We start from the raw sequence: 112,194 nt of genomic DNA on the forward strand, positions 1-112,194 counted from the left end.
GAGGATGAGCGTGTGCAGGACCTTGTCCTGCTTGACGAACATCGGCGCCGCGAACGTCACCGTCGCCACGTTGCCGTCGACCGAGACCTCGGAGATGCCGAGGGCCTTCGTGTCGAGGGCGGGGTTGCCCTTGATCAGCTCGAACGTGAAGGCGATGTCGTCGGCGGTGAAGTCCTCGCCGTCGTTCCACTTCACGCCGTCCCGGGCGGTCAGCTGCACCGAGGTGTAGTCGTCGGACCAGGCGATCTCCGACGCGAGCCACGGCACGACGTCGGCGCTCGGGTCGACGAGGTTCACGATGCCGAGGGGCTCGAAGATCGCGTTGGCGTAGCCGAGGCGCATCGCCGACGAGTCGCTGATCCAGGGGTTGTTGCCCTCGGTCGTGATCGGGCCGTCGGGCTTGGCGATGGTGAGGGCGGCGCCCGCTTCGGCGCCTCCTTCGTTCGAGTTTCCGCTCGTGCATCCGGTGAGCACGAGCGCGGCCGCGATACTCGCGGCCACCAATGCGGGCTTCAGCCTCACTGCTGTCTCCTCAGGGTTCGTCGTCCGGCTCGGCCGGATCGGATGTGATCGTCACTGCGCGGCGCGTGCCTCTCGATGCCCTGAGATGGGGCGGTGCGGACGTCGCTGTCACAGCGTGGTGTGGTGCTCGCGATTTACCTTACTGACAAGTCAGCAAATTGCAAGCGGGATGTCGCGGCGGTGACGCGCCGCCGCTTCCGTCGACGATGATCGGCATAGACTTACCGGTCGGAAGGTCATCGAGAGGGGGCAGGATGTCGGACACCGTGAAGCGGCCTCGCTCGCGCCCCGAGACGCTCGCGAAGCGCCGCGAGATCCTGCAGGCGGCGACCGAGGTCTTCGGCAGCAAGGGCTACACGAACGGCACGCTGGTCGAGATCGCCGAACACGTCGGAATGACACACGCCGGAATCCTGCACCACTTCGGCTCGAAGGACCAACTGCTGATGGAGGTCCTCACCTATCGCGACCAGAGCGACGTCGCCGACCTCGAGGAGCAGCACATCCCGGGCGGGATCGAGCTCTTCCGCCACCTCGTGCGCACGGCGTTCGCCAACGCGCAGCGGGCCGGCATCGTCCAGGCGTTCGTCGTGCTGTCGGGCGAGTCGGTGACCGATGCCCATCCCGCCCAGGCGTACTTCTCCGAGCGCTACCGCGTCCTCCGCGGGCAGGTCGTCGAGGCGTTCGGCGTCGTCTGCGCCGAGCGCGGCGTCAGCGACACGCACGCCGTGTCGAACGCCGCGGCCGCGATCATCGCGGTCATGGACGGCCTGCAGGTGCAGTGGCTGCACGCTCCCGACGAGGTCGGGCTCGCCGAGGCGACCGAGTTCGCGATCGAGGCGATCGTCTCGGCGGTGCTCGATCCCCGGCCATCCCCCCTCGCGGGCGACTGAGCGCTAGCCCTCCGCGCTCGGCGGCTCCGTCGACGGCTCGGGCTCGAGGCTCGCAGCGTCGGCCGCCTGATGTTCGGCGACCGCCCGTTCGAAGGCGGCGATCGTGGCGGCGTCGACCGCCCCGGTCGGGTCGACGCCCAGTTCGACCTGGAAGGCCTGCACCGCCTCGGTCAGCTCGTCGGTCCACTTCCCGTCGACCGGGCCGTCCCAGAACCCGAGCAGCTTGAGCGTCTGCTGGACCGCGGCGGTCGAGGCCAGGGAGTCCTGCGCCGCCGCGCCGCCGAGCGCGAGCAGCTCGGCCTGCAGGGCGGCCGCGGTCGCCTTGTCGACGGTGCCCGTCACCGGCAGGCCGTTGGCCTTCTGCAGGTCCTCGATCGCCTGCACGGTCATCGGGCCGGAGACCCCGTCGACGGTGCCCGCGTAGTAGCCCGTCGCCGCGAGGTCCTGCTGCAGTGCCAGCGTGTACGCGCCGACCGCGGCCTCGGCCTGCACCTGCTGGTCGTCGGTGAGGCACCCGGCATCGGCGAACAGGTTCAGCCACGCCATCTCGAGGGCGACCACCGCGCTGTTGAACTGCTCGGACGCCTCCGCCAGCGGCGTCTCCTCGGTGACCGCGGCCTGGGCGTCGGCGAACTCCGCGTCGGCCTGCTTCACCCGGTCGACAGATGCCGTCGGCGCCAGCGGTGCTGCGGTCGGCGGCGCGGTCGACGGGACGGCCGGCGAACCGGTCGGGCCCGCCTCGGCCACGGCGAGCGCGGCGCGGGCGTCCGCCAGCTCCTGCTGGGCGACCACGAGCTCCTGCTGGGCCTCGACCGCCGACTCGGCGCCGTCGAAGGCGTCGTCCCGGGGTTCGGTGAGGTCGGCTCCCGCCTCGCGCACGTCGCCGACGGTCGGTGCCGTCTCGGCGAGCACGTCGCCGTACCGGTCGAGCGCGGCGATGTAGCTCTTGCTCGCCCCGCAGAACTCGGCCGAGGCCTCGGTGAGCTCCGCCTCGGCCGCCGCGACGGCCTTCTCCTTCGCCGTGACCTGCGCCTTGGCCCGGTCGACGCTGCTCATGCCCTCCGTGCAGCCGGTGAGTCCCACCGTCAGTGCGACGGCGCACGCCGCTCCGGCGGCGGCCACGAGATACGCCGGCACCCGCGTTCGATCCATCACCACGTGCCGCCCCCGATCGTGATCAGAAAACCTGGCTCATCATGGCACTCGGGCGCGCTCGCGGCGTCACCTCTTCTGAACGACTCGCGGCCCGCCCACCCGGGCCGCGGCGCGTGCAGGCCCCCGCTACTCCCCCGCGGCCTCGAGCGCCGCCTCGATCCCCGCCTGCAGGTCGTCGTAGGCCTCGAGCCTGAGCTTCTCGTCGTCCACGAAGAAGGTCGGCGTCGACTGCACGCCGAGCGCGACGCCGTCGATGCGGTCGGACTCGACGCGGGCGAGCGTGGCGGGGTCGGCGACGGCCGCGTCGTACGCCGCGAGGTCGAGCCCGAGCTCGCCCGCGAACTCGCGGAAGAGCGGAGCCCGCGACTCGCGCTGCTCGCCCCATTCGGCCTGCGTCGCGAAGAGCTTCGCGTACATCGGCTCGAATGCGCCCTGCTGAGCGGCGGCTTCGGCGGCGACCGCGGCGTTGCGCGAGTTCAGGTGGCCGTCGAGCGGGAAGTAGCGCGTGACGAACGTCACCTCGCCGGCGTACTCCTCGCGCAGCTGCTCCACGAGCGGGAAGAACGCCCCGCACGCCTCGCACTCGAAGTCGAGGAACTCGACGACGGTGACCCCGCTCGTTCCGGGCTCGCCGAGGACGTGGCTGTCGGCGCGCACCGTGGGGGCGGCGGCATCCGAGGAGGACTGGCCCGCGCCGCCCGACGCCGGCGGCGCCGTCTGCGGCCGGAGCAGTGCGAACGCGAGCGCGACGATCGCGATGAAGGCCGCGATGAGGGCGACGTTCACCCAGACGATCCTCCGGCGTCGGGATGCCTCGGCGCCGGCCTTCGCCGCGGGCTTCGGGGTGTTCTCGGTCATGGGGTGCTCCTCCGGATCGGTTGCAGGGGTCGGCGGTCGGGCGTCGTGCCGCGCCGGCGTCGCGCCGCCTCGGATTCCCGGGCGGCGCGACGCGACAGCGGCTGCGGCGAGCCGCTATCCACGCGGAGACGCGCCGAGCAGCTCCTGCATCAGCGCGATCTCGTCGGACTGGGTGGCGACGATGCGTTCGGCCATCGCCACCGCGTCGGGGTGCTCGCCGTCGGCGATCTCGGCCTCGGCCATCTCGACCGCGCCCTCGTGGTGCACGATCATCTGCTCGAGGTAGAGCCGCTCGGCCTCGGCGCCGGCGGCGGCCTCGAGCGCGACGAGGTCGTCCTCCGACATCATGCCGTCGCCGTGGTCCATGCCGCCCATGTCGGCCTCCCCCTGGCCCCATTCGGCGAGCCAGTCGCGCAGCTGGTCGATCTCGGGCTGCTGGGCCGCCATGACGCCCTCGGCGAGCGCCCGGACCGGGTCGCTCAGCTCGGGCTCGGCGAGCAGGAGCTCGCTCATCTCGATCGCCTGCTCGTGGTGCGGGATCATCATCGTCGCGAAGGCGACGTCGGCGCCGTTCGCGCCCGCCGCCGAGGCGGCGCTCGAATCGGTCGCGGGGGTCGAGGCGGAGCCGTCGCCGTGGTCCATGCCCTCCATCGAGCTGTCGGCGCAGCCGGCGAGCGCGAGGGCGGTGGCCGCCGCGGCGGCCGTGATCAGGAGCTTTCGTGCAGTTCGCATCAGTGTTCTTCCATTCGTCGGGGTCGATCGGGTGACTGCCGACGGGCATGGCGAAGCCACGCCCGGTCGACGGGCGCCGGGTTCGACTCAGGTGCGACTGATGGAGAGAACGGTGAGATCGGGTCGGTGCAGGTGCGGGGGGATGACCCGGAGGAGCGCGGCCAGCAGCGTCGCACCGCGCTCGAGCAGGCGACGGAACACGGCCGGACCGCCCGCGAGCAGCACGAACGCGACGAGCACGAGCAGCATCGCGCAGCTCATCACCATGAGCGCGCAATCGCTCAGCGCGCTCATGCACGCCTCGTCGCAGGCGACAGCCTCACCGGCCGAGGCGACGACTGACGCGACGAGCGCCGTCGTGCCGAGGCCCGCGGGCGCGTGGTGCTCCGCGGCGGAGGCGGCGGGCGACGCGGCCTGGTCGCCCTTGCCCGGCTCGGTCACGGCGTGCGCCTGCGCCCCGTGCGCGACGGCACCGGCGGCGGCGTGCTCGGCACCCGACCCCGCCGTGTGCATCGCGAGCAGCCCGACGAGCACCGCGGCCACGCCGAGCAGTGCGAGCAGTGCCCGGCGCACCGCGCCGATGCGTGAACGGCCGGCAGCACGGGCCGCGCTCGACGACATCGCACCTCCTGGCCGGGACACTCGCGGATCACCGCGGCGATGCCGCGGACGAATACCCCCCGAGCGTACTGCACGGTGCGAGGCGACCGGCTGGGAATCCGCCGGGCGCCGAAGGCCGCGCGGGCGGACTACTCGGCGTTCTCGAGGAACGGCTCGTGCCGGTACTGCCCGTCCTCGAGGATCGCGACGGTCGCCTCCGGCACCTCGACGAAGGCGCCGGGCAGGTTGCTGAGCGGCTCGGACACGATGACGCGCGCGCGGGCGCCGAATCCCCGCAGCCGCTCCTCCTCGGGATACATCTCCTGGAGGGTCGCCATGGCGATCGAGTGGAACAGGGTGCGGGTGCGCCCCGCCGACGAGTACCGGAACGCCCACACGACTGAGCCGTCGGAGACCGCGATGGTGCCCTGCATCGGGAACTCGACGTCGTGCGAATGGCCGATCTCCTCGATCTTGCGGACCGCCGCGGTCATCGCGGCGACCGGGTCGTCGCGGAGCCCCAGCGTGAGGGCGAGATAGAACAGCAGCTCGGAGTCGGTCGTGCCCCGGATGAGCGGGTAGAACTCGGGCGCCACCGCGAGCGCGAGGTCGCGCCGCACGCGGGACAGGCCGGCGAGGGCGCCGTTGTGCATGAACAGCCAGTTGTCGTGACGGAACGGATGGCAGTTCGTCTGCTGGATCGGCGGACCGGCCGCCGCGCGCACGTGCGCGAAGAAGAGCGGGCTCTCGATCGCGTGCGTGATCTCGCGCAGGTTCTCGTCGTGCCACGCCGGCTCGATGCTGTGGAAGAACGTGGGCGCCGTCCCGGCCACGGCGTCCGTCGGGTACCAGCCGACGCCGAACCCGTCGCCGTTGACGGTCTCGGCGCCGAGCGGAGAGTTCAGCGACTGGGCGACGAGCGAGTTCTGCGTGTCGAGGATGAGCTTCGAGAGTTGGATCGGCTCACCCGAGTACGCCAGCCAGCGGCACATGATGCTCCCTCCCCAGGGGGTTACGGATGCCTCTGGGGAGAGCGTACGCCGAATCGCCACGCGGCGGCAGGCCGAGGCGTCCGCGCGCCGATGAATGCGACGCTCAGGCGGAGGCGGCCGCCTCGAGACGCCCCGACGCGACCGCGTCGAGCAGTGCCCGATGGTCGCGCGCGTTCTGCTCGGCGTACGTTGCGGCGAACCCCGCGATCGCCTCGTCGAAGCGGTCGCTCGAGCCGAGGTACGCGGCGATCGCGACCCGGTCGCCCGAGCGCGCGTGGGCCCGGGCGAGCGTTGCACCGCAGATCCGCGCATATAGGCGCAGGGACTCGAGCGGAAGGACGTCGAGGTCGATCGAACCCTTCCAGTCGTGCAGCTGCCGCACGGTGTAGTCGCGCTCGACACCGTCATGGCCGGTCACGCGCTGCCATCCGAGGCACAGGTCGCTCGCCGCCTGCATGAGGCGCTGGCCGCGCACGACGCGCTCACCGTGGTGCGCGAACTCGCTCGGCGGCAGGAATCGCTCGAGCACCGAGGCCTCGGCCTGCTTGGCCTGCAGCAGGAGCCGATCGTCGTCGTCCCGTCCGCGGAGCAGCAGGATCCACGCCCGCATGCCGACGCTGCCGACGCCGACGACCTTGCGCGCCATGTGCGCGTAGCGGTACTCGGCCAGCGGGTGCCTCGCGAGCGGCAGCGTGGCCTGGTAGTCGCGCAGCAGCCGGCGGAGCTCGCGCTCGTCGTCCTCGGCCGAGCGGCCCTCGGGCCTGAGATCCTCGAGCGGCACGATGAGCGGCGGATCGGCGATGATCCGCAGCTCGCCGTCGACGACCTCGACCAGCTTGCTCGCCGCCCTGATGCTGTCGCGGGTGCGCGCCTTCGCGAGCCCCGCCTCGGTGCGCTTCACCTGCTTCGAGTCGACGTGATCGGCACGGTGCTCGGCCTGCACGAGCGCGAGGAACTGCTCGGCGTCGAGGCGGTCGTACCAGGCGTCGAGCACCCGCTCCTCGGCCGCGTGCGTCATCTGCTCGCGATAGCCGCGCGCCGCCGCGAGCGCGATGCTCCGCCGCTCCTTCGCGCCGAATCCGCGATGCCGCCCAGCGACCTCGCAGCTCGCCGCGAGACGGGCCACGTCCCACTCCCACGGGCCGGGCAGGGTCTCGTCGAAGTCGTTGATGTCGAACACGAGCCGGCGCTCGGGGGTGCCGAAGACCCCGAAGTTCGAGAGGTGCGCATCGCCGCAGAGCTGCACGGTGAGCCCCGAGACGGGCATCGATGCGAGATCGGCGGCCATGATGAGCGCGGCGCCGCGGAAGAACGCGAACGCGGAGGTCATCATGCGGGCGTGCCGGATCGGCACGAGCTCGGGAACCCTGGTCGCCGCCTGCTCCTCGAGGAGACCGACCGGGTCGGGCCGGTCGGGCGCCGGCGACCAGTCGGCCGGCGAGTCGCGCGGTGCGCGCCGCCTCGCGGCCCGCCCGAGCTCTGCGCGAGCGGCGAAATCACTCGCGTCGACGTTCGCGTCATCGCCCTCGGGCGATGCGACCGACCATTCGTCCATTGGCAGTCCGGCTTCCGATGATCCGTTGAGCGACGAGCGGATGCTCGGCACCAGTATCGCAGCGGTGGTGAGCGGCGCCCGGCGCGACGCTCCGCACCGTTCGCTAGCCTGTCGGCATGGCCGACGGCGACGCATCCGAGTACTTCCAGCCCGAGTCCCGCGCGGCATGGCGCGCCTGGCTGCTCGAGCACCAGGGCCGAGCGGACGGCGTCTGGTTCGTCTCGTGGCGCACCGCCACCGGGCGCCCGCGCATCCCCTACGAGGACGCGGTCATGGAGGCGCTCGCCGTCGGCTGGATCGACGGCCAGGCGAAGACCCTCGACGACGAGCGGCACGGGCAGTGGTTCTCGCCGCGCAAGCCGCGCAGCCCCTGGGCGGCGACGAACAAGGCGCGCGTCGAGCGCATCGAGGCCGAGGGCTACATGCAGCCCGCCGGTCGCGCCGCGATCGAGGCGGCGAAGGCGAACGGCATGTGGACCGTGTTCGACGACGCCGACCGGCTCGTCGAGCCGGCCGAGCTGACCGCCCTGCTCGATGCCGACCCGGCCGCCCGTGCCAACTGGGAGTCGTTCCCCGCCTCGGTGCGGCGGTGGGCCCTCTCGCAGATCGCCCTCGCCTCGATCGGGTCGAAGGCCAAGCGCATCGCGGAGATCGCTCGCAAGGCGGCCGCCGGAGAGCGCCCCGGCCCGCGCTGAGCCGTCGGCGACGGCCGACGGGCCGGGCGGACTACCCCTCCGCCGGCTTCTCGCCCTCGGCCTCGACGGCGTCGGCCGCCGTCGGGCACAGCGCGAGCTCCTGCATCTTGGCCGTCGCCTGCTCGAGCGACCACGGCAGCTCGACGAGCGGCTGCTCGCGGCCCTCGCTCGCCTTGGCCTTCGACCCGATCGAGGCGAGGGCGAACGCCGCCTCGCGTGCGAAGGCCTCGCCCGAGGTCGAGTTGTTGAGCGCGATGACGACCGTGAGCCCGGTCTCGGGGTCCGTGAACGCGGCGGTCAGCGAACCGGCCGACTCCCCCGCGGTGCCGCGCAACGGACCGTACTGGGCGCCGCCGAGGCCGAACTGCTCCCAGACCGGCGCGTCGCCGCCGAGATGCTCCGTCGTCCACAGCTCGCGGGCGCTGTGCTCGCCGACGATGGCCCCGGTCGCGAAGGCCTCGCTCAACCGCCGGGTGTCGTCGAGGTCCGACCTCGCCCCCGCTGCGGAGGCGCCCATCGAGCTCGACTGGGCGGAGTCGTCGTGGATCACCGTGCAGTCGAGCTTGCCGTCGGCGCCGGTTCCCGCCGCGTAGGCGCCGAGGCTCCCCTCGTGACGCGTGTCGCCGGGCACCGGGATCTCGGTGTCGTCGAGGCCGAGGGGCTCGAGCACGTACTCCTCGGCGAGCTGGCTCCAGTCGCGCCCGGTCGCCTCCTCCATGGCGCGGGCGAGCAGCAGCACACCGGTGCGCGAGTACGCCCATACTTCGCCGGGCTGCCCGGTGCGGGTGGTCGCGAGACCGCCGGCGAGCAGCTCGTTCGGCGACCAGATGCGCTCGGGGTTCGTGATGAAGTGCGCCTCGAGCCCCGGGTAGTAGTCGGCGATGCCCGAGGTGTGGCGGCACAGCTGCTCGAGGGTGATGCCCTCGAGTCCCGGCACCCGGTCGACGTACTCGGAGACCTGGTCGTCGAGCGAGAGCGTGCCGGCGTCGACGAGGCGCAACAGGATGAGACACGTGATCTCGGACGTCACCGTGGTGAGGTGGAAGCCGGTCTCCTCGGTCACCTTCGGCGAGTTCTCGCGGAAGTCGACGGTGCCGGTCGCGCCGGTCCATCCGCCCGACCACGGCGACCAGACGCCGGCGACGCCGCCGCTCGAACCGCTGAGCGCGACGGCCTGCTCGAGCACCTGGTCGAGCTGCTCGGCGACGTCGGCGCTGTAGGCGGCGTCGACGGGCTCGAACCGGCTCGACGGATCGACGGATCCGCCGGTGCACCCGGCGAGCGCGAGGACGGCGATGATCGCCGCGAGTGCCGAAGCCGCTCGCCGCCTGCCCCCAGTACGGTCAGCCACCGTGCCCCCTCAGCCGTGTGTCCGGTCAAATTGTAACCCGCGATGCGGGATTCGCCCGGCTGGGCGGGCGACGAGGGGGCGGTCGGATCTCCCCCTCAGAGGGTTATGTCCGGACGCGCGCGGATGGTTCCCGACGCGTCGCTCCGGATGCGCGCGCCGAGCCGCCGGACGTCGCCCGGCCGCGGCTGCGCACGACGGCTCAGCGGGCGGCGGTGCCGATCTCGCGGGCGGCGCCCGCCATGAAGCGCTCGACGTTGCGGTCGACGATGATGTCGCTCGGCCGCAGCGGCCGCTGCAGGTACAGGCCCTCGAGCGAGGTGAGCCGGCTCAGCGCGACGTACGTCTGGCCCGGGCTGAAGACGCGCGGTCCGAGGTCGACGATCGCCGTGTCGTAGCTCGCGCCCTGCGACTTGTGGATCGTCACCGCCCAGGCCAGCCGCAGCGGGAACTGGGTGAACTCGGCGACGACCTCCTTCTCGAGCTTCTTGCGCGTCGGATCCCAGGTGTAGCGGTACTTCTCCCAGGTGACGGGCTCGATCTCGTGCTCCTCGCCGTCGATCTCGACCCGCACCTCGCGCTTGAGCGAGGTGATCGTGCCGATCGTGCCGTTGACCCAGCGCTGCCCCTCCGGGCCGATCGCCGTGTCGTTGCGGAGGAACATCACCTGCGCGCCGACCTTCAGCTCGAGCCGCTCGTCGGCGGGGAACGCCCGGCCGCCGAAGTCGCCGTTCACGTCGGCGGCGTTCGCCTTCGAGGTGCCGGGGAGGCGCTTCAGCGCGGTGGCGTTGATGCGGTTCACCGTGCTGTTCGTCGTGGCGAGGGTGATCGCGCCCTGCTCGGGCAGTGGGCGCCGGGCGCCGACCCCGTTGAGGATGCCGGCCATCTCGGCCGTCACCCGCCCGTGCCGCACGGCGTTGAGCAGCTGCTTGAACTCGTCGTCGTGCTGGCGGTGGATCTCGCCGAGCTCGAAGATCTTGAGGTCGGCCTCGCGCCAGACCTTCGCGTCGAAGAACCACATCGAGTCGTAGGTGTCGGCGAAGTACGCCCGCTCGTCGGCATCGCCGGGCACCGGCGCGAGCTGGTACGGGTCGCCGAAGAGCACGACCTGCGCGCCGCCGAACGGCTCGAGCGGCCGCTGCCGCGCCTGCCGCAGCGAGCGGTCCATCGCGTCCATCAGGTCGGCGTTCACCATCGACACCTCGTCGACGACGAGCGTGTCCATCGCGTTGAGGATCTTGCGGACGGTGTCGTTCTGGTCGATGTCGTGGTCGGCGATGACCCCGATCGGCAGGCGGAACAGCGAGTGGATCGTCTGCCCGCCCACGTTCAGTGCGGCGACCCCGGTCGGTGCGCAGATCACGATCTGCTTCTTCGTCTGCCAGTTGAGGTGGTTGAGCAGCGTCGACTTGCCGGTGCCCGCACGCCCGGTGACGAAGACGTGCTCGCGGGTGTCCTCGATCGCCTGGAACACCGCGGCCTGTTCGCGGGAGAGGGTCACGTTCTGCACGGCGGTCTTTCGATGGGGCGGATGTCTCGGGCCGACGCCGCGCCGGGGGGCCCGCGCGGCGGCGCTCCCACTGTAACCGCGTACGGGGGCGGCCCGGGCCCGCGGGGCCGACTCCGTGGCATCCGCGTCGTTCGCACCGGCTGTGGAGATGCCCAGCTTCGCCTCGCCGCGAAACATAGACTGTGCGGGTGGGGAATGCTGGCGAGGTGCGGAGCCGGGTCTCGCTGCTGGCCGTCGCCGGGTGGGCCGGGCTCGCCGCGCTCCTCATCGCCGCGTTCCTGGCCGCGCTCGGCGGACTGAACCAGTCGATCTACGGTGCGTCGAGCTTCGTGCAGGGCTACCTCGAGGCCATCGCCGACGACGACATCGCGACCGCGTCGACGACGCCCGGCGTCGCCCTCGACGACGCCACGCTGGAGGAGCTCGGCCTGCCCGCCGACATCTCGACGGCGATGCTCCGATCGGGGGTCGTCGAGTCGGCGCCCGAGGACATCGAGATCGTCGACGACGTCACGAACCCCGACGGCAGCCACACGGTGACGGCGAGCTACCGCCTCGGCACCGAGATCACCGAGTCGACCTTCGAGGTGCGTCCGATCGAGCCGCTCTACGGGGTGCTCGCCCGATGGGAGTTCGCCGACAGCCCGCTCGCCGTGATCGACGTGACCGCGGCCCACAACCCGCTCTTCACCGTCGGCACGCTGACCCTCGACACCCGCGCGACGAAGACCGGCGACGAGCTCGCCGCGTTCACCCAGGTCGCCCAGTACCTCGCCATCGCCCCCGCCGTCTACGAGTTCTCGTACGACTCGCCCCTGCTCGCGGCACCGCACGTGACGGTTCCGGCGAGCGCGGCCGAGCAGGTCGCCGTCACGGTCGACGCCCAGCCCACCCCGGCATTCGTCGAGCGGGTGCAGACCAAGGTCGACGAGTACCTCGCCGCCTGCGCCGCGCAGAAGGTGCTGCAGCCCGCCGACTGCCCCTTCGGCATCGAGATCGACGACCGGGTCACGAGCGAACCGACCTGGAGCATCATCACGACCCCCCAGGTGACGCTCACCGCCGGCGAGGACTCGTTCGACATGCCGCCCACCGAGGGCGTCGCGCACATCTCGGTCGAGGTGCAGGACCTCTTCGACGGCCACTACTACACGCTCGAGGAGGATCGCCCGTTCACCCTCGCGCTCGCGGCGACGATCCGCCCCGACGGGTCGATCGCGATCCAGCTGCAGTAGCGCGTCGCCGGCCCTGCCGCTCGCGCAGGATCTCGGGCGCCATGGTGCCCTGACACCCGGGGACAGGGCTGTCTTCCTGCAGAAGCAACGTGACGAGCGGGATGCCGCGGGCGGATCAGCGTTCGTCGTCGCGGGCGGCGATCGCGGCGAGCCGGGCGTTGTACTCCTCGAGCTCGGCGTCGCCCGTGCGGTCGGCGTGGCGGTCGCGGCGCTTCGACTCCTTCTCGTCGCTGCGCGACCACTGGAACGCGACCGTGATCGCGAGCGCGACCGTCGGGATCTCGCCGATCGACCAGGCGATGCCGCCGCCGAGCTGCTGGTCGGCGAGGGCGTCGGTTCCCCAGCCCATCGCGCCGTACCAGTCGGCGAGGAGCAGCCCCGTGCCGGTCATGATCGCGAGGCCGAAGAAGGCGTGGAACGCCATCGTGCCGAGCAGCAGCAGGAGCCGGAACGGATACGGCAGCCGGTACGGCACCGGGTCGATGCCGATGAGCGACTGCACGAACAGGTAGCCCGTGATGAGGAAGTGCACGATCATCCACTCGTGGCCGATGTGGTCGAACATCGTCCAGCGGAAGAGCGGCGAGTAGTAGAACACCCAGAGCGAGCCGGCGAAGAGCACGGCCGCGACGATCGGGTTCGCGATGACGCCGGCGAACCTCGAGTGCACGGCGAGCATGATCCACTCGCGGCCGCCGCGCGAGCCGTCCTTCCGGGGCTTGATCGCCCGGGCGGCGAGCGTGACGGGCGCACCGGGCACGAGCAGCACCGGCACCGCCATCGTGAGCACCATGTGCGCGAGCATGTGCGCCGAGAACAGGTACTGCTCGTAGACGTTCACGCCGCCGTTGGTGACGTAGGCGAGCAGCAGCAGGCCCGAGACCCAGAGCACCGCGCGGTACACGGGCCACTTGTCGCCGCGCTTGCGCAGCCGGCGGACGCCCGCCAGGTAGAAGAAGATGCCGAAGCCGCAGGCGAGCAGCCAGATGAGGTCGGGGTTCCACTCGGTGAAGTAGCGGAACGTCTCGGGCCACGGCGGCAGCGGTTCGCCCGTCAGGATCTCGGCGGGCGTGCGTGCCAGTTCGCCGGCCTCCTCGGAGACGGGGGTCGCGGTGCGTGCGAGCGCAGCCGCCACCCCCGAGGCGAGCCCCATGAACGCGAGCTCGGCGACGACGAGCCACCAGAAGGTGCCCGACCCCGAACCCGCGCCCCGTGACATCCGCCCGATGAGGAAGCGCCGCTGCGCCGCACCGAAGAGGCCCAACGCGATCAGGGCGGCGACCTTCACGACGACGAGGGCGCCGTACGGCGTGGCCAGCTGGTCGAGCGTGCCGATGCGGAGCGCTGCGCTCGCGTACCCCGAGACGGCGACGACGATGAAGCAGATGAGCGCGACGGTCGAGTAGCGCGCGAGCACGACGGGCAGGCGCTTCGCGCCGAGCTCGCGCTGCAGCAGCACGATCGTGAGGAGCCCGCCGAGCCAGACCGCCGCGAAGACGAGGTGCAGGCCGAGCCCGGTGACGGCGGCCGCGTGCCCCGCGGCGCCGGCCGCGTGGCCCTGCTGCGCCATCGGCACGAGCGAGGCGACCGCGAGCACCGTCACGAAGACGAGCGCGGTGTGGTTGCGCACGGCGAAGCAGAGCACGGTCACGGCGGCCGCGACGAGCGTGGTGATGAGCCACGACTGCCCGAGCTCGATGGTCGTGACGAACTGCCCGAGCTTCTGCCCGAAGGCATCGCTGAGGTCGAACGGCACCGCCGTGACGAGGATGAAGGTGAACAGCCCCGTCGCCGCGCTCGCGACGGTCATCACGGCGGCCGACGCGGCGGCCACGTCGAGCGCGAGGTCGAACTCGCGCTTCTTCGGGCTCAGCGCCCACACGGCGAGCACGAGCGCGCCGATCATGCCGGCGGCGCCGAGGTTCACGAAGAGCTTCGCGACGGGCACGCCGTAGCGGGCGAGCGGCCCCGGGTCCTGGATCAGCTGTTCGGCGGCGCCTCCGCCGAACGAGAGTGCGGCGAAGGTCGCCACGAGGGCGACGGCGGTGAGCACGGCAGGGCCGAGCACTCGGACGGAGCGGGGCACCGAACCAGCCTAGACGGCAGAGGCTGGATGCCTCGTGGGCGGCCCCGCGGCATCCGGCCCTTCTGCGGGAACGTGTGCGGTCGCGGGACGACGAAGGGGCGCGCGGCTCACGCCGCGCGCCCCTTCGGGAAGGCCCTGGTTACTTGGCAGCAGCCTTGAGCTTCGAACCGGCCGAGACCTTGACCGAGTAGCCGGCCGGGATCTCGATGGTGGCACCCGTCTGCGGGTTGCGGCCGGTGCGCGCAGCGCGGTGCGTGCGCTCGACGGCGAGCCAGCCCGGGATGGAGACCTTGGTGCCCGAGCCCACGGACTCGGCGAGCGCCTCGAACAGACCGCCGAGCACGGCGTCGACGGTGGCCTGGCTCTGGCCGGTCGACGCAGCGATCTTCGCGACGAGCTCGGTCTTGTTCAGCGACTTGTCAGCCATTGAATGTCCTCCTCGGACGTTCGCTGTATGTACAGCACTTTGTTGAAGATTCGGGAACGAGCTTGCGCCGCCCCCGTGGCCTTGAGGCCGCCTCGAATGTAACAGAGATCCGCGGAATCCCGCGGATTTCCGGCCTTCTTGGGTGATTTCACACGGCGTGTCGGGACCTCCGGAGGGGTTTGCCGCCCTCCGGACGGGTATTGCGCCCTCCGGAGGGTCCCGGCCGCTACTTCAGGAACTTGAACATCGCGGTGCGCGTCAGTCCGTCGTCGAGCTGCAGCGCGAACGTCCCGCACTTGCCGGCCCAGCTCTTGTCGGTCTTCCAGACGTAGACGTACTGGTCTGCGACGGGGTCGTAGCTCAGGCTGCTCGCGCCCGCCGTCACGGTCGTCTCGATCGCGTCGATCCCGGCTGTCCCGCACGCCGTGAACACGACCTTCGGGTGCCCGGCCGCGACGATGTCGAGGCCCTGGTCTCCGCCGAGGCTGAACTTCATCGGCACCGCGCTGCCGGCCTTGACCGAGTTGAGGACGCCGCCCATGTCGACCGGTCGGAAGAAGCCGTCGAAGTCGTAGATGACGGAGTACTCGCACGACACCGCGGCCGACGCGTTCCCGGCCTTGTCGAGCGCCGTGCCCTCACCGAAGGTCGCGGTCTTCGTGCCGACGCTCGAGGTGTCGAGCGCGATCGACCCGCCCTCGTAGCCGGCGGCGACGCCGGAGCCGTTCTCCTCGTCGGTCGCCGTCCAGCTCGCCTCGGCCGCCGAGCCGAGCAGCACCGGTGCGGCCGGACAGCTGGGGGTCACCACCGGCGGCGTCACGTCGACGACGGTGAAGGTGCAGGATGCCTCGGCGGAGAGGTTGCCCGCGTTGTCCTCCGCGGTGCCGACGGGGGCGGTGGCGGTGTGCTCGCCGAGCGCCGTGGTGTCGAGCAGGATCTGGCCGCTCTCGAACCCCTCGGCGACGCCGGACCCCCCGTCCTCATCACTCGCGGTCCAGTTCGCGTAGGCCTCCTCGCCCTGCGGGATCGGGTCGGTCGGGCAGAGGAGCATCACGACCGGGGCGGTCTCGTCGAGGGGGTCGACGACGCCGCCGCAGTCCTCGACCGACCAGCTCACGTGGACCGAGGCGGTCCGCAGCTTCGTGTCACCGTTGACGACCGTTCCACTCGCTTGGTAGTTCGCCTCCCCGGTGAACTCGCCGTTCGCGTCGCCCGCAGCGACCGTGAGCGTCGAAGTGGTCTTCGCGCTGTCGACGGTCGAGTGCTGGTCGAGCGTCGCCCAGTCGCCCGGGAGCGTGATGGTCGGCGGGCTCGGCTGCGTCGCAGAGACGTTCGTCTGCGAGGTGCGCGAGAAGGTCAGCGTCGACCCGCTCTGGAAGATGGTCGCCGCTCCGTTGCCTCCGCGATCGAGGTTCAGCTTCACCACGACGTCCTTGCTCGACCCGCAGGCGAGCACGCCGAGGTCGACGACCGGGGTGGAGACCACGAGGTCGTCGACGGTGACCGTCGACTCGAGGTCGTCGGCGTACGCGATCGCACCCCCGCCCAGCACGAGCGCGGCGGCAGCGGCCGCCCCGAAGATCGATCTGCTCCAGCGCTTCATCGGCCTGCCCTCCGTCGTCGGTGAATTCCCATGCGTGCGCATGCGCCCGCGGGTGGGTCAACGCTATGGGCGCCGACTCGACCGGCAGCAGGCCCCCGTGATGGTGCCACCACAACGGGGAGTCCCCCGAAAAGCGCACCAGGACGCTGCGAAAGCCGACGGGAGTCCCCCGAAAACGCGAAAGAGGGGCGCCCCGGATCTCTCCGGAGCGCCCCTCTTCGTGAAGCGTGAAGCGTGAAGCTACGTGCTTACCAGCTCGACTTGGTGATGCCGGGCAGCTCGCCGCGGTGCGCCATGTCGCGGAAGCGGACACGCGAGACACCGAACTTGGTGAGCACGCCACGGGGGCGGCCGTCGATGGCGTCACGCGAACGCACGCGGATCGGCGAGGCGTTGCGGGGCAGCTTCTGCAGGCCCACGCGAGCGGCCTCGCGGCTCTCGTCGGTGCCGTTCGGGTCGACGAGCGCCTTCTTCAGCTCGAGACGCTTCTCGGCGTAGCGGTCGACGATCACCTTGCGCTGCTCGTTGCGAGCGATCTTGCTCTTCTTCGCCATGATTTAGCGCTCCTCTCGGAAGTCGACGTGCTTGCGGATCACCGGGTCGTACTTCTTGAGCACGAGACGGTCGGGGTTGTTGCGACGGTTCTTGCGGGTCACGTAGGTGAACCCGGTGCCGGCCGTCGAACGGAGCTTGATGATGGGACGGACGTCCTGCTGCTTCGCCATTAGAACTTCACCCCACGAGCCTGCATGTCACGGACGACGGCCTCGATGCCGCGAGCATCGATGACCTTGATGCCCTTGGCGGACACGTTGATCGTGATGTTGCGACGGAGCGACGGAACGAAGTACGTCTTCTTCTGCACGTTCGGGTCGAAGCGGCGCTTCGTCCGGCGGTGCGAGTGCGAGATGTTGTGTCCGAAGCCGGGAACGGCTCCGGTCACCTGGCACACTGCTGCCATTGGTTTCCTCCAATACCGAGGGGCGGATGCCCCTCCCAAGGTCTCTTGTCTGCTGACGCTCCCACGCCGAATCCCGCGATTTCTCGCGGGGGAACGATGGGGATTGTCGCGGTCTGGGCAGTGGATGTACCCAGCCAACGAGCCAGTTTAGCAGAGTGGCCGGTCGCAGCCGAATCGAGCGCGGATGCCCCGGGGTTCAGGCGGTCGACGCCCCCTCGCGCTGCTCGCGGAGCACCGACCGGCGCGACAGCACCGCCGCCGTGAAGAAGCAGAAGGCGCCGATCACCGTTCCGAGGTTCGCCCACAGCTCGCTCAGCAGCTCTCCGGAGCCGTTCACGGGATACGCCCCGATCGCCGAGATGCCGAAGGCGATCGAACCGAGGAGGTTCAACCCGGTGCCGTGCCACGTCCGGGCATCACGATCCCACAGCTGCCCGCGATCCTTGGTCGCGACGACCGCGAGCGCGCTCGAGACGAGGAACGCGATCGAGCCGAACGCGTCGGGGCGCCATCCGACTCCGACGGCGTCGGGCGCCTGGATCGCGGAGACGAGTGCCTGCCCGGTGCTCACGTTGAAGAACAGGGTGCCGAGGAACTGCACGGCGGCGGCGAACCAGTCGGCCCGGTCGGCCGCATTCGTGCCCTTCCGCGGCGGCCGGCGCCCACTCAGGCTGAGCTGGATGAATCCGGCTGTGGTGAACAGCAGCGACCCGATGAAGAAGGTCACGCCGACGCCGACCGCGCCCGCCCACGCCGCGTAGGCGGGCAGCGGTCCGACGAAGAAGCAGATCGAGCCGAGCGCGAAGCCCCACGCCTCGCGCCGAAGACGACGCTCGACCGGTTGCGTCATGCGCTTCCCCTCCCGCGGCGACTAGTGGTGGAATCCCGGCCGTGCCCCCTCGACGGGCATCGGCGTCTCGAGCGCGTCGAGGTACTCGGTCTCAGTCCTGATGTCGCGGAGGAGATCCTCGGCGAGGTCCATGCTCAGCCCGTTGCGCACGACGATGCGCTGCACCGTGCGGTCGCCGAGATCGTCGGGGAGCGGGTACGCCGGCACGAGCCATCCCCGCTGCCGGAGGCGGTCCTGGAGGTGATAGAGGTTCCAGTTGTCGGTGTGGCCGGCCTTCAGGCGCCACGCGAACACCGGGATGTCGCTGCCGTCGCTGACGAGCTCGAACGCGTCGATCTTGCCGATCCCCTTCGAGAGGTACAGGGCGACGTCCTGCGAGGCCTGCTGCACCGCCGTGTACCCCGTGACGCCGAGTCGCAGGAAGAGGAAGTACTGCAGCAGCACCTGGGCGCCGGGGCGCGAGAAGTTGAGCGCGAGCGTCGGCATCTCGCCGCCGAGGTAGCTGACCCGGAAGATGAGGTCGTCGGGCAGCACGTCGGCGGTGCGCCAGACGACCCAGCCGAGGCCCGGGTAGACGAGCCCGTACTTGTGCCCCGAGGTGTTGATCGAGTGCACGCGCGGCAGCCGGAAGTCCCACTCGAGGTCGGGCTGCAGGAACGGGGCGATCATCGCGCCGGAGGCGCCGTCGACGTGGATCGGGACGTCGAGGCCGGTCTTCGCCTGCAGCGCGTCGAGCGCGTCGGAGATCTCCTTGACCGGCTCGTAGGCGCCCGTGTACGTGACGCCCATGATGACGACGACGCCGATCGTGTTCTCGTCGACGTACGGCTCGAGCTGCGACCCGTCGAGCTTCGGGTGCTCGTCGCTCACCGGCACGTAGCGCGGCTCGACGTCGAAGTAGTTGCAGAACTTCTCCCAGCAGACCTGCACGGCGCTCGACATCACCATGTTCGGCTTCGAGGCGTCCTTGCCGGCGGCACGGCGCGCCTGCTGCCACCGGCGCTTCATCGCGAGGCCGCCGAGCATCGCGGCCTCCGACGAGCCGATCGTCGAGGTGCCGATCGTCGTCTCGGGGTCGGGCGAGTGCCAGAGGGCGGCCAGCATGCGCCAGCACTTCTCCTCGATCGCCGCGGTCTTCGGGTATTCGTCCTTGTCGACCATGTTCTTGTCGAATGCGTCGGCGTAGAGCGCCCGAGCCTCGTCGTCCATCCACGTGGTGACGAACGTCGCGAGGTTCAGGCGCGCATTGCCGTCGAGCATGATCTCGTCGCGGATGATCTGGTAGGCGGTCTGCGGCAGTGACTCCCCCGGGGGGATCCGATGCCGGTCGGTGAGCGTCGCCTCACCGGGCCGTGCGAACCTCGGGGTGTACTGGTTGTCGTCCTGCTCGGCCATCGTCGTCCCTCCCAGGGCGTCGCCGCTCGCGGCGCCGAGTCGACGGCACCGCAGACGCGCGACGGGCGGATCCGTTCCCCCCGAAAAGCGCATCCGATTGCGATGCTAGTCCGCGACCCCGCTCGGGCGACATGCAGATCGCGTGATTCCGCACCCCGCTTCCGGGGGAACGGCGAACGGGCGAGGGGAGGCCCGTGGCATCCCCTCGCCCGTTCTCGCCGTCAGCGTGGCTCAGTCGGTGAGCGAGTCGACGTAGTCCCGGTGCTCGTCCATCCACGCCTCGACGACGGGGCCGTAGTCGTCGGTGTCGGACTCGTTGAACATCGCGTTCTCGAGCGAGAACAGCAGCTCCGAGTCCATCTCGAAGTCGGCGATCCACATCGCGAGCGTCGGGAAGCGCTCGGCGAAGGTCTTGCCGCCGAAGGCGTGGATGCCCTCGGCGTCGCCGAGCGCCCCCTCGGGGTCGGCGAGGTCCTTGAGCGGGAAGGCGTCGTACGCCCAGTGCGGGCGCCACAGGGTGACGGCGATGTTCTCGCCGTTCTTCGTCGCCGCCGTCAGCTCCGAGAGCATCGCGGGCGTGGAGCTCGTGAGGTACTCCATGCCCTCGAGGCCGTAGCCCGGGATCACGGCGTCGGTCGTCACGCGGTTGAGGCCCGAGCCCGGCTCGATGCCGACGAGGCGGTTGCCGAACAGGTCCGCCTTGGCGGCGAGTTCGTCGAGCGAGTCGATCGGGGCGTCCTCGTTCACGGCGATCGTGAGCTTCGCGTCCTCGTTCCAGGCGCCGAGGTCGACGAGCTCGTCGCCGTACTGCTCGATGTAGTCGGCGTGCGTGATCGGCAGCCAGGTGTCGAGCGTCACGTCGTAGTCGTCGGTGGTGAGGCCCGAGTAGACGGGCGCGGGGTCGGCGTACTCGAGGGTGACGTCGTAGCCCTGCTCGGTGAGCACGGCCTTCCAGAGCTCGCTGGCGGCGATGCCCTCGTCCCAGCCGTTGAAGACGGCGATGGTGAGGTCCTTCTGGTCGCCGTTCTCGTGCGTCTCGGACGCGGCGGCCCCTGCGGCGCAACCGCCGAGTGCGAGGGCGGAGACGGCTCCGAGTGCGAGGGCTCCGGTGAGGGTGCGCTTCTTCATGTGTTCCTTTCCTCCCGTGTGCTGTGGCACGGGTGTTGGGGAGCGCCGCGCGAGTCCGCGCGGCGATTCTGGTGCTCGGTCCGAGCGGTTCAGGGGGCGGCGGATGCCACGGGGCGCGCCTCGCCCGCGGCGGGCACGGGCGCGGCGGGCTTCGGCGCGGTGTCCGAGGCCTCCGAGCCCGACGAGCGCTTCGCGCGCTTCGCACCGCGGCCGCGCAGGCCGCCCAGCGCTCCGGTGAGCCGATCGAGGATGATCGCGAGGATCACGACGGAGAGCCCGGCCTCGAAGCCGAGGCCGACGTCGATCCTGGTGAGCGACTGCACCACCTCGCCGCCGAGCCCGCCGGCGCCCACCATGCCCGCGATGACGACCATCGAGAGCGAGAGCATGATGACCTGGTTGACCCCGGCCATGATGCTCGGCATCGCGAGCGGCAGCTGGATCTGGCGGAGGATGCGCCACGGCGAGGAGCCGAAGGCGTGTCCGGCCTCGACGACCTCCTTGTCGACGCCGCGGATGCCGAGCTCGGTGAGCCGGACGCCGGGCGCCATGGCGAAGACGATCGTGGCGACGATGCCGGGCACGACGCCGACCCGGAACAGGATGAGCGCCGGGATCAGGTACACGAAGGCGGGCATCGTCTGCATGAAGTCGAGGATCGGGCGGATGATCTTCGACGCCGTGTCGGAGCGGGCGGCGAGGATGCCGATCGGGACGGCGATCGCGATGGCGATCGCACTCGCGACGAGGACCAGCGCGAGCGTGTCCATCGCGTTCTCCCACTGCCCGACGCCGACGATGACGAGGAGGCCGAGGATGGTTCCGACGGCGAGCTTCCAGCCCCGGAGGAGGAAGGCGAGCGCGGCGAACACCACGATGACCGCGGCGAAGGGCGGCGCCGAGAGCAGCAGGTCGACGGCGTCGTAGAGGCCCGCGAAGATCGTGCGGACGACGGCGAAGAAGCCGCCGAGCACGTCGGTCACGAGATCGATCACGGTCTCGGCGAGGTCGCCGAGGGGCAGGCGGTAGTCGTTCACGCCGGGCTCCTCTCCCCCGCGGCAGCCGCAGGTCGGTGGTCGGTCGACGGGAGGGCGTCGGCCGCGGGTGCGGCGTCGGCCGTGGCGGCCTCGGCCGCTGCCGTGCGGTGCAGCGTCGCGGTGATGACGTCGACCGGGATCGTCGCCGGGGTCGCGATGATCGCCTGCTCGGCGGTGTCGGTCGGCACGTTGCCGAGTGCCGCGAGCAGGGTGACCCGCGGCACGGCACCGAGCAGCCGGCCCTGGCCGTCGACCACGGCGAGCGGCAGCTGGCTCTCGACGGCGCTTCCGAAGAGCTCGGAGAGGTGCTCGTCGACGCCGACGACGGGGTGGTCGTCGCTGATGACGCCCGCCAGGTCGCGCTCCCCCCGCTGCACGAGGCGCAGCACGTCGCGGTCGTGGGCGACGCCGAGGAGCCGGCGCCCGTTGCCGACGACGAAGACCATGGACGTCTGCAGGTCGCGCATCGTCCGCAGCGCGGCACGGGGACCGGCCGACGCGGTGACGACGGCGCGCGGCGCCTCCATCACGTTGCCCGCGGTCAGCACCCGCGCGCGGTCGACGTCCTGCACGAACTGGGCGACGTAGTCGTCGGCCGGGTCGGTCAGGATCTCCTCGGCGGTGCCGAGCTGCACGATGCGGCCGTCGCGCATGACGGCGATGCGGTCGCCGAGGAACATCGCCTCGTTGAGGTCGTGCGTGATGAAGACGATCGTCTTGCCGAGCTCCTGCTGGAGTTCGACGAGCTGCTCCTGCATCTCGCGTCGGATGAGCGGGTCGAGCGCCGAGAAGGCCTCGTCCATGAGCAGGATGTCGGTGTCGGAGGCCAGGGCCCTGGCGAGGCCCACGCGCTGCTGCATGCCGCCAGAGAGCTCTGCGGGCATCTTGTCGCCCCATCCCCCGAGGCCGACCCGGTCGAGGATCCGGTCGGCGCGCGCCCGGCGTTCCGCCGGCGGGACGCCCTGGATCTCGAGGCCGTACGCGGCGTTCTCGCGGACCGTCCTGTGCGGCAGCAGCGCGAAGTGCTGGAAGACCATGGAGACGCGGCGGCGGCGCACGGCGCGCAGGCGCTTCGGCGCGACATCCGTGATCTGCTCACCCATCACCGTGACGGTGCCGTCGGTGGGCTCGACGAGCCCGTTGAGCATGCGGATCAGGGTCGACTTGCCCGAGCCGGAGAGGCCCATGACGACGAAGATCTCGCCCCGGCGCACCTCGAAGTCGGCGTCGATGACGGCGGCGGTGCCGAGCGTCGCGACCTCGTCGCGGCCGGCGCCCTGCTTCAGGCGTTCGAGGGCCTCGCGCGGCCTCCGTCCGAAGAACTTGGTGAGGTGACGCACCTCGAGGGCGGTCGTCTCCGGCAGCTGCGAGCCGGTGTTCGGGTTGTCTGGCATGGATCGGGCTCCCTGAGGGCGCGCCGAACACCGCGCAGGTGAAGGGTTGCGCGGTCGGTTCGGAATGCGCCGAACTCGTGGGTCACGGCCGGGTTGGCGGTGAATCGGACGCCCTGCGCTCAAGCCCGGCGCGTGGTGCGGTCGTCGGGCGAAACAGGGCGTCGTCGCGTCCGGCCATCGGGGCCGGATGCCTCACCGCCGAACCATACGCTCCGATGATTCCCGTTCGGGAATATCAGACCGCGGACTGGGCGATCGGTCTTGCAGGACCGTCGTTCACGCTATCGATGATTCGGAGGCGAACCCAAATCGAGCGAGATTATTCGCCTCTGATCAGGGAATTCTATTTCTGCGAATCGGACGCCGCGCGCTCGCCCTCGGCGAGCTCGGTGCAGTTCGCGCAGAGGCCGAAGACGTCGACCACGTGCGCCGCCTGCGTGAAGCCGTGCTCGGCCGCCACGCCCTTGGCCCATGCCTCGACCTCGTCGGCGGCGATCTCGACGGTCAGACCGCAGTTGCGGCAGATCAGGTGGTGGTGGTGACCGGTCGTCGAGCAGGCCCGGTAGAGCGACTCGCCCTCGGGCGACTGCAGTGAATCGGCCTCTCCGCTCGTCGCGAGGTCGCCGAGCGCGCGGTACACGGTCGCGAGCCCGATCGGCGAGCCGCTGGCGTGCAGTGCGGTGTGCAGCGCCTGGGCGCTGATGAAGCCCTCGGTCGAGTCGAGCGCCTCGCGGACGGCCTCTCGCTGCCAGGTGTTGCGTTTCATGCGATCCGTGCGCCTTCCGCGGTCTCGACGGGGATGTCGGTCCGCCTCCACGCTAGTCCCCGAAGCTTGGAGAGTCCCAGAGCCAGCAGGAAGAAGGCCGTCGCGGCCAGCGCGATCGAGGGCCCGGCGGCCACCGCGAAGGAGCGGGAGGCGAGCACCCCGAGCACGCCCGACGCCGCACCGATGAGCGGCGCGACGAGGAGGACGCCGCGGAACGAGCCGACCACGAGCCTCGCGGCGGCGGCCGGTGCGGCGATCAGCGCGATCGCGAGAATGGCGCCCACCGCGGGGAGCGAACTCACCACCGACGCGGCGGTGAGCGCGAGCACGAGGAATTCGACCGGCCACTCCCGGTAGCCCATGGCACGGAATCCCGCGGGGTCGAAGGTCGAGAGCGCGATCTCCTTGCCGAAGAGCGCGACGAGCGCCATCGCGACGACGGCAACGCATGCCGCGAGGAGAATGTCTCCGTCGCTGACGGTCAGGATCGAGCCGACCAGGAGACTCTCGGCCCGCACGGGCAGGCCCGGGATGAGCGCCTGCAGCAGCGCACCCGCCGCGAAGCCGCCGGTGAGCACGATGCCCGCCGCGACCTGCGCGCCCTGCCTGCGCACACGGGCGATGCCCGCCATGATCACGACCAGCACGACGGAGGCGACCGCGGCGCCCGCCGGCACGCTGACGCCGAGCGCGGCGGCGGCCACGGCTCCGGGGTACGTGCCGTGCGTGAGCGCCTGCGCGAAGAAGGTGCGCTTGCGCAGCACGACGAGCGCGCCGACGAACCCGGCGCCCACGCCGATCACGATGACCGCGAGCAGTGCGCGTTCGAAGTAGCCCATCAGCGCCCCTCCCCCACCGGCGCAGCCGATCGAGGTCGGCTCGGCGGGCCGTCGCCCGTCCGGGCGGCGGCCGACGCGCTCCCCCGCACCCACTGCCGCAGGCCGAACACGGCGAGCGCCAGCGCGTACCCGACGACGAAGACGCCGACGACGGTCGCCCCGGCCGGCAGGTCGATGCCGGCTCCGACCGACACCGCGAACCCGGTGGCGAGCCCGAGCCAGGCCCCGACCGCGGCGAAGAGCGCCGCGACGGGGAACAGCCACCACAGCCGCGCGGTGGTCAGGCGCGCGACGGCGCCCGGCACGATCAGCAGCGCCAGCACGAGCAGCGTGCCCACGGTCGCCGCCGCCGCGACCACGACGAGCGCGATCGCCGCGTTCAGCACGAGGTCGAGCATGAGCACCGAATCACCGGCGGCCCGGCTGCCGCGCGCGTCGAAGGCGCGGAACAGCTGCTGCTTCAGCGTCACGACGACCGCGAGCAGGGCGACGAGGCTGACCGCCACGAGCGGAAGCACCTGTTCGGGCGGAATCGTCAGCACCCGGCCGAAGAGCAGCGCCTCGAGCTCCCCCGCGTAGTCGTCGCTCTTCGAGACGACGATGACGCCGACGCTGAAGGTCGCGGTGAGCACGATCGCGATCGCGGCGTCCGAGGTGATGCCCGCCCGGTCGAGCCAGGTCAGTGCGAGCGCGCCGCCGAGCGCGGCGATCGCCGCCCCGGGCAGGAGTCCGCTCGTGCCCCCGACCGCGAGGCCGATCGCCAGCCCGGGGAACACGGCGTGCGTGAGCCCGTCGCTGATGAACTCGAGCCCGCGCAGGTTCACGAGCACGCCCACCACCCCGGCGACGACGGCGAGCACGAGCATCACGACGAGCGCGCGGGCCATGAACGGAATCGAGAACGCGGTGAAGAGCGCGTCGGTCAGCGACATGCCCCGCCCCTCCCCTGCAACCCCTCGAGGCTATATACGCTCATCGGCATTCAGTGGCCCTCGTGGCCGGGCACGACGAGGGTGTGCTCGTCGATCTCGACCTCCACGCCCTCGAAGCACTCCTGCACGTTGCCCAGGGTGAGCACCTCGTCGACGGGGCCGAACGCCAGCTGGGTGCCGTTGACCAGCACGACGCTGTCGCAGACCCGTCGCGCGAGGTCGAGGTCGTGGGTCGAGACGAGCACCGCGACGCCGCGGGCCTTCAGCTCGCGCAGGGTGTCGACGAGGGCGTCTCGGTTGGGCTGGTCGAGGCCGTTGAACGGCTCGTCGAGCAGCAGGAGCGCGGGATCCGACGCGAGGGCCCGTGCGAGCAGCCCTCGCTGGCGCTGGCCCCCGGAGAGCTCGCCGAAGGGGCGCTTCGCGAGATCGGCGAGGCCGACGGTCTCGAGGGCGCGCGCGACGGCGGCGCGATCGCCGCGGCCCGGCCAGCGGAACAGCCCGAGCCCCCGGTACCTGCCCTGCATGACGACCTGCTCGAGGCTGATCGGGAAGTCGGGGTCGAGGTCGGCCGACTGGGGCAGGAACCCGATCATTCCACTGGCGGCATGCGATGCTCGACCGGCGCCGAGCGGCACGCCGCCGACTTCGATGACGCCGGCCGTGCGCGGCACGAGGCCCAGCACGCCCTTGAGCAGCGTCGACTTGCCCGCGCCGTTCGGCCCGATGAGCGCGACCGCCTCGCCACGGGCGATCTCGAGCTCGAGCTCGGAGACGCCCGAACCGCCGGGGTGCATGAAGGCCGCACCTGACAGGCGGAGTACGGGGGAGTCGCTCATGCGAGTCATCCTTGCAGGGCGGAGGGGAGCGCGGTAGGCGCGACGCCCCACGATTCGAGGATCAGCCGTGCGTTGTGGATCTGGCTGCCGAGGTACGTCTCGCCGTCGGTGCCCGCGGCGCCCAGCGAGTCGCCGTAGAGCGCATCGGGCCCCGAGTAGACCGCGACCCCCGATTCCGCGGCGATCGTCTCGGCCGCCTTCGGCGAGAGGGATGCCTCGGAGAACACCGCCGCGACGCCCGTCGACTCGATCTTCGCGACGAGGTCGTCGATCTCGGCCGCACTCGGCTCGGCGTTGTCGTCGAAGCTCGGGATGATGCTGCCCACGAAGGTCACGTCGTAGGCGTCGACGAAGTAGGTGAAGGCGTCGTGGTTGGTCACGAGCAGCCGCTCGGTCGCCGGCACCTGCTCGACGTTCTCCTCGATCCACGTGTCGAGCGCTTCGAGCTTCGCGAGATAGGCCGCCTCGTTCGACTCGACGCTCGCGGCGTCGATCCCCTCGACCGTCGCGAGCCCGTCGGCGATGTTCTCGACCATGTCCTCGGCGAGCTCGGGATCGGTCCAGATGTGGGGGTTGCCGGCGCCGTGGTCGTGGCCCTCGTGGTCGTCGTCGGCATGCGCATCGTCTGTCGCGTCATCGCTCGCCTCGTCGTCGTGGTCGTGCGTCGAGTCATCCGCGTCGTCGTCGTGGTCGTGCGCGTGGTCGTCGGTGCCGAAGAGCTCGATGCCCGTGCTCGCGTCGATGAGCACCCCGTCGAACCCGGAGGCCTCGATCGCGTCGTCGAGCCAGCTCTCGAGCCCGCCGCCGTTGACGACGAGCGCGTCGGCGTTCGTCAGGGCCAGCAGCTGCGCCGCCGACGGGTCGAAGCCGTGGGCGCTCTGGCCGGGGGAGAGGAGCTGCGTGAGCTCGGCGTCGTCGCCGAGCAGTTCGCGGGTGAAGTCGCCCACCTGGGTCGTGGTCGCGACGATCTGCGGGCCGGCGGCGCTCGTGGATGCCGCGGGGCTCGCGCACCCCGCGAGCGCGACGACCCCGGCCGTGGCGAGGGCGCCCGGCCCCAGCAGGGCGAGGCGGCGGCGTGCGGCGATCGGGGTGCGCGTGTCCATGTCTCGAACCTACGCTTATTGATAATGATTGTCAAAACCATCAGCGGCGCGCGTCGTGCCGGCGGCCCGCCCGACGCGACCCGAAGGGTTCATCCGACCTTCCGGGCGACGTCGGGAAGGTCGTTGACGGGTGCCCGTAGAGTGGCGCGTGTTCGAAGCTCTGCTCGCCGAACCCTGTGAGGTCCGCATGTCGATCCGCCAGTCACCGTTCGCCCAGGAGGGTTTGACAGGCAGGCGGGTGACGCGGGGGTGGCTCGCGTACCTGATCGCCCTCGCCGTCCTGCTCGTCGTCCAGATCGGCGCGATCTCCGCGCTGGCCATCGCCTTCCCCGTCCCGGCGGGATCGCCGATGGCGCAGGTCCAAGAGGCGATCGGCGACGTCATCGCGATCCTGGTGATCGTGCTGTGGGTCGTGCTGTTCGAGCGGCGGTCGCTGGCCACGCTGGGACTGCACCGGCCCGGGCGCGGGATCGTGAACCTGCTCGTCGGCATCGCGGCGGGGATCGGGCTGGTCTCCGTTCCGGTGCTCGCGCTGCTGTTCACCGGCGCCTACGTCGTCGTCGACACCCCGGCGGGAACGACGAGCGGCTTCTCAGCACTGCCGATGGTGCTTGCGATGCTGACGCTGGTGGTCGTTCAGGGCGGCGGCGAGGAGATCCTGTTCCGCGGCTTCCTGCTGCAGAACCAGATCAATAAGGTCCCGGCCTGGCTGGCAGTGCTGCTGCCGGCGTTCGTGTTCACGGTGGTGCACCAGGTGCTGTCCAAGCCGTTGCCGTTCATCACGATCTTCGCGTACGCGGTGTTCGCATCGCTGATCGTGCTGCGCAACAACTCGCTGTGGGGCATCATGGGCCTCCACGCCGGCTGGAACTGGGCGATGGGCTACCTCTACGGCATCCAGGTCAGCGGCCTGCCGAACAAGACCGAGACGATCGTCAACATCGCCCCTGCCGACGCGGCGCCGGAGTGGCTCACCGGTGGATCCTTCGGCACCGAGGGCAGCATCGCCGCCGCCGCGACGATCCTCGCAGCCGCCGTCGTCGCGTTCCTCGCCCTGCGCAAGCGTGCGAAGGCCTGGCCCGAGAACCCCGCCCCCGTCGCTCCGGGCACACCGGCCGAGGCCGTTCCCGCGGCGGACTGACGCCCGCCTGCTGCCAGCCGTACCGCGCCGCCCGACTCGGCGCGATCCGAAGAGTTCATCCCGCATTCCAGGTCATCCGGTGCACAGCACTTGGCGCCTGTCGGCGGCGCGTGCGAGAGTGAAGTACGTGGATACGACGACGGCCCCGATCACGCTGCACCGATTCACCGTCGCCGACGCCGAGCGCGTGCTCTCCGGCGCGGTCGATCCGCACGACGGGTGGGAGGGGGCGTACGCCTTCACCGACGAGCCCGAACTCCTCTCCGAGTACGTGCGTGCGGTCCGCCAGAACGGCGACCCGATGCCCTTCGGGCCCTACCTGGTGCGCCGCGGCGAAGACGGCCCGGCCATCGGGGGAGTGAACCTCTTCGGCCCGCCCGACGCCGACGGGGCGGTCGAGTTCGACTTCGGCCTCGTGCCCGCCGTGCGCGGGCAGGGGCTCGCCTTCCACACCGTCCTGGCCGCCGTCGAGCTCGCTCGGTCGACCGGGCTCGCCCGCATCGTGCGCGCCTCGGCCGAGGTCGCGAACCTCCCCGCGCGCCGCACGCTCGAGCGCGTCGGCTTCGTCGAGTCGAGCCGCACCCCCGACACGATCACGACCGAGTACCGCCTCTAGCGGCCGACCGGCCGCGGCTCCTACTCGAGCAGCAGCGCCGGCTCCTCGATGATCGAGGCGACGTCGGCGACGAAGCGCGAGACGACGTCGCCGTCGACGACGCGGTGGTCGAAGGAGCCGCCGATCGTCGTGACGAAGCGCGGGCGCACCTCGCCGTCGACGACCCACGGCTTCTGCTTGATCGTGCCGAGCGCTACGATGCCGACCTCGCCCGGGTTGAGGATCGGGGTGCCCGTGTCCATGCCGAACACGCCGATGTTCGTGATCGTGATGGTGCCGCCCTGCATCTCGGCGGGCTGCGTCTTGCCCTCGCGGGCGGTGAGCGTCAGCTGCTCGAGCGCGGTCGCGAGCTCGACCATCGACATGTCCTGGGCGTTCTTCACGTTCGGGACGATGAGGCCGCGAGGCGTGGCCGCCGCGATGCCGAGGTTCACGTAGTGCTTGACGATGATCTCCTCGTCGGTCCACTGCGCGTTGACCGTGGGGTTGCGCCGCACGGCCCAGAGCATCGCCTTCGCCATGATGAGCAGCGGCGAGATCTTGATGCCCGCATAGTCGGGCGAGGCCTTGAGCCGCTTCAGGTACTCCATCGTGCGGGTGGCGTCGACGTCGACGAACACCGACACGTGCGGTGCCGAGTATGCGCTCTGCACCATGGCGTTCGCGATCGCCTTGCGCACGCCCTTCACGGGGATGCGGGTCTCGCGATCGGCCGGCGCCTCGGGCGTCTGGATGTTGCGGAACACGCTCGCCTGGCTCGCCTCGCGGATCACGTCGTCGCGCGTGATGTCGCCGATCGGCCCCGTCGGCGCCACCCGCGAGAGGTCCACGCCGAGGTCCTTCGCGAGCTTGCGGATCGGCGGCTTCGCGATGACGGGCACGCGCGAGTCGCCCCGCACGGAAGCGGCTGAGGCGGTCGCGGCGGCGGCCGCGGGTGCACCGCCGCGCTCGGCCGGAGCCGGCGACGGGGCAGGAGCCGGGGGAGTCACGACGGGGGGAGCGGGCGGCGCCGCGAGCTTCTCGTGCGCACCGCCCGGCGAGGGGTGGCGACGACGACGCGTGGCGACCGGTCCCGACGAGCCGTGGCCGACGAGCACCGCGCCGCCGCGCTCCTCGGCGGGAGCGTCGGGAGCCGCGGGCGTGGCCGGGGCGGAGGCGGCTGCGGCGGCACCGCCCGGGCCGACGGCCGGCGCAGCGGCGCCCGCCCCGTCCCCGCTCGGTCGTGCGGTCGGCGCCGCGCCCGCGGCATCCGTCTGGATCACGAGGATGGGCGTGCCGACGTCGACCGTCCTGCCCTCCTCGACGAGGAGCTCGGAGACGACGCCCTCGAACGCGCTCGGCAGCTCGACGAGCGACTTGGCGGTCTCGATCTCGACGAAGACCTGGTCGAGCGCGATGCGATCGCCGGGCGCGACGCGCCACTGCACGATCTCGGCCTCGGTGAGGCCCTCGCCGACATCGGGAAGGGGGAATCGGATCTCGCTCATCTGTCTTACCCTCGCAGTCGAGTCATGCCGTCGGCGACATGTCTGAATCGTGTCGTGTCAGTAGGCCAGCGCGCGGTCCACGGCTTCGAGCACCCGGTCAGGGCTCGGCAGGTACTCGGTCTCGAGCGAGGCGGGCGGGAACGGGGTGTCGAAGCCCGAGACCCGCAGCACGGGGGCCTCGAGCGAGTAGAACGCGCGCTCGGCGACCGTCGCCGCGATCTCGGAGCCGACCGACACGTTGCCGTACGCCTCCTGGGCGACGACGAGCCGCCCGGTGCGGTGCACCGACTCGAGCAGCGGGCCGTAGTCGATGGGGGAGAGGGAGCGCAGGTCGACGACCTCGATGCTCGTGCCCTCCTCGGCGGCGACGTCGGCGGCCTGGAGCAGCGTCGAGACCATCGCCCCGTGGCCGACGACCGTGACGTCCGTGCCCTGGCGCACCACGCGGCTCGCGTGCAGCGGCAGGCCCGCGTGGTCGAGGTCGACGGGCCCCTTCGGCCAGTAGCGGCTCTTCGGCTCGAAGAACAGCACGGGGTCGCGCGACTCGATCGCCTCGCGGATCATCCAGTACGCGTCGTGCGGGTTCGACGGGCTCACCACGCGCAGGCCGGGGGTGTGCGCGAAGTACGCCTCGGGGCTCTCCTGGTGGTGCTCGATCGAGCCGATGTGCCCGCCGTACGGCACGCGGATGACGATCGGCATCGCGACCCGGCCCTCGTGCCGCAGCGTCTGCCGCGCGAGCTGGGTCGTGATCTGGTCGAACGCCGGGAAGATGAAGCCGTCGAACTGGATCTCGCACACCGGCCGGTAGCCGCGCATCGCGAGGCCGATCGCCGTGCCGACGATGCCGGACTCGGCGAGCGGGGTGTCGAGCACCCGCTTCTCGCCGAACTCGGCCGAGAGGCCCTCGGTGACGCGGAACACGCCGCCGAGCGGCCCGATGTCCTCGCCCATCAGCAGCACCTTCTCGTCGGCGCGCATCGCGTCGCGGAGGCCCGCGGTGATCGCCTTCGCCATCGACAGGGTCTGCACGCCGCGCATGGCGCCGGCGGCCTCGTCGTGGGCGGCTGCGGAAGCCGGTGCGGCTGCGGTCGCAGCGGCGGATGCCTCGGGTGCGTCGGTCACGCGAACCTCCTCGTCGATGCGGCCGGTCATGCCGCGTCTCCGTCGAACGAGTTCTCGAACTCGTCGAGCCAGGCGTGCTGTTCGACCATGAGCGGGTGCGGCTCGCTGTAGACGTGCTCGAAGATCGCGGCGCGGGTCGGCCCCGTCAGCTCGAGCGCGCGGCGGCGCACGTCGGCGGCGACGTCGGATGCCTCCTGGTCGACCTCGTCGAAGAACGCGGCCGAGGCGCCCCGGCCCTCGAGCCAGGTGCGGTAGCGGGCGATCGGATCGCGCTCGGCCCAGTACGCCACCTCGTCGTCGGTGCGGTACTTCGTGGGGTCGTCGGCGGTCGTGTGCGCGCCCATGCGGTACGTGAGGGCCTCGATGAGGCTGGGACCCTGGCCGGCACGGGCCTCTTCGAGCGACTGGCGGGTGACCGCGTAGCTCGCGAGCACGTCGTTGCCGTCGATGCGCACGCCCGGCATGCCGAAGCCGCCGCCGCGCAGCGAGAGCGGGCTGCGCGACTGCCGCGACACCGGCACCGAGATCGCCCACTGGTTGTTCTGGATGAAGAAGACCTGCGGCGTCTCGTAGCTCGAGGCGAAGACGAGCGCCTCGTTGGCGTCGCCCTGCGAGGTCGAGCCGTCGCCGTAGTAGACGAGCACGGCCGCATCGGTCTCGGGGTCGCCCGTCGCGGTCGCGCCGTCGAACTGGAGCCCCATCGCGTAGCCCGTGGCGTGCAGCGTCTGCGAGGCGAGCACGAGCGTGTAGAGGTGGAAGTTGCCGTTCTCCTCGGGGTTCCAGCCGCCCTGCGTGATGCCGCGCAGCAGCGCGAGGATGCGCACGGGGTCGAGGCCGCGGATCATGCCGACGATGTGCTCGCGGTACGAGGGGAACAGGTGGTCCTGCGGGCGGGCCGCATGGGCCGACCCGACCTGGGCCGCCTCCTGGCCGGAGCTCGGCACCCACAGCGCCAGCTGACCCTGCCGCTGCAGGTTCGCACCCGCGACGTCGAGGCGTCGCGAGACCGTCATGTCGCGGTAGAAGCGCTGCAGTGTCGCGTCGTCGAGCGCCTCGACGAGCGGCAGGTAGGCCTCGGCCTCGGGGCTCGGGCGCAACTCGCCCTCAGGGGTCAGGAGCTGAACCGTCGGCGCGGTGAAGTCTCTCTCGCGGGCTGCCACCGTTCCACGCTACCCGCTACTCGGGACGCCCTTCTTGTGAAGCCGGTACAAGCTCACCGAGAATCCGGAGGAGGGTATCGACAGACTCCTCCTCGCCGATCGACACGCGGATGCCCGCGGGCGGGAACGCCCGGGTGACGAGACCGGCATCGAAGAGACGCTCGGCGACCTCGGCCGTCGCGTCGCCCGCCGGAAGCCAGACGAAGTTGCTCTGCGTCACCGGGACGGGCCAGCCCTGGGCGAGGAGCCCCTCGCGCACGCGATCGCGGCGCTCGGCGATGACCCCGACGCGCTGGAGCAGCTCCGCCTCGGCGGCGGGCTCGAGCGAGGCGAGGGCCGCCGCGGTCGAGGCGGCGGTCACGCTGAGCGGGGTGATGGTCGCCCGGGCGGCATCGAGGATCGGCACGGGCCCGATCGCGTACCCGACCCGGAGACCCGCCAGGCCGTAGGCCTTCGAGAAGGTGCGGAGGATGACGAGGTTCGGGTAGCGCCCGAGCAGGGTGGCTCCGTCGACGGATGCCCCGTCGCGGACGAACTCGATGTACGCCTCGTCGAGGAGCACGAGCAGGTCGGCGGGGACCTTCGCCATGAACGCCTCGAACTCGGCCGCCGTGACGATGACGCCGGTCGGGTTGTTCGGCGAGCAGACGATCACCACGCGGGTGCGGTCGGTGATCGCCGCGGCCATCGCGTCGAGGTCGTGCCCGTGGTCGTCGCGGTTCGGCACCTGCACGCTCGTCGCGCCCGAAACGGTGACGAGGCCCGGGTACGCCTCGAAGGACCGCCACGAGTAGACGACCTCGTCGCCGGGCGCGGCGGCCGCCTGGATGAGCGCGGCGAGCAGCGCCACCGAGCCGGCGCCGACGAGGACCTCGTCGGCCGTGACCCCGTAGCGCCGGGCGAGCGACTCGCGCAGCGCGAGCGCCGTGGCGTCGGGGTAGCGATTGATCGTCGATGCCGCGTCGGCGACCGCCGCGACGACGGAGGGCAGCGGGTCGAACGGGTTCTCGTTGCTCGAGAGCTTGAACCCGTCTGCGGGGGCCGGGCGGCCCTGGCGGTACGGCGGGAGTGCGGCGATCTCGGGGCGCAGGCGGACGCCTGGTCCCTGCGGTTCCGGTGCGTTCACGCGATCCACCGTACCCCTTCGCCCCCGTGCGCCCATCTGACAGAGTGGGAGCATGCGGTTCATCGTGAAGGTCATCGTCGTCGCCCTCGCACTGTGGCTGACGACGTTCATCGTCTCGGGTGTCAGGGTGGTGCCCTACGACGACACCGAGGTCGCGACGGTGCTCACCTATCTGCTCGTCGCCTTCATCTTCGGACTCGTGAACGCCATCGTCGGCACCTTCATCAGGGTCGTCGCGTTCCCGATCTACGTCATCACGCTCGGCCTCATCTCGTTCATCGTGAACGGCCTGCTCCTGCTGCTCGTCGACTGGATCAGCGGGCTCATGGGCTTCGGCCTCGTCGTCGAGAGCTTCTGGTGGGGCGTGCTGGGCGCACTGGTGCTCGGGCTCATCAGCTGGCTCATCGGCCTCGTCGTCCGTCCGTCGAGCGACTGAGCGACGCATCGCCGGCCGGCACGGTCGGCACCGCCGACGCGGTCGACGGCTCGGGCGACCCGGCCAGGTCGCGTTCGGCGATCCACTCGCTGACCGCACCGGTGCCGCCGCCGGTGAAGGCGAGCAGCTCGCGGAGCTCGACGAGCTCCGCCGCCTCCGAGGCGTCGATGAGCGCGGCGGTGTCGCGGTAGCTCTCGAGCGAGTGCGCCGGCAGCACGCCCTCGTAGCGGTGCCCGTCGCCCAGCACGCTGCGGGTGACGGTCGTGCGCTCGGCCGACGGGTGGCCGATGCCGCCGACGGCGGGAACGAGGTCCTCGTCGTGGGCGACGTCGAGCACGGGCGCACCCGCCCGCGTCGGCGCGGAGTCGCCGGGCCCGCCGAGGTTCACCCCGCCGACCGCGTTGATCGCCGGGTCCTTCACGAGCTCGTGCACGATGATGCCGCCGCCCGAGTGCCCGGCGAAGTAGACCGGGTCTCCGGGCGCCATCCCTGCGGCGCGCATCGCCTCGCGCACGGCTCGCTCGCCCGCGCCGGACTCGGCACCGGCCAGCCGCAGCGCGTCGAGCGGCGCGTCATCGGCGACGCCGTGGACGTTCGAGACCATGTCGAAGGGCTGCGCACCCGCGACGAACGTGGGGTCGACGGTACCGCTGACGTACACGACCCAGCGCGGGTCGCCGGGGCTGCCGTAGCGTTCGATCCTGATCTGCGGCCCCTCGCCACCGGGGATGCGGGAGGCGAGGTCGGCGAAGCCGCCCGGCGCCCGCACACCGCGCTCGGGCCCGGCGCTCGGGTGCCCCGCGGGCGCCCGGCCGTCGCCGGCGCGATCGGCGCCCTCGGCCCGGCGCACCGAGACCGGGCCGTCGACGAGCGCCCTCGTCCCGACGAGCGCCGCGACGCCGAGCAGGATCGAGGCGCTCTCGGGCGCGTTCACGAGACCGCCGAACGCCGCCGCCGCCGCGTTGCCGCCGGGCACGTGCGCAGCGCCGAGCGCGAACTCGTCGGCCGAGTCGACCGCGGCGCGGACCGCGCGCACGAGCATCGGGTCGGAGAGCAGCCCGCGGTTCGCGGCGAGCCAGTCGTTCAGCGGCGTGCTGCCCCAGGCGTTCGCGGCAACGGCGTTCACGCCCGCCGCCGCGGCGACCCCGCCGGCGAAGACCAGGCCGACCGGTGTGACGAGCGCGGCCCCGAGCAGGTGCGCGACGAGGCCGCCGCCGAGCTGCCAGAGCCGGTCGACGGCGCGCTCGGCGCACCCGTATCGCTCGGCGCTCGCGATGAGCGCCGCACGAAGCGTCTCGCCGTCGGCCTCGCAGCGGCTCAGCTCCGCCTCGAGCCCGTGCACGAGCGCGGCCGGACGGGGCTCGGCCCAACCGCTGCCGACGTCGGCGCCGATCGCCTCGAGCTCGGCGCCGAGGGCCCGGGCCAGGCCCCGCGCGGCCGAGATCGCGGTCGCCGCCCCGCCGAGCCGGGTCGCGTCGGCGAAGAGCTCGTCGGTCGCGACGGCCGTCGAGGTGCCGCCCGAGATCGTGATGGCGTCGCTCACGAGCGCTCCTCAGCACGACGCGCGAGCCGTGCCTCCTCGGCGAGCGCGGCCTCCCGGTCGGCGCGCGCCCGCGTCTCGGCATCGCGCTCGGCCTGCTCGAACACGGCGAGCTCGGCGTGCATGCGTCGGATGCGTTCATCGAGCTCGGCCGCCGCCGCGTCGAGTCCCTCCACCGCACCGAGCACGCGCGCCCGCAGCTCGTGCAGCCGCTCGGCGTAGCGATCGGCCGCCGTCGACCGCCATCGCCCGCCGTCGGGCGGCAGCATCGCCGCGGCCTGCCCGAGGTCGGTGCGCAGGCCGCCGAGGCGCCCGCGGACGGCGGTGGCCGTCTCGATCCGCTCGGCGGTGATGGTGCGGCCCGTGAGGGCCGCGATCAGGGCGTCTGAGGCATCCATGGGGGCCAGACTGCCGACCGCGACGACGATCGACGCCGGTGCGAGGCGCAGCCGTGCGCAGACCGGCCCCCGCGCCGGCTGGGGAGGAGTGCTCGATGCGCGGGCGTCAGTCGGCGAGCACCTGCTCGATCGCCGACCGGCCCAGCCGGGCGATCGGCCCGTCGCCCGAAGCGTCGAGCACATCGACGACGGCGCTGCCCCAGACGACCGCCCACCCGCGGGCGCGGCGCCAGCTCGCGGCATCGACGGGGCGTCGCCGTTCGAGCTCGCGCACGAACTCGGCCCGGCCCGCGGCGTCGAAGCTCAGCCAGGCCGTCGCGAGGTCGGTCGCGGGGTCGCCCGCCGTCAGGTCGCCGAAGTCGATCACGGCGGCGAGGCGTCCGGATGCCCCGAGCACGAGGTTGCCCGGGTGCAGGTCGCCGTGCAGCCAGCGCGGTGCGCCCGCCCAGGGCGGAGCGGCGAGCGCGTCCGCCCAGATCTCGCGGAGGCGCTCGACGACCCGGCCGCCGAGCACTGCCTCGAGCCTCCCGCGGCCGAAGCGCTCGCGCATGGACGCGTCGCGCTCGGCGAGCGGGACCCCGCGGTACGGGTTGTGCGGCGCGCCGGCCGGCGCCGGGACGTGCAGGGCGTCGACGAAGGCGGCGAGGGCCGGTGCGAGCTCGACGCGATCGGCGGGGGAGCGGTCGGCCGCGTGCACGCCGTCGAACCACCGCACGACGCTCCACGGGGCGTCGTAGCCGAGCTCGGGCGCCGGGCGCCCAGCACGCACGGGCGCCGGCACCGGAACGGGCAGCCGCCCGGCCAGCGCCGGCAGCCAGCGCAGCTCGTGCTCGATGAGCGGAATCGCGATCCGCCGGCGAGGCAGGCGCACGCCGAACACGGCCTCCGGGGCCTCCAGGCGGTACATCGCGTTGTCCCACCCGTTCGCGACGAACTCGACGGGGCCGGCGAGGTCGGGGTGCTGGGTCTCGATCAGCCGCGCCACGAGCGCTGCGTCGACGTGCAGCTCGGGCGCAGGGGCATCCGCCATCTCGTCACCTCACCCATTCCTGAAAGTGGCATTCTCCTCCACAATGGATGCCATGACGCGAGCGGAACCGTCGGGGGACGCCGCGCAGCCGTTCCGAGTCTCGTTCGTGTGCACCGGCAACATCTGCCGGTCGCCGATGGCGGAGGTCGTGCTGCGCTCCCTCGCCGAGCAGGCGGGGCTCGGCGGCGCCATCGCGATCGAGTCCGCCGCGACCGGCGACTGGCACGTCGGCGAGCCGGCCGACCAGCGCACGGTCGAAGCGCTCGCGCGGGCGGGCTACGACGGCACGCACCACCGCGCCCGGCAGTTCGACGCGGGCGACTTCCCCGACCTCGACCTCGTGGTCGCCTTCGACCGTGGGCAGGCGCGCATCCTGCGCAACTGGGCGGCCGGCGGCGCCGAGCAGCACAAGGTGCGCCTGCTGCTCGAGTTCGAGCCCGAGCTCGCCCCGCTGCAGGACGTCCCCGACCCCTATTACTCGGATGCGGGAATGTTCGATCGAGTCCTTGAGATGATTGAACGGTCGACCACGGCGCTCTTCCGCCAACTCGCACCCGCTCTCAGACAAGGAATCCGATGACTTCGCTGCCTCCCCAGCCGCTCAGCCCCCTCGACGGCCGGTACCGTTCGGCGGTCGGCGAACTCGGCGAGCACCTCTCCGAGGCGGGCCTCAACCGGGCGCGCGTGCACGTCGAGGTCGAGTGGCTCATCGCCCAGACCGACCGCGGGTTCTTCGGATCGACGCCGCTCACCGACCACCAGAAGGCCGCACTGCGCCAGGTCGTCGCCGACTTCGGCCAGCCCGACATCGACGAGCTCGCGACCCTCGAGGCGACGACCCGCCACGACGTCAAGGCCGTGGAGTACTACGTGCGCCGGCGCCTCTCCGACCTCGGCCTCGACGCGATCGCCGAGCTCACCCACTTCGCCTGCACCAGTGAGGACATCAACAACCTCTCGTACGCGGTGACCGTGCGCGACGCCGTGCAGCAGGTCTGGCTGCCCAAGTACCGCGCCGTGATCGCGACGCTCCAGGCGCTCGCGGTCGAGCACCGGGATGCCGCGATGCTGAGCCGCACGCACGGCCAGCCCGCGACCCCCTCGACCATGGGCAAGGAGCTCGCGGTCTTCGTGTACCGGCTCGGCCGCATCGCCGACCAGGTCGAGGCGACCGAGTACCTCGGCAAGTTCTCGGGCGCGACGGGCACCTTCTCCGCGCACCTCGTCGCCGCACCCGAGGTCTCGTGGCCCGACGTGTCGCGCGAGTTCGTCGAGTCGCTCGGCCTCACCTGGAACCCGCTCACCACGCAGATCGAGTCGCACGACTGGCAGGCCGAGCTCTACGGCAAGGTGTCGCACGCGAACCGCGTGCTGCACAACCTCGCGACCGACATCTGGACGTACATCTCGCTCGGCTACTTCCGGCAGATCCCCGCCGCCGGCGCGACGGGCTCGTCGACGATGCCGCACAAGGTCAACCCGATCCGCTTCGAGAACGCCGAGGCGAACCTCGAGCTCTCGAGCGCCCTGCTCGACTCGCTCGCCGCGACGCTCGTCACCTCGCGCCTCCAGCGCGACCTCACCGACTCGTCGGCGCAGCGCAACATCGGCGTCGGCTTCGGCCACTCGATGCTCGCGCTCGACAACATCCAGCGCGGGCTCGGCGAGATCGACCTCGACCGCGCCCTGCTGCTCGACGACCTCGACCACAACTGGGAGGTGCTCGGCGAGGCGATCCAGACGGTCATCCGCGCCGAGGTCGTCGCCGGGCGCTCGACGATCGCCGACCCCTACGCCCTCCTGAAGGAGCTCACGCGCGGCAAGCGCGTCGGCGCGTCGGACCTGGCGGAGTTCGTGTCGTCGCTCGAGATCGGCGACGAGGCGAAGCAGCGCCTGCTCGCGCTCACGCCCGCCACGTACGTCGGCATCGCCGACGACCTCGTCGACCGGCTCTAGGCCATCGGGGCGGGACGGGCGCAGCGGCGCTCGTCCCCGCCTCGCGCTCGGGGGTCGACATCGCCGACCGCCATCGCCTGCTCGTGCCGAGTTGCAGGACCATCAGCGCGACACGTCGCCACCCGCCGGCGAGCCAAGAGCCTGTTCCGACGACTCGCGAACGCACGGGAGGCGAACGGCGGACGCCCGCCCCGGCGCGGCCGCCGTCTAGTGCGCGGGCCCCTTCGGCTCGCCAGGGCCGGCCGTACCGGCATCGCCGTCGCCGAGCTCGGCCCGCTCGTCGGCGTTGGGCTTGATCGCCATCTGCAGCAGCGCGAGCACGACGAGCACGATGATGAAGACACCGCCGGTGCCGATGAGGGCGATCGTCCAGTCGCGCGTCGCGACGAGCGCGATCACGCCGACGAAGATCGCGGCGATCGCGGCGCCGCCGACGTACTCGGCGGGGCGCAGCCGGTCGCTCCGGCTCGGCTTGTACTCACCGGGGGACTGGGTCACGACTGCTGCTCCGCTCCTGCCGCGGCGGTGCCGTCGGCGGTCTGGTTCGCGGCCCACTTGAGCGAGAGGCCGCCGATCACGAGGAACACCCCGAGGATCACGAGATAGCCGCCGAGGAGGCCGACCGCGGTGACGGCGTCGGGCGGGAGGAGCAGGAACACGACCGCGAGGATCGCGGTGAACGCGCCGACGGCGATCCAGTCGCGCGCCGCCGCGGTGCGGCCGCGCGACCGGAGGCCCGCGTAGAGCTCGACGAAGCCGGTGACGGCCGCCCACACGCTCACGAGATAGAGCAGGAACGGCAGCCCGCCGGGCACCGAGAGCGCGAGGAGGCCCGCCACGACGGTGACCACGGCGTTGATCGCGAAGAGCGAGCGGATGCCGCGCCCGACCAGCAGACGCAGCGACAGCGCGCCGACGACGAGTCCGGAGAGGACCGCCCAGATGCCGAACACGAGCAGCCCGAGCTCGGGCGAGTGGTTCGGCGAGAAGGTGATGACCACGGCGGGGACGACCGCGAGGAGTCCGCGGACGACCGGGACGACCCAGTACTGCGGGCGCTCCGGGGATGCATCGCGGGCGGTGGCCACGGCGACCTCTTTCACATCGGAGGGGGTTACCGATCCATCCTACGCGGGAGCGAACTGAGCGGATGCCTCATGCGGGTCGCGCACGAGGCATCCGCCCGTGGGCTCACAGCGCCCGCAGGATGTCCTCCACGCGCTGCTTCGCGTCGCCGAACAGCATCTGCGCGTTGTCGCGGTAGAACAGCGGGTTCGCCACGCCGGCGTAGCCGGCCGACATCGAGCGCTTGAAGACGACGACGTTCTTCGCCTCCCACACGCGGAGCACCGGCATGCCCGCGATGGGGCTGCCCGGGTCCTCGGCGGCGGCCGGGTTGACCGTGTCGTTCGCGCCGATGACGAGGACGACGTCGGTCGCCTGGATGTCGTCGTTGATCTCGTCCATCTCCTCGACGATGTCGTACGGCACCTTCGCCTCGGCGAGCAGCACGTTCATGTGCCCCGGCAGGCGGCCGGCGACGGGGTGGATGCCGAAGCGCACCTCCACGCCGCGCTCGCGCAGCCGGCTCGTCAGCTCGGCGACCGGGTACTGCGCCTGCGCGACCGCCATGCCGTAGCCGGGGGTGATGATGACCGTCTGCGCGTCGGTCAGCAGCGCCGCGACGGCCTCGGCGTCGACCTCGCGGGTCTCGCCCTCGACCTCGCCGCTCGACGACGGCGCCGCGATGCCGAAACCGCCCGCGATCACCGAGATGAACGATCGGTTCATCGCCTTGCACATGATGTACGAGAGGTACGCACCCGACGAGCCGACGAGCGCACCCGTGACGATGAGCAGGTCGTTGTTGAGCAGGAAGCCCGCAGCCGCGGCCGCCCAGCCCGAATAGCTGTTGAGCATCGAGATGACGACCGGCATGTCGCCGCCGCCGATCGAGGCGACGAGATGCCAGCCGAGCGCGAGCGCGAGCAGCGTGACGACGACGAGCAGCCACAGCTCGGGGGTGATCACGTACCAGACGGTGAGCACCACGAAGGCGACCAGCGCCCCGAGGTTCAGCGCGTTCTTGCCCGGCAGCATGAGCGGTGCCGACTTCATGCGCGCCGAGAGCTTCAGGAACGCGACGATCGAGCCCGTGAAGGTGACGGCGCCGATGAAGACGCCGATGAAGACCTCGGCATGGTGGATGTCGAGGAGGGCACCGGTCATGCCGGTTTCCTCCAGGGCGCCGTTCCAGCCGACGAGCACGGCCGCGAGGCCGACGAAGCTGTGCAGCAGCGCGATGAGCTCGGGCATGCCGGTCATGGCCACGACGCGGGCCCGCCAGAGGCCGATCGCGCCGCCGACGACGACGGCGACGACGAGCAGCACGAGCCCCGTCGTCACGTGCGGCTCGCCCCAGGCGCCGGCGAAGGTGGCGTAGACGGTGGCGACGAGCGCGATCACCATTCCGGCGATGCCGTAGCTGACACCGGCCTTGGCGGTGTCGTGCCGGCTGAGCCCCGCGAGGCTCATGATGAACAGCAGGGCCGCGGCGATGTAGGCGGCTCCGGCGATCGACGCCGGGGTCAGCAGGGAAGCGGTCTCAGCCACGGTCGGCTCCAGTCCTGCCCGCCGAGAACATCGCGAGCATGCGTCGGGTCACGGCGAAGCCGCCGAAGATGTTGATGCTGGCGAGCAGGACGGCCACGCCGGCGAGGATCTGCACGACGAGCACGTCGCTCGTGATCTGCACCATCGCGCCGACCACGATGATGCCCGAGATCGCGTTCGTCACGCTCATGAGCGGGGTGTGCAGCGCGTGCGCCACCTTGCCGATCACGTAGAAGCCGACGACCACCGAGAGCACGAGCACCGTGAAGTGCTGCGGAAGCGGCGGCGGGGCGATCGCGTTCACGGCGAAGAGCACCGCGATGCCGGCGGCGACCAGCACCACCTTCCTCACGGGCGACATGGGCCGCTTCGGTTCGGCGGCGGGCGCGGCATCCTGCGCGGTGCTCGCGGCGGATGCCGCGGCCGTGGGTGCCGCGGAGACCTGTACCGGCGGGGGCGGCCAGGTGACCGCGCCGTCGCGGGCGACCGTCACCGAGCGCTGCACGATGTCGTCGAAGTCGAGCACGAGCTCGCCGTCCTTGCCGGGCGTGAGCAGCTTCACGAGGTTCACGACGTTCGTGCCGTAGAGCTGCGAGGCCTGCGTGGGCAGGCGCGAGGCGAGGTCGGTGTAGCCGAGGATCGTGACGCCGTTCTCGGTGACGACCTTCTCGCCCGCGACCGAGCCCTCGACGTTGCCGCCCATGCCCGCAGCCATGTCGACGATGACGCTGCCCGACTTCATGCTCGCGACGTCGGCCGCGGTGATGAGCTTCGGCGCCGGGCGCCCCGGGATGAGGGCGGTCGTGATGATGATGTCGACGTCGGCCGCCTGCTCCGAGTAGATCTCGGCGGCGCGGCGGTCGTACGCCTCGCTCGTCGCCTTGGCGTAGCCGTCGGTCGACTGCTCGACCTCCACCTCGACCTTGAGGTACTCGCCGCCGATCGACTTCACCTGGTCGGCCACCTCGGGGCGCGGGTCGGTCGCGCGCACGATGGCGCCGAGGCTCGACGCGGCGCCGATCGCGGCGAGGCCGGCGACGCCGGCGCCCGCGACGAGCACCTTGGCCGGCGGCACCTTGCCCGCCGCCGTCACCTGGCCGGTGAAGAAGCGGCCGAAGGCGTGGGCCGCTTCGACGACCGCGCGGTAGCCCGCGATGTTCGTCATCGAGCTGAGCACGTCCATCGACTGGGCGCGCGAGATCCGCGGCACGGCGTCCATCGCGAGGGCCGTGACGCCGCGCGCGGCGAGCGCCTCGAGCAGTTCGGGCTTGAACGCCGGGGCGAGCAGGCCCACGACCGTCGCGCCGGGGGCGAGCCCCGCGATCTCGGCCTCGGTCGGGGCGTTCACCTTCAGCACCAGGCCGCTCGCGAGGGCCTCGGGGCCGTCGACGATCTCGGCGCCGGCCTCGCGGTACGCGTCGTCGGCGAACGCCGACGCATGCCCGGCCCCCGCCTCGACCACGACCTCGTACCCCAGGGCGATCAACTGCTTCACCGTCGCGGGCGTGGCGGCGACCCGTGTCTCGGGCGGCTGCTCGGTGACGACACCGATGCGCGTCATGCGGCTCTCCTTCTTCGTCGAAGCGTCCGCGTCGAGTGCACGGACCTCAGCGTGCAGCACCGTCATCGCGGTGCCGGCTGAGCCGCTGCGGCGACGGTGCTGCATGTCGGCACCACATCGGGGTGGTGCTGGCCTCAGCGTAGAGCGCTCCGCCGAACGACGGCACGAATATCTCGCCGATTCGCCGCGAAGGAATCACGGATCTTTCGCCGGGCGGAACTTCGCCGCGGCGGTGATGCGGGGCATCCGATCGTCGACGACCGCCGGATGCCCCGCCCGCCGACTACTCGACCGCGTCGTCGGCCCGCTCGCGCACCGCCGTGCCGCCGTGCTCGGGAATGAGCTTGAAGTCGGTCAGCAGCTCGCCCACCTGCGTGCCGTCGAGACGCGTGAACAGGCGCTCGCGCAGGAACTTCGGGCCGGGCAGCGCGACCTCCTCGCCGTCGCGCAAGCGGCTCGTCGCCTTGAGCAGGTGCCGCACGTCGTACGTCGAGCCGAACACCTCGGGCACGCCGCGGTCGATGCCGAGCAGGCGGTAGGCGGCCTCCATGCCCGTGCGCACCGAGTACTCCGTCGTGAAGATGCAGTCGCGGGTCGTCTCGGCGAACTGGCCGATGAACGCGAAGTTCTGCGCACCGGCGGGCACCACGTCGGGGCGGTCGCCCGCCTTGCGCGGCATGAAGAAGCTCGTGACGTACGGCATCATCACCGGCACGGCCGTCGCCGCGTTCGCGGCGAGGTCGTCGATCTGGTCGACTGGCACGCCGAGGTGGTACAGCCACTCGCGGGTGATCTCCTCACCGGTCGACTCCTGCAGCGTCTTGCCCGTGTAGTCGCCCGGCACGTCGACGAAGAGCCCGTAGACCCACACGACGATCTGGTCGTCGGGTTGCTGCGTGAAGTGCGGCTGGCGGTTCACCGTCCAGCTCATCAGCCAGGCCGAGTCGCGGGCGGTGACGATGCCGCCCGTGACGACCCTGCCGCTGAACGGGTCGCGCTGCGCGATCTTCTCGATGTACGCGGGGATCCGGGCGTCGAGCGTCGTGACCGTCGCCGACTCCCACTTCGTCTTCTGGATGTCGCCGCAGAACACCTCGGGTCGACCGAACGAGGGATGCTTCGCCGCGATGTTCTGCCAGAGCGCCCACCCCGCGGCGGGCGACTCGTCGAGCTTCGCCGGGGTGTGCTGGTCGCCCTCGTCGGAGTTCTCGGTGAGGCCGCCGATGGTCGCCAGCACGAGGTCGTCGCGTCCGAGATCGACGCCGCCCTCGACCCCGCCGCGCACCCAGTGGATGCGCGTCGCGCGCTTCGTGGCATCCGACCCCTGCCCGTTGCCGCCCTCGAACGAGAAGTCGATGTCGGTGACCTGCGTGTCGAAGTGGAAGGTCACGCCCTGGTCGAGCAGCCACTTGTACATCGGCAGCACGAGCGACTCGTACTGGTTGTACTTCGTGAACTTGAGCGCAGAGAGGTCGGGCAGTCCGCCGATGTGATGCACGAAGCGGTGGATGTACAGCTTCATCTCGAGCGCCGAGTGCCACTCCTCGAAGGCGAACATCGTGCGCCAGTAGAGCCAGAAGTTGCTGCCGAGGAAGTCCTTCGAGAACACCTCGTCGATGCGCTTGTCCTCCATCTCCTCGCGGGTCGCCAGGAACACCCGCACGATGTCCTTCTGCGCGGCGTCGTTGAGGCCGAAGAGCTTGTTCGTGTGCGCGTCCTGCCCCTGCGCCTCGGTGACGCGGCAGAGCGAGAAGTTCGGGTCGTCCTTGTTGAGCCAGTAGAACTCGTCGAGCACGCTCGCGCCCTCGATCTCGAGCGAGGGCACGGTGCGGAACGCGTCCCACAGGCACTCCATGTGGTCTTCCATCTCGCGCCCGCCGCGGATGACGAAGCCCTTCTCGGGGCGCTTGATGCCGTCGAGGGCACCACCCGGCAGCGGCAATCGCTCGAGGATCGTGATGCGATCGCCCGCCATCTGCCCGTCGCGGATCATGAAGAGCGCCGACGACATCGACGCGAGTCCCGCGCCGACGAACCACGCCGACTTGCCCTCGACTCCCTCGGGCTTGCGCGGACGCGCGAACGCCTCGTAGTTGCCACTGCTGTAGTACATGCTTCCCCCTTCGTCGCGCTGCGACGATGCGCAGCGCACCGCTTTCGACGCTACCCGGGATGTCTCGCGCTGCACCCGCACGGATGTGCAGACCGCGCGGTCACATCGAACATGGGGAGGTTCTCCCGATGCCCGCCCGAGCGGCCGCGCCGACCATGGACTCGTCGGCATCCGCCGGCCCCTCGAAGGAACGGAATCATGAAGACATTCATCATCGAACGCGAAGTCCCCGGTGCGTCTCGCCTGAGCCACGCGGAGCTCGCGGAGATCTCGGCGGTCTCGAACGCCGCCGTCGACTCGCTCGGCGTCGAGTACGACTGGGTCACGACCTACGTCGCCGGCGACAAGCTCTACTGCATCCACCGCACCGACGACCCCGAGACGGTGCGCGAGCATGCGCGCCGCGGCGGGTTCCCCGCGAACCTCGTCGCCGAGGTCGTCGCCGAGTTCGGCCCGCGCACGGCCGCGGAAGCGAGGTGATCATCATGGACCTCACGACGAACCCCGTCCCCGTCTTCGCGACGAGCGCCGCGGCAGCGGAGCAGATCGACGCCCTCCGCGGGCGCCTGCTCGCCCGGCTCGCCGCGATGCCGGCGGCCATCGGCCTGTTCGCCCGGCGCCGCCGACGCGACCCCGCGGCACGCGAGGCGGTCGCGCTCGAGCTCGAGAACCGCCGCATCGCCGCCGAGCTGCGAGCCGACTCGCTGCGGCGCACCGGCGCCGCACGGTTGCTCTGATCGGCGGCGGCACCGGCACCGGTCTCGCCCCGGGGCATCCCGAGTTGCGCGGATCGGGCCACCCGCGACAGCCCCATGACGCCTACGCTGCTGTCATGGGGCTGTTCGAGCGCGAGCCCGAGCTCGCGATGCTCCGCCGCGAAGCGCGACGCATCGACGAGGTCGGCCGTGTCGTGACGGTGACCGGCGACGCCGGAGCGGGCAAGACCAGCCTTATCCGCGCCGCGTTCGGCAACGCCGACCCCGACGGGACGCGGGTGCTCCGCGGGCTGTGCGATCCGCTCAGCACCCCGCGACCGCTCGGGCCCATCACCGAGGCGCTCGGGGACGAGCTCGACGCGCCCCGCTTCATCGGCGCGCTCTCGACCCGGCCCACCGTGCTGGTCATCGAGGACGCGCAGTGGATCGACGAGGCCTCCGTCGAGATGCTGCGCTACCTCGTGCGTCGCATCGACGTGCTGCCGGTGCTGCTCGTCGTGAGCTACCGCGACACCGTGGTCGGCGTCGGTCACCCGTTGCTGCCGCTCCTCGGCGACATCGCCCGGCTCGAGGCCGCCGCGTCGATCGCGCTGTCGCCGCTCTCAGCGGTCTCGGTGGCGGCGCTGCTCGACGGCTCGGGCGTCGACCCCGCCATCGCGCACGAGCTCACGGGCGGCAACCCGTTCTACGTCGCCGAGATCGCCCGGCACCCCGACCAGCGGCTGCCGTCGACGATCCGCGATGCGGTGCTCGCGAGCACGACCGGGCTCGTCGCCGACGACCTCGAGACGCTCCAGCTCATCGCGACCGCGCCCGACGCGTTCGACGATCGCCTGCTGCCCGTACTCGGGATCGACCTGCCGCGACTGCGCCGCCTCGAGGCCACCGGGCTGATCGTGCGGGCGCGGCGCGGCATCGCGTTCCGCCACGAGCTCGCGAGGCTCGCGGTGCTCGACTCGGTCGGCCCGGGCGGCGCGAGCCTGCTGCACCGTCGCCTGCTCGACGCGCTCGAGACCCTCGGCTCGAGCGACTACCCGGTGCTCACCCACCATGCCGAGGCCGCGGGCGACGACGCCCGCACCCGCCGGTACGCGGCCCTCGCCGCGGCGGTCGCGACCCGGGCGGCGTCGCACAGCGAGGCGGTCGCGTTCCTCGAGCTCGCGCTCGCGCATCTCGACTCCGACGGCGCCGCCGCCGAACCCGACGAGCTCCGCGAGCGCGCCGAGATGCTCGAGCAGCTCAGCACCGAGCAGTACATGGTGTCGCGACTGACCGAGTCGATCGCCTCGATCGACGCCGCACTGCGCCTGCGCGAGCGGCTCGACGACCTCGACGGCGCGGCCGCCGCGCACGACCGTCGTGCGGTCGTCGAGTACTACTCGGCGCGCCGCCGCGAGGCCGAGCATCACGCCGAGCTCGCGGTCGCGACCGCCGACGGGACTCCGAGCGGCGCCTCGGCCCGCGCGACGCTCGCCTACCTGGCCTACCGGCGCCACGACCTCGTCGCGGCACGCGCGATCCTGCTCGATGCGGCCGGTGCCGGGGGCCACGAGACGACGACCGACGACGACGTGGCCGCCATCCGCTTCGCCATCACCGAGGCCGCCGCCGACCTCGTCGAGGGCGAGCCCTCGGGCCGTCCGCGCCTGCTGCTGCGGGCCGCGCAGGCGCTCGACCGCTCGCTCGACGAGGTCGGCACGACGGCGTTCTCGAATCTCGCGGCGATCGACATCGAGCACCGCCGCTTCCGCGAGGCCGAGGACGTGCTGGCGCGCTCCATCCCGGTCACGATCGAGCGCGACATCCCCATCTGCTACCAGTGGCAGACGGGCATGCGCGCTCGACTGCACCTCCTGCGCGGGCACTGGGCGGCGTCGGCGGAGGATGCCGCGACCATCCTCGACGAGGGCAGCGCCCCGCTCGCCTCGGTGTGGCCGAACCTCGTCCTCGCGCTCGTCGCACTGCGCAGCGACGGCGATGATGCGACGGTCGGCGAGCATCTGGATGCCGCGTGGTCGCTCGCGCTCGAACTCGGCGAGTCGCTCATGCTGCTCGGCACGCTCGCGGCGCTCGCCGAACGGCGGTGGATGGGCGGCCCATTCGACCTGCGCCTCGACGAGGCGGCCGGGCACGTCGCCGCAGCTGCCGAGCTGCCAGGCACCGAGTGGGCGATCGGCGAGCTCGCGGTGTGGCTCGCGCGCAGCGGCCGGCCGCTCGTACTGCCGGCGTCGGCCCGCGTCGCCGAACCGCACCGTCTCGAACTCGAGGAGCGTCACGCCGAGGCCGCCGCGGCCTGGCTCGCCCTCGGCTCGCCGTTCGAGGCCTCGCTCGCCGAGCTGCACGGCCCCGATCGCGACACGGCCGTGCGCGCGCTCTCGCGCCTCGAGGAGATGGGGCTGGATGCCACGGCCGCGCGCGCCCGCGCCGCCCTCGCCGATCGGGGCGTGCACGGGCTGCCCGCCCTGCGGCGAGCGAGCACGAAGGCGAACCCGTCGGGTCTCACCAACCGGCAGCTCGACGTGGCGCGCCTCGTGGCGAAGGGCATGACGAACGCCGAGCTCGCGACGCACCTCTTCATCTCACCGAAGACGGCCGACCACCACGTCTCGGCGATCCTCGCGAAGCTCGGACTGTCGAGCCGCCGCGAGATCGCCCGACGCGCCGCCGAGTTCGGCATCGACTGAGCCGCCCGGGGCCGCCCGGCCGCCGCCCGGCGACCGCCCCGCGGCCGCCGGCGTCCGATGATCGAGCGCGGCGTTCTAGTATCGGACGCATGGCCGCAGACATCCCGGCCGGCGGAGCCGGATCGCAGACCCTCAGCCGGGGCATCCGCATTCTCGAGATCCTGGCCGACGCCGACCGCGCCCTCTCGATCGACGAGGTCGCGGCCGAGCTCGGGGTGCACCGCTCGGTCGCCTACCGCCTGCTGCGCACGCTCGAGCACCACGGGCTCGCCTCTCGCGATGCCGCCGGCCGCATCGCGCTCGGCGCGGGCCTCGCCGCCCTCGCGGCCGGGGTGCAGCGCGACCTGCAGCAGCTCGCGCTGCCAGAGCTCGCCGAGGTCGCCGAGGAGCTCGGCATGACGTGCCTGCTCGCCGTGCTGCTCGACGGCGACGAGGCCGTCACGCTCGTGAGCGCGTCGCCCCGGCGCACCGCGGCGGTGTCGTACCGGCCGGGCCACCGGCATCCGATCACCCGCGGCGGGCCGGGCAAGGCGATCCTCATGGGCCTGCCCGAGTCCCGCTGGCCCGACGAGGTGCCCGCGGCGCTGCGCGCCGAGATCGCCGAGAGCCGGGCGCGCGGGTACACCGTGAGCCACGACGAGGTCGTGCCGTCGCTGCGCTCGGTCGCCGTGCCCCTGAACCTGCCCGGTCAGCCGCCGGCCGCGATCGCGGTGATCCACGTGTCGTTCCCGCGGCCCGAGGCCGAGCTCGCCGAGCGACTGCTCGTCGCGGCGTCGAACCTGGGCCGGGCGTCGGGAGCCTGAGTCGCGTCGGCGGCCGCGCCCGTCAGCGCGCGAGCATCTGCCCCGCGAAGAACTCGCCGAGCTCGGCGGTCGCGGTGAGCGGCAGGATATTCGCCACGTACCCGTCGGGGCGCACGACGACGACCGCGCCGTCGCGCGAGATGCCGCGCTCCTCGAAGATGTCGGTCGGGCACCAGACGCTCGGGCCTGCCGCGAACACCTTCTCCCAGTCCATCAGCCCGAGCGGCCCGGTCTTCGGGCGGAACACCTCGGGGGCGAGCGTGACGTCGATCTCGTCGTGCGGCTGCTGGTAGACCACCTTGACGTCGAAGACGGCGTCGGCGTCGGCGGCGTCGGGGGTGAAGCGGGCGAGCGGCGACTCGGTCGAGGCCATCCACTCCGCCCACGAGGCGAGCGCCGAGGCATCCGCCGTGCCCGTCGCGGTGCCGGCCGCGGCGTCGGCGAACGCGTAGACGCGCCACCGGCCGTCGGCCTTCGCGTGGTGACCGAGGTGCACGACGTTGCCGTCGCAGACGAACGACACCGGCGACGACTTGAACCGCTTGCCCATCGGGAACCCCGTCGCGAGCGCCTGGTGCTCGCCCGAGCCGACGATCATCGAGGGGCCGTACTGCGTCATGAAGCCCGACGGGAACTCGGCGGTGCCGAGGTAGAAGGTCGCGAGCTCCTGCGGGTCCGAGATCTCCTCGGGCTTGCGCGCCATGAGCGACGACCACTCGCGGTCGAAGTCGATGAGCTGCTGGGCGACCGGCTGCCGCTCGGCCGAGTAGGTCGAGAGCAGCGACTCGGGCGCGAGCCCCGAGACCACCGAGCCGAGCTTCCAGCCGAGGTTGAAGCCGTCCTGCATCGAGACGTTCATGCCCTGGCCCGCCTTCGCGCTGTGCGTGTGGCAGGCGTCGCCGGTGAGGAACACGCGCGGCGAGGCATCCTCGACGTCGCTCTCGCGGTCGTCGAAGTGGTCGGTCACGCGGTGCCCGACCTCGTAGACGCTGAACCACGCCACGTCGCGCACGTCGAGCGTGTACGGGTGCAGGATGTCGTTGGCCTTCGCGATGATCGCCTCGATGGGGGTCTTGCGCACCTCGTGGTTGTCGCCTTCCGCGACCTCCCCGAGGTCGATGTACATGCGGCTGAGGTACCCGCCCTCGCGCGGGATGTGCAGGATGTTGCCCGCGGCCGAGTTGATCGCGCACTTCGTGCGCCAGTCGGGGAAGTCGGTGTTCACGACGACGTCCATGACGCCCCAGGCGTGCGCCGAGATGCCGCCGAGGTGCTTGCGCCCGATGGCCTCGCGCACCCCGCTGCGGGCGCCGTCGCACCCGGCGACGTACTTGGCGCGCACCGTGCGCTCCTCGCCCGCGCGCTCGCCCGCGGTGTACCGCACGCGCACCTCGACGGGGTACTCGCCGGCCTCGGCCGAGCCCGCCTCGTGCACGGTGAGGCCGACGAACTCGATGCCGTAGTCGGGCACGATGCGGCCCGGGCCGTGGGCGGCGGCCTCGGCGAAGTAGTCGAGCACGCGCGCCTGGTTGACGATGAGGTGCGGGAACTCGCTGATCTTGTAGCCGTAGTCCTCGGTGCGCGAGGTGCGGACGATGTTCTGCGGCGCCTCGGGGTCGGGGCCCCAGAAGTTCATCCAGCCGATGTTGTACGCCTCGGCGATGATGCGCTCGGCGAAGCCGAACGCCTGGAACGTCTCGACGCTGCGCGGCTGGATGCCGTCGGCCTGGCCGAGCACGAGCCGGCCGTCGCGGCGCTCGATGATGCGGGTGACGACGTCGGGGTACTGCGAGAGCTGCGCCGAGAGCAGCATGCCGGCGGGGCCGGAGCCGGCGATGAGCACGTCCATCTCGTCGGGCAGTTCCTCGGGACGGTCGAGGCCGACTCCCGCCGCGGGCTGCACCCGCGGGTCGCCGGACACGTAGCCGTGGTGGTGGAACTGCACGGGGGGCTCCTCACATCGTCGTGTCGAGGCATCCGTGAAGACCGGATGTCTCGTGTTGCTGTTCGATAATCGAACGTGCTATTCGTTTATCGCGCGAGCCCATGGTAGGTCGCGGCGCGGCGCAGCACAAGCCCGGCGGCGACCGACGCCGGCCGACGCGGGGTCGGCCCGGCGAGGATCGTCGCCTCGGGGGCGGAACGTGCGGGAGTGGCGGTGTCGCGCGGCTCGCTCGGCCGGTCAGCGCTGGCGGCTGAACCGGCTCGCGCCGATGATCATCGCCAGGCCGGCGCCGATCGCCGACACGAGCGGCACTGCGACGACGGCGAGGGCGATCGTGTTGGGGCGGAACCGCAGGCCATCGGGCCCGCCGATGTACGCCCCGATCGGCACGGCGTAGCCGCCGCCACCGCCACCGCTGCCCTCACCCCGACCGGCCGGGGTCCTGTCGTTCTCCGGCATGTCGCCGGATCCCTCGCCTCCGCCGAACCCGAAGGCCACGACCGCGACCGGAACGAACTCGCGCCCGTCGATCGTCGACTTCTCGCCGTACGCCACCTTCGCGCCCCACCTCGGCACCGATTCCGCCAGGTTCTCGATGAGCTTCGTCATGCGCTCGACGGTACGCGCCTCGCCCGCATGCGGCTAGACCCGGCAGGCGCTCGTCAGGCACACCCGTCAGCCGTGCTCGACGCTCGGCGCGAGGTCGGGGTCCTGGTCGCCTCCGACGGACGCGGCCCGCTCCTCGGGGCGATGCACCGGCACCGATCCGGTCACGACGGCGTCGACCGTCATCGAGCCGTCGACCGGCCCGATCACCGCGATCGGCGTCGTCGGGGTGGGCGCGCGCGGCTCGACCGGCAGCCGGCCGAGGCGACGGTGCTCGCGGACGTACGCGGGCACGAGCAGTGCGACCGAGCCGAGCCACGCGAGCGGGTTGCTGAGCACGACGCCCACGAAACCGAAGATCGAACCCAGCACGACCGCGGCCGCGACCCGCATCACGAGCTCGATCACGCCGGTCACGGTCGGCACGACCGTGTAGCCGAGACCCTGCAGCACCCCGCGCAGCACGAACAGCACGCCGAGCAACGAGTAGGCGAAGCCGTCGATGCCGAGCATGAGCGCGGCGGCGTCGACCACGTCGTCCGAGCCCTCGCCGACGAACAGCCGCACGAGCTGCTCGCCGAACTCGATGAGCAGGGCGCCGACCGCGACGGAGGCGCCGATCGCCATCCACGTCGCCTGCACGACCCCGCGGCGGACGCGGTCGGGTCGCTTGCCGCCGAGGTTCTGGGCGGCGTACATCGACGCGGCCAGGCCGATCGACGAGAGCAGCGCCACCGCGATCGACTCGACCCTCGATCCCAGCGTGAAGGCGGCGACCGCGTCGGCGCCCAGCTCGTTGAGCGCCACCTGCACGGTCAGGGTGCCGATCGCGATGATCGAGGTCTGCACCCCCATCGCCATGCCGATGCGCAGGTGCTCGCGCAGCTCGCCGCGCGACACCCGCCAGTCGGTGCGGCGGAGCCTCAGGACGGGGAGGCGCCGGCGCACGTAGACCAGGCAGAGCACGACCGAGACGGCCTGCGCCACGACCGTCGCCCACGCCGCTCCGGCGACGCCCCAGCCGAGCGGACCGACCAGGAGCACGACGAGGCCCACGTTCAGCGCGCACGCGATGGTGAGGAAGACGAGCGGCGTGCGAGAGTCGCCGAGCGCCCGGATCACCGCCGAGAGGAAGTTGAAGAACATGACCGCGGCGGCCCCGAGGAAGCTCACCTGCGTGAACACCGTCGCCTCGGCGACGAGCTCCTCCGGGGTCTGCAGGAGCCGCAGCACCGGCTCGGCGAGGAACGGCGCGCCGATCGTGAGCAGGGCGCTCATCGCGGCGGTGAGCATCGTTCCCGTCGCCACCGAACGACGCACGGCGTCGTCGTCGCCCGCGCCGAAGGACTGCGCCGTCGGGATCGCGAACCCCGAGGTCACGCCCCACGCGAAGCCGAGCAGCAGGAACAGCAGCGACCCGGTCGCCCCGACCGCGGCGAGCGAGTCGATGCCGAGGTAGCGGCCGACGACGATCGCGTCGGCGACCTGGTACATCTGCTGCACGAGGTTGCCGATGAGCAACGGGGTCGCGAAGACGAGGATGACGCGCCAGGGCGCGCCCGTGATGAGGGAGGTGGTCATGAGGGCTCTCGGCAGGGGTGTCTGGAGCGGACTGGCGGGGATGTTTGCGTTACCAGCGAGTCTATCGAAGCGATTCGACTTCGACATCCCCGATCAGGCGGCGGTCATCGCGTCGAGCTCGACGCCGTCGCCGGCGGGGCGAGCCTCGGCACCCAGCACCGCACCGCCGCTCGATACCGGCGGAACTCGTCGCCGAAGCGCGCCTCGAGCTCGGCCTCCTCGAGCGGGCGCACGACGAAGTTCCAGAACAGCCCGCCGGCGATCGCGTACACGACGACCAGCCACGAACCGAGCACGAGCCCGACCGCGACGCCCTGCGTGATGCCGGCCACGGCCATCGGGTTGCGCACGATCCGGTACGGCCCGGCGACCACCAGGAGGTTCGCCGTCGCCGCCGGCAGCGGCGTGCCCGAGCCGCGCGTCGCCATCGCGACCGCCGACCAGATGCCGAGCGCGCTCGCGAGCACGAAGAGCCCCGCTCCGAACGGGGCCAGCCACTCGGGCACGAGCGACGCCGGCACCGCGAGGCCCCATCGCCGCTCGAGCCACGCGATGATCACGGGCACGACGCCGAGCAGGACGCCCCAGAACACGATGATCTGGGCGGCGGTCGCGGCGAGGTGGGCGCCGGCCCTCGCCGTCGCGTCCGCGCGACGGAATCGGAACGGCCCGACGAGCATCCACTCGGTCGGCACGCGCCCGAGCACCAGCAGGCCGAGCGCCACCACGGATGCCACGGACGCCGCCCCCATGAGCAGCACGCCCCACCCGGCCTCGCCCGAGACGATCGCGTACACCGCCAGGCCGCCGGTCACGAGCAACGTCCACCCCGTCGCGACGAATGCCGCCGCCCGCACGCCGAACGCGGCGATCGCCGAGGCGCCGACGAAGAGCGGCAGGTCGAGCGCGGCGACGAGCGGCGCATCGAGCCCGCCGAGCGTCGCCTCGCGCACGAACGGCACCGTGAACACCGCGATCCACCAGGCCAGGCCGGCGATCGCCTGCACCGCGAAGTAGGCGCGTCCGAGCCGCTCGGTCACCGAAGACGCCGTTCCGTCACCGGAGGCGCCGCTCAGTCATCGAAGACGTTCCAGCAGATCGGGCTCCGGCGCAGCTGGTCGTCGAGCACCAGCTCGCGGATCTCGGGCGGCAGCTGCGCGCGCTGCCAGTCCCGCTCCGCGAGACGGGCCGGCTCCGCGGCATCCGCACCGCCCTGTTCGGCCGCCGCGGCGGCCGCCGCCCGGATCGCGTAGGCCGCCGCCCCGAGCTCGTGCTGTGCGACGTGCGCGACCGCGACCGCCTGGCCCACCGACAGCGCGGCGAACTTCACCGGCGCCGGCTGGTCGCGTCCTGCGGCGTTCGCGTGGAACGCCGCCTGATGCGCCTCGCGCATCGGCACCTCGCCCCGGACCCACGCGCGCGCGACCTCGAGCACCTCGCGCGGCCGCGGGTCGTCGGGCCGAGCTCCCTCGAACAGCGGCAGCACGTGGTCGGAGCAGGCGATCGCCCACTCGGCGAGCCGCCGGTGATCGTCGTCGCTCAGCGTCCCGCCGCGGCGGAACGTGATGAACCGGGGATCGCGTTCTTTCGGAAGGATCGGCACCCTGCCATTCCTACCACCCGGCAGGTCGGGCCTCAGGCGCCGCGCAGCTCGACGAGCAGCTTCTCGACGCGACGCCGTCTCGTCTCGGCGCCCTTCGCCTGCTCGATCACCCGCGCGTGCTGCCGGCGCTGGCTGAGGGTCAGCGCGTCGAAGGCGGCGCGAGCGGACGGGTCGGCCTCGAGCGCCTCGCTGAGCTCGTCGGGCTCCTCGAACGTGATCGGCTCGGTGTCGAGCTCGAGGTCGATCACGACCTCGTCGCCGACCTCGGCGCCGGTGGCCGCCCGATTCGCGTTGCTGAAGCCGATGAGGTCGCGACCGCGCATGATCGCGATGCGCGTGCGCCACGAGTGGCCGGCGATCGTGACGACGACGCGGGGGCGCTTGCCGCCGCCGAGCGCCTCGACGACCGCGGGCGGCACCTCGAGGCCGCGCATCTTCTCGTGCGGTTCGACGATCGCGGTGAACTGCTCTGCCATGGGGCCCATCCTGCCCGCGCGGCGCCGGTCGCGGCATCCGACCCGCCCTCGTAGGCTCATCGCGTGAGCGAAGACGTGCGCAACCTCAAGACCGCCCTCGCCTCGATCGCCGAACCGTGGCAGCCGCACCGGCTGGCGAGCGTCGACGACACCGAGGTCAAGGTGGTGAAGCTCCACGGCGAGTTCGTGTGGCACACCCACCCCGACGCCGACGAGCTGTTCTTGGTGCTGAGCGGCGAGCTGACCATCCAGTTGCGCGATCGCGACGTGGTGCTCGGGCCCGACGACGTCTTCGTGGTGCCGAAGGGCGTCGAGCACTGCCCGCGGGCCGATGCCGAAGTGCACGCCGTGCTCATCGAGAAGCGCGGCACCGTCAATACCGGCGATGCCGGGGGCGAGCGCACCTCGCCTCTGCGCGAACTCGGCTGAGCCGGTCGCGTTCGCCGGCGCCCGTGAAACGACGACGCCGCCCACACTCCGTGAGGGGCCGGGCGGCGTTCGTGGCGGAGCGCCGAGCATGCCGTCAGCTCATCTTGCGCTTGTAGATCGCGATCGCCCAGACGTAGGCGACGACGAGGATGCCGACGAGCCAGGCCAGGGCGACCCAGATGTCGCTGCCGACGGGCTGGCCCGCGAACAGCGCCCTGATCGAGTTCACGATCGAGGTCACCGGCTGGTTCTCGGCGAACCAGGCGACCGGGGCCGGCATCGAGTCGGTCGGCACGAAGGCCGAGCTGATGAACGGGAGGAAGATCAGCGGGTAGCTGAAGGCGCTCGCCCCGTCGACCGTCTTCGCCGAGAGGCCGGCGATCACGGCGAGCCAGGTCAGGGCGAGGGTGAACAGCACGAGGATGCCCGCGACCGCCAGCCACACGGCCACGGATGCCCCGGTGCGGAACCCCATGAGCAGGGCGACGCCGATCACGATCGCGACCGAGATCAGGTTGGAGACGAGCGAGGTGAGCACGTGCGCCCACAGGACGCTCGACCGGGCGATCGGCATCGACTGGAACCGCTCGAAGATGCCGCCCTGCATGTCGAGGAACAGCCGGTACGCGGTGTACGCGATGCCCGACGCGATCGTGATGAGCAGGATGCCCGGCAGCATGTAGTCGATGTACGACTCGTCGGACCCCGTGTTGATCGCCCCGCCCAGCACGTAGGTGAAGAGCAGCATCAGCGCGATCGGGGTGACCGCGGTGGTGATGATCGTGTCGGGGCTGCGCAGGATGTGGGTGAGCGAGCGGCCGGTGAGAACCCGGGTGTCGCCCAGGACGTGGGTGGTCATCATGACTCCTTTCGCGTGTCGTTGCCCGCAGCTGCTGCTGCGTCGGCGTCCGCGCCGGTGCCGGAACCGGCGCCGACCAGGGTGAGGAAGACCTCCTCGAGGGTGGGCTGCTTCTCGACGTACTCGACCGTGGCAGCCGGCAGCAGCTGCTTGAGCTCGGCGAGGGTGCCGTTCTGGATGATCGTGCCCTCGTGGAGGATCGCGATGCGGTCGGCGAGCTGCTCGGCCTCGTCGAGGTACTGCGTCGTGAGCAGCACCGTGGTGCCGCGGTCGGCGAGCTCCTTGACGGTCTGCCACACCTCGATGCGCGCCTGCGGGTCGAGGCCGGTGGTCGGCTCGTCGAGGAAGATGATCGGCGGGTCGCCGATCAGGCTCATCGCGATGTCGAGCCGGCGCCGCATGCCGCCCGAGTACGTGGCGGCCTTGCGGCCGCCCGCCTCGGTGAGCGAGAACCGCGCCAGCAGCTCGTCGGCGATCGCGCCGGGGTTCTTCAGGTGCCGCAGCTTCGCGATCAGCACGAGGTTCTCGCGGCCCGAGAGCACCTCGTCGACCGCGGCGAACTGCCCGGTCAGGCTGATCGACTCGCGCACGTCGCCGGGCGTCGCGGCGACGTCGAAGCCGTGCACGGTCGCGGTGCCGGCGTCGGCCTTCAGGAGCGTCGACAGGATGCGCACGAGCGTGGTCTTGCCCGCGCCGTTCGAGCCGAGCAGGGCGAAGATGCTGCCGCGCGCGACGTCGAAGTCGACGCCCTTCAGCACCTGGAGGTCCTTGAAGGACTTCTCGATGCCCTGAACCCGGATGGCGGGTTCGGTGACGGTGGTCATGACTGCTCCTTCCTGGCGTCGTCGATCGCCGTGTTCAGGCGAGCGCGCTCCTTGTCGATCCACTGCTTGCCGCCGTAGGCCTGCGTGAACTCCTCGGCGAACGCGACGGGGTCGTCGCCGACGATCTCGGCGACGGGCGTGCCGTCGATCGCCGCGCGCTCCCACAGGTCGGCGAAGTCCTCGAGCATCTTGATCATGGTCTCGCCGTCGGTGATGCCGCCGGCGTACATGAAGTACCGGTCGAGCGCCTTGGCGCTGCCGCGGTAGGGCTCGGGGAGGGCCTCGATGCGGGCCTTGTACTGCTTGTACTGCTTCTTCTGCTCGAGCGAGCCGGTGAGGGCTTCGATCCACTTTGCAGCCATGATCAGTTCTCCAATTCGTCGGTGTGGCGGAGCTGTTCGATACGTTCTGCGAGGAAGCTCCACGTCCTCCAGAACTCTGCGAGTTCGCCTCGGCCCTGCTCGTTGAGCGTGAAGACCTTGCGCGGCGGGCCCTTCTCGGAAGGCACCTTCTCGACGTCGACGAGACCGCGCTGCTCGACCCGCACCAGGAGGGCGTAGATCGTGCCCTCGGCGATGTCGGTGAACCCGCGCTCTCGCAGCCGCGCCGTGATGTCGTAGCCGTAGGCCGGCTGCTCGGCGAGGATCGCGAGGACGATGCCCTCGAGCGTGCCCTTGAGCATCTCGGTCATCTGCTTGCCCATGGAACGCTCCCTTCTGCTTGCTACTCTGTGTCGCTGGTAATCAGCGTTGCTGACTACCACTAGAAAGTAACACTGACTACCGGTACTTAGCAACACCGAATAGCAAGATTCTCGAAGTTCTTCCGCGCGACGTGTTCGGATGCCTCGGCGTGACGCGCCTCGCCGCAACGAGGCGATCAGGATTCGAGAAGCGCCCGCCGTCGAAGCTCCGTAGCGTGGGGTTCACACCGCACGACACACGCGAGAAGGAGCAGATCATGGCCACCAAGACCGACGGACTCTCGACCGAGGAACGCGCCGCCGTCAAGCAGCGCGCCGCTGAACTGCGGGCGCAGGCGAAGGCCGGCAAGAACCGCGAAGCCGGCGAGAAGGCGATCCGCGAGGCCATCGCCGAGATGCCCGACGACGACCGGGAGCTCGCCGAGGGGATCGACCTCATCGTCAAGGAGGTCGCGCCCCACCTCATGCCGAAGACCTGGTACGGGTTCCCGGCCTACACCGACGCCGACGGCAAGGTGGTCGTCTTCTTCAAGGCCGCGTCGAAGTTCACCACGCGGTACGCGACGCTCGGGTTCGAGGAGGCCGCGAACCTCGACGACGGCGACCTCTGGGCCACGTCGTTCGCACTCCTGAAGTGGACCCCCGAGGTCGAGGCGCGCATCGCCGAGGTCATTCGGAAGGCCGGCACGGACCGCTGATCGCCTCGACGGGCCGGCCCGCGCAGGGCGGCGGCGCACGATGTCGGCGGCCCATGCGACGATCCTCCCGTTGATCGAGGCCGCGATCGGGGCGCGATCGCGGCCCGGCTCCCAGTGATCGGTCGACGTCCGAACGGCGGGTCGAGCGACGGGAGACGCCATGCGAGGCGAGGCGACCGTGCTGCACGCCGACCTCGACGCGTTCTACGCCTCGGTCGAACAGCGCGACGCGCCGGCCCTGCGCGGCCGCCCCGTCATCGTCGGCGGTGGCGTCGTACTGGCCGCGAGCTACGAGGCGAAGGCGCGGGGGGTCCGCACCGCGATGGGCGGGCGGCAGGCGCGCGAGCTCTGCCCCGACGCCATCGTGGTGCCGCCCCGCATGGACGCGTACTCGGCGGCGAGCAAGGAGGTCTTCGCGATCTTCCGCGAGACGACCCCGCTCGTCGAGGGCATCTCCATCGACGAGGCCTTCCTCGAGGTCGGCGGACTGCGCCGGCTCTCGGGGACGCCCGAGGAGATCGCCGTGCGGCTCCGGGCTCGCGTCCGCGCCGAGGCGGGGCTCGCGATCTCCGTCGGCGTCGCGCGCACCAAGTTCCTCGCGAAGGTCGCGAGCGCCGTGAGCAAGCCCGACGGGCTGCTCATCGTCGAGCCCGAGCGCGAGCAGGAGTTCCTGCTGCCCCTCCCGGTCGAACGCCTCTGGGGAGTGGGGGCCGTCACGGCCGAGAAGCTCCACCGGCTCGGCATCCGAACCGTCGGCGAACTCGCCGAGCTCGAGGCCGCGACGGCCGAGCGGCTGCTGGGTCGCGCGGCCGGCGCGCACCTCCATGCACTCGCCCGCCTGCGCGACCCCCGACCCGTCGACACGACCCGGCGTCGCGGATCCATCGGGTCGCAGCGAGCGCTCGGCTCGCATCCGCGGTCGCCCGAGGAGCTCGACCTCATCCTCACGCAGATCATCGATCGGCTCGCGCGCCGGTTGCGCGACCGCGACCGCGCCTGCCGGTCCGTCGTCCTCCGCCTCCGCTTCGCCGACTTCACGAGGGCGACGCGCTCGCGCAGCCTGCGCACGCCGACCGACCGCACCTCGGTGCTGCTGGGCCTCGCCCGCGGTCTCCTCGACGCCGCGCAGCCGCAGATCGACGCCCGCGGCATCACCCTGATCGGCGTGTCCTTCTCGCAGCTGTCCCGCGTCGACGAGATGCCCCCTGAACTCCCGATCGACTGGAGCGACGGGCACCGCCTCGACACCGTGCTCGACAGCGTGCGCGACCGCTTCGGTGCGACCTCGGTCTCCCGTGCCGCCCAGCTCGGCCGCAACCCCGGCATCGAGGCGCCGCTGCTGCCCGAACACGAGTAGCGCGCTCCGAACGCCGACACGGGACGCTCGAGCGGCCGAGCTACATCGGCGCCATGTCGGCGAACTTGGAGAAGTGGCCCTGGAAGGCGACCGTGATCGTGCGGGTCGGGCCGTTACGGTGCTTCGCCACGATGAGGTCGGCCTCGCCGGCACGGGGGCTGTCGCGCTCGTAGGCGGCCTCGCGGTGCAGCAGGATCACCATGTCGGCGTCCTGCTCGATCGAGCCCGATTCGCGGAGGTCGCTGATCGCGGGCATCTTGTCGGCACGCTGCTCGGGGCCACGGTTCAGCTGCGAGAGGGCGATGACCGGCACCTGGAGCTCTTTCGCGAGCAGCTTCAGCGCACGCGAGAACTCCGAGACCTCCTGCTGGCGGCTCTCGACGCGCTTGCCGCTCGTCATGAGCTGGAGGTAGTCGATGACCACCATCTTCAGCCCGACCTTCTGCTTGAGGCGACGGCACTTCGCGCGGATCTCGACCAGGGTCATGTTGGGGGAGTCGTCGATGTAGAGGGGCGAGTCGTTGATGCGGCCGCGCGTCGAGGCGATCGTCGTCCAGTCGCGGGAGTCGACGGTGCCCTTGCGCATGTTCTGCAGCGGCACGTTCGACTCGGCCGAGAGGAGGCGCATGGCGATCTCGCTCTTGCCCATCTCGAGCGAGAAGAAGACCGAGGGCAGGCCGTTCGTGATCGAGGCCGCGCGGGCGAAGTCGAGCGCGAGCGTCGACTTGCCCATGGCCGGTCGGGCGGCGACGATGATCATCTGCCCGGGGTGGAACCCGTTGGTCAGGTCGTCGAGGTCGGCGAAGCCGGTCGGCACGCCGGTGAACTTGCCGTCGGTGTGCTTGGCCGCCTCGATCTCGTCGATGGCGACGGTGACGGCCTCGGAGAGGGGCACGTAGTCTTCGGTCTCGACCGAGCCGGTGACCGAGTAGATCTCGGCCTGGGCGTTGTTGACGAGGTCGACGACCTCGCCCTCGCCGGCGTAGCCCATCTGCACGATGCGCGTGCCGGCCTCGACGAGGCGCCGAAGCAGTGCGCGCTCGGCGACGATCGAGGCGTAGAAGCCGGCGTTCGCCGCGGTCGGCACGAGGCTCGTGAGCGTGTGCAGGTACTCGACGCCGCCCGCGCGCTGCAGGTCGCCGGTCTTCGTCAGCTCGTCGGTGACGGCGATGACGTCGGTCGGCTCGCCGTGCGAGTAGAGCGTGAGCACGGCGTTGAAGATGACCTCGTGCTTCGGCACGTAGAAGTCGATGCCCCGGATCGTCTCGATGACGTCGGCCACGGCGTCCTTGGAGAGCATCATGCCGCCGAGCGCGCTCTGCTCGGCGAGGAGGTCGTGCGGCGGAACGCGTTCGCCTCGTCGGGCCTCTGCGTCGTCGACCGGTTCGGCGAGCCCGATGTGCGCGATCGACAACTCCATGACCTCCGTATTCGAGCTCGTGCGGGCGAGCGACCCGCGCCCGCACTCCAGTGTCAGCGGAGCCACCGACACCGGCTCATCGACGCGAGGAGATCCACTGTTCGTGGGACGCTGCTTCACGATATGAGCGGGTCGTCCACAGCACAAGCCGGCCTGTGGATAACTCTGGGGAGAATCTGGGCGAAACGCCGTTCAACATGTGTATTCCACCTGTGGAGAACTGTGGAAATCATGTGAATTACACGAGTTGAATTCAGTGTTGATCAGGGCAAAAAACTTTGCACACCTGTGGGGAAAAACTTCTTCAGGAACATTCCCCACCCAGTTCTCCACCTGTGTACAACAGTCACAGGGAACCCCAATGTGGACTTGCGCGCCGCCCTCGCGCGGGTGTAGGTGCAGCGACCGGTTCCGGGCGCGCGAGACACCCGTCCGGGGGACCCTCCCACCGGCTCCGACGCGCCCGGGCAGCACACCGAGGACTGTCCCGGCACGACGAAGCGGCGGCCGGGAGCCGAAGCTCCCGACCGCCGCTCTGCGATCTCTCGGGCGATTACTTCGCCGCGACCACCTGAAGGATGATCGTCGCGGTGAGCTCGTCGTGCAGACGAACCGTCGCCTCGTGGTCGCCGACCGACTTGATCGGCGTGGGGATCTGGATCTTGCGCTTGTCGATCGAGCCGAGGCCCGCGGCCTCGACCGCGTTCGCGACATCCGCCGTCTTGACCGAGCCGAAGAGGCGGCCGCCGAGGCCGGCCTTGACGGCCAGCTTGACCTTGCCGGCCTCGAGCTTGGCCTTGAGGGCCTGCGCGTCTTCCAGCGAGTGCAGGGCACGAGCCGCGCGAGCGGCCTTGATCTGCTCGACCTGCTTCTCGCCACCGCGGGTCCACGGGGTCGCGAAGCCCTGGGGAACCAGGTAGTTGCGCGCGTAGCCGTTCTTGACCTCGACGACGTCGCCGGCCGTGCCGAGGCCGGTGACCTCGTGCGTGAGAATAACCTTTGCCATTGTCGTGCTCCTTAGCGGCCGGAGCCCGAGTAGGGCAGGAGCGCCATCTCGCGCGCGTTCTTCACGGCGCGGGCGATGAGGCGCTGCTCCTGCACGGAGACACCGGTGATGCGACGGGCGCGGATCTTTCCACGCTCCGAGATGAACTTGCGAAGGGTCGCAACGTCCTTGTAGTCGATGATGCCGACCTTGATCGACTTCGCCGGGGCGGCGTTCTTCGCGCCCTTCCCGCGGCTCGGCTTGCGGCGATCGCCGCTGCTCTTTCCAGCCATTGGTTTTCCTGTCTTGAGGATGCGGGCCTCAGGGCCCGCCGAATATTAGAAGGGGGTCTCGTCGCCGTAGCCGGTGCCGGGGGTGTTCCAGACGTCCCCGCCGCCCTGCTGCTGGGCTGCCGGAGCGCTGGGCGCCCACGCGTCGTCGGACTGGCCGCCCCCGAAGGAGCCGCCGCCGACCGCACCGCGGTTGGACTGCGCACGAGTGACGGTGGCGGTGGCGTACCGGAGCGAGGGACCGATCTCGTCGATCTCGAGCTCCATGGTGGTGCGCTTCTCGCCTTCCTTCGTCTCGTAGGAACGCTGCTTGAGACGCCCGGAAGCGATGACCCGGGAACCCTTGGTGAGTGAACCGGCGACGTGCTCGGCGAATTCACGCCAGCAGCTCGCGCGCAGGAACAGCGCTTCACCGTCCTTCCACTCGTTCGCCTGACGGTCGAACGTACGAGGAGTGGAGGCGATGGTGAAGTTGGCAACCGCCAGGCCGTTCTGCGTGTAACGCAGCTCGGGATCTGCAGTGAGGTTGCCCACCACGGTGATGATGGTCTCGCCGGCCATGGGGACTAGGCGTCCTTCTTGGCGGGGGCCTTGGCGGCGGCGGCGGCCTTCTTGGCGGCCTTCGCCTCCTGAGCCTTCGCGTGAGCGGCGACCTGGGCGATCGCCTCTTCTGCGCGGAGCACCTTCGTGCGCATGACGGCCTCGCTGAGGTTCAGCTGGCGGTCGAGCTCGTTGGTGGTCGCGGACTCGGCGGTGAAGTCGACGACGGCGTAGATGCCCTCGCTCTTCTTGTTGATCTCGTAAGCCAGGCGACGACGTCCCCAGATGTCGACCTTGTCGACGGTGCCGCCATCGTTACGGATGACGTTGAGGAACTTGTCAAGGCTGGGAGCAACGGTGCGCTCGTCGATCTCGGGATCGAGGATGACCATCAGCTCGTACTGGTGCATGACTAACCCACCTCCTTCGGACTCAGCGGCTACAGGATCTCTGCAGCAGGAGGGTTGTGCATACGTCGCACCGAGGAGGCCTCGCAATCGAGGCGCACGGGCAACCTGTCAATGGTAACGGATGCCTCGCGCTCACGCCATTCGACAGCGAGGATGCCTCGAACTCCGCGGGAGGACGGCGGAGCCGTCGCTCAGCCGCGGGCGGCCCACCAGGCGCGCAGGCGCTCCGCCGCGGCATCCTCGCCGATGGGACCCTCGTCGAGCCGCACCTCGAGGAGGTACTTGTAGGCCTCGCCGACCACGGGGCCGGGCCTGATGTCGAGCAGCCTCATGATCTGCTGGCCGTCGAGCTCGGGCCGCACCGCGGCGAGCTCCTCCTCCTCGGCGAGCACCGCGATGCGCTCCTCGAGGTCGTCGTACGCGAAGGAGAGCTGGTCGGCCTTGCGGCGATTGCGGGTCGTGACGTCGGCGCGCGACAGGATGTGCAGCCGCTCGAGCTGCTCCGCGTCGCCCGCGTCGCGCACGTAGCGGCGCACCGCCGAGTCGGTCCAGGCGCCGTCCGTGTAGCCGAAGAACCGCAGGTGCAGCTCGATGAGGCGCGAGACCGCGGCGACGGTGTCGTTGTCGAACCGCAGTGCCCGCAGGCGCTTGCGGGCGAGCTTCGCCCCGACGACGTCGTGGTGGTAGAAGCTGACGGCACCGCCCGCTTCGAAGCGTCGGGTGGCCGGCTTGCCGATGTCGTGCAGCAGCGCGGCGAGCCGCAGCACGAGGTCGGGCGAGTCGAGGCGAGCGCGTTCGCGCTCGTAGTCGATCGCCTGGTCGAGCACGGTGAGGCTGTGCTCGTAGACGTCCTTGTGGCGGTGGTGCTCGTCGCGTTCGAGGCGGAGCGCCGGCAGCTCGGGCAGCACCCGCGCGGCGAGCCCCGAGTCGACGAGGAGGCCGAGCCCCGCTCGCGGGGCATCGGTGAGCAGCAGCTTCGCGAGCTCGTCGCGCACGCGTTCGGCCGAGATGCGCTCGATCTCGGGGGCGAGGTCGCTCATCGCCCGCGCGGTGCCGTCTTCGACCTCGAAGCCGAGCTGCGAGGCGAATCGCGCGGCGCGGAGCATGCGCAGCGGGTCGTCGCCGAAGGACTGCTCGGGCGCCGACGGCGTGCGCAGCACCTTCGCGACCAGGTCTTCGACGCCGCCCGACGGGTCGACCAGCTCGAGCTTCGGCAGCCGCAGGGCGAGGGCGTTCACGGTGAAGTCGCGGCGGGTGAGGTCGGCCTCGAGCGAGTCGCCGAACACCACCTCGGGCTTGCGGGAGTCGCCGTCGTACGCGTCGGCGCGGTAGGTGGTGATCTCGACCGTCTCGCCGGCGACCTTGGCGCCGATCGTGCCGAAGGCACGGCCGATGTCCCAGTGGGCCTCGGCGATCGGCTTCACGATCGCGAGGATCTCGTCGGGCGTGGCATCCGTCGTGAAGTCGAGGTCGTTCACGGCCCGGCCGAGGAAGGCATCGCGGACGGGACCGCCGACGAGTGCCAGCTCGTGGCCCGCGCGGTCGAACGCGTCGGCGAGCCTCGCGACGGTCGGCGAAGCCGCCGCCTCGGCCAGGCGGTCGAGGGCTGCCGCGACACTCTGCATGCCTCCCATGTTAAGCGGGCGGGGTGAGCGGCACCGGGGGAACGCATCGAGCGGATGCCCGGCTCGGTCACCGTAGAATCGCCTGCATGGCAGCCGACCCGACTCCTGCGCGCGCGCGCGGCGATCGGCTTCCCTCGACGGCGTCGGCCGATCCGGCGGATGCCTCGGGGCGGTCCGGGCCCTCGGCCGACGCCCCGCACGAACGAGGGGGCGCACCCGACGGGCGACGCCGCGGCGTCGTGCTCGGCATCGCCGCCGCGGCGGTGTGCGCGGTGGTCGCAGCCCCGCTCGGGGCGCTCGCCGTCGCAGGCGGACCCGACGACGTTCGGCGCTCGGTGCCCGCCCCCGTGCAGGCCGTCGCCGAAGAGGCCGAGGGCGTGGCGCTGCACATCGCCCCGGTGAGCGCGACGACCATCGCGGCCGGGCAGCCCCTGACCGTCCAGGTCGAGGTCGAGAACGCCACCGCGGAGGCGCTCGCCGCCGGCACCCTGCGCCTCACCCGCGCCGACGACGCCATCGACGACTCGGACGAGCTCGACGCCTGGCTCGCGAGCACCGGCACGACCGACGCCGAGGCCGCGCCCGACACCGTGACCCTCGGTGAAGCCGAGACCCGCCCGGTCTCCGCCGGCTCGAACGCCGTCGTCTCGTTCACCGTTCCCGCCGCGGCGATCGCCGCGGCCGGCAGCGCGCCCGTGCTCGGCCTCGGCGCCGAACTCGTCGTCGACGACGTGCTCGTGGCCTCGGGTACCGACGCCTTCGCCACCTCCGCCGCGCCGGCGACGAGCGCCAGCTCGGTCGCCGTCGTCTACCCGCTGACCGTCCCCGCGGGTTCCGCGGGGCTCTTCGACGCCGAGACGCTCCAGGAGTGGACCTCGCCCCTCGGCCTCCTCGACCGTCAGCTCGACGCGGTCGCCGGCCGCGCCGTGGCGATCGGCGTCGACCCGCGCATCATCGCCTCGATCCGCGTGCTCGGCAGCTCGGCGCCGACTTCGGCCGTCGAGTGGCTGAATCGCCTGGGCAGCGCCGGCAATGAGATATTCCCGCTCGCGTATGCAGATGCGGATGTCGCGCTGCAGGCGCAGCTCGGGCTGACCGAGCTGCTCGCACCGACCGGCTTCGGCGATGCGCTCGACCCGGCCGACTTCCCCGAGCAGCCCGCCACCGACGACGGGGGCGGCGGCGGCGAGGTCGACGAGACCGAGGCGCCGGCCGACGACGCGGTGACGCCGCCGCCCGGCGAGACCGACCCCGCTAAGCCCGAACCGACCCCGCCCGCCCCCGGTGAGGTGCCCAGCACCGAGATGCTGCTCGACTGGCCGTATACCCGCACCGACATCGCCTGGCCCGCCGACGACACCGTCGCCACGGGCGACCTCGCAGTGCTCGACGCCGCGGGCCTCACGACCGCGATCCTCTCCTCCGGCAATGTGACGGTGCCGGGCGACCAGGTCGGCGCCGCCGCCTCGATCGACGGGTCGACCGCCGTTGTCGCCGACGCCCGTCTCACCGCACCGCTGCGCGAGGCGTCCCTCGCCGACTCCGACACCGAGTGGCGATCGGCGACCGGTCGGCTGCTCGCCGAGCTCGCGCTCGATTCGGGCGACTCGGCCTCGGCCCTGCTGGCGACGTTCGGCCGTGACGCCGGCGAGCACTCGGATCGCGTGGCCGCGACGCTCGACGAGCTTGCGGCGTCGACGTCGACGCAGTCCGCCGGCCTGGCCGAGGCGATCGGCGCCCCGCCGACCGCTCGCGCGCTCGTCGACCTCCCCGAGGACGACGGTCGAGTCGACTCCGCCCGTCGGATGCTCGATGCCGAGGCCTCGGTCGCGGAGTTCTCCACCGTGCTCGACGAGCCCGCACTGCTGAACGACCCGGTCCGGCGCGACCTCCTCGCGATGCTCGACGTCGGCTGGCTCGGCGACCGTGCCGCGTGGGACACCGCGGTGACCGAATGGCTCGCCGCCCGACGCGCGACGACCGAGGCCGTCTCGGTCGTGCCCTCGTCGAGCGTCAACATCTTCGCGCGCGAGACGCCGCTGCCCGTCACGGTGCTGAACGCGCTGCCGTACCCCGTGACCGTGATCGTCTCGGCCGACCCCTCGAACGGTCGACTGGTGGTCGACGAGAGCGTCACCGCGTCCATCCCCGCCGAGTCGCGCAGCTCGGTGCAGGTGCCGATCACGGCGGGAGTCGGTCGCGGCGAGGTCACGATCGCGATCTCCCTCACGTCGCCGACCGGGGTCCCCGTCGGACGCACCGTCTACATCAGCGGCAACGTCCAGGCCGACTGGGAGGGCCTGGGCGCCGGCATCCTCGCCACTGCGGTCGTGCTGTTCTTCGGGTTCGGCATCTGGCGCAACATCCGCCGCCGCCGCAAGCAGCGGACGGCGGAGGCCGCAGAGGCATCCGCTTCGACCGGGGCGGCGGACGTGACCGACGACGAACCCGTGCAGGATTCTGCGACCGAACCCGAACCCCAGGCCGATCCCGACCCCGAGGACCCCAAGAGTGACTGACGACCGCATCGGCCGCGCCAGCCTGTTCCTCGCCTCCGGCACGATCGTCTCGCGCGTGCTCGGCTTCGTGAAGGCCGCAGTGCTCGTGAGCGCCATCGGCTTGACGAGCTCGCCGAGCGCCGACGCGTTCGCGGTCGCCAACCAGTTGCCGAACACGGTCTACGTCGTCGTCGCCGGCGGCGTGCTGAGCGCCGTGCTGGTGCCGCAGATCGTGCGGGCGGGCCTGCACGAGGACGGCGGGCGCGCGTACATCAACCGCCTGCTCACGCTCGCGCTCGTGGTGCTCGCGGGCATCACCGTGCTGGCGACCCTCGCCGCCCCGCTCCTCACCCTGCTCTACGGCCTCAAGCTCGACGAGTCGACGCGCGACCTCGCGACCCTGTTCGCGTTCTGGTGCCTGCCGCAGATCTTCTTCTACGGCCTCTACACCCTGCTCGGCGAGGTGCTCAACGCACGTCGCAGCTTCGGCCCCTTCACCTGGGTGCCGGTGATCAACAACGTGGTCGCGATCGCCGGTCTGGTCGTCTTCATGGCCATCTGGGGCAGCGACCCCGACGGCCACCGAGCACCCGAGGCGTGGGATCCGGCGATGATCGCGGTGCTCGCCGGCTCGGCCACGTTGGGCATCGCCATTCAGGCGGTCGTGCTGTTCTGGTTCTGGCGTCGCATCGGCCTCTCCTATCGCCCCGACTTCCGCTGGCGCGGCGTCGGCCTCGGCGACGCCGGCCGGATGGCGACGTGGACCTTCGGCATGCTGCTGCTCACGACCTTCGCGGGCCTCGTCGAGACCAACGTCGCCGGCGGCGCCTCGGGTCAAGGCGCCTCGGTCGCGGCGCTCGGCAATGCCTGGCTGCTGTTCATGCTGCCCCACTCGGTGATCACCGTCTCGATCGCGACCGCGTACTTCACCCGCATGAGCGAGCACGCCTCGCACGGCGACCTCGACCGGGTGCGCGCCGACCTGTCGAGTGCGGCCCGCGGCGTCGGCCTCATCATCGTGCTCGCCGCGATCGTGCTCGTGATGTGCAGCTATCCGTTCGCGACGGCGTTCGCGAGCACCGCCTCGTTCGAGACGCACGTCGAGTTCGGCAACGTCGTGATGGCGTACATGCTGGGCCTGCTGCCCTTCAGCCTGCTCTTCATCGTGCAACGCACGTTCTACGCGCTCGGCGACACGAAGACCCCGTTCTTCTTCACGCTCTTCCAGGTGGTCCTGTTCAGCGCCGGCGCGCTGCTCCTGCTGAACGTCCTGCCCGAGTTCATCGCCATCGGCATCGCCCTGCTCACTTCGATCGCCTGCACCGCCCAGGTCGTGCTCGCGTCGGTCCTGCTTCGCCGTCGACTCGGCGGCCTCGACGGCTGGCGCGTGGCATCGAGCTTCGTCCGGTACGCCATCGGGGCGGTCCCCGCCGTCATCGTCGGCTTCGTCGCCCTCGTGCTGCTCGGGGGCATCACCCCCGACGGCTTCGCGATGTCCGGCCTCATCCCGTCCCTCGTCTCGATGACGATCATCGGCGTGTTGATGTCGGCCGTCTACTTCGGCGTGCTGTGGCTGATCCACACCCCCGAGCTGCGCGGTTTCGCAGAGCCCGTGCTGCGCCGCCTGCGTCGCCGCTGAGCCCGATCCACCACAGGGCGCGGCCATCGACGACCGGCCGAGCACGAGGCATCCGTCACACGCCCGCGGCCGCGAGGCGGCTGGAATACCGGCCGCCTAGACTGTGTTGACCATGGCGTGACCTCCGGACTCCGGAGGCCGCACCACATGCAGCACCGCTGAGAGCATCAAGGAGCATCGTTGCGCGACATCATCATCATCGGTTCGGGCCCGGCCGGCTTCACCGCCGCGATCTACGCCGCCCGCGCGCAGCTCAACCCCCTGCTCATCGCGAGCTCGGTCGAGATCGGCGGCGAGCTCATGAACACCACCGAGGTCGAGAACTACCCGGGCTTCCCCGAGGGCATCATGGGCCCCGACCTCATGACGAACTTCCAGCAGCAGGCCGAGCGCTTCGGCACCGAGGTCGTCTACGACGACGTCGTCGAGCTCGAGCTCGACGGCCCGGTGAAGCGCGTCAAGCTCGGCAACGGCGACATCCACGAAGCCGCCGCCGTCATCTACGCGACCGGATCGGCGTACCGCAAGCTCGGTCTGCCCGAAGAAGAGGTGCTGTCGGGGCACGGCCTCTCGTGGTGCGCGACCTGCGACGGCTTCTTCTTCCGCCAGAAGACGATCGCGGTCGTCGGCGGCGGAGACTCGGCGATGGAGGAGGCGACCTTCCTCACGCGCTTCGCCGACAAGGTCTACGTGATCCACCGCCGCGACACGCTCAAGGCATCGAAGATCATGCAGCAGCGCGCCTTCGACAACGAGAAGATCGAGTTCATCTGGAACGCCGAGATCGCGGCGATCCACGGCACCGAGGCGGTCACGGGCGTGACCCTCCGCGACACGGTGAACGGCGAGGAGCGCGGGCTCGATCTCGACGGCCTGTTCGTCGCGATCGGCAACGACCCCCGCACCCACCTCGTGCACGGCAAGCTCGACCTGACCGCCGAGGGCACCATCGCGGTCGAGGGGCGCAGCTCGCGCACGAGCGTCGACGGCGTGTTCGCCGCGGGCGACGTCATCGACCCGAACTACCGGCAGGCGATCACCGCCGCCGGCTCCGGTGCAGCTGCGGCGCTCGACGCCGAGCACTACCTCGCCGCGCTCGGCAACGAGAACGCCGCAGAGGCCGTCCTCGAGAGCGAGTTCGCCGTCGTCAAGTGAGACGGCAGGGGCTCCGACGCACGCGATCCTTCGATCGACCGAGCCTCCCGTTTCGTCAGTTTCAACTGAACTTCATCTAAGGAGAACGCAATGTCCGCACGTGCAGTGACCGAGGCCACCTTCGAGCAGGAGGTCCTCAAGAACGACAAGCCCGTCATCGTCGACTTCTGGGCCGAGTGGTGCGGCCCGTGTCGCGCCGTGAGCCCGATCCTCGACCAGATCGCGACCGAGCACGCCGACAAGATCGACATCGTCAAGCTCAACGTCGACGAGCACCCGAACCTCGCGATGAAGTACCAGATCACCGCGATCCCCGCGTTCAAGGTGTTCAAGGGCGGCGAAGTCGTGCAGAGCTTCGTGGGCGCCAAGCCCAAGCCGGCCCTCGAGGCCGACCTCGCCGCCTACATCGCGTAGTCGGCGGTCGATTCGTACGAAGACCCGTCCGGCGAAAGCCGGGCGGGTCTTTCGCATACCCACGACGGATGCCACGTGTCATCCGTCATTTCGCCGGTTCACCGGCAACTAGCATGGAAATCCCGAGCAGAACGGAACTCGCAGTGACCTCTGACGGCGTCCCCCAGCGGACCGGCAACAATCTCGACCCCTGGTACGCGAACTACGCCGAGCGAGCCGCCGGCCTGGCCGCCTCCGAGGTTCGAGCCCTGTTCGCCGTCGCGTCGCGCCCCGAGGTGGTCTCGCTCGCCGGCGGCATGCCGTTCGTCTCGGCGCTCCCGCAGGATCTGATCGTCTCCTCGATGGACAAGGTCATGCGCGAACAGGGCCCGACTGCACTGCAATACGGCTCTGGTCAGGGAATTCCCGCGCTTCGCGAGCAGATCCTCGACGTCATGGCGATCGAGGGCATCCGTGGCAACGTCGACGATGTCGTGACCGCCACCGGATCGCAGCAGGCGCTCGACCTCGTTGCCAAGCTCTTCCTCGACCCGGGCGATGTCGTACTCGCCGAGGCGCCGTCGTACGTCGGAGCCATGGGTGTGTTTCGCTCGTACCAGGCGAACGTGGTGCACGTCGCCATGGATGAGCACGGCCTGATTCCCGAGGCGCTCCGCCAGACGATCGCGCACCTGCGCGGGCAGGGCCGGCGCATCAAGTTCCTCTACACGATTCCGAATTTCCACAACCCGGCCGGCGTGACGCTCTCGGCCGAGCGCCGCCCCGAGATCCTCGAGATCTGCCGCAGCAACGAGATCCTCGTACTGGAAGACAACCCGTACGGCCTGCTGCACTTCGACGATCCCGCCCCGAACGCGTTGCGCTCACTCGACGCCGAGGGCGTCATCTACCTGGGTTCGTTCTCGAAGACCCTCGCACCGGGATTCCGCGTCGGATGGGCGCTTGCGCCGCACGCCATCCGCGAGAAGCTCATCCTCGCTGCCGAGTCCGCGATCCTCTCGCCCTCCTCGTTCAGCCAGCTCGTCGTCTCCGAGTACCTCGCGACCGCCGATTGGCGCGCACAGATCGACACCTTCCGCGGCGTCTACCGCGAACGCAAGGACGCGATGATCGAAGCGCTGGGGGAGTACCTGCCGCAGCTCTCGTGGACGAATCCCAACGGCGGCTTCTACGTCTGGGTCACCATGCCCGACATGCTCGACTCGAAGCAGATGCTGCCGCGCGCGGTGAAGGAGCTCGTGGCGTATACGCCGGGCACCGCCTTCTTCGCCGACGGCCGCGGCCGCCACGCGATGCGCTTGTCGTTCTGCTACCCGACGCCCGAGGCGATCCGGCTCGGCATCCGCCGACTCGCGACCGTCGTCAACGGCGAGCTCGACCTGCTCGACACCTTCGCCGGAACCGGCACGCTGCAGCTGCCGCCGACCGCCGGGTACGAGTCCGCGCCGCCGTCCGACCTCAAGTGAACCTCGACCATCGAACCACCCCTCGCTGAGCGGAGAATCCCTGATCATGAGCGAATCCAACGGATTGCACGTCGTCGTTCTCGCGGGTGGCATCTCGCATGAGCGGGATGTCTCGCTGCGCTCCGGCCGTCGCGTCGCCGACGCCCTGACCGCGGCCGGCCACCGCGTGACGCTGCGCGATCCCGATGCCGGACTCCTCCCGTTCCTGGCGAGCGAACGACCCGACGTCGTGTTCCCCGCCCTGCACGGGTCGAGCGGTGAGGACGGTTCGCTGCTCGATCTTCTCGCCGCGCTCGGCGTCGCGTCGGTCGGCTCATCGGGGCAGGCCGCTCGTCGCGCCTGGTCGAAGCCCGTCGCGAGTTCGCTGCTCGCCGAGGCGGGGGTCGCGGTGCCCGAGTCGATCGTGCTGTCGCACGAGGCGTTCCGCGAACTCGGTGCCTCGAGCGTGCTGCGCGTCGTGCGTGAGAAGCTCGACGGCGAGCTCGTCGTGAAGCCCGCTTCGGGCGGATCGGCACAGGGCGTCACCATCGTCGAGACGACCGATGAGCTTCCGCGGGCGATGGTCGAGGCGTTCACCTACGCCGATGTCGCGGTCGTCGAGCGACGCATCGTCGGCACCGAGATCGCCGTCACGGTCATCGACACCGGCGATGGCCCGACGACCCTGCCCGCGGTCGAGATCGAGCCGACGACCGGCATCTACGGATTCCAGGCCCGCTACAACGCGGGGGAGACGACGTTCTATGCGCCGTCGCGCCTCGGCGAGGCCGAGCTCGCCGCGGTGAACGACGCCGCGATCCTCGCGCACCGCATGCTCGGCCTGCGCGACCTGTCGAGAGTCGACTTCATCGTGGATGCCTCGGGCACCCCCTGGTTCCTCGAGGCCAACGTGCTGCCCGGTCTCACCGAGACCTCGCTCGTGCCGCTCGCGATCGAGGCATCCGGATCGGACGCCGCGTCCATCTACGGCGAACTCGTTCGTGCCGCACACGCTCGGACGGTCTCGGAATCGTCCGCGGCCTGAACTGAGATGCGAGAACGGGGGTGGCTTCGGCCACCCCCGTTCTCGTACTTCCTGACTCCCGAAACTGACGATTTCAGTTCGTCAGGAGCGATCCTGCGACGGATTCCGGATCAGACGCCGTCGAGCTCCTCGCCGAGTTCACTCAGGATCCGACGCAAGTCCTGAACCGTCGCGAAATCAATGCTGATCTGGCCTTTTCGTGCGCCGAGCGCGATCTTCACGCGGGTGTTGAGGCGATCCCCGAGTCGCGTCGCCAGATCGTCGAGGAAGTCCTGCCGCTTGCCGGCCGACGGCTTGAGGCGCGACGCCTTCGGCTCCTTCGTCGCGATCGACTCGGCTGCGCGCACCGAGAGCTCCTCGTTCACGATCTTGTCGGCGAAGCGCTGCATCTCATCGGTGTCGCCGACCGAGAGGATCGCACGAGCGTGGCCTGCGGTCAGCACGCCCGCGGCGACGCGCAGCTGCACCGGCTCAGGCAGCTTGAGGAGGCGGAGCGTGTTCGAGATCTGCGGGCGCGACCGACCGATGCGGCTCGCGAGTTCCTCCTGGGTGATGCCGAAATCGGAGAGGAGCTGCTGGTAGGCCGAGGCCTCTTCGAGCGGGTTGAGCTGCGATCGGTGGAGGTTCTCGAGGAGGGCATCGCGCAGCATGTCCTCGTTCGCGGTGTCCTTGACGACGGCCGGAATCGTGTCGAGGCCGGCGGCCTTCGTCGCACGAAGCCGACGCTCACCCATGACGAGCTCGTACTTGCCCGCCTGGTCGGGGTGCGGGCGAACGACGATCGGCTGGAGGACTCCGAACTCGCGCACGCTGTGAACCAGCTCGGCCAGGTCTTCGGGGTCGAAGACGCTGCGCGGCTGGACGGCGTTGGGCACGATGTCGTTCGGGTCGAGGCGCGCGAGACGCGCACCGGGAACCGCGACGAGGCCCTCGGTCTCAGCCGCCTGCTCGACGACCGCGACCGCCACGGGGGAGGGGGAGGCCGAATCGGAGTCGGGGAAGAAGACGTCGACCGGCCGACTCGCGCGCGCCGCGTCGTCGCCGCTCGGGATCAGTGCGCCGATGCCACGGCCCAGTCCGGTTCGCTTGCTTGCCATCAGTTCGACTCCTCGGGGGTTGCCGCGCCACGACGGGCGATCTCTGCGGCGGCTTCTCGGTAGGAAAGGGATCCGGTCGACGCGAAGTCGTAGCTGATCACGCTCTGCCCGTAGCTGGGGGCTTCGGAGACCCGCACCGATCGCGGAATGATCGTCTGCAGCGTCTGCACGGGGAAGTGATCGCGCACCTCCTGCGCGACCTGCTGGGCGAGGTTGGTACGGGAGTCGTACATCGTCAGCAGGATCGTGGAGAGACGGAGTTCGGGGTTCAGGTGCTTCTCGATCAGCTCGATGTTGCTGAGCAGCTGCGAGAGTCCCTCGAGCGCGTAGTACTCGCACTGGATCGGGATCAGCACCTCGCGCGCCGCGACGAATGCGTTGATCGTCAGCAGGCCCAGCGACGGCGGGCAATCGATGAAGACGTAGTCGTACGCTCGCTCCATCGTGGCCAGGTGCGTGTCGAGTGCGCGACGGAGGCGCTGCTCCCGGGCGACGAGCGAGACGAGCTCGATCTCGGCGCCGGCCAGGTGAATGGTCGCCGGGACGCAGTCGAGGTGTTCATGTTCGGTGGATGGGCGAATGACCTCGGCGAGCGGAAGGTCGGCGACGAGTACCTCGTAGACGCTCTTCTGCTCGGAGCGATGGTCGACGCCGAGTGCCGTGGAGGCGTTGCCCTGGGGGTCGAGGTCGATGACGAGCACCTTCGCGCCGGAACGTGCGAGCGCCGCAGCCAGGTTGACGGCGGTCGTGGTCTTGCCGACGCCGCCCTTCTGGTTCGAAATGGTGAGTACGCGTGTCGCGGGCGGCAGCGGCAGCACCGATTCCTCGAGCGCGATGCGCCGACGGGTCTCGTCGGCAAGTTCGTAAGCCAGGGGAGTTCCTCCGTGATCGATCGATGTTTCACGTGAAACATCGGGGGCGGTGATCGGCTTGGCCGGCGCGGGAGCCGCCGATTCCATGGGGATCTGGTCCGGCGAAGCCGGAGAATTTTTTGAGATCTCGCCTCCCTGCGCAGGCAGGTCGGCTTCAGGCATCGGCGGTGGGAACTCCTCGTGCGATGCGGACGGTTCCACCTGGGACGACTGGAGCGACACCGTGGCAGGCTCTGCCGCCTCGGACACGAGAGGCGTTTCGGTGACGGTCTCGATCGCGGTCTCATCGTCGAGGACACTCGCGCGATCTGAGATCGGAGCGCCGGCGATAGGGGCCGCTCCGGACTCGACCTCGACCGACGCAGGCGGTGCTTCCACACTGATCGGGGCCGTCTGCAGCGCTGATGCCGTGTCGACGGCAGCATCACCGACGATCTCCCGAATAAGGTCTTCGAGCAGTCGATCCGCCCCGTGCGCGTGATCGACCCCGTGCGGCGTCGACGCACCGCCGTCTGCCGGATCATCCGAAAGTGCCGCCGCGGTCGCCGCGTCCCAGTCGATACCGGCGGAGGGGACCGGTCGAGGTGGCTCTTGCACGGCGGGGGAGAGCGCAGGTGCTTCGGGGCGGACGGGCGGGTCGTCACTCTGCATCGCAGGCGTATCAGGCGAGCTCACCGGCGGTGGCTGCTCAGCCGTGACGACCTCTGCCTCATCGGTTCGGCCGACGGTGCTGCTCGATTCGGCGACCGTCTCGACCTGCTGGGGGCGTTTGCGATGAAACCATCCACGTCCCCCGCCAGGTGTCATGCCCTCTGCTCCAAACCGATGATGCGCCGTAGCCCCGTTTCGTGGGCTCGACCCGAGAGACAAGCCTAACGGCCCCGACTGCCTTCAGTGGGCTGAAAGCACCGCTTCGTGGAGCGAAGTTCGCGAGATCGCGTCGCGTGGGAGGCGTTGGACAGAACACCCTCTGCTTCTCGTCGATGACGCGATCGCGAACGATGTTTCACGTGAAACATCGCGTGCCCACAGATGGCCCCGGCGATCTGGGCCAGGGTTCTCCGTGGCCGCAGTCGGCGATTCGACGGCCCCGTGGGCGCCTCGACGGATGGCGTCATGGTTGATCGACGCTGCCGCGCCTCGACCATCCGACGCTCGTACCCCCACAGCGTCCGCCTCCGTGTCGGCGCGTCGAGCGAGCGGCGTACCAGCCGTCCTGACAATGACCGTTCGACGGGAGCGGTGCGAACCTCTCATCCCGAAGCGCCTCTAGTCGGATCGTGAGGACGGAGAACTCCGGTGTTCGGCAGCCAGGCACTCGCCACGCGATCATCTCGCGCCACACGGCTTTGGGTCTGGCCGTGGATACCCGGTCGGGCGGGGATGCAGCGAGCACAGTCTTCCCTGACGATGCCGGCCTCACGTCCCACCGACGACTTCGGAGCCGATCCCTTCCACTGCGGGCGATGAGGATCGGCTCACAGTCCACGGCCCCCGATGCTCGTGGCGTCAGTCCGAGTGATCCTCGCGCGTCAGTGCAGACGCCGGATGGATGCCCCAGGTCGGGCGGTCCGAAGGGCTGGCGGCATCGTGTCCTTCGCCCGACCGATGTGCAGTCCTCGTCTTGCTTGGCGAACAGACTCGCCTCGTGCTTGGTGAACAGACTCGCACGGGTAGGTGCGGATGCGACCACTCAGCGCGCAAACGATCGACGGGCGCCGCCCACGAAGATCGACGAGTGCCTCCATGCGTATCAACAGTGGGGAGGGGAGCGAACGCCGAAACAGAGCCTGCCGCGGGACTCAGAGCTGAGCCGACCGCGGGACTCAGAGCGGAACCGGAAGTGCTCCGGAGCGAGATCGAGCGTGGGTCCGCCGGCAACGCCAGTGGGAGCCGTCGCGACGTGGGCCCGGGAGCCAAGCGCAGTCAGCGTGCCACGAGCGAGAGCGAAGACCCGAACGGCAACGCGGACCCGCGGGGAAGCCGGGGCGGGGCATGAAATGGCATTCAAGTCGGAACGGGAGCGTGGAGTAGCCGAAGCCCGAAAGGGGAGTGGAGCGAGCCGGAACCGGAGCGCGAGCGAGGAACCGGCCGCGGGAGCGTTCGGGGGAGACAACTACAGCAGGGTCCAGCCAGTAGGAGCGGGCGGGGTGCGAGTCAGGTTCACCCCGAATCAGCATTGAGGCCTGAGACGTCGTCTCTCCGAGCCTCGACCAGAGGTGGATGCGGATGAGTCCAGCCCGCACCCGCAACCGAGTTCGCAGCACCCACTCGGCGGCGCGTCGCCCAACGCAGACCTCTCACCGGAGAGAAGAATCGGGGCAGACGGCGAAGTGTTCGCAGCGAACGGCTCCCACGGAGAGCCCCGCGGGCGGAGCCGACACCGCATCCTCACGCCCGCCAGGAGTGGGGGCACGGCCGCGTTCGAGCACGAGGCCGGAGCGTGCACGGAGGGGAGTCCCGCAGTGTCGGACGTGGAGGAAGCAGGAAGGCGAGCGCAGGCAGAAGGCGTCAGGCGAGAAGCTGTGCCTGCGGAGACGCAGATCGACAACGGATGCACCATCGCAGCCGGCCAGGTGTTCCGATGTTCGGATCACCTCGAGCTGCAGTGGCCTGACCGGCGCAGGTCCGGAGTCACCGAGCATCGAGCAGACCACGGACTCGGAGGCGCTGGCGCGACGCACCCGACCCGGCCATCTGCAGCGGGGTCTGCCTCTAGGCCCTTCGGGTCACCCGCAGTGTTTCACGTGAAACATCAGCGCGTTCGCCGGAGCCCTGCCGGTTCACCGACCTCGCCAGACACAGCCCATCCGGCACACCCCAGGCTCGACGGAGCTGCGCTCACGGCGATGGGCCGCATCACGCGATTCGAAGATCTCAGCCCACCCGGCACCCGCCAGCCATCGGCATCCGACCCACGTTCGTCTCGGAACGGCAGACGAAGAACAGACCACGCAGCGAACACCTCGACCTCTCCTCACCCGCTCCGCCTCGCAACCGCAGCGACGAGCTACCCAAACACACACCACTCTGACGTCGAAAGCGAAAGGCACCGTTTCACGTGAAACGGTGCCTTTCGGTGCCAGCTGTGGAACGCAGATGACGTCGAGTCAGTCGACCTTCGCGCGGAAGACCCTGGTCACCTCGGAGTCGGGGACGACACCCTCGCCGAGCACGAGCACCTCGACCTCGGTCAACTTGTACTTGCGGATGACCTTCTCGGCCGCACCGATCTCACCGTCGACGCCGGCGCCCTTCATGAGCACCAGCTCTCCGCCGGCGCGAAGCAGGGGAGCGGTCACGGGAATCAGTGTGCGCAGTGCGCTCACGGCACGCGCCGTCACCTGGTCGAGCGAGTCGCCGAGCTTCGACTCCTCGGCGCGCGCCCGCACGACGGTGACGTTCCCGAGTTCGAGCTCCTCGGCCTGACGCTCGAGCCAGGCGACGCGGCGCTCCATCGGCTCGATCAGGGTGAACTCGACATCGGGTCGCATGATGGCGAGCACGAGTCCGGGCAGGCCCGCACCAGATCCGACGTCGCCGACGCGGCCGGGCCGGAGCAGCGGTGCGACGAGCGCACTGTTCAGCACGTGCCTGGTCCACAGCCGGGGCAGCTCGAGCGGACCGATGAGCCCGAGCTCCTCGCCGTGCCGCGCGAGCGCATCGGTGAAGGCGCGCCCCTTCTCGAGGTGCGAGCCGAAGAGCTCAGCGGCCGCGGCGGGTTCGGGTTCGAGTCCGTCGATCATCGTGCCGTGCGCGTCGTCAGGCGCCGCGCGTGATCACGGTGTGCCGGTCGGCACCCTCGCCGCGCGACTCCGAGTGGAAGCCGTGCTCGGCCACGAGATCGTGCACGAGCTTGCGCTCGTAGGACGACATCGGGGGGAGCGACGCCTCGGCGGAGCCGGCCTCGATGCGCTCGACCGCGCGGGTCACGAGCGAGGCGAGCTCGTCTCGACGAGCGTCGCGCGAGCCGCCGATGTCGAGGATCAGGCGGGAGAACGCACCGGTCTTCGTCTGCACGGCGAGGCGCGTGAGCTCCTGCAGCGCGCTGACGGTGTCGGGCTTCGAGAGGAGATTGAGGTTGGCGCCTTCGCCGGCGTTCACCGAGATGTAGGCCCTGCCGTTGCGCGCGTCGATGTCGATGTCACCGTCGAGGTCGGTGATGTCGAGCAGCTCCTCGATGTAGTCGGCGGCGATGTCGCCCTCTTCTTCAAGCTGCGAGGTCGAACGCTCGGAGGCGTCGTGCTGCACGTCGGTCATGGTTACTTCCCCTGCTTCTTGGCGCGCGACTTGCCCATGGGCTGCTGGCGCTGAGTCTTCTTGGGCTCTTCGACGGCGATGGCGCCCTCGGCCTTCTCCTCCACGACGAGCTTGCCCTTCTTCGCCAGGCGAGCCTCGCGTGCCTTGGCGGCGTCGCTGCCGGGCGTGGGCATGTTGCGGATGACGACGAACTGCTGACCCATGGTCCAGAAGTTCGAGACGAGCCAGTAGAACATGACGCCGAGCGGGAACGCGACACCCGAGAAGGCGAACACGAGGGGGAGCAGGTACAGGAGGATGCGCTGCTGCCGGAACATGGGGCTCGCCTTGGTCTCGGGCGACATGTTCTTCGAGACGATCTGCAGCTGGGTGATGAACTGCGAGGCGGTCATGAGGATGATCATCGCGAGGGCGATCAGCATGACGTTGAGGCTGAACGGCATGCCCGCGACCATGAGGTTCCACTCGCCGATGAAGGTCGACTTCAGCGGCGCGCCGAGGAACTCGGCGTTGGCGAACGAGTTCGCGAGGTCCTGCGTGAAGACGCCGACGCCGGCCTTGTCGTGCTGGGCGTCGTTGAGCACCGAGAACAGGCCGAAGAAGATCGGCATCTGCAGCAGCAGGGGCAGGCACGAGGAGAGCGGGTTGGTGCCCGTCTTCTTGTAGAGCTCCATGGTCTCGCGCGACATGGCCTCGCGCGAGTACTGGTCCTTCTTGCCCTTGTACTTGTCCTGGATCTTCTTGAGCTGCGGCGCCACCTCGAGCATGCGGCGCTGGCTCTTGATCTGCCGGACGAAGATCGGGATGAGCGCGGCGCGAACGACGATGACGAGACCGACGATCGAGAGCACCCAGGTGGCGCCCGCGTTCGGGTCCATGCCGATGAACGTCCACAGGGAGTGGAACGCGACGAGGATCAGCTCGATGACCCACTTGATGGGCCAGAGGATCAGGCTGATGATGTCCATTTGGCGGTGTCAGTCCTTCCGGGACATGGTGGTGGAGGCGGTGACGATCGCCGCATCGTTGCGGGTCGAAGACTGAGCCGGCTCGAGACCGGCGGATGCCACATGGTGGACGTGATCGTGGGGGTGCGCGTGCGGCGCGGAGCCCGAGGCATCCGCGTGGACCCACGCTGCCGGGACGACCCAGCCGAAGCGGGTGACGCGATAGCGCTGGTGGCGGGCGGCGCGCACGTCGTCGATGCCGCCGGGCGACCAGGGGTTGCAGCGCAGGATGCGCCACGCGGTGAGGGCCGAGCCCACGAGGAGCCCTCGCTGCTGCACAGAACCGAGTCCGTAGGCGGAGCACGAGGGGTAGTAGCGACAGACGTCGCCGTAGAGGGGGGAGATCAGGGCGCGGTAGCCGCGGATGAGCAGCACGCCGACGTTCCGGGGAACGAGCGCGACGAAGAGCAGTGCGTCACGCATGTCATCCGCCCTTCACCCGGTCTCGGACGCGGCGGTCCGAGCAGGCGCCGATCACTTCCGAGCGGAGCGCCTCCCAGTCGGCGGCGGCCGCGGACGGCAGCGCTCGCACGACGATGTCGACACCGCTGAAGCCGTCGCCGAGCACCTCGTGGCACGCGGCCTTGAGCCTGCGGCGGACGAGGTTGCGGCGAACGGCACCGCCGACCTTCTTCGACACGATGAAGCCGAAGCGCGCGTCGGTGCCCGACTCCCGTGAGCGCACGTAGCTCACGGTGTGGGCACCGGCGACCTTCGCACCACGGCGCACGATGACTCGATAGTCGTCGGCGTTCGTGATGCGATTGGCTTTGGCGAGCACCGAAGAACTATGCGGAGAGTTCGGTGCGGCCCTTGGCGCGACGTGCCGACAGGATGGCACGGCCCGCGCGGGTGCGCATGCGAAGGCGGAAGCCGTGCTTCTTGGCACGACGACGGTTGTTCGGCTGGAACGTACGCTTGCTCATTCTTCTTCTCCGGCTGGTCGAATCTCCTCGCCGGGAAGTGGCTGCGACAGGTGCTGCAGCTCGGCGGCGGGAAAACTGGGTGCCCGAAAGGGCTGGGTCAACTGATTAAAACTACGGCCTCGCACGCGAACGGTCAAACCGAGACGCCGAGATCGAGGCGCAGATCGAACCCGACAGTATCCCGTGAACCTCGACATCACCTGTGGACCGACACGCCGACACGATCGAATCCTCGAATCGGCATTTGTCGGCGGGGCCTTCCTCGGATAGCGTTTGACACCAGTTATCCCCAGCTTCGTGCGCGGAAACACGGGCAAGTCCCCGAATCTCCCCACAGGGGGTGGATAACACTGTGAACACTCGCCTCGCGCCGCTTGCTTTCGTCGATGGGGGATCGATGAGCGGCACACGAGACCACCAGAACCTGATTGCGGGGAACGATGACAGAACAGCCCATTTCCGACACTTGGGCGACGATCCTCGATCGACTGTCAGACGACGACGCGATCACCCCGATGCTGCAGGGGTTCCTCAACCTGGTCGAGCCCAAGGGCATCGCGGCCGGCACCTTCTACCTCGAGGTCCCCAACGACTTCACCGCGAGCATGCTGAACCAGCGCATGCGGGTCTCGCTCCTCTCCGCGATGAGCGCCGTCGAGGCGCCCTCGCCGGTCACCTCCTTCTACGTGGTGGTGAACCCCGAGCTCGAGGAGGCGGTGCGTGCCGCCGAGACGCAGCCCGGCTACGGCAGCGAGCCCGACCCCGTCGAGCTTCCCGCCTCGCCGCAGTCGGTCTTCGAGAACACGAGCCCGGTCTCCTCGCGCGATACCCGGCTGAACCCGAAGTACGCGTTCGAGAGCTTCGTCATCGGGCAGTCGAACCGGTTCGCCCACGCCGCAGCGGTCGCCGTGGCCGAGGCGCCGGCGAAGGCGTACAACCCGCTCTTCATCTACGGCGACTCGGGGCTCGGCAAGACCCACCTCCTGCACGCCATCGGCCACTACGCGATGAGCCTCTATCCGGGCATCCGCGTGCGGTACGTCTCCTCCGAGGAGTTCACGAACGACTTCATCAACTCGATCGCGAACAACCGCGGGTCGCTGTTCCAGCAGCGGTACCGCAACATCGACATCCTGCTCATCGACGACATCCAGTTCCTGCAGGGCAAGGCGGAGACGCAGGAGGCGTTCTTCCACACCTTCAACACCCTGCACGACCACAACAAGCAGGTCGTCATCACCTCGGATGTCCCGCCGAAGCACCTGACCGGCTTCGAGGACCGCATGCGCAGCCGCTTCGAGTGGGGCCTCATCACCGACGTCCAGGCGCCCGACCTCGAGACCCGCATCGCGATCCTCCGCAAGAAGGCGCAGTCCGAACGGCTCCAGGTGCCCGACGACATCCTGGAGTACATGGCATCGAAGGTGTCCTCCAACATCCGCGAGCTCGAGGGCACCCTCATCCGCGTGACCGCGTTCGCGAGCCTCAACCGCACGCCGGTCGACATGCCCCTCGTGCAGACCGTGCTGAAGGACCTCATCACCGACGACTCCGACAACGTGGTCGCGCCGGTCGACATCATCACGGCGACGGCCGACTACTTCAAGCTCACGGTCGACGACCTGTACGGCTCGAGCCGTTCGCAGGCGGTGGCGACCGCCCGGCAGATCGCGATGTACCTCTGCCGCGAGCTCACGAACCTGTCGCTGCCGAAGATCGGCCAGCTGTTCGGCAACCGCGATCACACGACGGTGATGTACGCGAACAAGAAGATCTCGGAGCTCATGAAGGAGCGCCGTTCGATCTACAACCAGGTCACCGAGCTCACCGCACGCATCAAGCAGACGACGCGCTACCGCTGAGCCGATCCGCCGATCCTGCCGTCCGACACGCCCGGAACGGTCTCTGCAGCGACCCTGCAGACCGATCTCAGCACGCTTCCCACAGTTGTGGAGAACCTGTGGATTGTTAACGAGCAACCGCCTGAGGACTGTTGAGACGCGTCGCCGGCCTGTGCAGAACGGTGTGCGGCGTTCCGATCGGCATCGATGTGACCGGCATCGAATCCACACACCGTGCACAGATCGAATGCCCCTCGATCGGCGTCGTTCCGCGGGTCTCTGAACACCATCCACAGTTTCCACAACGGTTAACACCGTTAAGAGAGAGTTGTTTAAGGGGCGATTCCCACAACCTCGTCGTCGGCGAGCGTCGAGCGGGGGCTCGGTCGAGCTCGCCCGGCCGCACGACCGGCGGATTCTCCGACGCCGTCAACAGTCGTGCGGATAGCATGGGACCCACCAAGCGACATCCACGACGGGAGAACCGTGAAGTTCCAGGTCAACCGCGACGTCTTCAGTGAGGCCGTGTCCTTCGCCGTGAAGCTGCTTCCGCAGCGCACGACGCTGCCGATCCTCTCCGGCGTCCTCATCAAGGCGACCACCGACGGGCTCGTGCTGTCCTCCTTCGACTACGAGGTGTCGTCGCAGACCGAGATCCAGGCCGACGTCGAAGAGCCCGGCACCGTGCTCGTCTCCGGTCGTCTCCTGGCCGAGATCGCGGGCCGGCTGCCGAACGCGCCCGTCCGCATCGCGACCGAGGAGAGCCGGATCTCGGTCAGCTGCGGCTCCGCGAGCTTCACGCTGCTCTCGATGCCGGTCGAGGAGTATCCGTCGATCCCCGAGATCGGCGAGCAGTCCGGTCTCGTCCCCGCCGAGGAGTTCGCGGCCGCGGTCGCCCAGGTCGCCGTCGCCGCTTCGCGCGACGACGTCACCCCGGTCATCACGGGCGTCCAGCTCGAGGTGCGCGAGAACAGCCTCGGCCTCGTCGCGACCGACCGCTACCGCGTCGCCGTGCGCGAGATCGACTGGGACGGCGGCAACGTCGCCGCCGGCGACGAGGCGATCACCGCACTCGTCCCGGCCCGCACATTGCAGGAGGTCGGCAAGACGCTCGGCAACGCCGGCAACATCTCCGTGGCGATCACCAGCCGCGACGACCGCGAGCTCATCGCCTTCAGCGCCGACAAGAAGACCGTGACGTCGCTGCTCATCAAGGGCAACTTCCCGCCCGTGCGCCGTCTCTTCCCCGAGACGGTCGACAACTACGCCGTGATGAACACCGCCGACCTCATCGAGGCGACCCGTCGCGTCGCGCTCGTCCTCGAGCGTGAGGCGGCGCTGCGCTACAGCTTCACCGCCGACGGCCTCACCCTCGAGGCGATCGGCTCGGAGCAGGCCCAGGCGTCGGAGTCGATCGACGCCATCCTGACCGGCGACGACACCGTCGTGTCGCTGAAGCCCCAGTTCCTCCTCGACGGACTCGGCGCCGTGCACTCGGAGTTCGTGCGCATCTCGTTCACGAAGACCGAGAACCCGAACAAGCCCGGCCCCGTGCTCATCACGAGCCAGACCTCGCGCGAGCAGGCCGGCGCCGACAGCTACCGCTACCTGCTGCAGCCCAACCTGCTGCTGCGCTGAGGTCTCGGCGCCGCGCGGAGCCGGCCCGATCGTCGACGGCTCGTGTCGCTTCGACGGTCGACGATCGGGTTGGATGCCACGTGCCGCGGTGTCGGCGGCCGCCGGTAGCGTAGGCGTGGTCGAACGAGAGGAGCGGTGCCCGTGCACGTCGCCCGACTCTCGCTCACCGACTACCGAAACTACGAGCGGGCCGAGCTCGAGCTCGGCCCCGGTGCGACCGTGCTCGTCGGCCGCAACGGCCAGGGCAAGACGAACCTCGTCGAGTCGATCGGCTACCTCGCCACCCTCGGTTCGCACCGGGTCTCGGGCGACCGGGCGCTGATCCGTGCCGGCGCCGACGCGGCGATCGTGCGTGCGCTGCTCGCCCACGGCGACCGCGAACTGCTCGTCGAGCTCCAGCTCAACCGGCAGGGTGCGAATCGGGCCCAGCTCAACCGATCGCCCGTGAAGACCCGCGAGCTGCCGCGCTACGCCCACAGCGTGCTGTTCGCTCCCGAGGATCTCGCGATCGTCCGCGGCGAACCGGGCGTCCGACGGCGCATGCTCGACGAGCTGCTCGTGCAGCGCACTCCGCGCCTCGGCGGTGTGATGGCCGACTACGACCGGGTGCTCAAGCAGCGCAACACGCTGCTGAAGAGCGCCCGGGCCCGGGGGCTCGCCGCCGACAAGCTCACGACGCTCGACATCTGGGACGAACGGCTCGTGGTGCTCGGCTCCGAGCTCATCGACCAGCGCCTCGCGCTCGTCGCCGAACTCGGCGACCCTGTGGCCGCGGCCTACCGTTCGATCGTCGATGCCGACCATCGTCCCGAGCTCCGGGCGGTGCTGTCGATCGACGGCGGCGATGCGGAGGCCGGCGACGACGTGCTCGATGCCGGCCCGATCTCGTCGGGGTCGGGGCGATCTTCGGCACCGACGGCCGAGCGATTCGCCGGGGCGCTCGCGGCGCTGCGCGCGAAGGAGCTCGAGCGCGGCGTCACGCTCGTCGGCCCGCACCGCGACGACGTGCTCCTCCTCCTCAACGGGCTGCCGGCCAAGGGCTACGCCAGCCACGGCGAGTCGTGGTCGTTCGCCCTCGCGCTGCGGCTCGCCTCGGCAGAGCTGCTCCGCCGCGACTCGAGCACCGGCGATCCCGTGCTCGTGCTCGACGACGTCTTCGCCGAGCTCGACCGCCTCCGCCGTGAACGGCTCGCCGGCGCGATCGCCGGGTTCGAGCAGGTGCTCGTCACCGCGGCCGTCCTCGAAGACGTGCCGGCGCCGCTCATCGCGCGTATCGTGCACATCGAGTCGGGGCGCATCGTCGGCACCCCTGACGACGAAGGCGATGAGCCCGGCGCCGAGTCGGGCGCCGAGGCATCCGAGCGAGAGAGCGACCAGGCCGATGGCTGAGGCATCCGAGGCGGCGCGGGTCTACCGGCACTTCCGCGAGATCTTCGGCGGCGAGCCCCGGCTGCGGGCCGGACGAGCGAACCGTGTCCGCACGCGCGACGACAGCGAGAACCAGCCGTTCACCCCTGGGCGCGACCCGAAGGCGCTCGGCGCGACGCTCGACGGCCTGAGCGCGCAGCTCGGCTGGACGGGCCCGCTGTCGCAGCACGACGTGCTCGCCTCGTGGGCCGAGATCGTCGGCGAAGACACTGCGAGGCACTCCGAGGCCATCGCGATCGAGGGCGGGGTGCTGCAGGTCCGCTGCGAGTCGACGGCGTGGGCGACCCAGCTCCGCATGATGCGCACGCAGCTCGTCACCGAGATCGTCTCGAGGTACCCCGGAGCGGGTGTCGAGACCATCCGCTTCCAAGGGCCAGACGCCCCCACCTGGAAAAAGGGTCCCAGATCGGTTCCAGGGCGCGGTCCGCGCGATACCTACGGCTGAGAAGACCAAAACGGTCACTGAACCCGATTCGTTGCGCGAGAGCGGCCTTTCACGGCCCTGCGGCACCGCCTCTTTGATAGGATCGAGAGTCGCCAGAACGACGGTTTGGAGCCCGATTCACCCATGACAGCGGAACCGACGAAGGCCCAGGGCGCGCCCGAATACGGTGCAGACGCGATCCAGGTTCTCGAGGGCCTCGAAGCGGTACGCAAGCGGCCCGGCATGTACATCGGCTCGACCGGGCCACGAGGACTCCATCACCTCGTCTACGAGATCGTCGACAACTCCGTCGATGAGGCGCTCGCAGGCTTCGCGACCGACATCGACGTGACGATCCTGCCCGACGGTGCCGTGCGCGTGATCGACAACGGCCGTGGCATCCCCGTCGGCATCCACAAGACCGAGGGGCGGTCGACCGTCGAGGTCGTGCTGACCGTGCTCCACGCCGGCGGCAAGTTCGGCGGCGGCGGGTACGCGGTCTCCGGCGGTCTCCACGGCGTCGGTTCCTCCGTGGTCAACGCGCTGTCGAGCCGGCTCGAGGTCGAGGTCAAGCGCGAGGGGCACATCTGGCGCCAGGCGTTCAACATCGGCGTGCCCGAGGCTCCGCTCTCGCAAGACGAGGCGAGCGACGAGACCGGCACCACGATCACCTTCTGGCCGAGCGCCGACATCTTCGAGACCGTCGAGTTCGACTACGAGACGCTGCGCACCCGCTTCCAGCAGATGGCGTTCCTGAACAAGGGACTGCGCATCACGCTCACCGACGAGCGCGCCGGGCACGACGTCGTCGATCCCGACGACACCGCCGAGGTCGATGCCGACGGCACCTCGGGCCCCCGCACCGACACCTTCCTCTACGAGCGCGGCATCACCGACTACGTCGAGTACCTCAACAAGTCGAAGCGCGCCGAACTCGTCAACGAGGAGATCATCTCGTTCGAAGCCGAGGACACGGAGCGCAAGATCGCGCTCGAGGTCGCGATGCAATGGACGACCGCGTACACCGAGTCGGTGCACACCTACGCCAACACCATCAACACGCACGAGGGCGGCACCCACGAAGAGGGCTTCCGCGCGGCACTCACGACGCTCGTGAACCGCTACGCGCGCGAGAAGAGCATCCTCAAGGAGAAGGACGACAACCTCTCCGGCGACGATGTGCGCGAAGGCCTCACCGCCGTCATCTCGGTGAAGCTCGGCGAGCCGCAGTTCGAGGGCCAGACGAAGACCAAGCTCGGCAACACCGAGGCGAAGTCGTTCGTGCAGAAGGTCACCGGCGAGCAGCTCGGCGACTGGTTCGAACGCAACCCGACGCAGGCCCGCGAGATCATCCGCAAGGCGATCCAGGCGGCGACGGCTCGCATCGCCGCGCGCAAGGCGCGCGAGGCCACCCGTCGCAAGGGCCTCCTCGAGTCGGGCGGCATGCCCGGCAAGCTGAAGGACTGCTCCTCGAAGGACCCGTCGGTCTCCGAGATCTTCATCGTCGAGGGCGACTCGGCCGGCGGCTCCGCCGTGCAGGGCCGCAACCCCGAGACGCAGGCGATCCTCCCGCTGCGCGGCAAGATCCTGAACGTCGAGAAGGCACGCCTCGACCGCGCCCTCGCGAACAACGAGGTGCAGGCGATGATCACGGCGTTCGGCGCCGGCATCGGCGAGGACTTCAACACCGAGAAGGCCAGGTACCACAAGATCGTGCTCATGGCCGACGCCGACGTCGACGGCCAGCACATCACCACGCTGCTGCTCACGCTGCTGTTCCGCTACATGCGGCCGCTCATCGAGCTCGGCTACGTCTACCTCGCCCAGCCGCCGCTCTACCGCCTGAAGTGGACGAACGCCGACCACGAGTACGTGTACTCCGACAAGGAGCGCGACGCGCTCCTCACCGCGGGGCTCGCAGCAGGCAAGCGCATCCCGAAGGACAACGGCGTGCAGCGCTACAAGGGTCTCGGCGAGATGAACCACCAGGAGCTGTGGGAGACCACGATGAACCCCGAGACCCGCACGCTGCTGCAGGTCACCATGGACGACGCGGCCGCCGCCGACGAGATCTTCTCGACCCTGATGGGCGAGGACGTCGAGAGCCGCCGCAACTTCATCCAGAAGAACGCGAAGGACGTGCGTTTCCTTGACATCTGATGTGATCGAGCCCGGCGCGGGCGGCGAGTTCGCCGCCGAGGAGAACGGCCCCGGCATCCACGGCAAGATCGACCAGGTCGACCTGCAGCTCGAGATGCAGCGCTCCTACCTCGACTACGCGATGAGCGTGATCGTGGGTCGCGCCCTGCCCGAGGTCCGCGACGGACTGAAGCCCGTGCACCGCCGCGTCATCTACGCGATGTACGACGGCGGCTACCGCCCCGACAAGGCGTTCTCGAAGTGCGCCCGCGTCGTCGGCGACGTCATGGGCCAGTTCCACCCGCACGGCGACACCGCGATCTACGACGCGCTCGTGCGACTCGTGCAGCCGTGGAGCCTCCGCTACCCGCTCGCGCTCGGCCAGGGCAACTTCGGCTCGCCCGGCAACGACGGCGCGGCCGCCCCCCGGTACACCGAGACGAAGATGGCTCCGCTCGCGCTCGAGATGGTGCGCGACATCGACGAGGAGACCGTCGACTTCCAGGACAACTACGACGGCCGCACCCAGGAGCCGTCGATCCTGCCCGCGCGCTTCCCGAACCTGCTCGTCAACGGCTCGGTCGGCATCGCGGTCGGCATGGCGACGAACATCCCGCCGCACAACCTCCGCGAGGTCGCCTCGGGCGCCCAGTGGTACCTCGAGAACCCCGAGGCATCCCGCGAAGAGCTGCAGGAGGCGCTGCTGCAGCGCATCAAGGGACCCGACTTCCCGACCGGGGCGCAGATCCTCGGCGTGAAGGGCATCACCGACGCCTACCGCACGGGCCGCGGATCGATCACGATGCGGGCCGTCGTGAGCGTCGAGGAACTGCAGGGCCGAACCTGCCTCGTCGTCACCGAGCTGCCGTACCAGGTGAACCCCGACAACCTCGCGATCAAGATCGCCGACCTCGTGAAGGACGGCAAGATCGGCGGCATCGCCGACATCCGCGACGAGACCTCGGGCCGCACCGGCCAGCGCCTCGTGATCGTGCTGAAGCGCGACGCGGTCGCCAAGGTCGTGCTGAACAACCTGTACAAGCACACCCAGCTGCAGGAGAACTTCGGCGCGAACATGCTCGCGATCGTCGACGGCGTGCCCCGCACGCTCTCGATCGACGGGTTCATCGCGCACTGGGTCGACCACCAGATCGACGTCATCGTGCGCCGCACGCAGTTCCGCCTCCGCAAGGCGGAGGAGCGCATGCACATCCTGCGCGGCTACCTCAAGGCGCTCGATGCGCTCGACGAGGTGATCGCGCTGATCCGCGCCTCGGCGACGGTCGACGACGCGCGTGCCGGTCTGAAGGACCTGCTCGACATCGACGACCTCCAGGCCGACGCCATCCTCGCGATGCAGCTGCGCCGCCTCGCGGCGCTCGAGCGTCAGAAGATCATGGACGAGGCCGAGGCGCTCGAAGCCGAGATCATGGACTTCAAGGACATCCTCGCCCGGCCCGAGCGCCAGCGCACGATCGTCTCCGAAGAGCTTGCCGAGATCGTCGACAAGTACGGCGACGAGCGCCGCACGCACATCATGCCGGGCTTCGACCGCGACATGTCCGTCGAAGACCTCATCCCCGAAGAGGAGATGGTGGTCACGGTCACGCGCGGCGGCTACGTGAAGCGCACGCGCAGCGACAACTACCGCTCGCAGCACCGCGGCGGCAAGGGCGTGAAGGGCGCGCAGCTGCGCGCCGACGACGTCGTCGAGCACTTCTTCGTCACGACCACCCATCACTGGCTGCTGTTCTTCACGAACATGGGCCGGGTGTACCGGGCGAAGGCGTACGAGATCCAGGAGGCCGGTCGCGACGCGAAGGGCCAGCACGTCGCGAACCTGCTCGAGATGCAGCCCGACGAGGAGATCGCCGAGATCCTCGACATCCGCGACTACGGGGTGGCGAAATACCTCGTGCTCGCGACGCACGACGGTCTCGTGAAGAAGACGGCGCTCGAGGAGTACGACACCAACCGCTCGCGCGGCGTCATCGCGATCAAGCTCCGCGAGGGCGACGAGCTCGTCTCGGCGATGCTCGCCGACGAGCACGACGAGATCCTGCTCGTCTCGAAGAAGGGCATGTCGCTCCGCTTCGAGGCGACCGACGAGGCGCTGCGCCCGATGGGCCGCTCGACCTCGGGCGTCAAGGGCATGAGCTTCCGCGACGGCGACGCACTGCTCGAGGCCTCCGTGGTCCCGGGCTCGGGTGCCGCCGGTGAGATCCCTGAGAATGAGCCCGATGTCTCGGAGGAGGTCGACGGCGCGCAGTACGTGTTCGTCGTCACCGAGGGGGGCTACGCCAAGCGCACCGCGGTCGACCAGTACCGGCTGCAGAACCGCGGCGGGCTGGGCATCAAGGTCGCGAAGCTCAACGAGGATCGCGGCGATCTCGCCGGTGCGCTCATCGTCGGTTCCGATGACGAGGTGCTGGTGGTTCTTGCCAGCGGCAAGGTGGTACGCTCCGATGTCGCCGAGGTTCCTGCCAAGGGCAGGGATACGATGGGCGTCGTCTTCGCGAAGTTCGCGGCAGACGACCGCATCATCGCCATCGCGAAGAATTCCGAACGGAATCTGGTGGAGGAGACCGCAGAGTCCGACGCGGTCGAGCCCGCCGGAGAGGGAGTAACCGTCAATGAGTAGCGTCGCCGAGAAGCTGGCCCGCAAGTCGAGCAAGCGCGCCCCGGCCAAGCAGGTGCGCCTGCGGCTCGTCTATGTCGACTTCTGGTCGGCGGTGAAGCTGTCGTTCCTCGTGGCGGTGTGCCTCGCCGTCGTGTCGATCGTCGCGACCTTCCTCATCTGGACGGTGCTCAACTCGACCGACGTGTTCTCGAAGCTCAACGAGCTCGTGAAGGACGTCGCCGGCACCGGCGGCGACCTCTCGTCGATCCTCTCGCTCGGCAACGTCATGGGCTTCTCGGTCGTCGCGGCGCTCCTGAACCTGGTCGTGACCACCGCGCTCGGTGCGATCATCGCGGTGCTCTACAACCTCAGCGTGAAGATCACCGGCGGCATCCTGGTCGGGTTCACGAACAACTAGGCCCGCCCGCCGACGGGGCGCTTCGCGCCCCGTCGGCGGCCGGGTTCGGCTCGATTCGGATATTCCTGAAGTCTCAGGTAGTCTGTCCTTCGGCCGAAACACGGGGATATAGCTCAGGCGGTTAGAGCGCTTCGCTGATAACGAAGAGGTCCGAGGTTCAAGTCCTCGTATCCCCACTCTGAAAATTCCACAACACATCGGGTGCGTCGCATCCGGCTCGGGGCCTTAGCTCAGTTGGTAGAGCGCCTGCTTTGCAAGCAGGATGTCAGGAGTTCGAATCTCCTAGGCTCCACTCGATCGAGAACCTCAGTCATTCGACTGGGGTTCTTCTCGTTTCCGCGTCGAGGAGGCGTCGGACGGGGGCATTCGGAGTCTCGCTCGTGGTTCTCGCGCGCCGCGAGAAAATCACCCCCATCGCCGCCTCGGCATTCGCTACTGTTGGCTCAACCCGGTGATCTCGCCGTGGTATTCGCTTTCAGGGGGTAGGGCCATGGCATTCGACACCAACTTCTGGGATGTCTTCAGCGGTCTGTTCGGCTTCTTCGTGTTCGTCGCCTATCTCGTGGCGCTCTTCTCGGTCATCGCCGACCTCTTCCGCGACACGAAGCTCTCCGGGTGGGGCAAGGCCGTCTGGCTGCTCTTCCTCATCTTCGTGCCGTTCATCACCGTGCTCGTCTACCTCATCGCCCGCGGTCATGGCTTCGCCGAGCGCGAGAACGCCCGTCGCGGCGTCTACCACGAGTACGTCGACGATCACGGCGACGTGTCGCAGGTCAACCCGAACGACGAGGTCGCCCGGGCGCAGGGCCTCGGTGGCGACCCGACGATCAGCGGTGCCCAGTTCGACGCCGTGCAGCGCGATTCGATGCGCGAGGGGTGAGCGGCACCCGGTGAGCTCGACGTCCGCCCTGCCCGCGCGGGTAGGGTGACGGGATGGACATCCGCATCGCGGCGTATGGCGTGATCATCCGCGACGAGCACATCCTGCTCGCCCACTGGAACGAGCACGGCCGCTCGGGCTGGACGCTGCCCGGCGGCGGTGTGGAGGGCAGCGAGCACCCGCTCCAGGCGGCTCGACGCGAGATCGCGGAGGAGACGGGCTACGAGGCATCCATCGACCGCCTGCTCGGCATCGACACGATGGTGATCCCGGCCTCGAAGCGTCGGACGGGTACCGACCCGCTCTACGCGATGCGCGTGATCTACCGGGCGTCGGTCATCGGCGGCGAGTTGCGCGACGAGGTCGACGGCTCGAGCGACGAGGCGCGATGGGTGCCCCTGGCGGAGGTCTCGAGCCTGCACCGCGTGAGCCTGCTCGACATCGCCCTGCGACTGAATGCGGCCGAGCCGGCAGACGGCGTGCCGCCCAGGGCGTAGCCGCGCGCAGCACTCGACCCCGACGTCGGCGTTCCGGCCGCGGTGGCGGTCGAACCGTCGGCGACGGGGTCGAGGGTGGTGCGCTGGGGCGCGAACGGCGCCGCCGCGAGGGCGACGGCGCCGTCCGGTGCTGGGGTGGTCGTGATGGCGTTCATGCGATCACGACTCAGAGGTTGGGGCCGATGAGGGCGATCCGCTGGAGATCGCCGGCACGGACCCGGTGCGCGAGCGCGGTGTTCTGCTGGCGCAGCATCACGGCCTCGTGCGAGACGCGCTCGCTCTGTCGACGGCTCCACGCGATGAGTGCGAGGCCGGCGCGCAGGGCGATCCGCTCGTTGAGTCGGCGTGCCTGGGCACGCATGGCGGTGGTCTGTCCGGTGCCGGACTGACCGAGGGCGAGAGAACTGGTGTTCACGTCGTGTCCTTCGTTGGGTGTGGTGCACCGGTCGGTGCGGGGCGCCCGTCGGCCGGTCGGCCGAGGGTCGTCTGGAGGTGGTGGGATCGGCGCGGGTCCGCGATCGTCGCGGGCCGGCATCCGGGGGAGCGCGGCGGAGCCGCTGGCCGTCGGGCGAGCTGCGGATCGTCGATGCGGACCGCGTGCCCGATCGGATCAGGCGACGGCGGATGCCGCGGGAGAGTCGCTGCTCATGCCATGAGGGCGGATCGGCGTTCGCACACTTGAGGCGCGATGCCGGGGCGGAGAACTAGCAGGCCGGAGCGGTGAGGAGGATCACCGTGCGGCCGGCGGTAAATGCCGGGGTGAAGATGTACTTCATCATTGGGATCAACTCCTCTCTGTGGCTCGGGCGCGTTCGCACCGGTCACTGACACTAGCGGGAGATTCACACCCACCGCAAGGCATTTCTCCAGATTCGTGAGAAATCAGTGCGAGCACTGAGATCCGGCGGGCCTCAGGCCTCGGAATCGGGGGAGTTGCGAGCCTCTCGACTCGCCTCCGCGACGCGCTCCGCCGACTGGATGACGGCCTCGACCCCGAGCAGGAAGAGCTCGCGGTCCTCGAGGTCGACCAGGCGCGAGTTGATCGAGGCGATCAGCGGGTAGCGGCGCGGGTCGGCGAGGATGGGGCCCTCGAACCAGGGGCTCGGCGCGAACTCGTCGTCGACCGCGCCGCGCTCCCGCCGCTCGCCCCGCGCGCGTGCGATGCCCGCGGCGCTCGACAGCACGTGCGCGGCGAACAGCGCGTAGTGGCGCACCAGGTCGTCGTCGCCGAGGCCGGCTCGGGTGAAGGCGTCGAGCATGAGCTCGACGGCCCCGAGCTCGCCCGGGCCGTGGGTGGTGAGCACGGTCGCCTCGACGCCGATGGCCGGATGCTTCGCGAAGAGGTCGAGGGTCGCCACCGCGAGCTGACGGAGCCGGTCGCGCCATTCGTCGACCGGGGCGGTGACCGACTGGGTCGCACGGAGGGTCAGCGCATCGAGGAGCGCCTCCATGAGCTGCTCCTTGTTGCGGAAGTGGCGGTAGATCGCGGTCGGATCGGCGCCGAGGTGCGACCCGAGCTCGCGCACCGAGAGCGACGACGAGGGGGCGTTCGCCGCGAGCTCGATGCCGGCGGCGACGATCGATTCGCGATCGAGCCGGGCCTTTCCCTGCCCGCCGGTCGTGCGGCGTCGTGGGGTGCTCGTCGTGGGCATTCGCCCCTCCTCATCGGCTGCAGTGCCTCTTCATGCTGCCACGCCCGCGACCCCTGTGTCGCGATGACCTCGCGGGCGTGGCAGCCGGATCAGCATAACAATCGGGTCAAGGGTGATGTCAACGGCGTTGACATCGTGTGTGGGCGCGGGCTATCGTCACCTCGTCCGACGCATTCGATGAGGAAACGAGGGGCCGACGTGCCAGCAGATGTGGTGTTCACCGGGGGAGCCGTCTTCACGGGGTCGGGGCAGCCCCTCCAGGGGCGTGCCGTGGTGGTGACGGGCGGCCGCATCACCGCGATCGTCGCCGAGTCCGAGGCATCCGCCCACATCGACGAGCAGACCCGGGTGGTCGACCTCGCCGGTGCGCTGCTCAGCCCCGGCTTCCAGGACGCGCACATCCACCCCGTCGGCGGCGGCGTCGAGCTCCTGCAGTGCAACCTCACCGAGGCCGGCGACGCGGAGGAGGCGGTCGCCACGGTCGCCGCCTACGCCGCCGCGAACCCCGACGAGGAGTGGATCCTCGGCGGCGGCTGGTCGATGGACCACTTCCCGGGCGGTGCGCCGGTGCGCGGACTCCTCGACGCCATCGTGCCCGACCGGCCGGTGCTGCTCGTCAGCCGGGACCACCACAGCGCGTGGGCGAACACCGAGGCGATGCGCCGGGCCGGCATCGACGCCGGAACGAGCGACCCCGACGACGGACGGATCGAACGCGAGAACGACGGGCACCCTGCAGGCACCTTCCACGAAGGTGCCGCCGAGCTGTTCTTCGCCGTGCGTCCCGCCATCGACCCCCAGCTCGCCTACGACGGGCTGCTGCGCGCGCAGGACGAGCTCATCGCGCTCGGCATCACCGGTTGGCAGGACGCGCTCATCGGCAACGCCGCCGGCGTGCCCGATGCACTCGCGGCCTACCTGCGGGCGGTCGAGGAGGGCGCGCTCGAGGTGCACGTCGTCGGCGCCCAGTGGTGGGAGCGCTCGGGCGGGCTGGAGCAGGTCGCCGAGATGGTGCGGCGACGCGACGAGATCAAGGCCCTCGGGCACGAGAGCCGCTTCAGCCTCGGCACGACCAAGATCATGGTCGACGGCGTCGCCGAGAACCAGACCGCCGCGATGCTGACGCCCTACCGCGACGCGCACGGGCACGACACCCACAACCACGGCCTCTCGTTCGTCGACCCCGAGCTGCTCGCCGACGCCGTCGTCGCCCTCGACGCCGCGGGACAGCAGGTGCACATGCACGCGCTCGGCGACCGGGCCGTGCGCGAGGCGCTCGACGCCGTCGCCGCGGCACGTGCGGCGAATGGTCCGAGCGATGCGCGCCATCACCTCGCCCACCTCCAGATCGTCGCCGAGGCCGAGACCTCCCGCTTCGCGGAGCTCGACGCGGTCGCGAACCTGCAGATGCTGTGGGCGACGCACGAGGACCAGATCGACGAGCTCACCCTGCCGTTCCTGCAGGACGGTCAGGAGGCGCGCCAGTACCCGTTCGGCGAGCTGGCCGAGCGCGGTGCGCGTCTCGCAGCCGGCAGCGACTGGCCCGTCTCGACGGCCGACCCGATCGCCGCGATCCACATCGCGGTGACGCGCGTCGCGCCCGGCATCGACGCCGGACCGCTGGGCGGTGCCGGCCAGCGCCTCGACCTCGCGACCGCCCTCGCCGCCTACACCTCGGGCAGCGCGTACGTGAATCACCGCGACCACGACACCGGCCACATCCGCGAGGGCTACCTCGCGAACCTCGTCGTGCTCGAGCCCGACCCCTTCACCGTTCCCGCCGAGGACATCCACCGCACGACGGTGGCCTCGACCTGGATCGAGGGCGAGACGGCCTACCGCCGCGACGCCCTGCCCAGCACCGTCCCCGTCACCGCCTGACCACTGAGGAGAACACCCGCATGTCCACCCTCCGCACCCCCGCCGGCCGGCGCAACGTCGCGCTCGTCGCCGGAGGCGTCGCCGCGCTGCTCGCGCTCACCGGCTGTACGTCCGACCCCGCAGCCGAGCCGAGCGCCGCCGACTGGGAGCTCTCGACCGAGACCCCCGCGCCCTCCGGCGACATCGACTCGTACAGCTGGGTGAGCTACGCCGAGCCGTACTCGCTCGACTACGCCTACGCCTTCGACTACGCCGACAACCAGGTGCTCGCGAACGTCTGCGAGTCGCTCCTCCGGCTGAACCCCGACTACACGCTGAGCCCCGGCCTCGCCGAGTCGTACGAGCAGACGAGCCCGACGACCTGGGTCTACACGCTCCGCGAGGGCGTGACCTTCCACGACGGCACCCCGCTGACCGCGGCCGACGCGGTGGCCTCGATGAGCCGTCACCTCGACCCGGCCGTCGGCTCCTCGTGGTACTCGGTGTACCAGAACGTCGCGTCGATCGAGCAGACGGGGGACCTCGAGGTCACCGTCACCACCACCATCCCCGACTCGCAGTTCAACCAGGGCATGGGCGGCTCGGCCGGTGTCATCGAGTCGGCCGCCACCCTCGCCGAGAAGGGCGCCGACTACGGCAACTCGAGCGGGCTCGTGAACTGCACCGGACCATTCGAGCTCACCGAGTGGAAGTCGGGCGAGTCGGTCACGCTCACCCGCTACGACGACTACTGGGACGACGAGCTCGCCGCGAAGTCGGGCGAGGTCGAGTTCGTCTTCATGGGCGACTCGACGGCGCGCGTGAACGCGCTCAAGTCGGGCGACGTCGACGGAGGATGGATGCTCCCGGTCGACGGCATCGCGCAGCTCCGCGAGACGAGCGGCGACGTGTACTTCGGCCTCAGCACCGCGGTCTCGAGCCTCATCGTCTCGAACCTCGAGGGCCCGCTCGGCGACGTGCGGGTGCGCAAGGCGCTGCTCATGGCGCTCGATCGCGAGGGCATCCTCGAGGCGGCGGCCAAGGGCTACGGCGAGGTGACGAACGCCCTCACCACCGAGTCGGTGTGGGGAGCCACCTCCGACGCCACCCGCGAGGACGCGTTCGGCGGACTCGAGGACTACCCCTACGACGTCGAGGCCGCGAAGCAGCTCGTCGAGGAGGCCGGCGCGACCGGCGAGAAGATCGTGATCAAGACGGCGCCGATCGGCAACGACTTCGCCGTGATCTCGCAGGCCACGGTCGCGGCCGCCCAGTCGATCGGCCTCGAGGCCGAGATCGAGACGGTGACGCCGAGCGCCTACACGGCGCTGTTCAGCGACCCGACCGCTCGCGAGGGCGTCGACCTCTTCTACACGGTCTGGTACCTGTCGAGCCCCGACCCGCTCGAGATGTACGGCGTGCTCCGCACCGGCGAGTTCAGCAACTACGGAGGCTGGTCGAACCCCGAGTACGACGCGATCGCGAACGAGGCCGTCGGCATCTCCGACCCCGACGAGCGCGGGCAGAAGTCGGCGGAGCTGCAGAAGATCGCGAACGAGGAGCTGCCCTGGCTGCCCCTCTTCACCGGGCCGACCTCGCTCTACCTCGGTGAGCGCATCACCGGTGTGACCCCGTCGATCAACTACCTCTACTACCCGTGGGCGGCCACAATTGGCGCTCGATAGTTCCACGGTCGCGGTCGCCGCTCAGGACGCGGCGGCCGCGAACCCCCGGACCGGCGGCCGATTCACGGCCGCCGGCCTCCGGCGGGTCGCCGGAAAGCTCGGCAGCCTCGTCCTGACGCTCTTCCTGGCCTCGCTCCTCGTCTTCTTCTCGCGCTTCCTCGTTCCGGGCGACCCGGTCACCTTCCTCCTGCGCGGCCGGAAGCCGAGCCCCGAGGCGATCGCCCAGGTCACGGCGCAGTACGGCCTCGACCTGCCCCCGTGGCAGCAGTACGTGAACTGGCTGCTCGGTGCGCTGCAGGGCGACTTCGGGCGCTCGCTGCAGTACCGGCAGGATGTCTCCACGGTGCTCGGCGACCGACTGCCGGTCACCCTGATGCTCGTCGTGATGGCCGGGATCCTCATCGCGATCGTCGGCCTCACCGCCGGAGTCGTCGCCGCGCTCAACCGCGGCAGAGCGCTCGATCGCTTCACCCTCATCGGCCTCACGATGCTCAGCGCCATCCCGTCGTTCGTCGGCTCGATCGTGCTCATCGCGGTCTTCGCGGTGCAGCTCGGCTGGTTCCCGACCTTCGGCTCGGGGGAGGGCTTCGCCGACACGGTCTACCACCTCGTCCTGCCGTCGATCGCGCTCGCGATCGTCTTCGTCGTGCTCGTCGGCAAGGTGACCCGCTCCTCGATGGTCGAGCAGCTCGACCGCGAGCACGTCGAGGTCGCGTTGAGCCGAGGCCTCAAGCGGGGGACCGTGATCCGCCGCCACGTGTTCCGCAACGCGCTCGGCCCCATCCTCACCGTCAGCGGCATCCTCGTCGCCGGCCTCCTCGTCGCGTCGACCATCGTCGAGGCCGCCTTCGGCCTCGCGGGCATGGGCTCGCTGCTGGTGCAGTCGGTCGACCGCCTCGACTTCCCGGTGGTGCAGGCGATCGTGATGTTCGTGGTCACCGCCTTCGTCGTCGTCAACGCGATCATCGACATCGCCGAACCCTGGATCGACCCCCGGTCCGCCGCAGGAGCTGCTGCCCGATGACCACTCCGACCCCCACCCTCGCCGTCGAGGTCATGCGCGCGCCGCGGCTGCGGCCGGCGGGCATCACCTTCGGCATCGCGATCGGCATCGTCTCGGTGATGACGCTCGCGGCGATCTTCGCCCCGTTCATCGCGCCCTACCCGCCCGACCAGCTCGACTTCGCGGCGGTGAACGCCGGCCCCAGCGCGGCGCACTGGCTCGGCACCGACAGCCTCGGCCGCGACCTGCTGTCGCGCCTCATCTACGGCGCCCGCACGGCGCTGCTCGGGCCGCTGCTCGTGGTCATCGGCTCGACGATCATCGGCATGCTGCTCGGCCTCCTCGCCGGCTGGCGCGGCGGATGGATCGACTCGGTGCTCGGACGCGTGTTCGACGTACTGTTCGCCTTCCCCTCGCTGCTGCTCGCGATCATGGCCGTCGCGCTCTTCGGCAAGGGGCTCATCGCGCCCGTCATCGCCATGAGCATCGCGTACGCGCCGTTCGTCGCGCGCCTCACCCGGGCGCTCGTGAAGGCCGAACGCACCAGGCCGTACGTCGCGGCCTACCGGGTGCAGGGCTTCAGCGGGCCGTGGATCGCCCTCCGGCGCGTGCTGCCGAACGTCACCCCGATCGTCGGCGCGCAGTCGACGCTCAACTTCGGGTACGTCCTCGCCGAGCTCGCCGGCCTCTCCTTCCTCGGACTCGGCGTGCAACCGCCGACGCCCGACTGGGGCGCCATGATCAACGAGGCGCAGCCCGGGATCGTCGGCGGGTTCTTCCTCCCGGCCATCGTGCCCGCCGTGGCCGTCGTGCTCGTCGTCGTCGCCGTCAACATCATCGGGGAAGAGCTCTCCGAACGCATCGGAGGGGAGATCCCCGCATGAGCCTGCTCGACATCTCGGAGCTCACGCTCGACCTGCCGAACGGCACGCGCCTGCTCGACGGCATCTCGCTCACGGTCGAGGCGGGCGAGACCGTCGGTCTCGTCGGCGAATCCGGCTCGGGCAAGTCGCTCACCGCGCGCACGGTGCTCGGCCTCACGCCCGATCGTGCTCGACTCGGCGGCCGCGTCGTGCTCGACGGACGCGAGGTGATCGGTGCGAGCGCCGCCGGGATCCTCGATCTGCGGCGGCACGCGGCATCCATGATCTTCCAGGACCCGAGGGCCGGCATCAACCCGATGCGCACCCTCGGCGACCACATGACCGAGACGCTGCGCCTCTGCGAGGGACGATCGAAGGCCGACGCGACGGCGCGCGCCGTCGAGCTCCTCGCCTCGGTGCAGCTGCCGCGCCCCGAGGAGCACCTGAAGCAGTACCCCCACGAGTTCTCGGGCGGGATGCTCCAGCGCGTCATGATCGCCGGCGCCCTGACGAGCTCGCCGAAGCTGCTCATCTGCGACGAGCCCACCACGGCGCTCGACGTCACGACCCAGGCCGAGATCATCCGCGTGCTCATCGAGCAGCGTTCGAGCCGGGGCATGGGCATGCTCTTCATCACGCACGACCTCAACCTGGCGGCCTCGATCTGCGATCGCGTGGTCGTGATGAGCGCCGGGCGCGTCGAGGAGACGGGTGACGCGCGGCGCGTGTTCAGCGCCCCCGTCGCCGAGTACACGAAGCGCCTCGTGGCGGCGACGCCGACGATCGAGGCGCCGTCCGCCGAGCCGTCGACCGGCGAGGCCGGCGGGGCTCCCGCGTCGGCGTTCGCAGTCGGGCGCGAGACGGGGTCCGTGACGCCCGGCTCCGTCGAGCCGATGCTCGCGGCGGACGGCATCTCGAAGACCTACCACCTGCGGGGCAAGACCGAGGTGAACGCCGTCGTCGACGCGTCGATCTCGATCCCTCGCGGCGGCGCCCTCGGCGTCGTCGGCGAGTCGGGCTCGGGCAAGTCGACGCTCGCGCGCATGATCGTCGGCCTCGAGCAGGCCGACCGCGGCGACATCCGCATCGCCGGACGCGAGCGGACCGCCGTCCCGCACGGCAGGGAGGCCCGCCTCGCGCACGCCCGCAGCGTCCAGATGGTCTTCCAGGACCCGTACCTGTCGCTCGATCCGCGCATCACGGCGGGTCGATCGATCGAGGACGCGCTGCGGCTGCACGCGAAGCTCTCGACGACGGACGCCCGCGCCCGCGTCCTCGCCCTCCTCGAGCAGGTCGGCCTCGGCGAGAAGCACGCCCAGGCTCGTCCGCGGACGCTCTCGGGCGGGCAGCGTCAGCGCGTCGCGATCGCCAGGGCGCTCGCCATCGATCCCGACGTGCTCGTCATGGACGAGGCCACCAGTGCGCTGGATGTCTCGGTGCAGGCCCAGGTGCTCGACGTGCTCGCCGAGATCCGCCGCGAGCGCGGGCTGACCGTGCTCTTCATCAGCCACGACCTCGCCGTCGTGCGGCGGGTGTGCGAGGAGACGGTGGTGATGCGCCGCGGCCGGATCGTCGAACGCGGCCGCACGGCCGAGCTGCTGGCCGCCCCGGAGCATCCCTACACGCAACTGCTCATCGACTCGGTGCCGCGACCGGCGCGCGGCCCGGAGCCGGTCGCACGGAAGTCCGCCTGACCGGCATTCCGCGGTCTCACGAGGCCGACTGAGCCGAAACACGGAACGGCCCCGCGCATGCGGGGCCGTTCCGTCGTCTCAGCGGCTCAGACGCTCGTCGTGCCGTTCGGCTCGTCGTCGGCGACCCACAGCTCGTCGTCGGCGCGGAAGGTCTGCCAGACGGCGTATGCGACGCCGGCTGCCGCGACGATGCCGGCACCGATCGCGAGGTACGTGCCGACGCCGCGGCCCTGCTTCTTCTCGACGACCGCGACGGCGCGCGGCGAGACGCGCTCGACGGCGCGGCGCACGCGTGCGTCGTTGGCGATGTCGCCGATCGAGAGGATCGACCCGAGGACGTTGCCGAGGCCCTGCTCGACGTTGTCGCCCGCGACCTTCGCGACCTGGCCGGCGCGCGCGACGGTCGGCCGGACGTAGCTCTCGTAGCCCGTGCGCACTCTCGGCACGACCTCTTCACGCGTGAGGTGACCCAACTGGCGGCTGGCCTCCCGTGCGACGGCATTCGCGTGCTCGAGCACGATCTGCTGGTTCCCCCAGAGGTCCTCCGCGCTGCTCTGCAGTCGCTTGAGTTCCTTCCGACGCTTGCGTGACAGGCTCATCTCGACCTCCATCGTTGTGCAGCGAACTCCTCCATCTTGCCACCGAACCGGCTGGAAACGCGGTGGGAGTCTCATTCCGGCATGCCGCCTTGCGAATCCGTGCATGACAGAATATGAGGATGCCGATTCACACCGCAGTCGCGACGCTCAACACCAACCACGGCCCCATCAAGGTCGACCTCTACGGCGATCACGCACCGAAGACGGTCAAGAACTTCGTCGGCCTCGCCACGGGCGAGATCGAGTGGACGCACCCCGCCACCGGCCAGAAGACCACCGACCCGCTGTACGACGGGGTCATCTTCCACCGCATCATCCCCGGCTTCATGATCCAGGGCGGCGACCCGCTCGGCCAGGGCATCGGCGGCCCCGGCTACCAGTTCGACGACGAGATCAACCCCGAGCTCGACTTCACCGAGCCCTACGTGCTCGCCATGGCCAACGCCGGCATCCAGATGGGCCGCGGCACCAACGGCTCGCAGTTCTTCATCACGGTCGGCCCCACGACATGGCTGCAGGGCAAGCACTCCATCTTCGGCAAGGTGACCGACCCCGCGAGCCAGGCCGTCGTCGACAAGCTCGCCGCCGTGGCGACCGACGGTCGCGACAAGCCCCTCGAGGACATCGTCATCGAGAGCATCACCGTCGAGCAGGTCTGACCGGAAGGTGAGCGACCCGGCGACCGATCGGTCGAACTTCTGCTATCGGCACCCCGATCGGCAGAGTTTCGTGCTGTGCCAGCGCTGCGGTCGCACCATCTGCCCCGAGTGCATGACGCAGGCCGCGGTCGGCGTGGTCTGCCCCGAGTGCATGCGCGAGCAGCGCGCGAGCGCGCCCCGCACCAAGCCGGCCGTGCTCACGCGCGTGCGCTCGGCGGCGGGGCGCGGGGCGCCGGTCGTCACGTATTCCCTGATCGGCATCACGCTCGCGGTCTTCGTGCTGCAGCTGATCCCGGGGCTCGCGATCACCGACCGCCTGCTCTACGCCGGCGTCTACTCCATCCCGGGCAACCTCGAGCCGTGGCGCATGGTCACCTCGGTGTTCGTGCACTCGACCTCGCTCATCTTCCACGTGCTGCTCAACATGTACACGTTGTGGATCTTCGGGCAGCTGCTCGAGGGGCTGCTCGGCCGCTGGCGGTTCCTGTCGCTGTACCTGATCTCGGGTCTCGGCGGCTCGGTCGGCGTGCTCTGGCTCTCCGATCCGCGCGTGGGCGTCGTCGGGGCGTCCGGAGCGATCTTCGGACTGATGGGCGCGTTCCTCGTGATCCAGCGACGGCTGGGCGGTCAGACGACGCAGCTGTTCGTGCTGCTGGGCATCAACCTCGTGATCGGCTTCGTGCCGGGGTTCAACGTCGCCTGGCAGGCGCACCTCGGCGGTCTCGTCACCGGTGCGCTCGTGGGCTTCATCTTCGTCGAGACGCGCAAGCGGTCGCAGCAGGCGCTGCAGGTCTGGCTCCTGGTCGGCGTGGTCGCCGTGCTGCTCGTGCTCAGCCTGCGGTACTTCTTCTTCCCGATCTTCTAGTTCGGCCGGCGCAGCTGCCGAACCCTGCACTTATCCACAGCGCTCTCCACAGCTGTTGAGAGTTACACCGGTGTAATTGCCGAGATCCCAGTGATCACGCGGATCCTCGGTTGTGCACAACTGTGGAGAACTGTGGAAAAGCCTGTGGAACCACCGCCGGGCAAGCGAAAAGGGCGGATGCCGAAGCATCCGCCCTTTTCGCGTGTCGAGAGCCGGCGTCAGCGCCAGCGGGTGGTCATGAGGAAGCCGACGAAGGCGATGCCGAAGCCGATCAGGATGTTCCACGAGCCGAGGTCGGCGATGGGGTAGCGGCCCTGACTGATGTAGAAGACCAGGATCCACGCGAGTCCGAGCAGCATGAAGCCGAACATGACGGGCTTGAACCACACCGGGTTCGGGGCCTCCTCGCCGCTCGCTGCGACTTCAGCGCGCGCCGGCTTCGATGATTTCGTACGTGCCATGCCCGCGATTCTAGCCGAGCCCGCCGAGCACTCACAGCGAGAAGTCGTTTCGGCGGAATAGAATCGCCCCTATGTCCGAGTCGCTGCCCGACGGCCGGCGCGCGCGCCGCGCCGCGAGCCCGACCGCGCGTCCGAAACCACGGGTGAGCGTCGTCGGCGTCCTCGGCGAACTGCTGCTGACCGCGGGGGTGCTCATCCTGCTGTTCCTCGGGTGGCAGCTGTGGTGGAACGACGCGATCATGGCGGGGCAGCAGTCGCAGGCGGCCTCCGAGCTCAGCGACAAGTGGGCCGAGCAGGATCGCGCGGACCGGGGAGACGCTCCGCCCCCCGCTCCCGAAGACGTCGGCGAGCCCGTCGTGGACACCACCGAGTACGCGAACGCCGAGCCCTTCGCGGTCATGTACGTGCCGCGCTTCGACAGCGAGGGCACGCACGACTCCGCCAGGAACATCGCAGAGGGCTACGGCCTCGACGTGCTCAACAGCTTCGACCTCGGCGTCGGCCACTACCCCGGCACGCAGATGCCCGGCGAGGTCGGCAACTTCGCGATCGCCGCCCACCGCAGCGCCTACGGCGGCGGCATGCACGAGATCGAGCAACTCCAGCTCGGCGACGCGATCTACATCCAGACGAAGGACGGCTGGTACACGTACCGCTTCCGCGACTTCGAGTACGTGACCCCGGCGACGACCAGCGTGCTCTCGCCCGTACCGCACCACCCCGAGCTCCAGCCGACCGACCGCATCATCACGCTCACGAGCTGCAACCCGCTCTACTCGACCGACGAACGCATCATCGCGTACGGCGTGCTCGAGTCGTGGCAGCCGGGGGCCGCGAACCCGCCGGCCGAGATCGCCTCGGTCGTCGCAGAATGGGGTGACTGATGTACGGCGCACTCTGGCGCGTCCTTCCCGGACCGGTATGGCTCCGCATCATGCTGGTGCTCGTCCTCGTCGCCGCAGTCGTCTTCGCGCTCTTCACCTGGGTGTTCCCCTGGGTCGACGCGCAGCTCAATCCGATCAACGTCACGGTGGAAGAATGACCCGCATCCTCGTCATCGACAATTACGACAGCTTCGTCTACACACTGAACGGCTACCTGCGCGAGCTCGGCGCGGAGACCGACGTGGTGCGCAACGACGACATCCCGGTCGACGAGGTCGCCGAGCGCATCGCCCAGTACGACGCCGTGCTCATCTCGCCCGGACCGGGCAAGCCCTCCGACGCGGGCATCTCCATCCCCGTCGTCGAGGCGGCGCTCGCGAGCGGCCAGCCGATCCTCGGCGTCTGCCTCGGCCACCAGGCCATCGCCGAGGCGTTCGGCGCGGTCGTCACCAACGCCGAAGAGCTGATGCACGGCAAGACCTCGCGCATCGAGCACGACGACAGTGCGTTCTACGAGGGCGTTCCCCAGCCGTTCACGGCGACCAGGTACCACTCGCTGGCGGTGGTCGACGACACGGTGCCGCCGTCGCTCGTCGTGACCAGCCGCACGAACGGCGGCGTGATCATGGGGCTCCGCCACGTCACCGCACCGATCTTCGGCGTGCAGTTCCACCCCGAGTCGGTGCTGACCGAGGGCGGCTACCGCATGCTCGGCAACTGGCTCGCCGTGGCGGGCCTGCCCGAGGCGCGCGAGCGCGCCGAGCACCTGAGCCCGCTGGTGCGCGCCAGCGCCTGACCGAGCGCACCCGAGGCCGGCGCGGCCGGCCCGAGGGTCAGCCCGCGCAGTAGGTCAGTTCGACGTCGGAGCGCTGCGGAACGCCGCCCGGCGGCAGCGACTGCTGCGTGACGGGTGATCCGGGCGCCGACGGGCACGAGGCGTCGGGCTTCGGGATCGGGTTGAGCTGCAGCTCGTCGCTCGTCAGGAAGTCGGAGGCCGCGGACAACGTCTGGCCGGTCAGGTCGGGCAGCGTGACCTGACCGTTCGACAGCACGAACTCGACGGTCGACCCCTTCTCGACCGAGGCGCCGGCCTCGGGCGAGGTCTGCACGACGATGTCGGCGGCGACGGTCGGGGAGTTCTGGCGCGTCTCCTTGCCGGGCACGAGGCCCGCGGCCTCGAGCGCGGCCTTCGCGTCGGCCAGCGGCATGTTGACGGTGTCGGGAACGGCGACGGCCTCACGACCGGTCGAGATGTAGACGGAGACCGCGGTGCCCGCGTCGACGATCTCACCGGCCGCGGGATCGGTGCGCACGACCTGGTCGGCGGGGACGGTCTCGCTCGGCTCCTCGAGCCGCGTGGCCGGAAGCCCCAGGGACTGCAGCTCCTCGACCGCCTGCTCGTAGGTCATGCCGGTGAGTGCCGGCACCTCGCGGGCGTTCGACGGGAGGTCGTCCTTCGGCTGGAGGTTGAACGCCCAGTACATCACCGCGATCACGATCACGACGACGGCGACGATGCCCGCCCAGATCCAGATCGCCGGAGGGCGCCGCTGGGTGCGGGACATGGTCTCGTCCTCGGTGAGCTGGCGCAGTGCCAGCTCCGAGCTCGAGAGCGATGCGGTCGGCGCGCCGAAGAGCATCGTCGCCTGGTCGGGTTCGCGATGCACGGGGACGCGGCCGGCTGCCGCGGTGTCGACGTCGGCCCGGAACTCGACGGCCGTCTGGTAGCGCTCGTCGCGGTTCTTCGCGAGCGCGTGCAGCACGACGGCGTCGAGCGCCGGAGACACCTTGGGGTTGATGATGCTCGGCTTGACCGGTCGCTCACTGACGTGCTGATAGGCGACCGCCACCGGGGTGTCGCCGCGGAACGGCGGGCGGCCCGTGAGCATCTCGAAGAGCACGACGCCCGTGGAGTAGAGGTCGGTGCGCGCGTCGACCGTCTCGCCCTTCGCCTGCTCGGGCGAGAAGTACGAGGCCGTGCCGAGGATCGCGGTCGTCTGGGCGACCGTCGTCGCCGAGTCGGACACCGCGCGCGCGATGCCGAAGTCCATCACCTTCACCTGGCCGGCGGTGGTGATCATGATGTTGCCCGGCTTGATGTCGCGGTGCACGACGCCGGCGCGGTGCGAGTACTCGAGCGCGGTCAGCACGCCGTCGATCACGCGGACCGCCGCGGCGGGCTCGAGCGGCCCGTCGTGGATGATGTCCTTGAGCAGTCGCCCCTCGACGAACTCCATGACGATGAAGGGCAGCTGCACCTCCTGCCCGGCCGCGTCGACCACGGTCTCCTCGCCCGCGTCGAAGACGCGGACGATCGTCGGGTGCGCCATGCGCGCCGCGGACTGCGCCTCCTGTCGGAAGCGCATGCGGAACGCCGGGTCGGTCGCGAGCTGCGGCTTCAGCAGCTTGATCGCGACCTGGCGGCCGAGCCGGGTGTCGGTGCCGACGTGCACGTCGGACATGCCCCCGCGGCCGATGAGGGTGCCCACGCGGTAGCGGCCGGCGAGCACGCGTCCTTCATCGCTCACGGTGGGCGGGTCCTTTCAGTCGGTCAGTCGGTCGGCCGGTTGCCTGGGTGAGTTGATCGGCGGGATGCTCGGGCTGGTCTAGCCGCTCGTGTCGGGGCCCTCGGCGCCTGCCGGCTGCACCTGCACCGAGCCGGCGGGAGATTCGGGGGAGCTCAGCTTGCCGCAGTAGTACAGGTAGGTCACCTTCACGGTGTCGCCTTCGACTGCGCTCCCGCTCACGGTGTACTGCTTGCTCGTCTCGCCCGGGCTCGCTGCGTTGGGGCCGGTCGCGGGCCCGCTGACGTTGATCGTGTACCCGGTCAGCGTCTGGCCTGCCGGGCACTGCGCGGTGGGCCACGAGACGGTGAACGTGCCGCCCGGTTCGACCGTTGCGGGGTTGACCGTCGGCGCAGAACCCGGGGCCGACGGCTGCTCGGGCGAGCCGTAGTAGGTGATGGTCACCTCGCTGCCGATCGGGACCGGGCCGGTGGGGTTGACCTCGTAGACGATGCCCTCCTGCGCAGGGTCGACCGCGGCGTTGCCCGGGACGGCGTTGGCGACCATCCCGAGGTCGCGCAGCTTGGCACTCGCCTCGTCGGAGGAGAGACCGATGAAATCGTCGGGATTGATCTGCGCCGTCGTCGGCGCCTCGCTCGTCGGCGGTGCGGAGGTCTGCGTTGCGGTAGTCGGCGGCGTCGACGGGGTCGTCTTCTTCGCCGGGTCCTTCTCGCCGGAGTTCAGGGCGAGCGCGATGATCGTGCCGATGAGCACGATCGCGAGCAGCGCGATCAGCACGATCAGCGGCCACGTCCACGGGCTGCGCTTCTTCTTCTCGGGCTCGCCGTCCTCGCCGAGCTCCTCGCCGTCGGCGGCCGTCGGGAGGATCGTCGTCGCGGCGGTCGCCCCGGCCTGCGGCATGAGCATCGTCGCGGCGGTGAGGCCCGCGGCGCCGAGCACGGCCGGAACGGCGGCCGACGCCGCCTGCACGTCGCCCCGACGCAGCGCGGTGGCCGCACGGGCGAGGTGCGCCGCGGTCTGCGGCCGGTCGGCCGGGTTCTTCGCGATGCACGAGTAGACGAGGTTGCGCACCGGCTCCGAGACCGTGACCGGCAGGTCGGGCGGCGTCTCGTTGATCTGCGCCATGGCGATGGCCACCTGCGACTCGCCCGTGAACGGACGACGGCCCGCGAGCGCCTCGTAGGCGACGATGCCGAGCGAGTAGATGTCGGTGGTCGGCGACGCCGGGTGCCCCGAGGCCTGCTCGGGGGAGAGGTACTGCACCGTGCCCATGACCTGGCCGGTGGCGGTCAGCGGCACCTGGTCGGCAATGCGCGCGATGCCGAAGTCGGTGATCTTGACCCGCCCGTCGGGCGTGATCAGCAGGTTGCCGGGCTTGATGTCGCGGTGCACGAGGCCGGCCGCGTGCGCGGCCTGCAGGGCCGCCGCGGTCTGCGCGACGATGTCGAGCACCTTGTCGGTCGAGAGCACGTGCTCGCGCTCGAGGATGGTCGAGAGCGCCTCGCCGGGGACGAGCTCCATGACGAGGTAGGCGCTGCCCTCCTCCTCGCCGTAGTCGAAGACGTTCGCGATGCCCTCGTGGTTGACGAGCGCGGCGTGGCGTGCCTCGGCGCGGAAGCGCTCGAGGAAGCCCGGGTCGCCGAGGTACTCGTCCTTGAGGATCTTGATCGCGACCTGACGGCCGATGACGAGGTCGGTGGCCTGCCACACCTCGCCCATCCCGCCGATCGCGATGCGGGATTGCAGCTCGTAGCGCCCTCCGAAGGTGAGCCCTGCGCTCGGTCTCATTTGTTCAGCACCGCCTCTAGTACCTGCTTTGCGATGGGTGCGGCTATGAGATTGCCGTACCCCTCCTGACCAAGTCCCCCGCCATCCTCCACGAGCACCGTGATTGCATACTGAGGGTCGTCCGCGGGGGCGAATCCGGTGAACCACAAGGTATACGGGTCATCCTCGCCGTTCTCCGCTGTTCCGGTCTTCCCGGCCACGCTGACGCCGTCTATTCTTGCATTACTCGCGGCCCCGTTCTCGACGCCGTTGACCATCATCTGCACCATGGTGTCGGCCGTCGACTCGCTGATCGCGCGGCCGAACTCGCTCGCCTGGAACTCCTCCAGCGGGCGGAGGTCGGGGGCGGTGATCTGGTCGACGAGATTCGGGTTCATCACGATGCCGTCGTTGGCGATCGCGGCCGACACGAGCGCCATCTGCAGCGGCGTCGCACGCACCTCGCCCTGGCCGAAGGCCGACAGCGCGGTCTGGGCGTCGTCGAGTCCCTGCGGGTACGTGCTCGGCTCGGTGCCGGTCGGGATCAGGAACTCGTGGTCGAAGCCGAACTTCTCGGCCTGGTCGCGGATCGCGTTGTCGCCGAGTTCGATGCCGAGCTCGGCGAAGGGGATGTTGCACGAGAGGCGGAGCGCATCGGCGAGCGTCACGGTGGCGCCCTCGCCGCAGGTGCCGCCGCCGGAGTTGCGCACGACCGAGCTCGAGCCCGGCAGCGTGAACTCGCCGGGGTTCGGGAACGTCGAATCGGGGGTGTACCGGCCCGACTCGAGGGCGGCCGCGGTGACGACGAGCTTGAACACCGAGCCGGGCGGGTTCATGTCGCCGCCCGTGGCGCGGTTGAACAGCGGGTCGCCGGGGTCGGCGAGGAGGCCCTCGTAGGTCGCCTGCACCTGCTCGCCGTCGTGCACCGTCAGCGAGTTCGGGTCGAAGGTGGGCTTGGTGACCATCGCGAGGATGCGTCCGGTCTCGGGCTCCGTGACGACGACGGCACCGGTGTAGTCGCCGAGCGCGTCCCACGCGGCCTGCTGCGCCACGGGGTCGATCGCGACCTCGACCGAGGCGCCGACCGGGTCCTGCCCGGAGATCAGGCGGTTGAGCTGGTCGAAGA

107 protein-coding genes, 2 tRNA genes and 1 pseudogene (2 of these 110 only partly in view) are annotated in these 112,194 nt (G+C 70.4%); 42 read left to right on the forward strand and 68 right to left on the reverse strand.

The features are described from left to right. A protein-coding gene (locus ACFVSL_RS12760) for an ABC transporter substrate-binding protein (protein WP_386941352.1) crosses the window boundary here: on the reverse strand, positions 1-501 show its beginning. 1,137 nt of this gene lie to the left of the window's left edge; the window shows 501 of its 1,638 coding nt (coding positions 1-501); its start codon is at positions 499-501; the stop codon falls past the left edge of the window. A gap of 275 nt (positions 502-776) precedes the next feature. On the opposite strand from ACFVSL_RS12760, the gene ACFVSL_RS12765 reads away from it, so the two are divergent. Next, a complete protein-coding gene (locus ACFVSL_RS12765; RefSeq protein WP_386941353.1) occupies positions 777-1,415 on the forward strand; it encodes a TetR/AcrR family transcriptional regulator in 639 nt (212 codons plus the stop codon). Positions 1,416-1,418: 3 nt separating this feature from the next. On the opposite strand, the gene ACFVSL_RS12770 is transcribed toward ACFVSL_RS12765, so the two are convergent. The 6 genes from ACFVSL_RS12770 to ACFVSL_RS12795 all read right to left on the reverse strand — a co-directional run bounded on the left by ACFVSL_RS12770 (position 1,419) and on the right by ACFVSL_RS12795 (position 7,307). Then, positions 1,419-2,567, reverse strand: a complete 1,149-nt coding sequence (locus tag ACFVSL_RS12770; RefSeq protein ID WP_386941354.1) for a peptidoglycan-binding protein — start codon at positions 2,565-2,567, stop codon at positions 1,419-1,421. A gap of 129 nt (positions 2,568-2,696) precedes the next feature. Further along, positions 2,697-3,428: a DsbA family protein gene (locus tag ACFVSL_RS12775; protein WP_386941355.1), complete on the reverse strand. Its 732-nt coding sequence runs from the start codon at positions 3,426-3,428 to the stop codon at positions 2,697-2,699. A gap of 114 nt (positions 3,429-3,542) precedes the next feature. After that, positions 3,543-4,160 (reverse strand): DUF305 domain-containing protein, encoded by a 618-nt coding sequence (locus ACFVSL_RS12780; protein ID WP_386941356.1) that lies wholly within the window; start codon positions 4,158-4,160, stop codon positions 3,543-3,545. Between the two features lie 87 nt (positions 4,161-4,247). After that, positions 4,248-4,781: a hypothetical protein gene (locus tag ACFVSL_RS12785; protein WP_386941357.1), complete on the reverse strand. Its 534-nt coding sequence runs from the start codon at positions 4,779-4,781 to the stop codon at positions 4,248-4,250. A 128-nt stretch (positions 4,782-4,909) separates the two neighbouring features. Beyond that, positions 4,910-5,752 carry a class II glutamine amidotransferase gene (locus ACFVSL_RS12790; protein WP_386941358.1) on the reverse strand — a complete coding sequence of 281 codons (843 nt, stop codon included), beginning with the start codon at positions 5,750-5,752 and terminating at the stop codon, positions 4,910-4,912. A gap of 103 nt (positions 5,753-5,855) precedes the next feature. Then, positions 5,856-7,307, reverse strand: a complete 1,452-nt coding sequence (locus ACFVSL_RS12795; RefSeq protein WP_386941359.1) for a DUF2252 domain-containing protein — start codon at positions 7,305-7,307, stop codon at positions 5,856-5,858. Positions 7,308-7,423: 116 nt separating this feature from the next. Between ACFVSL_RS12795 and ACFVSL_RS12800 the strand changes: the two genes are divergently transcribed. Next, a complete protein-coding gene (locus ACFVSL_RS12800) occupies positions 7,424-8,002 on the forward strand; it encodes a YdeI family protein (protein ID WP_386941360.1) in 579 nt (192 codons plus the stop codon). Between the two features lie 31 nt (positions 8,003-8,033). On the opposite strand, the gene ACFVSL_RS12805 is transcribed toward ACFVSL_RS12800, so the two are convergent. Then, on the reverse strand, positions 8,034-9,353 hold the full coding sequence (locus ACFVSL_RS12805) for a serine hydrolase domain-containing protein (protein ID WP_386941361.1): 1,320 nt from the start codon (positions 9,351-9,353) through the stop codon (positions 8,034-8,036). A gap of 199 nt (positions 9,354-9,552) precedes the next feature. Beyond that, positions 9,553-10,860: an ATP-dependent RecD-like DNA helicase gene (locus tag ACFVSL_RS12810; RefSeq protein WP_386941362.1), complete on the reverse strand. Its 1,308-nt coding sequence runs from the start codon at positions 10,858-10,860 to the stop codon at positions 9,553-9,555. Between the two features lie 188 nt (positions 10,861-11,048). Here ACFVSL_RS12810 and ACFVSL_RS12815 point away from each other — a divergent pair, with 188 nt between their 5' ends. Beyond that, positions 11,049-12,095, forward strand: coding sequence for a hypothetical protein (locus tag ACFVSL_RS12815; RefSeq protein WP_386941363.1), 1,047 nt, complete (start codon positions 11,049-11,051; stop codon positions 12,093-12,095). A gap of 115 nt (positions 12,096-12,210) precedes the next feature. Here ACFVSL_RS12815 and ACFVSL_RS12820 read toward each other — a convergent pair whose 3' ends face one another. The 16 genes from ACFVSL_RS12820 to ACFVSL_RS12895 form a co-directional block, all read right to left on the reverse strand. After that, the gene (locus ACFVSL_RS12820) at positions 12,211-14,181 is read right to left on the reverse strand and encodes a cytochrome c oxidase assembly protein (protein WP_386941364.1); all 1,971 of its coding nucleotides are present in this window, start codon (positions 14,179-14,181) and stop codon (positions 12,211-12,213) included. A gap of 139 nt (positions 14,182-14,320) precedes the next feature. After that, on the reverse strand, positions 14,321-14,608 hold the full coding sequence (locus ACFVSL_RS12825) for an HU family DNA-binding protein (protein WP_022889039.1): 288 nt from the start codon (positions 14,606-14,608) through the stop codon (positions 14,321-14,323). A 226-nt stretch (positions 14,609-14,834) separates the two neighbouring features. Next, entirely contained in the window at positions 14,835-16,211 is a 1,377-nt protein-coding gene (locus ACFVSL_RS12830) for a PxKF domain-containing protein (RefSeq protein WP_386941365.1), read from the reverse strand. A 248-nt stretch (positions 16,212-16,459) separates the two neighbouring features. Beyond that, a complete protein-coding gene (gene rpsN, locus ACFVSL_RS12835) occupies positions 16,460-16,765 on the reverse strand; it encodes a 30S ribosomal protein S14 (protein WP_022889040.1) in 306 nt (101 codons plus the stop codon). 3 nt (positions 16,766-16,768) lie between these two features. Next, a complete protein-coding gene (gene rpmG, locus ACFVSL_RS12840; protein WP_157423719.1) occupies positions 16,769-16,936 on the reverse strand; it encodes a 50S ribosomal protein L33 in 168 nt (55 codons plus the stop codon). Further along, a complete protein-coding gene (gene rpmB, locus ACFVSL_RS12845; protein WP_157423720.1) occupies positions 16,936-17,172 on the reverse strand; it encodes a 50S ribosomal protein L28 in 237 nt (78 codons plus the stop codon). Before rpmB ends, rpmG begins: the two co-directional genes overlap by 1 nt. A gap of 196 nt (positions 17,173-17,368) precedes the next feature. After that, the gene (locus ACFVSL_RS12850; RefSeq protein WP_386941366.1) at positions 17,369-18,022 is read right to left on the reverse strand and encodes a hypothetical protein; all 654 of its coding nucleotides are present in this window, start codon (positions 18,020-18,022) and stop codon (positions 17,369-17,371) included. A 21-nt stretch (positions 18,023-18,043) separates the two neighbouring features. Then, a complete protein-coding gene (locus ACFVSL_RS12855) occupies positions 18,044-19,417 on the reverse strand; it encodes a glutamate decarboxylase (RefSeq protein ID WP_386941367.1) in 1,374 nt (457 codons plus the stop codon). Between the two features lie 231 nt (positions 19,418-19,648). Next, a complete protein-coding gene (locus tag ACFVSL_RS12860; RefSeq protein ID WP_386941369.1) occupies positions 19,649-20,545 on the reverse strand; it encodes a glycine betaine ABC transporter substrate-binding protein in 897 nt (298 codons plus the stop codon). 89 nt (positions 20,546-20,634) lie between these two features. Then, on the reverse strand, positions 20,635-21,582 hold the full coding sequence (locus tag ACFVSL_RS12865) for an ABC transporter permease (protein ID WP_386941370.1): 948 nt from the start codon (positions 21,580-21,582) through the stop codon (positions 20,635-20,637). Beyond that, the gene (locus ACFVSL_RS12870) at positions 21,579-22,976 is read right to left on the reverse strand and encodes a glycine betaine/L-proline ABC transporter ATP-binding protein (RefSeq protein ID WP_386941371.1); all 1,398 of its coding nucleotides are present in this window, start codon (positions 22,974-22,976) and stop codon (positions 21,579-21,581) included. The genes ACFVSL_RS12865 and ACFVSL_RS12870 overlap by 4 nt, the downstream gene beginning before the upstream one ends. A gap of 343 nt (positions 22,977-23,319) precedes the next feature. After that, positions 23,320-23,742 (reverse strand): Fur family transcriptional regulator, encoded by a 423-nt coding sequence (locus tag ACFVSL_RS12875; RefSeq protein ID WP_386941372.1) that lies wholly within the window; start codon positions 23,740-23,742, stop codon positions 23,320-23,322. Continuing rightward, positions 23,739-24,581, reverse strand: coding sequence for a metal ABC transporter permease (locus tag ACFVSL_RS12880; RefSeq protein ID WP_386941373.1), 843 nt, complete (start codon positions 24,579-24,581; stop codon positions 23,739-23,741). The genes ACFVSL_RS12875 and ACFVSL_RS12880 overlap by 4 nt, the downstream gene beginning before the upstream one ends. After that, positions 24,581-25,513: a metal ABC transporter permease gene (locus ACFVSL_RS12885; protein ID WP_386941374.1), complete on the reverse strand. Its 933-nt coding sequence runs from the start codon at positions 25,511-25,513 to the stop codon at positions 24,581-24,583. The genes ACFVSL_RS12880 and ACFVSL_RS12885 overlap by 1 nt, the downstream gene beginning before the upstream one ends. 50 nt (positions 25,514-25,563) lie before the next feature. After that, entirely contained in the window at positions 25,564-26,349 is a 786-nt protein-coding gene (locus ACFVSL_RS12890) for a metal ABC transporter ATP-binding protein (RefSeq protein WP_386941375.1), read from the reverse strand. Between the two features lie 5 nt (positions 26,350-26,354). Next, complete coding sequence (locus ACFVSL_RS12895) at positions 26,355-27,452, reverse strand: metal ABC transporter substrate-binding protein (RefSeq protein ID WP_386941376.1); 1,098 nt, start codon at positions 27,450-27,452, stop codon at positions 26,355-26,357. 148 nt (positions 27,453-27,600) lie between these two features. Between ACFVSL_RS12895 and ACFVSL_RS12900 the strand changes: the two genes are divergently transcribed. Continuing rightward, a complete protein-coding gene (locus tag ACFVSL_RS12900) occupies positions 27,601-28,593 on the forward strand; it encodes a CPBP family intramembrane glutamic endopeptidase (RefSeq protein ID WP_386941377.1) in 993 nt (330 codons plus the stop codon). A 127-nt stretch (positions 28,594-28,720) separates the two neighbouring features. Beyond that, positions 28,721-29,209 (forward strand): GNAT family N-acetyltransferase, encoded by a 489-nt coding sequence (locus ACFVSL_RS12905; RefSeq protein WP_386941378.1) that lies wholly within the window; start codon positions 28,721-28,723, stop codon positions 29,207-29,209. Positions 29,210-29,229: 20 nt separating this feature from the next. Here the strand turns inward: ACFVSL_RS12905 and ACFVSL_RS12910 are convergent, their stop codons facing one another. The 4 genes from ACFVSL_RS12910 to ACFVSL_RS12925 form a co-directional block, all read right to left on the reverse strand. Beyond that, positions 29,230-30,696 (reverse strand): dihydrolipoamide acetyltransferase family protein, encoded by a 1,467-nt coding sequence (locus ACFVSL_RS12910; RefSeq protein ID WP_386941379.1) that lies wholly within the window; start codon positions 30,694-30,696, stop codon positions 29,230-29,232. Between the two features lie 57 nt (positions 30,697-30,753). Next, the gene (locus ACFVSL_RS12915) at positions 30,754-31,737 is read right to left on the reverse strand and encodes an alpha-ketoacid dehydrogenase subunit beta (RefSeq protein ID WP_386941537.1); all 984 of its coding nucleotides are present in this window, start codon (positions 31,735-31,737) and stop codon (positions 30,754-30,756) included. A 110-nt stretch (positions 31,738-31,847) separates the two neighbouring features. Further along, positions 31,848-32,981 carry a thiamine pyrophosphate-dependent dehydrogenase E1 component subunit alpha gene (locus ACFVSL_RS12920; RefSeq protein WP_386941380.1) on the reverse strand — a complete coding sequence of 378 codons (1,134 nt, stop codon included), beginning with the start codon at positions 32,979-32,981 and terminating at the stop codon, positions 31,848-31,850. Positions 32,982-32,997: 16 nt separating this feature from the next. Then, a complete protein-coding gene (locus ACFVSL_RS12925; protein WP_386941538.1) occupies positions 32,998-34,143 on the reverse strand; it encodes a histidinol-phosphate transaminase in 1,146 nt (381 codons plus the stop codon). A 16-nt stretch (positions 34,144-34,159) separates the two neighbouring features. On the opposite strand from ACFVSL_RS12925, the gene ACFVSL_RS12930 reads away from it, so the two are divergent. Then, entirely contained in the window at positions 34,160-34,543 is a 384-nt protein-coding gene (locus tag ACFVSL_RS12930) for a phage holin family protein (protein ID WP_386941381.1), read from the forward strand. Here the strand turns inward: ACFVSL_RS12930 and ACFVSL_RS12935 are convergent. The 3 genes from ACFVSL_RS12935 to ACFVSL_RS12945 all read right to left on the reverse strand — a co-directional run bounded on the left by ACFVSL_RS12935 (position 34,509) and on the right by ACFVSL_RS12945 (position 37,511). After that, on the reverse strand, positions 34,509-36,086 hold the full coding sequence (locus ACFVSL_RS12935) for a hypothetical protein (RefSeq protein ID WP_386941382.1): 1,578 nt from the start codon (positions 36,084-36,086) through the stop codon (positions 34,509-34,511). The genes ACFVSL_RS12930 and ACFVSL_RS12935 overlap by 35 nt on opposite strands. Next, positions 36,083-36,481 (reverse strand): hypothetical protein, encoded by a 399-nt coding sequence (locus ACFVSL_RS12940; protein ID WP_386941383.1) that lies wholly within the window; start codon positions 36,479-36,481, stop codon positions 36,083-36,085. Before ACFVSL_RS12940 ends, ACFVSL_RS12935 begins: the two co-directional genes overlap by 4 nt. 106 nt (positions 36,482-36,587) lie before the next feature. Next, positions 36,588-37,511 (reverse strand): aminoglycoside phosphotransferase family protein, encoded by a 924-nt coding sequence (locus ACFVSL_RS12945; protein ID WP_386941384.1) that lies wholly within the window; start codon positions 37,509-37,511, stop codon positions 36,588-36,590. A gap of 52 nt (positions 37,512-37,563) precedes the next feature. Between ACFVSL_RS12945 and ACFVSL_RS12950 the strand changes: the two genes are divergently transcribed. Both ACFVSL_RS12950 and purB read left to right on the forward strand, forming a co-directional pair. Next, positions 37,564-38,091: a low molecular weight protein-tyrosine-phosphatase gene (locus ACFVSL_RS12950; protein ID WP_386941385.1), complete on the forward strand. Its 528-nt coding sequence runs from the start codon at positions 37,564-37,566 to the stop codon at positions 38,089-38,091. After that, positions 38,088-39,467: an adenylosuccinate lyase gene (gene purB, locus ACFVSL_RS12955; RefSeq protein WP_386941386.1), complete on the forward strand. Its 1,380-nt coding sequence runs from the start codon at positions 38,088-38,090 to the stop codon at positions 39,465-39,467. The genes ACFVSL_RS12950 and purB overlap by 4 nt, the downstream gene beginning before the upstream one ends. Positions 39,468-39,674: 207 nt before the next feature. Here the strand turns inward: purB and ACFVSL_RS12960 are convergent, their stop codons facing one another. The 5 genes from ACFVSL_RS12960 to ACFVSL_RS12980 all read right to left on the reverse strand — a co-directional run bounded on the left by ACFVSL_RS12960 (position 39,675) and on the right by ACFVSL_RS12980 (position 45,754). Beyond that, on the reverse strand, positions 39,675-39,965 hold the full coding sequence (locus tag ACFVSL_RS12960; RefSeq protein WP_386941387.1) for a hypothetical protein: 291 nt from the start codon (positions 39,963-39,965) through the stop codon (positions 39,675-39,677). After that, entirely contained in the window at positions 39,962-40,555 is a 594-nt protein-coding gene (locus ACFVSL_RS12965) for an HdeD family acid-resistance protein (RefSeq protein WP_386941388.1), read from the reverse strand. Before ACFVSL_RS12965 ends, ACFVSL_RS12960 begins: the two co-directional genes overlap by 4 nt. Before the next feature lie 103 nt (positions 40,556-40,658). Then, the gene (pntB, locus tag ACFVSL_RS12970; RefSeq protein ID WP_386941389.1) at positions 40,659-42,080 is read right to left on the reverse strand and encodes a Re/Si-specific NAD(P)(+) transhydrogenase subunit beta; all 1,422 of its coding nucleotides are present in this window, start codon (positions 42,078-42,080) and stop codon (positions 40,659-40,661) included. Beyond that, positions 42,073-43,641 carry a Re/Si-specific NAD(P)(+) transhydrogenase subunit alpha gene (locus ACFVSL_RS12975; RefSeq protein ID WP_386941390.1) on the reverse strand — a complete coding sequence of 523 codons (1,569 nt, stop codon included), beginning with the start codon at positions 43,639-43,641 and terminating at the stop codon, positions 42,073-42,075. The genes pntB and ACFVSL_RS12975 overlap by 8 nt, the downstream gene beginning before the upstream one ends. A gap of 283 nt (positions 43,642-43,924) precedes the next feature. Further along, entirely contained in the window at positions 43,925-45,754 is a 1,830-nt protein-coding gene (locus tag ACFVSL_RS12980) for an oleate hydratase (protein WP_386941391.1), read from the reverse strand. Between the two features lie 198 nt (positions 45,755-45,952). Between ACFVSL_RS12980 and ACFVSL_RS12985 the strand changes: the two genes are divergently transcribed. From ACFVSL_RS12985 to ACFVSL_RS13000, 4 genes are all read left to right on the forward strand, one after another. Continuing rightward, a complete protein-coding gene (locus tag ACFVSL_RS12985) occupies positions 45,953-46,234 on the forward strand; it encodes a DUF4242 domain-containing protein (protein ID WP_386941392.1) in 282 nt (93 codons plus the stop codon). Between the two features lie 5 nt (positions 46,235-46,239). After that, entirely contained in the window at positions 46,240-46,491 is a 252-nt protein-coding gene (locus ACFVSL_RS12990; protein WP_386941393.1) for a hypothetical protein, read from the forward strand. A gap of 95 nt (positions 46,492-46,586) precedes the next feature. After that, positions 46,587-49,154 (forward strand): AAA family ATPase, encoded by a 2,568-nt coding sequence (locus ACFVSL_RS12995; protein ID WP_386941394.1) that lies wholly within the window; start codon positions 46,587-46,589, stop codon positions 49,152-49,154. 89 nt (positions 49,155-49,243) lie between these two features. Continuing rightward, positions 49,244-49,957 (forward strand): IclR family transcriptional regulator, encoded by a 714-nt coding sequence (locus tag ACFVSL_RS13000; protein WP_386941395.1) that lies wholly within the window; start codon positions 49,244-49,246, stop codon positions 49,955-49,957. A gap of 22 nt (positions 49,958-49,979) precedes the next feature. Here the strand turns inward: ACFVSL_RS13000 and ACFVSL_RS13005 are convergent, their stop codons facing one another. The 6 genes from ACFVSL_RS13005 to ACFVSL_RS13030 all read right to left on the reverse strand — a co-directional run bounded on the left by ACFVSL_RS13005 (position 49,980) and on the right by ACFVSL_RS13030 (position 56,168). Then, on the reverse strand, positions 49,980-51,902 hold the full coding sequence (locus ACFVSL_RS13005) for an FAD-dependent monooxygenase (RefSeq protein WP_386941396.1): 1,923 nt from the start codon (positions 51,900-51,902) through the stop codon (positions 49,980-49,982). Between the two features lie 237 nt (positions 51,903-52,139). After that, positions 52,140-52,511 carry a hypothetical protein gene (locus ACFVSL_RS13010; protein WP_386941397.1) on the reverse strand — a complete coding sequence of 124 codons (372 nt, stop codon included), beginning with the start codon at positions 52,509-52,511 and terminating at the stop codon, positions 52,140-52,142. 66 nt (positions 52,512-52,577) lie between these two features. Further along, the gene (locus ACFVSL_RS13015) at positions 52,578-54,089 is read right to left on the reverse strand and encodes an MATE family efflux transporter (protein WP_386941398.1); all 1,512 of its coding nucleotides are present in this window, start codon (positions 54,087-54,089) and stop codon (positions 52,578-52,580) included. A gap of 104 nt (positions 54,090-54,193) precedes the next feature. Then, on the reverse strand, positions 54,194-55,129 hold the full coding sequence (locus ACFVSL_RS13020) for a methyltransferase family protein (RefSeq protein ID WP_386941399.1): 936 nt from the start codon (positions 55,127-55,129) through the stop codon (positions 54,194-54,196). 32 nt (positions 55,130-55,161) lie between these two features. Beyond that, positions 55,162-55,692 (reverse strand): putative immunity protein, encoded by a 531-nt coding sequence (locus ACFVSL_RS13025; RefSeq protein WP_386941400.1) that lies wholly within the window; start codon positions 55,690-55,692, stop codon positions 55,162-55,164. Between the two features lie 32 nt (positions 55,693-55,724). Beyond that, positions 55,725-56,168, reverse strand: a complete 444-nt coding sequence (locus tag ACFVSL_RS13030; protein WP_386941401.1) for a YdeI/OmpD-associated family protein — start codon at positions 56,166-56,168, stop codon at positions 55,725-55,727. Positions 56,169-56,231: 63 nt separating this feature from the next. Here ACFVSL_RS13030 and ACFVSL_RS13035 point away from each other — a divergent pair, with 63 nt between their 5' ends. Next, on the forward strand, positions 56,232-56,597 hold the full coding sequence (locus tag ACFVSL_RS13035; protein ID WP_386941402.1) for a cupin domain-containing protein: 366 nt from the start codon (positions 56,232-56,234) through the stop codon (positions 56,595-56,597). A gap of 94 nt (positions 56,598-56,691) precedes the next feature. Here the strand turns inward: ACFVSL_RS13035 and ACFVSL_RS13040 are convergent, their stop codons facing one another. Genes ACFVSL_RS13040 through ACFVSL_RS13055 form a run of 4 tightly spaced genes read right to left on the reverse strand, consistent with a single transcriptional unit; the run spans position 56,692 to position 58,983 of the window. Continuing rightward, complete coding sequence (locus ACFVSL_RS13040) at positions 56,692-57,456, reverse strand: ABC transporter permease (protein ID WP_386941403.1); 765 nt, start codon at positions 57,454-57,456, stop codon at positions 56,692-56,694. Continuing rightward, the gene (locus ACFVSL_RS13045) at positions 57,456-58,280 is read right to left on the reverse strand and encodes an ABC transporter ATP-binding protein (RefSeq protein ID WP_386941404.1); all 825 of its coding nucleotides are present in this window, start codon (positions 58,278-58,280) and stop codon (positions 57,456-57,458) included. The genes ACFVSL_RS13040 and ACFVSL_RS13045 overlap by 1 nt, the downstream gene beginning before the upstream one ends. Next, entirely contained in the window at positions 58,277-58,642 is a 366-nt protein-coding gene (locus tag ACFVSL_RS13050) for a DUF1048 domain-containing protein (RefSeq protein WP_386941405.1), read from the reverse strand. The genes ACFVSL_RS13045 and ACFVSL_RS13050 overlap by 4 nt, the downstream gene beginning before the upstream one ends. A 2-nt stretch (positions 58,643-58,644) precedes the next feature. Beyond that, positions 58,645-58,983, reverse strand: coding sequence for a PadR family transcriptional regulator (locus ACFVSL_RS13055; protein WP_386941406.1), 339 nt, complete (start codon positions 58,981-58,983; stop codon positions 58,645-58,647). 257 nt (positions 58,984-59,240) lie between these two features. Between ACFVSL_RS13055 and ACFVSL_RS13060 the strand changes: the two genes are divergently transcribed. After that, positions 59,241-59,681 (forward strand): iron chaperone, encoded by a 441-nt coding sequence (locus ACFVSL_RS13060; RefSeq protein WP_386941407.1) that lies wholly within the window; start codon positions 59,241-59,243, stop codon positions 59,679-59,681. 160 nt (positions 59,682-59,841) lie between these two features. Further along, positions 59,842-61,038 (forward strand): DNA polymerase IV, encoded by a 1,197-nt coding sequence (gene dinB, locus ACFVSL_RS13065; protein ID WP_386941408.1) that lies wholly within the window; start codon positions 59,842-59,844, stop codon positions 61,036-61,038. Between the two features lie 40 nt (positions 61,039-61,078). Here dinB and dnaB read toward each other — a convergent pair whose 3' ends face one another. The 6 genes from dnaB to ACFVSL_RS13095 form a co-directional block, all read right to left on the reverse strand. Then, positions 61,079-62,452, reverse strand: coding sequence for a replicative DNA helicase (dnaB, locus tag ACFVSL_RS13070; RefSeq protein WP_386941539.1), 1,374 nt, complete (start codon positions 62,450-62,452; stop codon positions 61,079-61,081). 559 nt (positions 62,453-63,011) lie between these two features. Beyond that, positions 63,012-63,464, reverse strand: a complete 453-nt coding sequence (gene rplI, locus ACFVSL_RS13075; protein WP_386941409.1) for a 50S ribosomal protein L9 — start codon at positions 63,462-63,464, stop codon at positions 63,012-63,014. Between the two features lie 11 nt (positions 63,465-63,475). Further along, positions 63,476-63,736: a 30S ribosomal protein S18 gene (gene rpsR, locus ACFVSL_RS13080; protein ID WP_022889097.1), complete on the reverse strand. Its 261-nt coding sequence runs from the start codon at positions 63,734-63,736 to the stop codon at positions 63,476-63,478. A 45-nt stretch (positions 63,737-63,781) separates the two neighbouring features. Then, a complete protein-coding gene (locus ACFVSL_RS13085) occupies positions 63,782-64,294 on the reverse strand; it encodes a single-stranded DNA-binding protein (RefSeq protein WP_386941410.1) in 513 nt (170 codons plus the stop codon). Positions 64,295-64,299: 5 nt separating this feature from the next. After that, entirely contained in the window at positions 64,300-64,683 is a 384-nt protein-coding gene (gene rpsF, locus ACFVSL_RS13090; RefSeq protein ID WP_376942722.1) for a 30S ribosomal protein S6, read from the reverse strand. Between the two features lie 191 nt (positions 64,684-64,874). Continuing rightward, entirely contained in the window at positions 64,875-66,308 is a 1,434-nt protein-coding gene (locus tag ACFVSL_RS13095; RefSeq protein WP_386941411.1) for a CCA tRNA nucleotidyltransferase, read from the reverse strand. 86 nt (positions 66,309-66,394) lie between these two features. On the opposite strand from ACFVSL_RS13095, the gene ACFVSL_RS13100 reads away from it, so the two are divergent. The 6 genes from ACFVSL_RS13100 to ACFVSL_RS13125 all read left to right on the forward strand — a co-directional run bounded on the left by ACFVSL_RS13100 (position 66,395) and on the right by ACFVSL_RS13125 (position 74,504). Next, complete coding sequence (locus tag ACFVSL_RS13100; protein ID WP_386941412.1) at positions 66,395-68,827, forward strand: DUF6049 family protein; 2,433 nt, start codon at positions 66,395-66,397, stop codon at positions 68,825-68,827. Beyond that, entirely contained in the window at positions 68,820-70,445 is a 1,626-nt protein-coding gene (gene murJ / locus ACFVSL_RS13105) for a murein biosynthesis integral membrane protein MurJ (RefSeq protein ID WP_386941413.1), read from the forward strand. Before ACFVSL_RS13100 ends, murJ begins: the two co-directional genes overlap by 8 nt. Positions 70,446-70,625: 180 nt before the next feature. Continuing rightward, positions 70,626-71,600 carry a thioredoxin-disulfide reductase gene (trxB, locus tag ACFVSL_RS13110; protein ID WP_386941414.1) on the forward strand — a complete coding sequence of 325 codons (975 nt, stop codon included), beginning with the start codon at positions 70,626-70,628 and terminating at the stop codon, positions 71,598-71,600. A 90-nt stretch (positions 71,601-71,690) separates the two neighbouring features. Further along, positions 71,691-72,014, forward strand: a complete 324-nt coding sequence (gene trxA / locus ACFVSL_RS13115) for a thioredoxin (RefSeq protein ID WP_157423773.1) — start codon at positions 71,691-71,693, stop codon at positions 72,012-72,014. A 143-nt stretch (positions 72,015-72,157) separates the two neighbouring features. Further along, complete coding sequence (locus ACFVSL_RS13120) at positions 72,158-73,480, forward strand: PLP-dependent aminotransferase family protein (protein WP_386941415.1); 1,323 nt, start codon at positions 72,158-72,160, stop codon at positions 73,478-73,480. 46 nt (positions 73,481-73,526) lie between these two features. Continuing rightward, positions 73,527-74,504: an ATP-grasp domain-containing protein gene (locus tag ACFVSL_RS13125; protein WP_386941416.1), complete on the forward strand. Its 978-nt coding sequence runs from the start codon at positions 73,527-73,529 to the stop codon at positions 74,502-74,504. A 110-nt stretch (positions 74,505-74,614) separates the two neighbouring features. Here ACFVSL_RS13125 and ACFVSL_RS13130 read toward each other — a convergent pair whose 3' ends face one another. The 8 genes and pseudogenes from ACFVSL_RS13130 to rpmH form a co-directional block, all read right to left on the reverse strand. Next, positions 74,615-75,601 carry a ParB/RepB/Spo0J family partition protein gene (locus ACFVSL_RS13130; protein ID WP_386941417.1) on the reverse strand — a complete coding sequence of 329 codons (987 nt, stop codon included), beginning with the start codon at positions 75,599-75,601 and terminating at the stop codon, positions 74,615-74,617. Then, positions 75,601-76,560 carry a ParA family protein gene (locus ACFVSL_RS13135; RefSeq protein WP_386941540.1) on the reverse strand — a complete coding sequence of 320 codons (960 nt, stop codon included), beginning with the start codon at positions 76,558-76,560 and terminating at the stop codon, positions 75,601-75,603. Before ACFVSL_RS13135 ends, ACFVSL_RS13130 begins: the two co-directional genes overlap by 1 nt. Positions 76,561-79,583: 3,023 nt before the next feature. Beyond that, positions 79,584-80,219: a 16S rRNA (guanine(527)-N(7))-methyltransferase RsmG gene (gene rsmG, locus ACFVSL_RS13140; protein WP_386941418.1), complete on the reverse strand. Its 636-nt coding sequence runs from the start codon at positions 80,217-80,219 to the stop codon at positions 79,584-79,586. Between the two features lie 16 nt (positions 80,220-80,235). After that, the gene (locus ACFVSL_RS13145; protein ID WP_386941419.1) at positions 80,236-80,733 is read right to left on the reverse strand and encodes a protein jag; all 498 of its coding nucleotides are present in this window, start codon (positions 80,731-80,733) and stop codon (positions 80,236-80,238) included. A gap of 2 nt (positions 80,734-80,735) precedes the next feature. Then, complete coding sequence (yidC, locus tag ACFVSL_RS13150) at positions 80,736-81,701, reverse strand: membrane protein insertase YidC (protein WP_386941420.1); 966 nt, start codon at positions 81,699-81,701, stop codon at positions 80,736-80,738. 174 nt (positions 81,702-81,875) lie between these two features. Continuing rightward, a pseudogene (gene yidD, locus ACFVSL_RS13155) lies at positions 81,876-82,163 on the reverse strand (membrane protein insertion efficiency factor YidD); the annotation flags it as partial. Position 82,164: 1 nt separating this feature from the next. Continuing rightward, positions 82,165-82,521: a ribonuclease P protein component gene (gene rnpA / locus ACFVSL_RS13160; RefSeq protein ID WP_386941421.1), complete on the reverse strand. Its 357-nt coding sequence runs from the start codon at positions 82,519-82,521 to the stop codon at positions 82,165-82,167. Between the two features lie 7 nt (positions 82,522-82,528). Continuing rightward, entirely contained in the window at positions 82,529-82,666 is a 138-nt protein-coding gene (rpmH, locus tag ACFVSL_RS13165; protein ID WP_022889115.1) for a 50S ribosomal protein L34, read from the reverse strand. Between the two features lie 440 nt (positions 82,667-83,106). Here rpmH and dnaA point away from each other — a divergent pair, with 440 nt between their 5' ends. From dnaA to ACFVSL_RS13220, 11 genes are all read left to right on the forward strand, one after another. Beyond that, the gene (gene dnaA / locus ACFVSL_RS13170; RefSeq protein WP_386941422.1) at positions 83,107-84,528 is read left to right on the forward strand and encodes a chromosomal replication initiator protein DnaA; all 1,422 of its coding nucleotides are present in this window, start codon (positions 83,107-83,109) and stop codon (positions 84,526-84,528) included. A gap of 465 nt (positions 84,529-84,993) precedes the next feature. After that, positions 84,994-86,145, forward strand: coding sequence for a DNA polymerase III subunit beta (gene dnaN / locus ACFVSL_RS13175; RefSeq protein ID WP_376942694.1), 1,152 nt, complete (start codon positions 84,994-84,996; stop codon positions 86,143-86,145). Positions 86,146-86,286: 141 nt separating this feature from the next. After that, the gene (recF, locus tag ACFVSL_RS13180) at positions 86,287-87,534 is read left to right on the forward strand and encodes a DNA replication/repair protein RecF (protein WP_386941541.1); all 1,248 of its coding nucleotides are present in this window, start codon (positions 86,287-86,289) and stop codon (positions 87,532-87,534) included. Then, positions 87,527-88,018: a DUF721 domain-containing protein gene (locus tag ACFVSL_RS13185; RefSeq protein ID WP_386941423.1), complete on the forward strand. Its 492-nt coding sequence runs from the start codon at positions 87,527-87,529 to the stop codon at positions 88,016-88,018. Before recF ends, ACFVSL_RS13185 begins: the two co-directional genes overlap by 8 nt. Positions 88,019-88,141: 123 nt before the next feature. Next, positions 88,142-90,157, forward strand: coding sequence for a DNA topoisomerase (ATP-hydrolyzing) subunit B (gene gyrB, locus ACFVSL_RS13190; RefSeq protein ID WP_386941424.1), 2,016 nt, complete (start codon positions 88,142-88,144; stop codon positions 90,155-90,157). A 94-nt stretch (positions 90,158-90,251) separates the two neighbouring features. Next, complete coding sequence (gyrA, locus tag ACFVSL_RS13195) at positions 90,252-92,777, forward strand: DNA gyrase subunit A (protein ID WP_386941542.1); 2,526 nt, start codon at positions 90,252-90,254, stop codon at positions 92,775-92,777. Then, complete coding sequence (locus ACFVSL_RS13200; protein WP_386941425.1) at positions 92,770-93,174, forward strand: DUF3566 domain-containing protein; 405 nt, start codon at positions 92,770-92,772, stop codon at positions 93,172-93,174. The genes gyrA and ACFVSL_RS13200 overlap by 8 nt, the downstream gene beginning before the upstream one ends. 102 nt (positions 93,175-93,276) lie before the next feature. Then, positions 93,277-93,350: transfer RNA gene (locus ACFVSL_RS13205), tRNA-Ile, on the forward strand. A gap of 43 nt (positions 93,351-93,393) precedes the next feature. Further along, positions 93,394-93,466: transfer RNA gene (locus tag ACFVSL_RS13210), tRNA-Ala, on the forward strand. A 198-nt stretch (positions 93,467-93,664) separates the two neighbouring features. Then, positions 93,665-94,054, forward strand: coding sequence for a PLD nuclease N-terminal domain-containing protein (locus ACFVSL_RS13215; protein ID WP_386941426.1), 390 nt, complete (start codon positions 93,665-93,667; stop codon positions 94,052-94,054). Between the two features lie 53 nt (positions 94,055-94,107). Next, entirely contained in the window at positions 94,108-94,551 is a 444-nt protein-coding gene (locus tag ACFVSL_RS13220) for an NUDIX hydrolase (protein WP_386941427.1), read from the forward strand. Positions 94,552-94,717: 166 nt separating this feature from the next. Here ACFVSL_RS13220 and ACFVSL_RS13225 read toward each other — a convergent pair whose 3' ends face one another. Then, positions 94,718-94,966, reverse strand: a complete 249-nt coding sequence (locus ACFVSL_RS13225; protein ID WP_386941428.1) for a hypothetical protein — start codon at positions 94,964-94,966, stop codon at positions 94,718-94,720. Between the two features lie 496 nt (positions 94,967-95,462). Next, on the reverse strand, positions 95,463-96,203 hold the full coding sequence (locus tag ACFVSL_RS13230) for a TetR/AcrR family transcriptional regulator (protein WP_386941429.1): 741 nt from the start codon (positions 96,201-96,203) through the stop codon (positions 95,463-95,465). Positions 96,204-96,401: 198 nt separating this feature from the next. On the opposite strand from ACFVSL_RS13230, the gene ACFVSL_RS13235 reads away from it, so the two are divergent. The 5 genes from ACFVSL_RS13235 to ACFVSL_RS13255 are packed head-to-tail and all read left to right on the forward strand — an operon-like array spanning position 96,402 to position 103,308. Continuing rightward, positions 96,402-98,084 (forward strand): amidohydrolase, encoded by a 1,683-nt coding sequence (locus tag ACFVSL_RS13235; protein ID WP_386941430.1) that lies wholly within the window; start codon positions 96,402-96,404, stop codon positions 98,082-98,084. A gap of 20 nt (positions 98,085-98,104) precedes the next feature. After that, positions 98,105-99,748 (forward strand): ABC transporter substrate-binding protein, encoded by a 1,644-nt coding sequence (locus ACFVSL_RS13240; RefSeq protein ID WP_386941431.1) that lies wholly within the window; start codon positions 98,105-98,107, stop codon positions 99,746-99,748. Beyond that, entirely contained in the window at positions 99,735-100,772 is a 1,038-nt protein-coding gene (locus tag ACFVSL_RS13245) for an ABC transporter permease (protein ID WP_386941432.1), read from the forward strand. Before ACFVSL_RS13240 ends, ACFVSL_RS13245 begins: the two co-directional genes overlap by 14 nt. Then, positions 100,769-101,635: an ABC transporter permease gene (locus ACFVSL_RS13250; RefSeq protein ID WP_386941433.1), complete on the forward strand. Its 867-nt coding sequence runs from the start codon at positions 100,769-100,771 to the stop codon at positions 101,633-101,635. The genes ACFVSL_RS13245 and ACFVSL_RS13250 overlap by 4 nt, the downstream gene beginning before the upstream one ends. Further along, a complete protein-coding gene (locus ACFVSL_RS13255; protein ID WP_386941434.1) occupies positions 101,632-103,308 on the forward strand; it encodes a dipeptide ABC transporter ATP-binding protein in 1,677 nt (558 codons plus the stop codon). The genes ACFVSL_RS13250 and ACFVSL_RS13255 overlap by 4 nt, the downstream gene beginning before the upstream one ends. 86 nt (positions 103,309-103,394) lie before the next feature. On the opposite strand, the gene ACFVSL_RS13260 is transcribed toward ACFVSL_RS13255, so the two are convergent. Further along, positions 103,395-103,907, reverse strand: a complete 513-nt coding sequence (locus tag ACFVSL_RS13260; protein ID WP_386941435.1) for a DNA helicase — start codon at positions 103,905-103,907, stop codon at positions 103,395-103,397. Between the two features lie 119 nt (positions 103,908-104,026). On the opposite strand from ACFVSL_RS13260, the gene ACFVSL_RS13265 reads away from it, so the two are divergent. Next, entirely contained in the window at positions 104,027-104,566 is a 540-nt protein-coding gene (locus ACFVSL_RS13265) for a peptidylprolyl isomerase (RefSeq protein ID WP_386941436.1), read from the forward strand. 112 nt (positions 104,567-104,678) lie between these two features. Beyond that, on the forward strand, positions 104,679-105,431 hold the full coding sequence (locus ACFVSL_RS13270; protein WP_386941437.1) for a rhomboid family intramembrane serine protease: 753 nt from the start codon (positions 104,679-104,681) through the stop codon (positions 105,429-105,431). A gap of 218 nt (positions 105,432-105,649) precedes the next feature. On the opposite strand, the gene ACFVSL_RS13275 is transcribed toward ACFVSL_RS13270, so the two are convergent. Continuing rightward, a complete protein-coding gene (locus tag ACFVSL_RS13275; RefSeq protein WP_157423800.1) occupies positions 105,650-105,892 on the reverse strand; it encodes a cell division protein CrgA in 243 nt (80 codons plus the stop codon). Positions 105,893-105,963: 71 nt separating this feature from the next. Here ACFVSL_RS13275 and ACFVSL_RS13280 point away from each other — a divergent pair, with 71 nt between their 5' ends. From ACFVSL_RS13280 to ACFVSL_RS13290, 3 genes are read left to right on the forward strand one after another with little or no spacing between them, the layout of a single operon-like run. After that, a complete protein-coding gene (locus ACFVSL_RS13280; RefSeq protein WP_386941439.1) occupies positions 105,964-106,776 on the forward strand; it encodes a class E sortase in 813 nt (270 codons plus the stop codon). Continuing rightward, entirely contained in the window at positions 106,776-106,934 is a 159-nt protein-coding gene (locus tag ACFVSL_RS13285) for a hypothetical protein (protein ID WP_386941440.1), read from the forward strand. The genes ACFVSL_RS13280 and ACFVSL_RS13285 overlap by 1 nt, the downstream gene beginning before the upstream one ends. Then, positions 106,931-107,572: an anthranilate synthase component II gene (locus ACFVSL_RS13290; protein WP_386941441.1), complete on the forward strand. Its 642-nt coding sequence runs from the start codon at positions 106,931-106,933 to the stop codon at positions 107,570-107,572. Before ACFVSL_RS13285 ends, ACFVSL_RS13290 begins: the two co-directional genes overlap by 4 nt. Before the next feature lie 37 nt (positions 107,573-107,609). Here the strand turns inward: ACFVSL_RS13290 and pknB are convergent, their stop codons facing one another. From pknB to ACFVSL_RS13305, 3 genes are all read right to left on the reverse strand, one after another. Continuing rightward, positions 107,610-109,304, reverse strand: coding sequence for a Stk1 family PASTA domain-containing Ser/Thr kinase (gene pknB, locus ACFVSL_RS13295; protein ID WP_386941442.1), 1,695 nt, complete (start codon positions 109,302-109,304; stop codon positions 107,610-107,612). A 78-nt stretch (positions 109,305-109,382) separates the two neighbouring features. Continuing rightward, the gene (locus ACFVSL_RS13300; RefSeq protein WP_386941444.1) at positions 109,383-111,089 is read right to left on the reverse strand and encodes a protein kinase; all 1,707 of its coding nucleotides are present in this window, start codon (positions 111,087-111,089) and stop codon (positions 109,383-109,385) included. Further along, a protein-coding gene (locus ACFVSL_RS13305; protein ID WP_386941445.1) for a peptidoglycan D,D-transpeptidase FtsI family protein crosses the window boundary here: on the reverse strand, positions 111,086-112,194 show its 3' portion. It continues 346 nt past the right edge of the window; 1,109 of the gene's 1,455 nt are visible here — the last part of the coding sequence; its start codon lies beyond the right edge, outside the window — the gene reads right to left on this strand; its stop codon occupies positions 111,086-111,088. The genes ACFVSL_RS13300 and ACFVSL_RS13305 overlap by 4 nt, the downstream gene beginning before the upstream one ends.

The organism is Agromyces sp. NPDC058064 (assembly GCF_042885275.1).
Classification (GTDB): domain Bacteria; phylum Actinomycetota; class Actinomycetes; order Actinomycetales; family Microbacteriaceae; genus Agromyces.

Coding starts and splice junctions, on each gene's coding strand:
- ACFVSL_RS12765 (WP_386941353.1), top strand. CDS start 777: ATGTCGGACACCGTGAAGCGGCCTCGCTCGCGCCCCGAGACGCTCGCG.
- ACFVSL_RS12770 (WP_386941354.1), bottom strand. CDS start 2,567: ATGGATCGAACGCGGGTGCCGGCGTATCTCGTGGCCGCCGCCGGAGCG.
- ACFVSL_RS12775 (WP_386941355.1), bottom strand. CDS start 3,428: ATGACCGAGAACACCCCGAAGCCCGCGGCGAAGGCCGGCGCCGAGGCA.
- ACFVSL_RS12780 (WP_386941356.1), bottom strand. CDS start 4,160: ATGCGAACTGCACGAAAGCTCCTGATCACGGCCGCCGCGGCGGCCACC.
- ACFVSL_RS12785 (WP_386941357.1), bottom strand. CDS start 4,781: ATGTCGTCGAGCGCGGCCCGTGCTGCCGGCCGTTCACGCATCGGCGCG.
- ACFVSL_RS12790 (WP_386941358.1), bottom strand. CDS start 5,752: ATGTGCCGCTGGCTGGCGTACTCGGGTGAGCCGATCCAACTCTCGAAG.
- ACFVSL_RS12795 (WP_386941359.1), bottom strand. CDS start 7,307: ATGGACGAATGGTCGGTCGCATCGCCCGAGGGCGATGACGCGAACGTC.
- ACFVSL_RS12800 (WP_386941360.1), top strand. CDS start 7,424: ATGGCCGACGGCGACGCATCCGAGTACTTCCAGCCCGAGTCCCGCGCG.
- ACFVSL_RS12825 (WP_022889039.1), bottom strand. CDS start 14,608: ATGGCTGACAAGTCGCTGAACAAGACCGAGCTCGTCGCGAAGATCGCT.
- ACFVSL_RS12830 (WP_386941365.1), bottom strand. CDS start 16,211: ATGAAGCGCTGGAGCAGATCGATCTTCGGGGCGGCCGCTGCCGCCGCG.
- rpsN (WP_022889040.1), bottom strand. CDS start 16,765: ATGGCGAAGAAGAGCAAGATCGCTCGCAACGAGCAGCGCAAGGTGATC.
- rpmG (WP_157423719.1), bottom strand. CDS start 16,936: ATGGCGAAGCAGCAGGACGTCCGTCCCATCATCAAGCTCCGTTCGACG.
- rpmB (WP_157423720.1), bottom strand. CDS start 17,172: ATGGCAGCAGTGTGCCAGGTGACCGGAGCCGTTCCCGGCTTCGGACAC.
- ACFVSL_RS12850 (WP_386941366.1), bottom strand. CDS start 18,022: ATGACGCAACCGGTCGAGCGTCGTCTTCGGCGCGAGGCGTGGGGCTTC.
- ACFVSL_RS12855 (WP_386941367.1), bottom strand. CDS start 19,417: ATGGCCGAGCAGGACGACAACCAGTACACCCCGAGGTTCGCACGGCCC.
- ACFVSL_RS12860 (WP_386941369.1), bottom strand. CDS start 20,545: ATGAAGAAGCGCACCCTCACCGGAGCCCTCGCACTCGGAGCCGTCTCC.
- ACFVSL_RS12870 (WP_386941371.1), bottom strand. CDS start 22,976: ATGCCAGACAACCCGAACACCGGCTCGCAGCTGCCGGAGACGACCGCC.
- ACFVSL_RS12875 (WP_386941372.1), bottom strand. CDS start 23,742: ATGAAACGCAACACCTGGCAGCGAGAGGCCGTCCGCGAGGCGCTCGAC.
- ACFVSL_RS12880 (WP_386941373.1), bottom strand. CDS start 24,581: ATGGGCTACTTCGAACGCGCACTGCTCGCGGTCATCGTGATCGGCGTG.
- ACFVSL_RS12885 (WP_386941374.1), bottom strand. CDS start 25,513: ATGTCGCTGACCGACGCGCTCTTCACCGCGTTCTCGATTCCGTTCATG.
- ACFVSL_RS12890 (WP_386941375.1), bottom strand. CDS start 26,349: ATGAGCGACTCCCCCGTACTCCGCCTGTCAGGTGCGGCCTTCATGCAC.
- ACFVSL_RS12895 (WP_386941376.1), bottom strand. CDS start 27,452: ATGGACACGCGCACCCCGATCGCCGCACGCCGCCGCCTCGCCCTGCTG.
- ACFVSL_RS12910 (WP_386941379.1), bottom strand. CDS start 30,696: ATGAGCGAGATCCGATTCCCCCTTCCCGATGTCGGCGAGGGCCTCACC.
- ACFVSL_RS12915 (WP_386941537.1), bottom strand. CDS start 31,737: ATGCGCGGCGTGCAGACCCTGTCGATGGCGAAGGCGATCACCGCGGGC.
- ACFVSL_RS12925 (WP_386941538.1), bottom strand. CDS start 34,143: ATGGGCGCACGGGGGCGAAGGGGTACGGTGGATCGCGTGAACGCACCG.
- ACFVSL_RS12930 (WP_386941381.1), top strand. CDS start 34,160: ATGCGGTTCATCGTGAAGGTCATCGTCGTCGCCCTCGCACTGTGGCTG.
- ACFVSL_RS12940 (WP_386941383.1), bottom strand. CDS start 36,481: ATGGATGCCTCAGACGCCCTGATCGCGGCCCTCACGGGCCGCACCATC.
- ACFVSL_RS12945 (WP_386941384.1), bottom strand. CDS start 37,511: ATGGCGGATGCCCCTGCGCCCGAGCTGCACGTCGACGCAGCGCTCGTG.
- ACFVSL_RS12950 (WP_386941385.1), top strand. CDS start 37,564: ATGACGCGAGCGGAACCGTCGGGGGACGCCGCGCAGCCGTTCCGAGTC.
- purB (WP_386941386.1), top strand. CDS start 38,088: ATGACTTCGCTGCCTCCCCAGCCGCTCAGCCCCCTCGACGGCCGGTAC.
- ACFVSL_RS12975 (WP_386941390.1), bottom strand. CDS start 43,641: ATGACGCGCATCGGTGTCGTCACCGAGCAGCCGCCCGAGACACGGGTC.
- ACFVSL_RS12980 (WP_386941391.1), bottom strand. CDS start 45,754: ATGTACTACAGCAGTGGCAACTACGAGGCGTTCGCGCGTCCGCGCAAG.
- ACFVSL_RS12985 (WP_386941392.1), top strand. CDS start 45,953: ATGAAGACATTCATCATCGAACGCGAAGTCCCCGGTGCGTCTCGCCTG.
- ACFVSL_RS12990 (WP_386941393.1), top strand. CDS start 46,240: ATGGACCTCACGACGAACCCCGTCCCCGTCTTCGCGACGAGCGCCGCG.
- ACFVSL_RS12995 (WP_386941394.1), top strand. CDS start 46,587: ATGGGGCTGTTCGAGCGCGAGCCCGAGCTCGCGATGCTCCGCCGCGAA.
- ACFVSL_RS13000 (WP_386941395.1), top strand. CDS start 49,244: ATGGCCGCAGACATCCCGGCCGGCGGAGCCGGATCGCAGACCCTCAGC.
- ACFVSL_RS13010 (WP_386941397.1), bottom strand. CDS start 52,511: ATGACGAAGCTCATCGAGAACCTGGCGGAATCGGTGCCGAGGTGGGGC.
- ACFVSL_RS13015 (WP_386941398.1), bottom strand. CDS start 54,089: ATGACCACCTCCCTCATCACGGGCGCGCCCTGGCGCGTCATCCTCGTC.
- ACFVSL_RS13030 (WP_386941401.1), bottom strand. CDS start 56,168: ATGGCAGAGCAGTTCACCGCGATCGTCGAACCGCACGAGAAGATGCGC.
- ACFVSL_RS13040 (WP_386941403.1), bottom strand. CDS start 57,456: ATGACCACCCACGTCCTGGGCGACACCCGGGTTCTCACCGGCCGCTCG.
- ACFVSL_RS13045 (WP_386941404.1), bottom strand. CDS start 58,280: ATGACCACCGTCACCGAACCCGCCATCCGGGTTCAGGGCATCGAGAAG.
- ACFVSL_RS13050 (WP_386941405.1), bottom strand. CDS start 58,642: ATGGCTGCAAAGTGGATCGAAGCCCTCACCGGCTCGCTCGAGCAGAAG.
- ACFVSL_RS13055 (WP_386941406.1), bottom strand. CDS start 58,983: ATGGGCAAGCAGATGACCGAGATGCTCAAGGGCACGCTCGAGGGCATC.
- ACFVSL_RS13060 (WP_386941407.1), top strand. CDS start 59,241: ATGGCCACCAAGACCGACGGACTCTCGACCGAGGAACGCGCCGCCGTC.
- dinB (WP_386941408.1), top strand. CDS start 59,842: ATGCGAGGCGAGGCGACCGTGCTGCACGCCGACCTCGACGCGTTCTAC.
- rplI (WP_386941409.1), bottom strand. CDS start 63,464: ATGGCAAAGGTTATTCTCACGCACGAGGTCACCGGCCTCGGCACGGCC.
- rpsR (WP_022889097.1), bottom strand. CDS start 63,736: ATGGCTGGAAAGAGCAGCGGCGATCGCCGCAAGCCGAGCCGCGGGAAG.
- ACFVSL_RS13085 (WP_386941410.1), bottom strand. CDS start 64,294: ATGGCCGGCGAGACCATCATCACCGTGGTGGGCAACCTCACTGCAGAT.
- rpsF (WP_376942722.1), bottom strand. CDS start 64,683: ATGCACCAGTACGAGCTGATGGTCATCCTCGATCCCGAGATCGACGAG.
- ACFVSL_RS13095 (WP_386941411.1), bottom strand. CDS start 66,308: ATGCAGAGTGTCGCGGCAGCCCTCGACCGCCTGGCCGAGGCGGCGGCT.
- ACFVSL_RS13100 (WP_386941412.1), top strand. CDS start 66,395: ATGGCAGCCGACCCGACTCCTGCGCGCGCGCGCGGCGATCGGCTTCCC.
- trxA (WP_157423773.1), top strand. CDS start 71,691: ATGTCCGCACGTGCAGTGACCGAGGCCACCTTCGAGCAGGAGGTCCTC.
- ACFVSL_RS13125 (WP_386941416.1), top strand. CDS start 73,527: ATGAGCGAATCCAACGGATTGCACGTCGTCGTTCTCGCGGGTGGCATC.
- ACFVSL_RS13130 (WP_386941417.1), bottom strand. CDS start 75,601: ATGGCAAGCAAGCGAACCGGACTGGGCCGTGGCATCGGCGCACTGATC.
- ACFVSL_RS13135 (WP_386941540.1), bottom strand. CDS start 76,560: ATGGAATCGGCGGCTCCCGCGCCGGCCAAGCCGATCACCGCCCCCGAT.
- rsmG (WP_386941418.1), bottom strand. CDS start 80,219: ATGATCGACGGACTCGAACCCGAACCCGCCGCGGCCGCTGAGCTCTTC.
- ACFVSL_RS13145 (WP_386941419.1), bottom strand. CDS start 80,733: ATGACCGACGTGCAGCACGACGCCTCCGAGCGTTCGACCTCGCAGCTT.
- yidC (WP_386941420.1), bottom strand. CDS start 81,701: ATGGACATCATCAGCCTGATCCTCTGGCCCATCAAGTGGGTCATCGAG.
- rpmH (WP_022889115.1), bottom strand. CDS start 82,666: ATGAGCAAGCGTACGTTCCAGCCGAACAACCGTCGTCGTGCCAAGAAG.
- dnaA (WP_386941422.1), top strand. CDS start 83,107: ATGACAGAACAGCCCATTTCCGACACTTGGGCGACGATCCTCGATCGA.
- ACFVSL_RS13185 (WP_386941423.1), top strand. CDS start 87,527: ATGGCTGAGGCATCCGAGGCGGCGCGGGTCTACCGGCACTTCCGCGAG.
- gyrB (WP_386941424.1), top strand. CDS start 88,142: ATGACAGCGGAACCGACGAAGGCCCAGGGCGCGCCCGAATACGGTGCA.
- gyrA (WP_386941542.1), top strand. CDS start 90,252: ATGCAGCGCTCCTACCTCGACTACGCGATGAGCGTGATCGTGGGTCGC.
- ACFVSL_RS13200 (WP_386941425.1), top strand. CDS start 92,770: ATGAGTAGCGTCGCCGAGAAGCTGGCCCGCAAGTCGAGCAAGCGCGCC.
- ACFVSL_RS13215 (WP_386941426.1), top strand. CDS start 93,665: ATGGCATTCGACACCAACTTCTGGGATGTCTTCAGCGGTCTGTTCGGC.
- ACFVSL_RS13220 (WP_386941427.1), top strand. CDS start 94,108: ATGGACATCCGCATCGCGGCGTATGGCGTGATCATCCGCGACGAGCAC.
- ACFVSL_RS13230 (WP_386941429.1), bottom strand. CDS start 96,203: ATGCCCACGACGAGCACCCCACGACGCCGCACGACCGGCGGGCAGGGA.
- ACFVSL_RS13240 (WP_386941431.1), top strand. CDS start 98,105: ATGTCCACCCTCCGCACCCCCGCCGGCCGGCGCAACGTCGCGCTCGTC.
- ACFVSL_RS13250 (WP_386941433.1), top strand. CDS start 100,769: ATGACCACTCCGACCCCCACCCTCGCCGTCGAGGTCATGCGCGCGCCG.
- ACFVSL_RS13255 (WP_386941434.1), top strand. CDS start 101,632: ATGAGCCTGCTCGACATCTCGGAGCTCACGCTCGACCTGCCGAACGGC.
- ACFVSL_RS13260 (WP_386941435.1), bottom strand. CDS start 103,907: ATGAGCCTGTCACGCAAGCGTCGGAAGGAACTCAAGCGACTGCAGAGC.
- ACFVSL_RS13265 (WP_386941436.1), top strand. CDS start 104,027: ATGCCGATTCACACCGCAGTCGCGACGCTCAACACCAACCACGGCCCC.
- ACFVSL_RS13270 (WP_386941437.1), top strand. CDS start 104,679: ATGACGCAGGCCGCGGTCGGCGTGGTCTGCCCCGAGTGCATGCGCGAG.
- ACFVSL_RS13275 (WP_157423800.1), bottom strand. CDS start 105,892: ATGGCACGTACGAAATCATCGAAGCCGGCGCGCGCTGAAGTCGCAGCG.
- ACFVSL_RS13280 (WP_386941439.1), top strand. CDS start 105,964: ATGTCCGAGTCGCTGCCCGACGGCCGGCGCGCGCGCCGCGCCGCGAGC.
- ACFVSL_RS13285 (WP_386941440.1), top strand. CDS start 106,776: ATGTACGGCGCACTCTGGCGCGTCCTTCCCGGACCGGTATGGCTCCGC.
- ACFVSL_RS13290 (WP_386941441.1), top strand. CDS start 106,931: ATGACCCGCATCCTCGTCATCGACAATTACGACAGCTTCGTCTACACA.
- ACFVSL_RS13300 (WP_386941444.1), bottom strand. CDS start 111,089: ATGAGACCGAGCGCAGGGCTCACCTTCGGAGGGCGCTACGAGCTGCAA.